The 86,241-nt window shown below is 68.0% G+C and carries 87 protein-coding genes, 3 tRNA genes and 2 pseudogenes (1 of these 92 cut by a window edge); 54 read left to right on the top strand and 38 right to left on the bottom strand.

What is annotated here, in order from left to right; genetic code table 11:
- Positions 1–1,013, top strand: partial view of a Glu-tRNA(Gln) amidotransferase subunit GatE gene (gene gatE, locus BLT27_RS07925; protein WP_089732629.1) — the 3' portion only. It extends 856 nt beyond the left edge of the window; 1,013 of the gene's 1,869 nt are visible here — the last part of the coding sequence; the start codon falls outside the window, past its left edge; it ends in the stop codon at positions 1,011–1,013.
- A gap of 25 nt (positions 1,014–1,038) precedes the next feature.
- Here the strand turns inward: gatE and BLT27_RS07930 are convergent, their stop codons facing one another.
- The 3 genes from BLT27_RS07930 to BLT27_RS07940 form a co-directional block, all read right to left on the bottom strand.
- On the bottom strand, positions 1,039–1,911 hold the full coding sequence (locus BLT27_RS07930; protein ID WP_089732631.1) for a phosphatase PAP2 family protein: 873 nt from the start codon (positions 1,909–1,911) through the stop codon (positions 1,039–1,041).
- A gap of 173 nt (positions 1,912–2,084) precedes the next feature.
- Positions 2,085–2,843 (bottom strand): RNA methyltransferase, encoded by a 759-nt coding sequence (locus BLT27_RS07935; RefSeq protein ID WP_089732633.1) that lies wholly within the window; start codon positions 2,841–2,843, stop codon positions 2,085–2,087.
- Positions 2,840–3,379: a DUF8114 family protein gene (locus tag BLT27_RS07940; protein ID WP_089732635.1), complete on the bottom strand. Its 540-nt coding sequence runs from the start codon at positions 3,377–3,379 to the stop codon at positions 2,840–2,842. Before BLT27_RS07940 ends, BLT27_RS07935 begins: the two co-directional genes overlap by 4 nt.
- Before the next feature lie 578 nt (positions 3,380–3,957).
- On the opposite strand from BLT27_RS07940, the gene BLT27_RS07945 reads away from it, so the two are divergent.
- Positions 3,958–4,425: a hypothetical protein gene (locus tag BLT27_RS07945; protein ID WP_089732637.1), complete on the top strand. Its 468-nt coding sequence runs from the start codon at positions 3,958–3,960 to the stop codon at positions 4,423–4,425.
- Positions 4,426–4,431: 6 nt separating this feature from the next.
- On the opposite strand, the gene BLT27_RS07950 is transcribed toward BLT27_RS07945, so the two are convergent.
- Positions 4,432–6,078, bottom strand: a complete 1,647-nt coding sequence (locus BLT27_RS07950; protein ID WP_089732639.1) for a hydroxysqualene dehydroxylase — start codon at positions 6,076–6,078, stop codon at positions 4,432–4,434.
- A gap of 115 nt (positions 6,079–6,193) precedes the next feature.
- On the opposite strand from BLT27_RS07950, the gene BLT27_RS07955 reads away from it, so the two are divergent.
- The 4 genes from BLT27_RS07955 (at position 6,194) to BLT27_RS07970 (ending at position 9,135) form a co-directional block, all read left to right on the top strand.
- Positions 6,194–6,490 carry a NifU family protein gene (locus tag BLT27_RS07955; protein WP_089732641.1) on the top strand — a complete coding sequence of 99 codons (297 nt, stop codon included), beginning with the start codon at positions 6,194–6,196 and terminating at the stop codon, positions 6,488–6,490.
- A gap of 80 nt (positions 6,491–6,570) precedes the next feature.
- Positions 6,571–6,933: a DUF192 domain-containing protein gene (locus tag BLT27_RS07960; RefSeq protein WP_217639112.1), complete on the top strand. Its 363-nt coding sequence runs from the start codon at positions 6,571–6,573 to the stop codon at positions 6,931–6,933.
- 92 nt (positions 6,934–7,025) lie between these two features.
- On the top strand, positions 7,026–8,612 hold the full coding sequence (locus BLT27_RS07965) for an alpha-isopropylmalate synthase regulatory domain-containing protein (RefSeq protein WP_089732643.1): 1,587 nt from the start codon (positions 7,026–7,028) through the stop codon (positions 8,610–8,612).
- Between the two features lie 55 nt (positions 8,613–8,667).
- Positions 8,668–9,135, top strand: a complete 468-nt coding sequence (locus tag BLT27_RS07970) for a DUF7522 family protein (RefSeq protein WP_089732645.1) — start codon at positions 8,668–8,670, stop codon at positions 9,133–9,135.
- Here the strand turns inward: BLT27_RS07970 and BLT27_RS07975 are convergent.
- Positions 9,129–10,106 (bottom strand): transcription initiation factor IIB, encoded by a 978-nt coding sequence (locus BLT27_RS07975; protein WP_089732647.1) that lies wholly within the window; start codon positions 10,104–10,106, stop codon positions 9,129–9,131. The genes BLT27_RS07970 and BLT27_RS07975 overlap by 7 nt on opposite strands.
- Positions 10,107–10,307: 201 nt before the next feature.
- Between BLT27_RS07975 and coxB the strand changes: the two genes are divergently transcribed.
- From coxB to BLT27_RS07990, 3 genes are read left to right on the top strand one after another with little or no spacing between them, the layout of a single operon-like run.
- Complete coding sequence (gene coxB / locus BLT27_RS07980) at positions 10,308–11,171, top strand: cytochrome c oxidase subunit II (RefSeq protein WP_089732648.1); 864 nt, start codon at positions 10,308–10,310, stop codon at positions 11,169–11,171.
- Entirely contained in the window at positions 11,168–13,777 is a 2,610-nt protein-coding gene (locus BLT27_RS07985; protein ID WP_089732650.1) for a cbb3-type cytochrome c oxidase subunit I, read from the top strand. Before coxB ends, BLT27_RS07985 begins: the two co-directional genes overlap by 4 nt.
- A gap of 5 nt (positions 13,778–13,782) precedes the next feature.
- The gene (locus tag BLT27_RS07990) at positions 13,783–14,052 is read left to right on the top strand and encodes a cytochrome C oxidase subunit IV family protein (protein ID WP_089732653.1); all 270 of its coding nucleotides are present in this window, start codon (positions 13,783–13,785) and stop codon (positions 14,050–14,052) included.
- Between the two features lie 132 nt (positions 14,053–14,184).
- Here BLT27_RS07990 and BLT27_RS07995 read toward each other — a convergent pair whose 3' ends face one another.
- Genes BLT27_RS07995 through BLT27_RS08010 form a run of 4 tightly spaced genes read right to left on the bottom strand, consistent with a single transcriptional unit; the run spans position 14,185 to position 17,000 of the window.
- Entirely contained in the window at positions 14,185–14,547 is a 363-nt protein-coding gene (locus BLT27_RS07995) for a hypothetical protein (RefSeq protein WP_245707669.1), read from the bottom strand.
- Positions 14,544–15,917, bottom strand: coding sequence for a hypothetical protein (locus BLT27_RS08000; RefSeq protein ID WP_245707671.1), 1,374 nt, complete (start codon positions 15,915–15,917; stop codon positions 14,544–14,546). Before BLT27_RS08000 ends, BLT27_RS07995 begins: the two co-directional genes overlap by 4 nt.
- A complete protein-coding gene (locus BLT27_RS08005) occupies positions 15,904–16,584 on the bottom strand; it encodes a DUF7546 family protein (RefSeq protein ID WP_089732654.1) in 681 nt (226 codons plus the stop codon). The genes BLT27_RS08000 and BLT27_RS08005 overlap by 14 nt, the downstream gene beginning before the upstream one ends.
- A 2-nt stretch (positions 16,585–16,586) precedes the next feature.
- Complete coding sequence (locus tag BLT27_RS08010) at positions 16,587–17,000, bottom strand: hypothetical protein (protein ID WP_139172278.1); 414 nt, start codon at positions 16,998–17,000, stop codon at positions 16,587–16,589.
- A 284-nt stretch (positions 17,001–17,284) separates the two neighbouring features.
- Between BLT27_RS08010 and BLT27_RS08015 the strand changes: the two genes are divergently transcribed.
- From BLT27_RS08015 to BLT27_RS08030, 4 genes are read left to right on the top strand one after another with little or no spacing between them, the layout of a single operon-like run.
- Positions 17,285–18,505, top strand: coding sequence for an ABC transporter substrate-binding protein (locus BLT27_RS08015; protein ID WP_245707673.1), 1,221 nt, complete (start codon positions 17,285–17,287; stop codon positions 18,503–18,505).
- A gap of 24 nt (positions 18,506–18,529) precedes the next feature.
- Entirely contained in the window at positions 18,530–19,549 is a 1,020-nt protein-coding gene (locus BLT27_RS08020) for a carbohydrate ABC transporter permease (RefSeq protein WP_089732660.1), read from the top strand.
- Complete coding sequence (locus BLT27_RS08025; RefSeq protein ID WP_089732662.1) at positions 19,546–20,433, top strand: carbohydrate ABC transporter permease; 888 nt, start codon at positions 19,546–19,548, stop codon at positions 20,431–20,433. Before BLT27_RS08020 ends, BLT27_RS08025 begins: the two co-directional genes overlap by 4 nt.
- 39 nt (positions 20,434–20,472) lie before the next feature.
- The gene (locus BLT27_RS08030) at positions 20,473–21,621 is read left to right on the top strand and encodes an ABC transporter ATP-binding protein (protein ID WP_089732664.1); all 1,149 of its coding nucleotides are present in this window, start codon (positions 20,473–20,475) and stop codon (positions 21,619–21,621) included.
- A 4-nt stretch (positions 21,622–21,625) separates the two neighbouring features.
- Here BLT27_RS08030 and BLT27_RS08035 read toward each other — a convergent pair whose 3' ends face one another.
- From BLT27_RS08035 to BLT27_RS08055, 6 genes are all read right to left on the bottom strand, one after another.
- The gene (locus BLT27_RS08035; RefSeq protein WP_089732665.1) at positions 21,626–23,239 is read right to left on the bottom strand and encodes a PH domain-containing protein; all 1,614 of its coding nucleotides are present in this window, start codon (positions 23,237–23,239) and stop codon (positions 21,626–21,628) included.
- A complete protein-coding gene (locus tag BLT27_RS08040; RefSeq protein WP_089732667.1) occupies positions 23,236–23,718 on the bottom strand; it encodes a PH domain-containing protein in 483 nt (160 codons plus the stop codon). The genes BLT27_RS08035 and BLT27_RS08040 overlap by 4 nt, the downstream gene beginning before the upstream one ends.
- A 59-nt stretch (positions 23,719–23,777) precedes the next feature.
- Entirely contained in the window at positions 23,778–24,023 is a 246-nt protein-coding gene (locus BLT27_RS08045; RefSeq protein WP_089732669.1) for a BolA family protein, read from the bottom strand.
- Between the two features lie 123 nt (positions 24,024–24,146).
- Positions 24,147–24,314: a hypothetical protein gene (locus BLT27_RS19695; protein ID WP_175526417.1), complete on the bottom strand. Its 168-nt coding sequence runs from the start codon at positions 24,312–24,314 to the stop codon at positions 24,147–24,149.
- Positions 24,315–24,431: 117 nt separating this feature from the next.
- Positions 24,432–25,412 carry a flap endonuclease-1 gene (gene fen / locus BLT27_RS08050; protein ID WP_089732671.1) on the bottom strand — a complete coding sequence of 327 codons (981 nt, stop codon included), beginning with the start codon at positions 25,410–25,412 and terminating at the stop codon, positions 24,432–24,434.
- Between the two features lie 25 nt (positions 25,413–25,437).
- The gene (locus BLT27_RS08055) at positions 25,438–26,034 is read right to left on the bottom strand and encodes a GNAT family N-acetyltransferase (RefSeq protein ID WP_245707675.1); all 597 of its coding nucleotides are present in this window, start codon (positions 26,032–26,034) and stop codon (positions 25,438–25,440) included.
- A gap of 154 nt (positions 26,035–26,188) precedes the next feature.
- Here BLT27_RS08055 and BLT27_RS08060 point away from each other — a divergent pair, with 154 nt between their 5' ends.
- The 3 genes from BLT27_RS08060 to BLT27_RS08070 all read left to right on the top strand — a co-directional run bounded on the left by BLT27_RS08060 (position 26,189) and on the right by BLT27_RS08070 (position 30,313).
- Complete coding sequence (locus BLT27_RS08060) at positions 26,189–28,291, top strand: bifunctional metallophosphatase/5'-nucleotidase (protein ID WP_245707677.1); 2,103 nt, start codon at positions 26,189–26,191, stop codon at positions 28,289–28,291.
- A 75-nt stretch (positions 28,292–28,366) separates the two neighbouring features.
- On the top strand, positions 28,367–29,392 hold the full coding sequence (locus BLT27_RS08065) for a nucleoside recognition protein (RefSeq protein WP_368086029.1): 1,026 nt from the start codon (positions 28,367–28,369) through the stop codon (positions 29,390–29,392).
- A gap of 60 nt (positions 29,393–29,452) precedes the next feature.
- Positions 29,453–30,313: a hypothetical protein gene (locus BLT27_RS08070; protein WP_089732674.1), complete on the top strand. Its 861-nt coding sequence runs from the start codon at positions 29,453–29,455 to the stop codon at positions 30,311–30,313.
- A gap of 138 nt (positions 30,314–30,451) precedes the next feature.
- Here BLT27_RS08070 and BLT27_RS08075 read toward each other — a convergent pair.
- From BLT27_RS08075 to BLT27_RS08095, 5 genes are all read right to left on the bottom strand, one after another.
- A tRNA-Gly gene (locus BLT27_RS08075) sits at positions 30,452–30,522 on the bottom strand.
- Between the two features lie 272 nt (positions 30,523–30,794).
- Entirely contained in the window at positions 30,795–31,508 is a 714-nt protein-coding gene (locus BLT27_RS08080; RefSeq protein ID WP_089732677.1) for a class I SAM-dependent methyltransferase, read from the bottom strand.
- 42 nt (positions 31,509–31,550) lie between these two features.
- On the bottom strand, positions 31,551–33,704 hold the full coding sequence (locus BLT27_RS08085) for a type II secretion system F family protein (protein WP_089732681.1): 2,154 nt from the start codon (positions 33,702–33,704) through the stop codon (positions 31,551–31,553).
- Position 33,705: 1 nt separating this feature from the next.
- Entirely contained in the window at positions 33,706–35,403 is a 1,698-nt protein-coding gene (locus BLT27_RS08090; protein ID WP_089732683.1) for a type II/IV secretion system ATPase subunit, read from the bottom strand.
- A gap of 130 nt (positions 35,404–35,533) precedes the next feature.
- Positions 35,534–36,067, bottom strand: a complete 534-nt coding sequence (locus BLT27_RS08095) for a DUF7549 family protein (RefSeq protein WP_089732685.1) — start codon at positions 36,065–36,067, stop codon at positions 35,534–35,536.
- Positions 36,068–36,237: 170 nt separating this feature from the next.
- Here BLT27_RS08095 and BLT27_RS08100 point away from each other — a divergent pair, with 170 nt between their 5' ends.
- Entirely contained in the window at positions 36,238–36,708 is a 471-nt protein-coding gene (locus BLT27_RS08100; RefSeq protein WP_089732687.1) for a DUF5793 family protein, read from the top strand.
- Here the strand turns inward: BLT27_RS08100 and BLT27_RS08105 are convergent.
- Positions 36,705–37,331 (bottom strand): RAD55 family ATPase, encoded by a 627-nt coding sequence (locus BLT27_RS08105; RefSeq protein ID WP_089732689.1) that lies wholly within the window; start codon positions 37,329–37,331, stop codon positions 36,705–36,707. The two genes, BLT27_RS08100 and BLT27_RS08105, sit on opposite strands and share 4 nt — an antisense overlap.
- A gap of 140 nt (positions 37,332–37,471) precedes the next feature.
- Between BLT27_RS08105 and BLT27_RS08110 the strand changes: the two genes are divergently transcribed.
- From BLT27_RS08110 to BLT27_RS08140, 7 genes are all read left to right on the top strand, one after another.
- Positions 37,472–38,848, top strand: a complete 1,377-nt coding sequence (locus tag BLT27_RS08110) for a phosphopentomutase/phosphoglucosamine mutase (RefSeq protein ID WP_089732692.1) — start codon at positions 37,472–37,474, stop codon at positions 38,846–38,848.
- Positions 38,849–38,994: 146 nt separating this feature from the next.
- The gene (locus tag BLT27_RS08115; protein ID WP_089732694.1) at positions 38,995–40,143 is read left to right on the top strand and encodes a BMP family lipoprotein; all 1,149 of its coding nucleotides are present in this window, start codon (positions 38,995–38,997) and stop codon (positions 40,141–40,143) included.
- A 37-nt stretch (positions 40,144–40,180) separates the two neighbouring features.
- Entirely contained in the window at positions 40,181–41,737 is a 1,557-nt protein-coding gene (locus BLT27_RS08120) for an ABC transporter ATP-binding protein (RefSeq protein WP_089732696.1), read from the top strand.
- A complete protein-coding gene (locus tag BLT27_RS08125) occupies positions 41,734–43,032 on the top strand; it encodes an ABC transporter permease (RefSeq protein WP_089732698.1) in 1,299 nt (432 codons plus the stop codon). The genes BLT27_RS08120 and BLT27_RS08125 overlap by 4 nt, the downstream gene beginning before the upstream one ends.
- A complete protein-coding gene (locus BLT27_RS08130; RefSeq protein ID WP_089732700.1) occupies positions 43,025–44,149 on the top strand; it encodes an ABC transporter permease in 1,125 nt (374 codons plus the stop codon). The genes BLT27_RS08125 and BLT27_RS08130 overlap by 8 nt, the downstream gene beginning before the upstream one ends.
- A 91-nt stretch (positions 44,150–44,240) precedes the next feature.
- Complete coding sequence (gene cdd / locus BLT27_RS08135; protein ID WP_089732701.1) at positions 44,241–44,639, top strand: cytidine deaminase; 399 nt, start codon at positions 44,241–44,243, stop codon at positions 44,637–44,639.
- A gap of 35 nt (positions 44,640–44,674) precedes the next feature.
- Positions 44,675–45,496, top strand: coding sequence for a nucleoside phosphorylase (locus tag BLT27_RS08140; protein ID WP_089732703.1), 822 nt, complete (start codon positions 44,675–44,677; stop codon positions 45,494–45,496).
- A 170-nt stretch (positions 45,497–45,666) separates the two neighbouring features.
- Here BLT27_RS08140 and BLT27_RS08145 read toward each other — a convergent pair whose 3' ends face one another.
- Both BLT27_RS08145 and BLT27_RS08150 read right to left on the bottom strand, forming a co-directional pair.
- Positions 45,667–46,827, bottom strand: coding sequence for an NAD(P)/FAD-dependent oxidoreductase (locus BLT27_RS08145; RefSeq protein WP_089732705.1), 1,161 nt, complete (start codon positions 46,825–46,827; stop codon positions 45,667–45,669).
- 81 nt (positions 46,828–46,908) lie between these two features.
- Complete coding sequence (locus BLT27_RS08150) at positions 46,909–47,442, bottom strand: Rrf2 family transcriptional regulator (protein ID WP_089732707.1); 534 nt, start codon at positions 47,440–47,442, stop codon at positions 46,909–46,911.
- Between the two features lie 127 nt (positions 47,443–47,569).
- Here BLT27_RS08150 and BLT27_RS08155 point away from each other — a divergent pair, with 127 nt between their 5' ends.
- On the top strand, positions 47,570–48,502 hold the full coding sequence (locus BLT27_RS08155) for an NAD-dependent epimerase/dehydratase family protein (protein WP_089732709.1): 933 nt from the start codon (positions 47,570–47,572) through the stop codon (positions 48,500–48,502).
- On the opposite strand, the gene BLT27_RS08160 is transcribed toward BLT27_RS08155, so the two are convergent.
- Positions 48,503–48,880 carry a hypothetical protein gene (locus BLT27_RS08160; protein WP_089732711.1) on the bottom strand — a complete coding sequence of 126 codons (378 nt, stop codon included), beginning with the start codon at positions 48,878–48,880 and terminating at the stop codon, positions 48,503–48,505.
- A 110-nt stretch (positions 48,881–48,990) separates the two neighbouring features.
- Here BLT27_RS08160 and rocF point away from each other — a divergent pair, with 110 nt between their 5' ends.
- Positions 48,991–49,917, top strand: coding sequence for an arginase (gene rocF / locus BLT27_RS08165; protein WP_089732712.1), 927 nt, complete (start codon positions 48,991–48,993; stop codon positions 49,915–49,917).
- Position 49,918: 1 nt separating this feature from the next.
- Here rocF and BLT27_RS08170 read toward each other — a convergent pair whose 3' ends face one another.
- From BLT27_RS08170 to BLT27_RS08185, 4 genes are all read right to left on the bottom strand, one after another.
- Complete coding sequence (locus BLT27_RS08170; protein WP_089732714.1) at positions 49,919–50,281, bottom strand: hypothetical protein; 363 nt, start codon at positions 50,279–50,281, stop codon at positions 49,919–49,921.
- 87 nt (positions 50,282–50,368) lie between these two features.
- Positions 50,369–52,852: a DNA gyrase subunit A gene (gyrA, locus tag BLT27_RS08175; RefSeq protein ID WP_089732716.1), complete on the bottom strand. Its 2,484-nt coding sequence runs from the start codon at positions 52,850–52,852 to the stop codon at positions 50,369–50,371.
- Complete coding sequence (gene gyrB, locus BLT27_RS08180; protein ID WP_089732718.1) at positions 52,849–54,762, bottom strand: DNA topoisomerase (ATP-hydrolyzing) subunit B; 1,914 nt, start codon at positions 54,760–54,762, stop codon at positions 52,849–52,851. Before gyrB ends, gyrA begins: the two co-directional genes overlap by 4 nt.
- A gap of 189 nt (positions 54,763–54,951) precedes the next feature.
- Complete coding sequence (locus tag BLT27_RS08185; protein WP_089732720.1) at positions 54,952–55,275, bottom strand: hypothetical protein; 324 nt, start codon at positions 55,273–55,275, stop codon at positions 54,952–54,954.
- A gap of 113 nt (positions 55,276–55,388) precedes the next feature.
- Here BLT27_RS08185 and BLT27_RS08190 point away from each other — a divergent pair, with 113 nt between their 5' ends.
- From BLT27_RS08190 to BLT27_RS08200, 3 genes are all read left to right on the top strand, one after another.
- The gene (locus BLT27_RS08190) at positions 55,389–57,857 is read left to right on the top strand and encodes a DNA topoisomerase VI subunit B (RefSeq protein WP_089732722.1); all 2,469 of its coding nucleotides are present in this window, start codon (positions 55,389–55,391) and stop codon (positions 57,855–57,857) included.
- A gap of 1 nt (position 57,858) precedes the next feature.
- A complete protein-coding gene (locus BLT27_RS08195; protein ID WP_089732724.1) occupies positions 57,859–58,950 on the top strand; it encodes a DNA topoisomerase IV subunit A in 1,092 nt (363 codons plus the stop codon).
- An 83-nt stretch (positions 58,951–59,033) separates the two neighbouring features.
- Positions 59,034–59,729, top strand: coding sequence for a hypothetical protein (locus BLT27_RS08200; protein ID WP_139172279.1), 696 nt, complete (start codon positions 59,034–59,036; stop codon positions 59,727–59,729).
- On the opposite strand, the gene BLT27_RS08205 is transcribed toward BLT27_RS08200, so the two are convergent.
- From BLT27_RS08205 to ligA, 3 genes are all read right to left on the bottom strand, one after another.
- The gene (locus tag BLT27_RS08205) at positions 59,726–60,478 is read right to left on the bottom strand and encodes an MBL fold metallo-hydrolase (RefSeq protein WP_089732728.1); all 753 of its coding nucleotides are present in this window, start codon (positions 60,476–60,478) and stop codon (positions 59,726–59,728) included. The genes BLT27_RS08200 and BLT27_RS08205 overlap by 4 nt on opposite strands.
- A gap of 60 nt (positions 60,479–60,538) precedes the next feature.
- A complete protein-coding gene (locus BLT27_RS08210; protein WP_089732730.1) occupies positions 60,539–61,057 on the bottom strand; it encodes a hypothetical protein in 519 nt (172 codons plus the stop codon).
- Positions 61,058–61,151: 94 nt separating this feature from the next.
- Positions 61,152–62,804 (bottom strand): ATP-dependent DNA ligase LigA, encoded by a 1,653-nt coding sequence (gene ligA / locus BLT27_RS08215; RefSeq protein ID WP_089732732.1) that lies wholly within the window; start codon positions 62,802–62,804, stop codon positions 61,152–61,154.
- 232 nt (positions 62,805–63,036) lie between these two features.
- Between ligA and BLT27_RS08220 the strand changes: the two genes are divergently transcribed.
- The 3 genes from BLT27_RS08220 to BLT27_RS08230 are packed head-to-tail and all read left to right on the top strand — an operon-like array spanning position 63,037 to position 66,361.
- A complete protein-coding gene (locus BLT27_RS08220) occupies positions 63,037–64,599 on the top strand; it encodes a glutamate-cysteine ligase family protein (protein WP_089732733.1) in 1,563 nt (520 codons plus the stop codon).
- 29 nt (positions 64,600–64,628) lie between these two features.
- Positions 64,629–65,621, top strand: a complete 993-nt coding sequence (gene cofD, locus BLT27_RS08225; protein WP_089732735.1) for a 2-phospho-L-lactate transferase — start codon at positions 64,629–64,631, stop codon at positions 65,619–65,621.
- Entirely contained in the window at positions 65,621–66,361 is a 741-nt protein-coding gene (locus BLT27_RS08230) for a tRNA-dihydrouridine synthase (RefSeq protein WP_089732737.1), read from the top strand. The genes cofD and BLT27_RS08230 overlap by 1 nt, the downstream gene beginning before the upstream one ends.
- A gap of 178 nt (positions 66,362–66,539) precedes the next feature.
- On the opposite strand, the pseudogene BLT27_RS20500 reads toward BLT27_RS08230, so the two are convergent.
- Positions 66,540–66,761, bottom strand: a pseudogene (locus tag BLT27_RS20500) (hypothetical protein); the annotation flags it as partial.
- An 89-nt stretch (positions 66,762–66,850) separates the two neighbouring features.
- Here BLT27_RS20500 and BLT27_RS08240 point away from each other — a divergent pair.
- The 5 genes from BLT27_RS08240 to BLT27_RS08260 all read left to right on the top strand — a co-directional run bounded on the left by BLT27_RS08240 (position 66,851) and on the right by BLT27_RS08260 (position 70,147).
- Entirely contained in the window at positions 66,851–67,687 is an 837-nt protein-coding gene (locus BLT27_RS08240; RefSeq protein WP_089732739.1) for a triphosphoribosyl-dephospho-CoA synthase, read from the top strand.
- On the top strand, positions 67,684–68,289 hold the full coding sequence (locus tag BLT27_RS08245; RefSeq protein ID WP_089732741.1) for a DUF447 domain-containing protein: 606 nt from the start codon (positions 67,684–67,686) through the stop codon (positions 68,287–68,289). Before BLT27_RS08240 ends, BLT27_RS08245 begins: the two co-directional genes overlap by 4 nt.
- 24 nt (positions 68,290–68,313) lie before the next feature.
- On the top strand, positions 68,314–68,508 hold the full coding sequence (locus BLT27_RS08250) for a 30S ribosomal protein S17e (protein ID WP_089732742.1): 195 nt from the start codon (positions 68,314–68,316) through the stop codon (positions 68,506–68,508).
- A 142-nt stretch (positions 68,509–68,650) separates the two neighbouring features.
- Entirely contained in the window at positions 68,651–69,691 is a 1,041-nt protein-coding gene (gene asd / locus BLT27_RS08255; protein ID WP_089732744.1) for an aspartate-semialdehyde dehydrogenase, read from the top strand.
- A 42-nt stretch (positions 69,692–69,733) separates the two neighbouring features.
- Entirely contained in the window at positions 69,734–70,147 is a 414-nt protein-coding gene (locus tag BLT27_RS08260; RefSeq protein WP_089732746.1) for a hypothetical protein, read from the top strand.
- 219 nt (positions 70,148–70,366) lie between these two features.
- On the opposite strand, the gene BLT27_RS08265 is transcribed toward BLT27_RS08260, so the two are convergent.
- Positions 70,367–71,335, bottom strand: coding sequence for a D-2-hydroxyacid dehydrogenase (locus BLT27_RS08265; RefSeq protein ID WP_089732748.1), 969 nt, complete (start codon positions 71,333–71,335; stop codon positions 70,367–70,369).
- Between the two features lie 95 nt (positions 71,336–71,430).
- Here BLT27_RS08265 and BLT27_RS08270 point away from each other — a divergent pair, with 95 nt between their 5' ends.
- The 8 genes from BLT27_RS08270 to BLT27_RS08305 all read left to right on the top strand — a co-directional run bounded on the left by BLT27_RS08270 (position 71,431) and on the right by BLT27_RS08305 (position 78,188).
- The gene (locus BLT27_RS08270; protein WP_089732750.1) at positions 71,431–71,916 is read left to right on the top strand and encodes a YbaK/EbsC family protein; all 486 of its coding nucleotides are present in this window, start codon (positions 71,431–71,433) and stop codon (positions 71,914–71,916) included.
- A gap of 71 nt (positions 71,917–71,987) precedes the next feature.
- Positions 71,988–74,084, top strand: a complete 2,097-nt coding sequence (locus BLT27_RS08275; protein ID WP_089732751.1) for an acetate--CoA ligase family protein — start codon at positions 71,988–71,990, stop codon at positions 74,082–74,084.
- Positions 74,081–75,136 (top strand): phosphotransacetylase family protein, encoded by a 1,056-nt coding sequence (locus BLT27_RS08280; protein WP_089732753.1) that lies wholly within the window; start codon positions 74,081–74,083, stop codon positions 75,134–75,136. Before BLT27_RS08275 ends, BLT27_RS08280 begins: the two co-directional genes overlap by 4 nt.
- 66 nt (positions 75,137–75,202) lie before the next feature.
- On the top strand, positions 75,203–75,520 hold the full coding sequence (locus BLT27_RS08285) for a hypothetical protein (protein ID WP_089732755.1): 318 nt from the start codon (positions 75,203–75,205) through the stop codon (positions 75,518–75,520).
- Positions 75,520–75,906: a hypothetical protein gene (locus BLT27_RS08290; RefSeq protein ID WP_089732757.1), complete on the top strand. Its 387-nt coding sequence runs from the start codon at positions 75,520–75,522 to the stop codon at positions 75,904–75,906. The genes BLT27_RS08285 and BLT27_RS08290 overlap by 1 nt, the downstream gene beginning before the upstream one ends.
- On the top strand, positions 75,890–76,432 hold the full coding sequence (locus BLT27_RS08295; protein ID WP_089732758.1) for a DUF7504 family protein: 543 nt from the start codon (positions 75,890–75,892) through the stop codon (positions 76,430–76,432). Before BLT27_RS08290 ends, BLT27_RS08295 begins: the two co-directional genes overlap by 17 nt.
- Positions 76,433–76,711: 279 nt before the next feature.
- On the top strand, positions 76,712–77,818 hold the full coding sequence (locus tag BLT27_RS08300; RefSeq protein ID WP_089732760.1) for a pyridoxal phosphate-dependent aminotransferase: 1,107 nt from the start codon (positions 76,712–76,714) through the stop codon (positions 77,816–77,818).
- Positions 77,819–77,897: 79 nt separating this feature from the next.
- Positions 77,898–78,188: a PRC-barrel domain-containing protein gene (locus BLT27_RS08305; RefSeq protein WP_089732762.1), complete on the top strand. Its 291-nt coding sequence runs from the start codon at positions 77,898–77,900 to the stop codon at positions 78,186–78,188.
- Here BLT27_RS08305 and BLT27_RS08310 read toward each other — a convergent pair.
- Both BLT27_RS08310 and sugE read right to left on the bottom strand, forming a co-directional pair.
- Positions 78,185–79,636: a DHH family phosphoesterase gene (locus tag BLT27_RS08310; protein WP_089732764.1), complete on the bottom strand. Its 1,452-nt coding sequence runs from the start codon at positions 79,634–79,636 to the stop codon at positions 78,185–78,187. The genes BLT27_RS08305 and BLT27_RS08310 overlap by 4 nt on opposite strands.
- A 48-nt stretch (positions 79,637–79,684) precedes the next feature.
- Positions 79,685–80,002 carry a quaternary ammonium compound efflux SMR transporter SugE gene (sugE, locus tag BLT27_RS08315; protein WP_089732766.1) on the bottom strand — a complete coding sequence of 106 codons (318 nt, stop codon included), beginning with the start codon at positions 80,000–80,002 and terminating at the stop codon, positions 79,685–79,687.
- A gap of 107 nt (positions 80,003–80,109) precedes the next feature.
- Here sugE and BLT27_RS08320 point away from each other — a divergent pair.
- Positions 80,110–80,183 (top strand) — tRNA-Lys (locus BLT27_RS08320).
- Positions 80,184–80,575: 392 nt separating this feature from the next.
- Positions 80,576–80,911 (top strand): YrdB family protein, encoded by a 336-nt coding sequence (locus BLT27_RS08325; protein ID WP_089732769.1) that lies wholly within the window; start codon positions 80,576–80,578, stop codon positions 80,909–80,911.
- Positions 80,912–80,929: 18 nt separating this feature from the next.
- On the opposite strand, the gene BLT27_RS08330 is transcribed toward BLT27_RS08325, so the two are convergent.
- Positions 80,930–81,478: a hypothetical protein gene (locus tag BLT27_RS08330; protein WP_089732771.1), complete on the bottom strand. Its 549-nt coding sequence runs from the start codon at positions 81,476–81,478 to the stop codon at positions 80,930–80,932.
- 51 nt (positions 81,479–81,529) lie between these two features.
- Positions 81,530–83,023, bottom strand: coding sequence for an IMP dehydrogenase (gene guaB, locus BLT27_RS08335; RefSeq protein WP_089732773.1), 1,494 nt, complete (start codon positions 83,021–83,023; stop codon positions 81,530–81,532).
- 247 nt (positions 83,024–83,270) lie between these two features.
- Between guaB and BLT27_RS19700 the strand changes: the two genes are divergently transcribed.
- From BLT27_RS19700 to BLT27_RS08360, 7 genes are all read left to right on the top strand, one after another.
- On the top strand, positions 83,271–83,483 hold the full coding sequence (locus BLT27_RS19700) for a hypothetical protein (RefSeq protein WP_089732774.1): 213 nt from the start codon (positions 83,271–83,273) through the stop codon (positions 83,481–83,483).
- A complete protein-coding gene (locus BLT27_RS08345) occupies positions 83,480–84,265 on the top strand; it encodes a DUF5794 domain-containing protein (protein ID WP_089732776.1) in 786 nt (261 codons plus the stop codon). Before BLT27_RS19700 ends, BLT27_RS08345 begins: the two co-directional genes overlap by 4 nt.
- 38 nt (positions 84,266–84,303) lie before the next feature.
- Positions 84,304–84,531 (top strand): DUF5795 family protein, encoded by a 228-nt coding sequence (locus BLT27_RS08350; RefSeq protein WP_089732779.1) that lies wholly within the window; start codon positions 84,304–84,306, stop codon positions 84,529–84,531.
- A gap of 49 nt (positions 84,532–84,580) precedes the next feature.
- A tRNA-Trp gene (locus BLT27_RS19705) sits at positions 84,581–84,759 on the top strand.
- Positions 84,759–84,929, top strand: coding sequence for a hypothetical protein (locus tag BLT27_RS19710; RefSeq protein ID WP_175526418.1), 171 nt, complete (start codon positions 84,759–84,761; stop codon positions 84,927–84,929). Before BLT27_RS19705 ends, BLT27_RS19710 begins: the two co-directional genes overlap by 1 nt.
- 112 nt (positions 84,930–85,041) lie before the next feature.
- Positions 85,042–85,431: a hypothetical protein gene (locus tag BLT27_RS08355; RefSeq protein ID WP_089732781.1), complete on the top strand. Its 390-nt coding sequence runs from the start codon at positions 85,042–85,044 to the stop codon at positions 85,429–85,431.
- A 154-nt stretch (positions 85,432–85,585) separates the two neighbouring features.
- Positions 85,586–85,825, top strand: a complete 240-nt coding sequence (locus BLT27_RS08360; protein WP_089732784.1) for an AbrB/MazE/SpoVT family DNA-binding domain-containing protein — start codon at positions 85,586–85,588, stop codon at positions 85,823–85,825.
- 93 nt (positions 85,826–85,918) lie between these two features.
- On the opposite strand, the pseudogene BLT27_RS08365 reads toward BLT27_RS08360, so the two are convergent.
- A pseudogene (locus BLT27_RS08365) lies at positions 85,919–86,241 on the bottom strand (IS5/IS1182 family transposase); the annotation flags it as partial.

An 86,241-nucleotide genomic window follows, 5' to 3' on the forward strand; every position in this document is an offset into this window, starting at 1 on the left:
TCTTCGAGGACACCGACTCCGGTGTCGTCCGGGGCGCGCTCGAAGACGGCGGTGCGGTGTACGCGGTGCCGCTGTACGGCTTCGACGGGCTGGTCGGCCGGGAGATACAGCCCGACCGTCGGCTCGGCACCGAGCTCTCGGACCACGCGAAGCGTCACGGCGCGGGCGGTATCTTCCACACGGACGAGCTGCCGGCGTACGGCGTCACCGAGGCGGAGGTCGAGGCCATGTGCGAGGCCGTCGGTGCCGGTGAGGAGGACGCGGTCGCGATGGTCGCCGCCGAGGCGGGCGTCGCCGAGCCGGCCGTCGAGGCCGCTGCAGCCCGCGCGGAGACGGCGATGGACGGTGTCCCGGAGGAAACTCGTGGCGCGAACGAGGACGGGACGACGCGCTACCTGCGGCCGCTGCCCGGCGCGGCGCGGATGTACCCCGAGACGGACGTGCCGCCGGTCGAGCTCGACCCGAGCGAGGTCGCGGTCCCCGAACTCCTCACCGAGAAGGTCGAGCGGTACCAGGACGAGTACGACCTCGACGCCGGACTGGCCGAGCAGGTCGCCTACGGCACGCACATGCCGCTGTTCGAGTCCGTGGTCGCCGATGGGGTCGACGCGACGCTCGCCGCAGGGACGCTGGAGTCGACGCTGACCGAGCTCCGCCGCGACGACGTCCCCGTCGCCGACCTCACGGACGAGCACCTCCGCGACGCGCTACGCCTCGTCGACGACGGCGAGGTACCGAACGAGGGGCTGCCCGAGCTACTGACCGCGCTGGCGGTGAACCCCGAGCTGACCGCTGAGGAGGCGGTCGAGCAGGAGGACCTCGGCGGCGTCGACGAGAGCGAGGTGCGAGAGGCCGTCGTCGAGGTCGTCGAGCGCAACGCCGACCAGGTCGCGGAACAGGGGATGGGCGCGTTCTCGGCGCTCATGGGCGAGTGCATGGGTGCGCTGCGCGGCAAGGCCGACGGCGACGTCGTCAGCGACACGCTCCGCGAGGAGATCCAGAAGCGCGCCTGAACGAGGGGCGCGAGAAGCGGTTCTTTCAGTCGGCCCGCTGTCCCCGCGTCTCGGTGTCCTCGTCGCCGATGGGGAGCAGCCGGGCGACCCGGGCCTCGTACACCGCCGGGTCGGGCATCCGCTGGGAGATGTAGTACGCGATACCGACGAGCACCAGCGCGAACGCCGCGTCGGTCAGCCAGTGGACGCCGAGGTAGAACGTCGAGAACATGATGAGCACCGTCAGGATGCCGGCCAGCCACGCGTACGGCCGGTCGGTCTCGCGGGCGTACAGCGCCGCCATCGCGGAGATGCCGGTGTGCAGGCTCGGGAACGCCTTCACCAGCGTGTCCGTCGAGGTGATTCCCTCGCTCACGATGGGGTGGAGGTTGTACAGCAGGGCGCGCATGACGGGCTCGCCGCTCGCGGTCTGCCCGAGGTACTCCGAGGTCACCGCGACCGGGAACGCGAGGAAGTACGGGAGCGCGAGCAGGACGAGCAGCGCGTAGCCCGCACAGTACCGCCGGGCCTGCTCGCGGTCGTGTACCTTCAGCTTGAAGTAGGTGAACAGGGTCACGAACGGGAAGCCGATGAGGTAGACGAACGCCAGGAAGTACGTCATCGGCTCCCACGTGAACGCCTGGAAGTAGAGCACGGTCGTTCCTTCCAGGTCGTAGATGACGGACGTGTACGCCGCGCCGGAGTGGAACGTCGCCGCCATGGTGTTCACGCCCTGGGTGACGACCCAGGCGACACCGAGGTACTTCCAGTCGGTCCTGACCAGTTCCCGGGCGAACTCTCGTGGCGAGGTCTCGGGGACGAACAGGGCGAAGCCGACGGCGAACGTGATGAGGGTCGGGACAGTCACGACGAGGGTGAACAGGGTCCCGAACGAGATGGAGGGCAGGAGCTGTTGCATGGTCCTACACGACGTGGGCTGTCGGCGGCTGTCGTTCGTCGAGTGAGACGTCGGGCGGTGCGCCGGGGCGGAACCGTCGCTGGGGGCTCTGGAGGGGCATGAGACCTATCGATTACTACATAATCCCTCGCGTCGATTAAAGACTTTCCGGTACAGTTGACATGCGCCCCGGGCTACTGCTCGCCGTCGCGGCCGCGGGCCGTTCGTCCCCGCTCGAGCTCCTCGCTCGCCCGACGGAAGATGCCCATCAGCGTCCGCGTCTCCCGCTCCGTCAGGTGTGCTCGACCGAACACCCGGCGGGCCATCCTGACAGTTTTGTGCCGCTTCTCGTCGTTGTGGTCGATGCCGTCGAGCAGGTCCTCGAACTTCTCGTACAGGTGCTCGATGAGCTCCTCGTCGGCGCGCTCGTGCTGCCGGTCCGGCAGCTGGTTCTCCTCGACGGTGAGCTCGCGCAGTTCGTACATCGTCACCGTCGCGGCCTGGCCGAGGTTCAGCACCGGGTACTCGTCGCTCGCCGGGATGGAGCAGACCGCGTCCAGCCGGGAGAGCTCGCGGTTGTGCAGGCCGTTGGCCTCCCGACCGAACACGATGCAGCTGTCGCCGTCGAGCTCGGCGAGGTCGTCGGCGAGCTCGGCCGGCGTCGAGTACGGGAACCGGACGTGCTTCCGGCAGTCCTCGTTCGTCGTCGCCGTCAGCCCGACGGTGTAGTAGTTCTCGACGAGGTCGTCGAAGCTGACCTCGCGAGCGTTCGCGAGCACGTCGCGGCGCGCGCGGCCAGCGAACCCCCACGCCTCCCCGTGCTTCTCCTTGACGCCTTCGGGTGGGTCTACCAGCAGCAACTCCGACAGCCCGAAGTTCTTCATCGAGCGGGCGATGGTGCCGACGTTTCCGGGGGTCTTCGCGTCGACGACCGCCACGGCGGGGACGCTCATGTGTCGCCGCCGGTCGGGTAGTCCCGGTCGAACTCCATGTTCCGCAGGTCGATGCGTTTCTCCTCGTCCTGCTCCTGCTCGTCGGCGAACTCCTCGGGGTCTGGCAGGTCCGGCGTCGGCAGGTCGCGCGGGTCGGTGTCGACGTGCTCCAGTCCCGCGTACCCCTCCGGCGCGCGCCCGCCGTCCAGGAACCACTCGTGGAACGCCTCCTCGAACTCGTCGGTCTCGGCGTACTCGGCGCCGCCCTCCTCGCGGAACCAGTAGAGGAAGTCCGGCTCGTGCTCGTCACAGAGGACGGCCTCGTTCAGCGGTTCGCCGTACACCGCCGCGGCCTCGTTGCACTCCTCGATGTTCTCGTCCCCGTGGATGAGCCAGCAGGCGTCGCAGGGCCCGCTGAAGATGGCGGTGAGCCGGACGAGACGCCGGCGCGTGTCGTCGCTCATCTCGTCGAAGGGACGCACCTCGCCAGTCTCGGTGAACACCTCGTCCTCGTCGAAGCGCCACCCGCGGAGGCCGATGCTGATCTTCTCGCTCATACCCGTCGGTATCGGGTCTGTGGGTAAAAGCGACGCGTATCGGGACTAGTAGCTGTGGCTCGTGATTGGGTCGGGTCAGTCTCGGACACGGACGGTCAGGAAGCGACTTCGAGGCCAACAGGACCGATTGACGATACCAACCGGAAAGCCCCACCGTCGGACCTGCGGTCCGACGAGCCCCCGTTCGCTCGCAAGCTCGCTCACGGGGACACCCGAGCGCGACCGCCCCGCACCTCAGACCTCCCCAGCCGATTGCGCTTCTCAGTCGCTAGCGTCCCCGGAAATCTCCGATTTCCGGTGGGCTCACGAGACGCAAGCGTCTCGTGACCGCTCCCTCCGGTGCCTGAGTGCTACGCGCTCAGACTCGCGAGAGCGAAGCTCTCGCGTCGCTCATCCCTCGCGCGAGTACGGCGAGCGGCCTTCGGTACGCTCGCCAGCCGCGCGCCATCCGGTTAGGCGGACAACGACGACGCCACAGTCTGGGAACCCTACGCTGGCCGAAGTTCTAGATACTCGTCAGCTATTGTCAGGTCGAGTCCTCCCGAAGATACTTGCCTGTGTCCTCCGGTACATCGGTCATGCGACGCAGGGCCGCCCTGCTGTGTCTCTGTCTGGTCCTCGCAGGCTGTTCGTCGTCGACACCAGCTCCGGAGACGACGACGGCGACGGACTCTCCGTGTTCGACGACGGTCGAGTACGAGCACCGACCGGTTCCCGACCTGCCCTCGAACGTCACCCGTGAGACGGCCATCGCGTTCGCAGAGCGCCACGCCGAGGCCCTGGCGTGGAACGATAGCGTCCGTTCGGCCGAGTTCGGTCTCAGTGTTACCAGCGACACATCCGTCGTGAACCGGACCCCTGACGGGTTCGTCATCCACGTCACCGGTGGGGTGACGTTCCGGGGCTGCACCGACGGGAGCGTGTGGGTCGCGGACGGCGGACTGGCTGCGAACTACTTCGTGAACGAGACGACGGCTATCCGCCTCGATCAGCCACAGAACACCACCGACGACCCGCGAGAGCACGGCGGCGAGGTCGTCGCGTAACTCGGTTCAGGGCCGCACCACGTCACGGTACGCCGACCAGAGCGACGACGCGCCCTCCCCGGGGTGGGTCAGCCCGAGGCGCTGGCCGAGGTCGTCCTGCCGGCGCAGCGGCGCGAAGACGGCGGGCCACTCGAACGGCCAGACCTCGCAGCGCTTCGACGGGTGGCCGAGGTCGTCGAGCAGCGCGTTGACGGCGCGGCGGGCGGCCTCGTTCGCGCACTCCATGCTGGCGAGGTCGGTCTCTGTGCGGACGTAGTCGGCGGCGAGGTAGAGGTTCGGGCACTCGGTTGCGGCCTCGGGGCGGTGCTCCAGGCTCCCGACGGTGTTGATGAGCAGCTCGGCGTCGTTGGTGACCGTGCCGGTCTCCTCGTCGAAGCCGACCGCGGGGTCGAGCTGGCTGGCGACGAGGGTCGACTCGTTCAGCAGGTCGGTGCCGAGGTGGGCCCGGAGCTGCTCCCAGACCTCCGTGACGATCTCCTCGCGGGTGCATTCGCGGGCTGGTTTGCCGTAGACGATGCCGGGTTCGTCCCACTCGGAGACGATGACAGAGAGCACGCCCTCGGTCTCCGCGAGGGCGTTCCAGTCGTAACGCTCCCAGAACTGGCGCTGGCTCACCGCGGTCAGCGCCCACGGCGAGTCGTAGAACACCCCGTGGCCGCGCACGGGGGCGACGTCCTCGCGGAGGTAGAACTGCACGCCGTTCATCCAGCCGTGGTCGAGGTTCCGGACGCCGGACAGCGAGGGGGCAGCCCGCTCCAGTTCGGGCGTGAGCAGGTCGTCGACTGCGGGGGCCGGAACCGCGAGGACGTAGTGGTCCGCCTCGACGCGCTCCGCGTCGCCGTCGGGGCCGTCGTGGCGGACCGTCGCGCCGGTGACGCGCTCGCCGTCGGCGTCGACGGCGGTGACGGCCGCGTTCGGGACGAGGTCGACGCCGCGGCGGCGCAGGTGGTCGACCCAGGGGTCGATCCAGGCCTCGTTCGTCGGTCCGTCGAGCAGCCGGTCGGCGGGCAGCTCCGGGTCGAACAGCCCGCGGAGCATCTGGAGGTAGATGCGACCGATGGTCCGCGTCGAGGACACCTGCGGACGCATCGCCACGAGCGACTGCGTGATGCCGTAGCCGAGGTACGTCTGGTACGCCTGGGACATCTCCTCGGCGCGGATGAACTCCCACCAGGAGCGATGCTCGTACTCCTCGCGCCAGCGTCGCTCCGAGCTGGACAGCAGCGTGAGGAGCCGGTTCGCGAAGAACGCCGCCTCGTCGCGGGGGACGTCGGAGCCGAAGACGGTCTGGATGCGTTCGCGCCACTCCCGGACCGACCGCGGCGCTTCGACGCGCATGAGCCGGTCGTCCCCGTCCGTCACCGCCTGCAGCAGCTCGTCGGTGGTCGTCAGCCGGTCGACGACGGTGCCGCCGTCGACCGGGATGCGGGACATGGTGTCGGTGACGTGCCGGTAGAACCCCGGGAAGAACCGGAACCCGTGCTCCGCCGGGAGATGGGCGTCGCCGTCGGCCGGACCGGGGAAGCTCCGGGCCTTCCCGCCGAAGCGGTCGTTCCGCTCGTACACCGTCACGTCGAAGCCCCGTTCCGCGAGTTCGTGCGCTGCGCTCAGGCCGCCGATACCGCCGCCGAGGATGGCTACCGTTCGTGTCATTATCTGTCGTGGAGGCCGGGTGTTCACCCCCGCTAGGGAACACAGCACAAAAACCGTTCGCACGGCCACGCCGCCTATGCCAACGTCTATACTGCTCGCGTTCCTCCCGGTAATCATGACCGACGAGTCGGACCTTCGCGACCGCATCGGGGCGTTCCTCGACCGTAACTTCCCGCAGATAGAGATGCACGGGGGGAGCTGGGACATCGCGAGGCTCGACCCGGAGACCGGCGAGGTGCACCTGCTGCTCTCGGGGGCCTGCGACGGCTGTGGCATCTCCAGCCTGACGACCGAGGCGCTCCGGGCCCGGCTCCCGGCCGAGATTCCCGAACTGACCGAGGTCACCGTCGAGACCGGCATGGGCGAGGAGTCCCGGCCGACGGCGGAGGACCTCTCCGACGTGCCGTTCTGACCCGGCCGTGCCGGGAGGGCGCGGGTTTGACGCCGGCCCGACCCGCAGACATAAATCGAGGGCGGTCGAAGCCCCTGCCTGTGCGACTGGTCCACTACGAGGCGAAGGGCGACGACGAGCTGGCCTCGCAGACGCTCGCCTCGACCGTCGAGTTCGCCGACACCGTCCTCTCGCGGGCCAGGGGGCTGATGTTCCGTCGTTCGGTTCCCGACGACTACGCGCTGGTGTTCCGGTTCGAGAAGCCGGGGACACGCGACCTCCACATGGCGTTCGTCCCCTTCGCCATCGACGCGCTCTGGCTGGTCGACGACGAGGTCGTCCAGAAGAAGCGGCTCCGGCCCTGGGTCGGCCTGGGCCGGGCGACGGCCGACACCATCGTCGAACTGCCGGCGGGCGCGGCCGACGACGTGGAGCCGGGCGACGTCGTCCACGTCGAGGAGTAACCGTCGGCAGTTTTTGCGGGTCCGACAGTTCGGTCTGTCCGACGGACTCATTGATACCCGTGTGCGTCCTCCCACCGAGTGGCATATGACCGGTGACCGATTTATTCGGGGGCTCCCCCGAACACACACTCTCGAACGCTGACGTCAGCTTTCTAGACACGACACTTCGCGACGGAGAACAGGCACCCGGCGTCTCGTTGACGCCCGAGGAGAAAGTGGAGATAGCGGAGGCGCTGGAGCGCGCCGGCGTCTCCGTCGTCGAGGCGGGCTCGGCCTGCACGGGCGAGGGCGAGCGCGCGGCCATCAGCCGCGTCACCGACCTCGGGCTGGACGCGACGGTGACGAGCTTCGCCCGCGGGCTGCAGGCCGACATCGACGGCGCGCTCGCCTGTGATGTCGACGGCGTCAACCTCGTCGTCCCGTCGAGCGACCGCCACGTCGAGCGGAAGGTCGGTTCGACCCGCGACGAAGTGCTCGACTCGACCGTCGAGCTCGTCGAGTACGCGAAAGACCACGGCCTCTGGGTCGAGGTCATCGGCGAGGACGGCTCGCGTGCCGACCTCGACTACCTCGCGGCCCTCGCGGAGGTCTCGCTCGATGCGGGGGCAGACCGGTTCTGCTTCGCCGACACGGTCGGCCACGCCGGCCCGGAGCAGACCGCCGACGCCGTCGAGCGCCTGGCCGCGCTCGGCCCCGTCAGCGCGCACACGCACGACGACCTCGGTCTCGGCGTGACGAACGCGCTGGCGGCCGTCGAGGCGGGGGCGGACCTCGTCCACGCGACAGTCAACGGCGTCGGCGAGCGCGCCGGCAACGTCGCGCTGGAGGAGGTCGTCATGGCCCTCTCGCACGTCTACGGCGTCGACACGCTCGACACGGAGACGCTGTACGACCTCGGGAGCGTCGCCGCCCGGACGACCGGGATGCGGCCAGCGCCGAACAAGGCCGTCACGGGCGCGAACGCGTTCGCCCACGAGTCGGGCATCCACACAGACGGCACGCTGAAGGACGACCGGATGTACGAGCCGTACCCGCCGGAAGCAGTCGGCCGGGAGCGCCGGCTGGTCCTCGGCAAGCACGCCGGGCGGGCGGGCGTCCGCGCTGCGCTCGCCGAGCACGGGCTCGACGTCACCGAGGACGAACTCGGCACTGTGGTCGAGCGCGTGAAGGACCTCGCGGAGCGCGGCCGGCGCGTGACAGACGCCGACCTCCTCGCGGTCACGGAGGACGTGACGGGCCGCGAGCGCGAGCGCCGGGTCGAACTCGTCGAGGTCACGGCGACCGCGGGCAGCGCGACTCCGACGGCCAGCGTCAGGCTGGACGTGGACCAGTCGGTGCTGGGTCCCGACCAGTACGGGGACGACGAGGTCGAGGACGGCACGGTCGAACGCGTCGCCAGCGGCACCGGCTCCGGGCCGGTCGACGCCGCGGTCTCGGCGGTCCGCAAGGCAGTCGGCGGCGCGACGGACGTCCATCTCACGGCGTACCACGTGGACGCCATCACCGGCGGTACGGACGCTCTCGTCACCGTCGAAGTGACGATGGCCCGCGACGACGACGAGGTGACCGTGGCACACAGCGACGCCGACATCACCCGTGCGAGCGTCGAGGCGATGGTCGACGCACTCGACCGACTGTTGACGGACGAACAGCCGCGTCTCGCGCCGACGACGGACTGACGAGCGGAAACTGCACGGTTTTTTAACTACCAGTATCCTTGTTTCGGCCGTTGGGATGACCTACGACAGCCCGACGCAGTCGCCGGCGAGGGCCCAGTTCGTCGACGAGACGCCCGCGAGCAAGCGTATCGTCGAGAACACGGACGGCATCGTCGAGCGACTGCGTGACGAGCTCGGTCGCGACCTCACGATGGTCGCGGCGTACAACGCGGACGTGCTGGAGATCCACTACTTCCACGAGACGTTCCGCGAGCAGTACGAGCCGTCGGACCTCGACGCGCTCGCCGCGGACCTCTGTCTCGACGGACGCATGGGCGATGCGTTCCAGGAGGAGCTCCTCCAGCTCGGGCAGTTCAACTTCGTCATCAAGGGGTTCGACGACGGGCTGTTGCTCCGTGCGCCACTCTCGGACGGCACGGGGGTCGCGGTCTCGACGAACCTCAACGCCGGTGAGAAGCTGGCGACCGTGGTCCCGCGGACGATACGGAGCTGCGACGTCCGTGTCGTGACGCGGGATCAGTAGCTCGCACCGCCCTCGTCTGCAGCATCGAGAAGCTCCTTGTAGCGGTTGCGGATGGTGACCTCGCTCACGTCGGCCACGTCGCTGACCACGCTCTGCGTGACACGTTCGTTCGTGAGCAGCGAGGCCGCGTAGACGGCGGCGGCGGCGAGGCCGACGGGGGACTTGCCGGAGTGGATACCCGCCTCCTTCGCGTCGCGGAGGAGCTCGCGGGCACGCAGCTCGCCCTCGTCGCTGAGGTCGAGGTCGCTCGCGAACCGGGGGACGTAGCTCTCGGGGTCCGCCGGCTCGACCTCGAGACCGAGTTCGCGGACGATGTACCGGTAGGTGCGTTTGAACTCCATGTCGTCGACGCGGCTGACGCGGGCGACCTCGTCGAGGCTGCGCGGTACCCCGCCCTGACGCGCGGCGGCGTACAGCGCGGCGGTGGCGACGCCCTCGATGGAGCGGCCGGGGAGCAGGTCCTCGGCGAGCGCGCGGCGGTAGATGACCGACGCCGTCTCGCGGATGTCGTCCGGGAGGCCGAGGGCGCTTGCCATCCGGTCGATCTCGCCGAGGGCCTGCTTGAGGTTGCGCTCCTTGCTGTCGCGGGTGCGGAAGCGCTCGTTCCAGGTGCGCAGGCGCTCCATCTTGCGCCGCTGTTTCGAGCTCAGCGAGCGGCCGTAGGCGTCCGTGTTCTGCCAGCCGATGTTCGTCGACAACCCCTTGTCGTGCATCATCTTCGTCGTCGGTGCGCCGACGCGGGACTTCTCGTCTTTCTCTGCCGCGTCGAACGCGCGCCACTCGGGCCCGCGGTCGACGCTCTCCGTCTCGACGACGAGACCGCAGTCGGCACAGACCGTCTCGCCGCGTCCGTCGGTGACGAGGCGGCTATCACACTCCGGACAGCGCTCTCGCTCGCGGGCCTGTTCGGAGACGTCGCGTTCGCGAACGTCAGTCTCGCGACTGGTTGGTCGGGTACGGGTTTCTGTCATCGTGGGTGGAGGGCAAGCGGCTCGACACCGCGTCGAGTCCTTGCTAACCGGACGTAATTAGCAGCAACATATAAATTTTCCGCCGACAGTTAAGTATCGGCGTCGCTCAATCCGGTGGAAGGCCCATGTTGTCGTGCACCAATGTCCTTGGTAACATTCCCCAATAAATAAATACTCACGCATCGCAATCTTGCACGACCAATGCAAGGTGGACTACTGCTACAGGTGGCCGGCCAGCTGGAGCCCGACGGGACCCGGGCCGAGCTGTTCGGACGCATCTTCGAGGTGTTCCTGATCCTCGGCACTGTGGTCGGTGTCGTCGCCGTCGGGTACATGCTGTACAACGCGTACAAGTACCGTGACGACGGCACCACCCAAGTCGAGGAGACGGGTGACGTCGGGCGGCCCACACTCGGGGAACTCCCGGAGGGCGGTGGTCACGGACGCAAACTGCTTCTCTCGTTCACGCTCAGCGCCATCATCGTCATCTCGCTCATCCTCTGGACGTACTGGGCGCTGCTGTACGTCGAGGCGGGGGCCGCCCAGCCCGCGGAGCCGGAGATGGAGGACGGTACGACGGTGGAGGTCACGGGCTACCAGTTCGGGTGGGAGTTCGAGTACCCCAACGGCAACACGACCGACGGGACGATGTACGTGCCCGAGGGTGAGCGCGTCCAGATCGTGGTGACATCATCGGACGTGATGCACAACTTCGGCATCCCCGCGTTCAAGACCAAGACCGACGCCATCCCGGGGCAGACCACGAGCACGTGGTTCGGGCCGGTGGAGGACGGCGAGTACACCATCAAGTGCTACGAGCTCTGCGGTGCCGGCCACTCCTACATGACCGGGACCGTCGAGGTCATCGACCCGGCGGAGTACGAGCGGATGTTCGTGGAGCCGATGAACAGCACGAACTCGAGCGACGGCGGCACCGAACGCGTCGCCCCCGCGACGGCGGCCGGTGGCGGTTCCGCACCGACGGTCACGCTGCCGACTGACGGCGGCGCGACGACGACGCCGGCCGCCCGCACAGCAACCACGGAGGGAGTCCTCAGGCCATGACCGACGACGAACACGAGACGACGGCCGACGGCACCGGTGAGGAACCACCCGTGAGCGACGGCGGCACGGCCAGCGACGGCGGTGCCATCGTCGACGACGACGGCTTGCCCGCCGGCGGCGTCCCTGACACCCCCCACGAGGACGACCACGGGCTGCCGCCGACCCACTCCATCCGGCGCTGGTTCGTCACGACCAACCACAAGGACATCGGGCTGCTGTACACCGTCACGGCTCTGTTCTTCCTCATCTTCGGCGGCCTGCTCGCGCTCCTGATGCGCCTCGAACTGTGGGCCCCCGGCGCGAACGTGATGTCGGCGGCCTCGTACAACCAGGCTGTCTCCGCGCACGGCCTCGTCATGGTGTTCTGGTTCCTGTCGCCGCTGGCGTTCGGGTTCGCGAACTACGTCGTCCCGCTGCAGATCGGCGCGAAGGACCTCGCGTTCCCGCGGCTGAACGCGCTCTCGTACTGGTTCTACCTCTTCTCGGGCATCCTCATGGGCATCTCCTTCTTCCAGGGGAGCACGTTCAACGGCGGCTGGACGATGTACGCGCCGCTGAACACGCCCGTCTACACGCCGGAGATAGGCGGGACGACGACGGTGCTGGCGTTGATACTGTTCGTCGCCTCGGCGACGGTGGGGTCGGTGAACTTCCTGACGACGATGCATCGGATGCGTGCGGAGGGGATGACCCTCCGCCGGATGCCCATCTTCACCTGGAGCATCCTGCTGACGGTGTGGATGATGCTCTTTGCGTTCGCCGCGCTGCTGGCCGCGCTGATGCTGCTCAGCTCAGACCGACTCATCGGCACGGGCTACTTCGCCGAGAGCAGCCCCGGCGGCGCGATGCTGTGGGCGCACCTGTTCTGGTTCTTCGGCCATCCCGAGGTGTACATCGTCTTCTTCCCTGCCCTCGGCGCGATGGCGGAGATCTTCCAGACGTTCTGCGGGCGCCGCATCGTCGGGCGGAAGTGGTTCATCGGGGCGATGCTGCTCGTGGCCATCCAGAGCTTCGTCGTCTGGATGCACCACATGTTCCTGACGAGCATCAACCTCGAGATCAAGACGCTGTTCATGGCGACGACCATCGGCATCTCGCTGCCGTTCGATTTGATGGTGTTCTCGCTCATCTACACCATGTTGAAGGGGAAGATTCGGTTCAAGACGCCGTTCCTCTTCGGCTTCGGCGCGCTGGTGCTGTTCATCCTCGGCGGCATCACCGGCGTGTTCCTCGGTGCGGTCGTGCTCGACTACACGCTCCGGGGCACGTACTGGGTCGTCGCGCACTTCCACTACGTGATGGTCGGCGGCGTGACGGGGCTCGTCGGCGGCCTCTACTACTGGTTCCCGAAGATGACCGGCCGGATGTACGACGAGACGCTCGGGAAGGTCCACTTCGCGATGTACTTCGTCGGGTTCAACCTGCTGTACTTCCCGATGTTCCTCGCCTGGGAGACGCCGCGTCGGGTGTTCGAGTACGCACCCGCCCTCACCGGCTGGCACCAGCTCTCGACGGTCGGGGCGTTCCTGCTCGGCTCGTCGTTCCTGGTGATGTTCTACAACCTGTTCAAGAGCGCGTTCGTCGGCGAGGAGGTCGACGGCCAGCCGTGGGACTTCGCCTCGACGGCCGAGTGGACGGTGCCGTCGCCCCCGCCGCTCGAGAACTTCCCCGGCGTGCCGACGTACGCGAGCGGCCGGCTGGAGTTCGACGACGGCGGGAGCGCCCAGACCGACGGCGGTGCCGTCCACGGCAAGGCCGCGGCGCTCCCGGGGAGCGAGGTGACCGGGACCGAGCACGAGGGCGGCGAGAGCCACGCGAGCATCTGGCCGTTCGTCCTCGGCGTCGGTGCCTTCCTCGTGCTGCTCGGACTCTCCGGGCTCCAGCGCGGGTACTTCCCCGAGGGAACGATGGGCGGGATGTACATCGGGACCGCGGTCGTCGGCGGGGTGGTCGCGTTCGGCAGTCTCGTCGCGATGACCCGCGAGAGGTTCCACGGGCCCGAGGGCCCGTTCGGGGAGAGCTGGCCGTTCACCACCGTCGAGAACACGAAGCTGGGGCTGTGGATCTTCCTCGCCTCCGACGTCATCCTGTTCGGAGCGTTCATCGGTGCGTACGTGTTCTCCCGCGTCGCGTACGGCTGGACCGACTGGCACCACCTCATCCCCGAGGCGCACGTGGTGCTGCCGGGGCTCATCAACACCTACCTGCTGTTGACCAGCTCGTTCGCGGTCGTCATCGCGATGGAGTTCGCGGAGCGCGAGAACCGTCTCGGCGTCGTCGGCTCGCTGGTGGCGACGGTCGGGCTCGGCATCGGCTTCCTCGTCAACAAGGGCATCGAGTGGCAGCACCTGTTCCACATCCACACCGAGGCGTTCCCGGCCGGCTGGGACCCGGGGACGAACATCGCGTCGACGACGTTCTACGTCACCACGGGCCTGCACGCCCTGCACGTCATCGTCGGCCTCGTCATCGCCGGCTACATGATACTCAGGGCGTGGAACGGGGCGTACATGGGCGACGACGAGCCCATCGAGTACTTCGGCCTGTACTGGCACTTCGTCGACATCGTCTGGCTGTTCCTGTTCCCGCTGTTCTACATCGTGTGATACCCATGTCCCGAGCAAAACTCTACACCGTGATATACGTCGTCCTGTTCGTGCTGGCGACCGTCCAGGTCGTCGTCGAGCAGGCCGGCTACCTGGAGGAGTCGTACTGGATGGCGTTCTGGGCCATCATGGTCCTGTCGGCGGTCAAGGCCGTCGTCGTCGCGGGCTGGTACCAGCACCTGCGCTGGGAGCCGCGCTCGGTGACGACGCTGATGCTGCTCGGCCTGCTCGGCGCGGTCGCGCTCACCGTCGCCGCGTCGTACTCCATCCTCTGATCGCCGGGCCCGTTCTCGGGCTCTCGAAGCCGGCAGCGACGGCTGTCCGACCGCGACTCCGAGGAGGGGCCCTCGCCGTCGGGACCGCCGCGGTGGCGAAGGTGAGAGCCCACAGCCGTCGGCGAGTGCAGGTCACAGGCTCAACACCACCATGTAGACGAGGACGAGCACGGCGTACATGCCGGCGAGCGCCGCGATGACCTTCAGGTGGTAGACGAACAGCTCGTCCGTCTCCGCCTCGAGGGCGTCCTCGTACCGCTCCCGTTCCCGCCCGGTCAGCGCCTCGGCGTGTACCTCACCCAGGTGGAGGTCGTGGTGCATCGTCGTCGGGAACGGCCGGGCGCAGCGCTCGCAGGTCGCCGCCGGCTCCTCGCCGTCGGGGAGCTCGAACCCGGGCTGGCTGTGGCCCACCGGGTTCGTCGCCGACGACGAGGGGTCCGACGGCTCGTCGGTCGCGTTCGCCTCGTCCGTCGAGCGGTCCTGTGTCGTGGTCATACTGGCGGGGAGACGTACGGCTGGCCGAGCAGCCACATGCTGGTCATCGTGTAGAACACCATCACGAGCGCGAACGGGTACTGGCTGCGGATGGGCTGGAGCCGCCCGGTGAACGTCTCGAAGGCGATCGAGTGGGCGACCCAGATGGCGAGCAGGTGCCCGAGGACGACGAACGCCAGCCCAACCGAGCTGAACCAGGCGGGGAGCTCGGCGACCGGCACGTTCTGCGGCGGCGAGAACGGGTCGAGCGCGAGCACCTCGACGGCCGGGACGAAGGTGACGAAGTAGCCGAGGAAGTGCGCGAGGTGGTAGCCGGCCGCGATGGGCACCAGCGAGCCGACGAACCGGCGTTCGACGGTACCCGCGCTGACGTAGCTCCCGGCGGTCCGCCGGCCGACCAGCGCAGCGAGGCGGTAGACGCCGAGGAACAGCGCGTACCCCAGGACGACCGCCACGACGTACACCGCGAGCGCGGGCACGCCGAGGTCGGCGAGCCAGCGGACCGTCCCGGCGAAAGCCGGCGTCGACACCAGGCCGTCGAAGGAGGTCGCCCAGACGAGCGCGACGACGAACAGTACGTCCGCCCAGGTCGCGCCGTCGGCGTCGTGGACGAGCCGCGAGCCGGGCAGCTCGACCGTGAACCCGTCCTCGGTCCGGCGGACCGGGGCGAGCCGGCCGTAGACGCCGAACACGCGCGAGATGGGGTCGACGGACTCGTACCACGCGGTGCCGAAGACGGCTGCTCCGGCGAGGGTGACGACGCTGTAGGCCAGTACGACCGCCGCGAGCAGGACGGGCTCGGCGGCGACCGGCGTGACGACCTCCAGCCAGACCATCACGAGCAGCCCGGCCGTCGGCGGCCACCCCTTGGCCCACGCCGGCAGGTCGCGGTCGCTCACGCGAGGGAGGACGCCGCTGATGGCCCGCCACGGGTTGAGCGCCGGCCAGCTGTTCCCCAGCAGGTACACCGACGCCGTGTAGCCGGCCCACCAGACGGCCCAGACGCCGACGATGGCGAGGTTCCGGCGGGGGTCCGCAGGGGCGACGAACGCGACGACGAGCAACAGCCCGAGTGTGGCGACGCTCCCGAGACGGAGCCCGGCGACGGCCAGCTCCGAGAGCGACGCGGCCGGCGGGAGCCCGAGTCGCCGGTCGTTGAGCCACGCGATGAACTCGTGGTCGGTCGCGAAGCTCGTGAACAGGAACGACGCGCCGACGAGCCCGCCACCGGAGAGGGCGACCAGCCAGAACGGCACCGACGTCGAGGTGAGCGAGCCCGCCAGGGACCCCGAGTGCGCGAGCACCGGATCCGCGGGCAGGGTCGCACCGACGGCGGCGAGGAGCGTGCGGCCGGCCTCACGCAGACGCACGCAGGCTCACCCCTGGACGCCAGTAGAGTAGCGCGACCGCGACGACGAAGACGAGCGTCGAGGCGTCGAGCGAGAAGGCGTACACGGTGCCGAGCGCGGCTGTCGTGCTGCCGGTCAGACTCGCACCGACGGAGGAGACCACCGGGAGGGCACAGCTCACACAGGAAAACAGCCCCACCAGGCCGCCGACCGACGAGCTGGCGGCCTCGGCGACGGTCGCGTACACGAGGTAGGAGAGCGCGAGGTAGCCGAACACCCGGAACGGGACGAGCGTCACGTGTCCGAAAGGTGCGACGTAGGCCACGATGGGGCCCCAGCCGGGCGAGGCGAGTCGAACCGAGAGGCCGGTCGCCGCCGTACCCACGTCGTGGAGGCCGACGATGCCGACGAGCCAGGCCAGCAGTGCGAGGTAGCCGACGGCGACGGCGGCGGCGGCCGCCTTCGTCCGACGCGAGCCCGGGACCGGCGCGGTGTGGACCACCGCGTACGCGGCCACGTTGACCCAGACGAACGGGTAGACGACGTAGCGCAGGTCGAGCACGCGTTCGCCGGTCGCGACGAAGTACGCGGCGAGGGCGAGGAGCTCGACGGCGACCAGCAGCAGGAGCCAGAGCGTCCGCTCGCTCGGAAGGGTGTCCGACTCGACCGTCGCCGTGTTCGGGGCCATCGTCAGGCGAGCAGGAGGCTGGCGGTGATGGCGAACAGGAACAGGGTGCCGAGGGCCCACGCGCTGAGCATCGCCGCCACCGCGTTCGTGTGTCCGTGCGCGCGAGTCGAGGTGAACGTCCCGTAGCCGACGTAGCCGGCGAGCAGCAGTGCACCGACGCCGACCAGAACGCCGCTGACGAGCGCCTGCTGACCGGGCGGGCCGGAGACGAACACGACGACGCTCGCGGCGACCCCACCGACCACGAGCAGGAAGGAGAGGACCCAGACGAGCGGGCTTCCCTTGAGGGAGTGCAGGAGCGACCCTCCATCCCCGCCCTCGGGTGTGTATCCCTTCCAGGCACGACCCCCCAGGAAGGCGACGACGGCGGCGAGGAACACCGCCATCACCGCAGTAACCCCGACCAGATATGACATGGTATATGTTCACACTAAACAGGCACCCCATTTAAGATTGCCGTCCCGGTTCACCCGTGAGTGACACCGGGCGTCCGGTCGTGACCGCTGGAGCGGCCCGTCTCGTGTGACCAACCCACTTACTCGGAAACGAATTAATTTGGGGAACTATTAAGTAGGACCTTGCGTAAAGAATGGGTACGTCTCACATAGAGACACGTGGTGGCATGACAGGACACGATTCGGACTCCGGCGTTTCGCGGCGTAGCGTACTCAAGACAACCAGTGCTGTAGGTGCGGCTGGCATGGCCGGTCTCTCCGGCTGCCTCAGCGGCCTGAGTAGCGGCGACAGCGGGCCGCAGCCGCTCGAGCTCCTCCACGCGTGGAGCAACGGCGACGGCGCGGCAGCGATCGAGGCCCTGTTCGAGGGCTTCCAGGAACAGCACCCCGACGTCGAACTCGCGAGCGAGGGCATCTCCGGCGCAGCCACGCAGAACCTCGGGAGTGTCGTCAACGAGCGCATCCGTAACGACGATCCGCCGAGCACCTGGCAGAACTGGCCGGGTGCGGCACTCACCCCGTACGTGGACTCGGACGCACTCGACGACATCACGGACTCCGTCTGGAGCGAGAACGACATGGAGTCGGCCTACCGGGAAGGGCCGAAAGAGCAGGCCAAGGGCACGACCGACCACTTCGTGTCGGTCCCCATCAACATCCACCGCATCAACAACCTGTTCTACAACAAGAGCGTCGTCGAGGAGGCCGGTGTCGACCCGACCAGCCTCTCCTCGCCCGCCGACGTGGTCGCCGCCTGCGAGACCATCGCCACCGAGACCGACGCCGTGCCGTTTGCCCAGCAGACCAAGGGCGCGTGGTCGACGGTCCAGCTCTGGGCTACTGTCCTTCTCGCCGACGCCGGCCACGAGGGGTATCGTAACTTCTACGAGGGCAACCCCGACCGCGAAGCAGTCGCCTCCGCCCTCGACCTCGTCGCCCAGCTCAGCGAGTACTACCCCAGTGAGGCCTCGACCATCGACTTCACGGACGCGAACAACATGGTCATCAACGGCGATGCCGCGTTCATCCACCAGGGCGACTGGGCGGCGGGCGCGTACCCCGACGACTTCGCCTACGGCGAGGACTGGAGCTACGTGCCGTTCCCCGGCAGCGACCACAGCTACCAGCTGAACATGGACTCGTTCCCGTACCCGGCGAACAACCCGACGCCCGAGGCGACGAAGACGTTCCTCCGCTACTGCGGGACGAAGGACGCACAGGTCCGGTTCAACAAGGCGAAGGGCTCCATCCCGCCGCGGGGCGACGTGGACCCCTCCGAGTTCCCGCAGTTCCAGCAGGACCAGATCGAGGACTTCGGCAACGTCGACCACCAGCCGCCGTCGATCCACCACGGCCTCGCACTCGACCCCGAGCAGCGCACGAACGTCGTGGAGGCCATCAGCGCCTTCATCGGGAGCTACAACGTGGACTCCGCTGCCGACGAGGTCGTCTCAGCGGTCCAGTAAGTCCACCGCGCCAACAACGTTTCCATGGACTCAGTACGCTCGTGGTTGCGGCGAAGGATCGACAGCGTCCGGTCGGAGCAGCGGCTCCGCACCGACGGCGGAACCGCATCGGACGCTGTACAGAGCGAGACGGGGACGGGACTCCGCCGGTACCTCGACAGTGACGCGGTCGAGTCCGCGCCGTTCTGGCTCCCCGCGTTCCTGCTCGTCGGGCTCTTCGTCTACGGGGCCATCGTCTGGAACGTCGTCATCTCGTTGACCGACTACGAGGGACTCGGCGACCCCGAGTACGGCAGCTTCGACCTGGAGAACTACCGGCTGATGCTCCAGGAGACCGGCTCGTACTCCTTCACGAACGCGTTCGTGAACACGATCGTCCTGCTGGTGGCGTTCACGCTGGTCTGTCTCGTGTTCGGGCTGGTCGTCGCTATCCTCGTCGACCGGGACATCCGCTTCGAGAACACGTTCCGGACGATCTACCTCCTGCCGATGAGCCTCTCGTTCGTCGTGACGGCGAAGATGTGGCTCTGGATGTACAGCTCGAACGGCGGGTTCGTGAACCGCGCGCTCGGTGTCGTGGGCATCGGGCCGGTCAACTTCATCAGGAACCCGGACCCGAACGTCCAGCTCGCGGCGATAGTGTTCGCGCTCGTCTGGCAGTTCAGCGGCTACGCGATGGTCGTCTACCTCGCCGGGCTGCGAGCGATCCCCGACGAGCACTTCGAGGCGGCCCGCGTCGACGGCGCGAGCCTCGTGAAGATGTACTGGCGGGTCGTCATCCCGCAGTTGCGGACCGCGACGGTGAGCGCGTCGGTCGTCCTGATGGTGTTCGGACTGAAGGCGTTCGACTTCCTCCGTGCGCTGTACGGGAACGACACGCCGGCGGTCGGGACGGACATCCTCCCCACCTACATGGTCCGTGTCGCGTTCGGTGACGCCAGCCGCATCGCCTACGGGTCGGCCGTCGCGGTCGTCCTGTTCGCGCTGGCGTTCTCCATCGTCCTGCCGTACCTCTACTCCGAGTACAGGCGGGGTGCATTATGACTGACACGAAGCTCGCGGACGACGGTCTGTCGCTGAATCGTATCGGCCTCTACGCCGTGCTGCTGGGGCTCGTTGTGTTCTACCTCCTCCCGCTGGAGGCAGGTATCGTCACCTCGTTCAAGTCGATCCGAGCGTACGGCCAGACGGCACCGTTCCTGCCAGCGGTCGATGGATTCACCCTCGCACAGTGGTCGTCGGCGGTCGACCAGCTGTCCGGTAGCCTGTTCAACAGCGTCCTCATGGCGGTCCCCGCGACCGTCTTCTCGGCGCTGTTCGGGAGCATGGCGGCGTATGGACTGACGAACATCGACTGGCGCGGACAGGTCGGCATCTACGTGCTGTTCGTCGCCGGCATCTTCGTGCCGTACCAGGCCGTCCTCGTCCCGCTCAAGCGGTTCTGGTCGCAGTGGGTCCCCCTCCACATCTGGCTGGAGCCGGTCTGGTATCTGACCGGGCTCGGGACCGACTACGCCGGGCTGCTGGCGCTGACCATCACGCACATCGCGTACGGCATCCCCATCTGTACGCTGCTGTTCCGGTCGTACTACAAGTCGGTCTCCGACGAGATGGTCGAGGCCGCACGGCTCGACGGCGCGAGCATTCGACGTATCTACCGGCGGATCATCCTCCCGCTGTCCATTCCGATGTTCGCGGTGACGCTCATCTACCAGTTCACCCAGATCTGGAACGACCTGCTGTTCGCGCTCATCATCGTCGGACCGGGTGACGCGTCGGTGATCACCCAGAGCCTGATCGGCATCGGCCAGTCGGAATCGGTGACCAACTTCCCGCTACAGATGGCGGCGGCGTTCGTCACCGCTCTGCCGACGTTGCTGGTGTACATCTTCTTCGGCGAACAGTTCGCGAAGGGAGTGACCGCATGACTATGAACGCTTACACACGCGGAGAACGGAGGTACACGCATGGCTGAACTCGAACTCGACGGCCTCACCAAGGTGTTCGTCGAGGACGACGGGAACGAGATCGTGGCCGTCGACGACATCGACGTGACGGTCGCCGACGGCGAGTTCCTCGTCCTCGTCGGCCCCTCGGGCTGTGGGAAGTCCACGACGCTGCGGATGATCGCCGGTCTGGAGTCGATCACGGCCGGCGAGCTGCGACTCGGCGGCCGGCGCATCAACGAGCGCAAGCCCGCCGAACGGAACACCGCGATGGTGTTCCAGTCCTACGCGCTCTACCCGCACATGACCGTCAAGCAGAACATGAGCTTCGGGCTGGAGGAGTCGACCGACATGCCCGCCGCCGAGATCGCCGAGACGGTCATCGAGGCTGCCGAGATGATGGGCATCGGCGACCTGCTCGACCGGAAGCCCGGCGAGCTCTCGGGCGGCCAGCAGCAGCGCGTCGCGCTCGGCCGCGCCATCGTCCGTGACCCCGAGGTGTTCCTGATGGACGAGCCGCTGTCGAACCTCGACGCGAAGCTGCGCTCGAAGATGCGTACCGAGCTGCAGCGCCTCCAGGACGACCTCGGCGTGACGACGATCTACGTCACCCACGACCAGACCGAGGCGATGACGATGGGCGACCGCATCGCGGTGCTCGACGACGGCATGCTCCAGCAGGTCGGCACCCCGCTGGAGTGCTATCACGAGCCCGCGAACCGCTTCGTCGCCGACTTCATCGGCGAGCCGTCGATGAACTTCTTCGAGGTCGAGGTCCAGGGCGACCGCCTGCTGGCCGACGACTTCGCCTACCCGCTCTCGAACGAGACGCTCTCGACTGTCGGCGACCGGACCGAGCTGACCCTCGGCATCCGGCCGGAGGACATCGAGCTCCGGACCGAAGCGACCGGTCCGCACGACTTCGAGACCGTCGTCGACGTCGTCGAGCCGACGGGTGACGAGAACAACCTCTACCTGACGTTCGACCCCGACGCGAGCGAACCGGACACGTTCATCGCCACGACCGGTGGCATGAACCGTATCGAGGCCGGCCAGCCCCTCGTCGCCCACGTCCCGGAGGACGCGATCCACCTGTTCGACCCCGACACCGGGCGGGCGGTCAAGAACCGCTCGCTGGACGACGCCGAGACGCTCGGTCGCGCGGTCTGAGCGGTCAGCTCCCCCTTCGTTCTCGCCCCTGGAGCTCCAGGTGGAGCCTGTCACGAAGTGTCCGCTGCAGCGTGGCCGCCGTCCCGGCGTCGATGTCGAACGCGGTCGGCGTCGCCCGAACGAGCGTGCTCGAGCTGGCGGTGTCCACGACGAGCGAGGCGAGCGCGAGCCGTCGCTGGAACACCGACGCCTGTCGGATGACGGTCTGGAGCCGGTAGTACGGGACGACCTGCGTGCGCCGCCGCCAGAAGCCGGTGCGGACGACGACGGTGTGGTCACCGACGTGGTAGCCGCGGTTCGCCCACTTCAGATGCGCTGCCGGCGGCACGAGCAGGAACAGGACCGCCGGCAGGTACCAGAGCGTGAACCCGGCGACGACGGTCGAGGCGCCGTACAGGACCGCGAGGAGGCCGGCGACGACCAGCCCGTATCGGACGCCGTAGCGCCGACGGGCACGTTTCGGCGGCCGTTCGAAGTCCGGGTCCGAGAACTCCCCGAGGTCGCGCGCGAGTTCGACGACGCGGGACCGCTCCGCGACCGGGATTGCCGACTGGCTCCCCTGTTCGGCCCGCTGACCGGCGTAGCCCGCCGTCTCGACGTCGAGGGCGGCGTAGCCGAGCAGTCGCATGGGGAGCGACTCCCGGAGCGTGACGGTCTGTATCTTGTCGCTCGGGATGGAGCCGGAGTACCGCTGGAGCAGGCCGCGTTCGTAGACGAGGTCGGTGCCGCTGCGTGCCAGCTGGAAGCCGTAGTAGCCGACGGCGGAGAGCACGCCGCTGACGAGGTACGAGCTGACGAGCACGAGCGGCAGCGAGACGACCGCGAGCACGAGCAGCTCGTCGGCGGTCGCCCCGGGGAGGTCCATCGTCTCGGGGCCGCCGAACGGGTCCGCGGCGGCGAGGAGGAACTCGCCGGCCAGCTCCGGCAGGACGGGGAGGCCGATGATGACGAGCACGATGGCCCCCGGCCGGAACCGGGTGATGGAGAGCACGGCCAGTTCGACGGGCGTGATGGTGAACAGCGGCTCCAGGACCCCCGAATCGCCAGTCGTGGCCGCTCCGTCAGCCGTCGACGACCCGGTTGGCGCGTCCTCGGCGGGTGCCTCCTCGTCGGTCTCGGCCGCCGCGGGCTCGGCCTCGGTGGCGCGCCGCGAGCTGTCCCGTCGTTCGCGGATCTCGCGCTGGAGCCGGTTGGCCTCGCCGAGCGAGACGACCGAGAGCTCGGCCTCGGTCCCGCCACCGCCGGCGGTCTCGATGCGGACGACGGCCACGCCGAGCAGGCGGTGCCAGAGGTTCTGGGAGATGTCGACGTTCTGGATGCGTCGCAGGGGGATCTCGCGCTCGGTCCGACCGACGACCCCGGCGGCGAAGTCGAACGTGTCCTCGGTCAGCTCGTACTCGAACCGGAGGTAGGTCGCGACCCCGTAGCCGGCCCCGAGCAGTCCGAACAGCGGCGCGACCACGAACAGGAGGTCGATGACGCTCCCGCCGAAGTCCATCCCGAGGGCCGCCTCGAGACCGGTCGACCCGACGAGCAGGAAGAAGAAGGGTATCGAGAGGCCGTTGACGCCGTACTGCAGCGCCCGCACGACCCCCGTGACTGCGTGGAGCCGCTTCATACGGCGTCCTCCGGCTCGCTCTCGACCGCGAGCTCCCGGAGCTCGTTCCGCAGGCGCTTCGCTCGCTCGGGCGTGAGGCCGGGCACGGTCACGTCCGCGCCGCGCGACCCGGCCGTGTAGACGACGACCGAGGAGAGGCCGAGCGAGCGGTCGACCGGCGAACGCTGCGTGTCGACGTGCTGGACCCGGACGTACGGTACCGCGGTCTCGACCCGGGTGAGGACGCCGCGTTCGAGGTAGAGCGCGTCGTCCTGCAGCTCGAAGCGCCAGTCGCGGTACAGCAGGACGGCGTGTGCGGTGCCGAACAGCAGTCCCAGGACCGCGACGAGGAGCCCGGGGAGGAACGTCCAGACGCCTGCGTCGGCGAGTCGCTCCTCGAAGAACACTGCTGCGGCCGTGACGACGACGGCCAGCAGGACGGCACCGACGAGGCCCCGGAGGACCCACCTGATTCGAACTCTCGCGTGAAGGGCTTCCATAGCGTGGGGGTCGGACCGGGCACACTAATAGCGGCGGGGTCGGCTGCTGGCTCTGTGAATCAGCCCGCCGCTTCCTCGGGTGCGTAGGTCTTGAGCTCCAGTGCGTGGATGTCCGTCGTCATGTGCTCCCCGAGGGCGTCGTACACCAGCTCGTGCTGCTGGACCAGCGGCAGGCCCTCGAACGCGGGCGAGACGACCGTCGCCCGCAGGTGGTCGTCGTCGTGCTCGCCGCGGGCACGCTCGACGGTTGCTTCGCAGTCCTCGATGCCAGCCTCGATGAGTGTCGCGACCTCGTCCGGTTCCATGTCTGTCTCTGGGGCGTTGGAGGGCAAAAGACCACCGTCCCGAACCGGCCGGGCGACCGCCCGGTCCAGCCAGCCGTACACGCACCCGTTCCATCCGGCCGCGACGGACCCGACGGCCGGGGGTTAGTCCGGATACACGGCGGCGAGGTTGGCGAACGGAACGTACGCGATCCGTTCCATGGTGCCGCCGTCGAGCTTGCGCTTGAGGTGGACGCCGCTCGACCCCTCGTGGACCTCGTTGACGTCGTCGATCTCGGTACCGTCCTCCAGCCGCGCAATCATGCTCACCATGGACGAACGTAGCGGCTGCGGAGGGATACGTTCACGGTCGAGCTGGAACCAGTTCACGGTCGGTACACGAGCCTGCAGGACGTCACACTCCCGCGTCGACCGGGACGCCAGCCTCGGTCACGTCCAGCGGTCGAGGCCGGTCTGGGTGAGCGCGTCCTCGATGCGCTCGAAGCCGCGCTCGACCTCGCTCTCGTCGACCTCCCACTCGTCGACGACGTAGGCGCGGGCGGCCTCGATGTCGGGATCGAGGTCGACGTCGAACGAGTACTCGTCGGTCACGTTCGGGTTCCGGAACAGCTCGCGAACCAGGTCGGCGTTCTCAACGTAGACGTCCTCCTGTTCGAACACGGCCCAGAGGTCGCCGTGCGCTTTCACCTTCTTCAGGGCGGTCTTCGGGCCGTAGCCGTGGACGCCCTCGTTGAAGTCGGTGCCACAGAGGATGGCCACGTCGACGAGCTGTTCGAGCGAGAGGTCGAGCGCCGCGAGCGTCTCGTCGAGGGTCATGCGCTCGGGGTCGCCCTTGCTCGTCAGCTGCCGGAGCGTCGTGGGGGCACCGAACAGCAGGGCGTCGTAGTCCTCGGTCCCGACGTACTCGGCGTCACCGCGCTTGGCGATGTGGGCGCACTGCGCCTCGCCCTCCGCTGGCGCCTCGACGAACGGGATGTCGAGCAGTTCGAGCAGCTCGCGACTCGTCTCCTGGATGACCGGTGTGAGCCGCTGCGTGGCGGATTCGAGCCGGGCGACCTCGACGGCGTCGCCCGCCTCGCGGGCGTCCTCCAACTGCGACTCGTACTTCTCGCGCTGTTCGCGCCGGTCGGCTATCTCGTCGGCCTTCAGCTCGGACGGACCGCCGTCGAACACCATCACGGGGTTCAGGTCGTGTTCGAGGAACTTCGGCAGTCCCTGGACGATACCCACCAGGTTCGCCACCTCGTCGCCGTCGCTGGTGGTGTAGATGTCGTCGTTCGTCCACCGGACGGTCGTCGTGAGGTAGCGGTAGAGCCAGTTGTGGGCGTCGACCGCCACGACGCCGGGGTCCAGCTCGTCGAACGGTACCGTCTCGAGGTGTGCGAGGTCCCGGAGGTCTGCGTTACCCATCGGTCACCCTACGGCCTGGGTGGCTTCAATCCTGGCGGTCCCGGTCGGGCGTGTCGCCGCCATCGCCCGTCGCTGGCGGCCCGCGCTCCCGCTTGCGCGCGACGAACTCGCGTTCACCCGCGGAGAGGTCGTCGCGTCGGCCGAGGACGTCGAGCCCGGCGCGGTAGCGGTCGGCGGACCGGTCGCCGGGTCGTTCGAGGACGAGTTCGGCGAGGCCGGTCTCGTCGCCCGTGAAGCCGAAGCCCGCCCGGTACAGCGCCTCGTAGGAGTACGGGTTGTTCACGGCGATGCGGACGCGCTCGTAGCCGCGCTCGCGGGCCCGGTCGTACGCGAACCGCACGAGCCGGGGGCCGAGTCCCTCACCGCGCTGGTCCTCGCGGACGGTCACGTACCGGAGCCAGAGCGCTTCGGGGTCGGTGCGGTCCTCGTTGAACGCGACCGCGGCGAGGACGTGGTCGTCGTACTCGCCGCCGGCATCGGGGTCGACCCCCGCGTCGCGAACCACGGCCTTCCCGGTCGAGGACATCACGAACTTCCCGGCGTAGCTGAACCGTCGGTAGTCGAGCCGGAGCGTCGGCCCGTCCTCGGGCCAGCCGAGCACTGCGAGTTCGACGTCGCTCACGACGGGAGCGACGGCCGGTCGGTACAACGGTCTTTCGACGGCGGTCGGCTGGGTGACTCTCACGAGCGGACTGTCGTGCAACTGTGACAACAGTACCCGACGGTGATAGTCTTTGGCAGGTTTTATGGGCCGATGCCCGCCTTGACTTCGGTGTATGCGCCGATTCATTGCGATCGTCCTCGCGCTCGCGGTCGTCGCCGCCGGGCTGCCGGTGGCGTCGGGCGCGGCCGCACCGACAGGGGCCGACACCGCCGAAGCGGTGTCCGGTACGACAGCTACCGCGACGGGGTCGACGGTGGCCCCGACCGACAACGAGTCAAACAACTCGACGACGGTCACGCTCCTGACGTACAACGACATCCAGACGGCGATGGCACAGAACACGACCGTCCCGCGGATGGTCCACCTCGTCAACGAGCGCCGCGCTGCCCACGACAACCCCACCGTCGTGGTCGGCGGCGGCGACCAGGTCAGCCCGCACTCGCTCGCGCCGGTGAGCCAGTGGCGGCTGCCCGTCGAGGTGCTCAACGTGCTCCAGCCCGACGTGGAGGTCGTCGGCAACCACGACCTCGACTACGGCTTCGGGCCGGTCGCGAACTACTCCGACGCCTCGACGTTCCCGTGGGTCATGGCGAACATCGTGCAGGCCGACTCCGGCGAACCCATCCCGGGCACCGAGCCGTACACCGTCGTCGAGCGCGACGGCGTCCGCGTCGGCGTCATCGGCCTCGCGGACGAGAAGATACTGGGCAAGACCGCCGTGGACTTCGACGAACAGGGCTACGAGCTGCGCGACTACGCCGAGACCGGCCAGGAGTACGCCACCCAGCTCCGCGAGGAGGAGAACGTCGACGTGGTCGTCGTCGCCGGCCACTTCGGCGTCCCGGTCGCACGGGACCTCGCGAACCGGACGTCGGGTATCGACGCCGTCGTCGTCGGCGACGACGAGATCGAGTACCCGCCGCAGGCGACCAACGGCACCGTCATCGTCGAGGCCGAGGCACGCGCCGAGCACGTCGGCGAGGTGAACCTCACCGTCGCCGAGGGCGAGGTCACGAGCTGGAACGGCCGGCTCCTCTCGGTCACCGAGAACACGACGAAGAACGCGACCGCCGACCGCATCATCACCGAGACGCGCGGCGAGGCGCTCTTGCAGGTCGTCGGCGAGACGCGGACCGAACTCGACGCCCGATTCGCGTCGAACTACCACGACGAGACCGCGCTCGGGAACCTCGTCACCGACGCCTTCCGCTGGAAGGAGGGCTCCGACATCGCCATCACCAACGCCGGTGGCATCCGCTCGAACTCGGTGTACGGCCCCGGTGAGGTCACCGTCGGCGACGTGTACAACATGCTACCCTTCGGCAACACGCTCGTCACGGTCGAGCTGACCGGCGACGAGGTGACACAGCTGCTGGAGAGCCAGGTCGTGACGGTGGAGAGCGAGACCGGCCAGCAGTACGGTGCCGAACCGCAGCTCCAGGTGTCCGGCATCACCTACGAGTACGTCCCCCACGAGGACGTACCCGCGGACCAGCGCATCCAGGACGTCTGGGTCAACGGCGAGCCGCTCGCCGAGGACGAGACGTACACCGTCACCGTGAACTCCTACATGGCCGGCTGGGAGGGCTCGGTGCTGGAGAACGCGACCCGTGTCAGCGAGACGCAGGACCTCTACGGCACGGTCACGCTGGAGTACATCCAGGCGCACAGCCCCGTCTCGCCGACCGACGCGGACCGCATCCGGCGCGTGAACCACCTCGCGGGACAGGACCCTGTCACGCTCGACGGCGCGGGGACGGTGACCGCCGAGTTCGCCCTGCCCGAGAACGCGACCGAACTCCGGTCGTTCTACGCGACCGCGAACGCCTCGACGATGGTCGCGGCACAGACTGTCGAGGTCGGCGAGGAGACGGTCACGGTCACCTTCTCGGACCACGAGCTCCGCCAGCTCGCGGACGGGGACGCCGAACTCCAGGTGTACGGCAGCTACAACAGCAGCAGCGTCGACCCCGTCTACTTCGACGGTCTCCGGATGGCGGGCGACCTCGATGTGACACTCGAATCGCCGGAGACGGCGACGGCGACTGCGACGCCGACCGCCGCACCCACCACGGCGGCAGGCACGACGGCCGCCGGGACGACCGAGGAGGCACCCGCGACGACGGCGGAGAGCGACGACGGCGGCTCGCCCGGCTTCGGCCCGGGGGTCGCGCTCGTCGCGCTCGTCGCGCTCGTCGCCGTCCGCCGGCGGTAGCGGCGACTCGAACCGGAGCCGACGACGGGGACCGGTTCCGACGCACATTTTTCGGTCCCACGCCAACACCCAGCCGTGACGCTCCCCGTCGCACTCGTGACGCTCCAGGCCGGCATCGAAAGCGTCCCGCTCGACCTGCTGGTCTCGGTGCTGCGCCGGGTGCTCTCCATACTCGTCTTCATCGGTATCGGTCTCACTCTCGCGAACCTCGCGGTCGAGTTCGGGCTGGTCGAGTACGTCGCCGTCTTCTCCCGCCCGCTCACAGCGCCCGCGAACCTGCCCGACGAGGTCGGCACCGCCATCCTCTCGACGGCCGCCTCGCCGACTGCCGGCTACGGCATGCTCGCCGAGTTCCGCGAGGAGGGCATCCTCGGCGACCGGGCGACGCTGGTGGCGGTCACCATCAACACGTTCTTCGGCTTCGTCCAGCACATCTTCACGTTCTACGTCCCGGTGCTCATCCCCATCCTCGGCCTGCGCGTGGGGCTGCTGTACGTCGGCTCCCGCGCCGCGATCTCGCTGGGCATCACGCTGACGGGCATCGTCGCCGGGGCAGTCCTCCTCTCGCCGGCGGACGACGCGGCAGACGACACGCCCGAGGGAGTCGCCAGCGACGGCGGCCCCGGCGTCGATGACGACGAGGAGCCCCGCACCCGCCGGGAGACCGTCGTGGACGCGCTGCTGAGCACTCGCGACAAGCTCCGGGACATCGCTCCGCGGCTCGTCCTCGTCTACACGGTCGTCACCGTACTCACCGCGAGCGTGGACATCTCGCAGTTCACCGTCGTCGCCGAGCCCGTGACGGGCCTCCTCGGGCTGCCCGGCGAGGCCGCCGCCGTCGTCGCGGTCTTCGCCATCGACACCACCAGCGGCGCGGCGTTCATCGCCCCCATGCTCGGCGACCCGTTCACGCCCGAGGCCGCCGTCGCCACGATGCTCGTCGGCGGCATCGTCTCGTTCGCCTTCTCGACGTTCAAGCGCTCCATCCCGTTCCAGTTCGGCATCTGGGGGCCCGAGTTCGGGACGAAGGTGGTGGTCGTGAACACCGTGCTGAAGGTGGTGTTCATCGCTGCGGCGCTGGCCGTGTTGCTCGTTCCCTGAACCACCCTGGGCGACCCGGAGATGGCAATTATTTTATTCCGAAGCTGATACGTTACGCGCGTGCCCTCCCTCGATACCAAGCTCGGTCTCGCGGTCGGCTCCTACGTCGGCCTCCTCGTCGCGTTCGGCGTCGGTCTGGTTGTGGACGCCGGTGTCTTCGACCCGACCGTCCAGGCAACCGGTCTCCTCTCCTGTCTGCTCGTTGGGGGCGTGTTCGCGTCCCGCCCGTCCCTCGCCTCGCCAGTCGTCGAGCGGCACGTCCTCTCCGCCGTGCTTGGACTCCACGTCGGCGGCATCCTCGCGCTGCTCGCGCTCGCCGGGAACGACGAGGCGACCGGGGCCCACCCGTTGGTGTTCCCGTTCATCGTCAGCGCCCTCGTCGGTCTCGTCGCGTTCGTCCTCGTCCGCGACCGCCACGTCGAGACCGTCTTCGGTGGCAAGGTCGCCCGCGTCAGCTGGTACGGGGGTCCGCACCCGCGAACGGTCAGGCGGATGCGCATCGTCGCCGTCCTCGCCGGCGTGACGGTGATCGGCGCTCCGCTCGCCGGCGTCGCCGTCATCCCGCACCGGGCTACCTGGATCGAGTCGACACGCGCCTGGACGCTCCTCGCCGAAGTCGGGCCGACCATCGTCGGTGGCGTCCTCGGGGCGTCCATCGGAACCTTCCTCATGCCGGACCGTGAGAGGCGGTTCACCGTCTACGACGGCGGCATCGTGGTCCAGAACGGCCGCTCCGGTCTCCGGTCGCGGCTCTCCTGGTGGTACGTCCGCGGCTACGAGCTGACCGACCGCGAGCTCGTCGTCCACACCTGGTTCCCGCTCCAGGCATACCGGTTCGACCGGGACCACTTCGAACAGCCCGACCGAGTGGCCGACATCCTCGCCGAGTACGCGCCCGAGAGGGAGGCCACGTGGCTCTGAATCGCTGTCGCTCCTCGTTCACTGGTCCGAGAGAATGCGCCGGCCGGGATTTGAACCACGGTCGCTCCACTTCGTTCCGCTCCCTGATTCAAACCCCGGTGAGACCCAGACACGCCTCTCACTGCGTTCGAGTCGGTATGCGCCGGCCGGGATTTGAACCCGGGCCATGAGCTTGGAAGGCTCAGGTCCTACCACTAGACCACCGGCGCTCGCTGACTGCGTTCGCTCGCCCCGAGCGCCACGTCGCTACGCTCCGTGGCACACCGGCGCTCGCAACACTTCTTCGTTGTCGCGCCGCATAATAAGACTCCTTCGGAAGCCGACGCCGCACCGGACCGCGAACCGGGCCGGTAGGGAGTGTTCGAAAGCGGTGATGAAAGCCATCACCGAAGACGCCCGAGCGAGCCGTGCGCGAGGGCCCACAGGGGCACGCGAATCCCACACCAACGGGTGTGCGCAAAGAGTACTTCTTCGCGGCGACTTAAGGTCTTTTCTGTTCGGTGACGGTTGCATAGCAGTTGCCCGAGGAGACCCGTGACGACACGACCGCGAGGTCGCTGGCGCCGAGGTCCTCGTCGAACTCCGCCGGGCTGTAGACGTGGTAGAACCGCGGGACGGTCTCGCCGCCGGGCAGGGTCCAGTCGACCGTCGTATCGAACCCCGTGTCGCGGCGTCGCGGGTCGCTCCGCTCCCCGGCCGGGCTGTCCGAGGAGCCGCCGCTCCGCTCCGGCTCTTCGCCGTCGAATCTGTCGTGGGCGGTGCTCCAGGCGGAGACGAGGCCGGTCCCGTCGGGCGAGAGCACGCGGGCGAGCTCGTCGAGACTGCGGCGGCGGGCCTCCCGGGTCGGCAGATGGTGTACGGTGGCGACGTACACCGCGAGGTCGACGCTGCCCGTCGCCAGCGGGAGCCGTGCGGCGTCGGCCTGCACGAGTTCGACGCCGAAGTCACGCTCGCGGGCGCGCTCCTGGGCGGTAGCGAGCAGCCCACCCGAGATATCGAGACCGACCACGCTGTCACAGCGGGCCGCGAGGAGCTCGGCGTGCCGCCCGTTGCCACAGCCGAGGTCGAGGCCCACGACGCCCTCCCGGTTCTCGAGGAAGGACTCGACCTCCGGCCAGGCGTACTCGCGGGTCTGGGCGAAGTGGTCGGCGATTCGGTCGTACGTCGACCGCGTGCCGCGCGGCGACCGGTCCATGGGCGGACCGTCGGCCCACAGTCGGTTAGCGGTTCCGTTCGCTCACGGGCCAGGGATGAGCAGGAGGAAGCAGGCGTAGGCCAGCGCGACGAGGATGGCGGCGTGCTTCGCTCCGGTGCGGACGTCACCCGAGGAGAGCTGACCGGCGATGAACCCGGAGAGCAGCCCCTGGAGGACGGTCGTGTGGAAGAACACCAGCGTGTACTCCGCCTTGTCGATACCGCCGGTGGCACCGATGCCCCCGACCGCGGGAACGCCCGAGGCCCCGGACTGCCCCGCGCCCGTGCCGTTGATGACGGTACCGGTACCGCTGTCCGGCAGGTTCGGGATGAGGACCGTCGAGAGCACGACGATGATGAACAGGAAGACGAAGAAGGCGATGTAGACGACCGCCATGTAGGTCAGCATCTCCTGTCTACGTGCGCGCTTCAGCCGCCGGTCCGACTTCGCCTGGCCCGCCGCGATGCGCAGGACGCTCGCGAGGTCGCCGCTGGCGTTCATCGCCTGCGTCGTCAGCGTGACGACCCGTGAGATGATGGACGTCCGCAGCCGGGACTCGAACCGCTTGAGGGCGGTCTCGACGTCCGCCCCCCAGCGGATGTCCGCCCAGACGCGCTCCAGCTCGACGTCCAGCGCACCGAGTTCGCTCCGGCGGACCCGTTCGATTGACTCGACGACGGTCATCCCGGCCTCGTTGACGCTGGCGAGACGGTCGAGCAGGTCCGGCACCGCCGACTCGATTGCCTCCGCGCGCCGTCGGTGGACCTCGAAGGCGATCGCGAACGTCCCGACCACGAACAGGAGCGTCTGGATGAGCACGTCGTCGAACGACCGGATGTCGAGTCCGGTCGCAGTGAGGCTCTGCGGGAGTCGGAACGCGACGATGAGCAGTGCGACCGGGAGCGTCACCCAGAGCACCGTCACTGGCCGTTCGATGACGGTTCGGGCCGGGTTGCCGAGCTTGCCACGGAGCCACCGGAACCGCCGGTAGGCCTCCAGCCGGTTCCGGTTCGCGGCGGTTCGGTCCGCACTCGACTCGGCCTGTTCGTAGCCGCCGTCGGTCTGTGCGTTCGAGGCGGCAGCGCCGTCGCTGAGGCGGACCCCCGCGAGCCCGTCCACCGGCGCATCGACGTCCTCGTAGCCGCGCTGGGTGGACAGCGTGTCGGTCACCGAGAGCAGGTAGACGAGGAACGCCAGGTTCGACGCCGGGAGGATGACGTAGACGAACACACGGAGGGGTTCGAGCGTGTTGCCGACCGCGATACCCATGACGACCAGGATGGTGATGAGGAACAGGGGGCCGGCGACCAGGACCGTCACGTACGCCTCCGCGAGCGTCGCGAGCAGGTCCAGCAGTTTCTCCTGCTGGGACTCGGCTTCCTCCTGGAAGTCGCGGTACTGCTGCTCCAGGAACGTAGAGAGGGACCGGCCGGACTGGAGCACGCTCGCGAGGTTCTCAGAGAACTCCTTGAACTGCGAGCTCGGCGAGCGCCGGGCCATCGTCTGGATGGCCGTGATCATGTCCTGTCCGAACATGTCCATGTTCCTGACCGCGACGCGGACCTCGTTGGCGGACTCGCCGTAGATACCGTCGTTCTCGGCGAGGATGCGCAGCACCTTCGGGAACTCCATGCCCGAGCGCGACAGCGCGTAGATGAACGCGATGGTCCTCGGGAGCGACGCCTCGATGCGGCGTTCGCGCTCGTCGGCGACGTACTGCGGATACCACCAGCGCAGCCAGTAGGTCGCCCCGGCGAAGGCGACCCCGAGGGTCAGACTCGTCACGACCATCAGGCCGAACAGTTCGATCACGGTCAGGGAGGGCAGGCCGACGAAGTCGGTGAGGAAGTGCAGCTCCGGGGGGAACGTCTGGCGGATGGTCTCGGCGTCGATGGCGAGCAGGACCAGACCGAACCAGATGACGTACATCCCCATGATGGTGCCGGCGACGGCGAAGACCGCGCTGTACAGCATCGTCTTCGCCGAGTAGGTCCGGTACGTGGTCGGCATGTGCGCCGCCCGGAGCTGTTTCTTCCGGATAGCCTTGTTCCGGCCCTTCCGGTTCGCGTACGTCCCGAAGATGAGCAGGGCGAACCGGGAGACGACGCGGTCCGCGTGCACGCTCACCGGCGCGAGGAGCACCGGCAGGACGATGAAGATCGCCAGCACCAGCGGAATCCAGCTCGTCCAGGCCATATCAGTCCGTCCCGGCCTCGGCGATCCCGGGCTCCTGGTCCATCGCCTCGATGCGCTCCAGTGCGGCCTCGGGGTCGGCGTAGTACTCGTTGATGAGCGCGGTGAACCGCCGGTAGTCGTCGATCCCCTGGTCGCGGAGGTACTCGAGGAAGCGGCGTCGGTTCCGGAGCTCCTGCAGGAGCTCCTGCTGGCTCCAGGCCCGCTCGTCGCGGATCTCGTCGAGCACCTGCGAGCCGGAGGAGCCGAACGTGTCGTCCTCGGCGTTCCAGGTGAACGCCGTCGAGTAGTCGAGCTCGCCGGTCCGCTGGTCGATGCCCTCGATCTCCGCGATGGTCTTGTTCCGGCGGACGCGCTCGCTGTCGAAGCGGGTGAGCGTCTGGACACAGAGGATGTCGAGGCTCTGGACCATCGACCGGGGGACGTTGATCGGCTCGTTCTCCAGCCGGTTGATGACGGTCCGCACGGAGTCCGCGTGCATCGTCGAGTACGTCGTGTGACCCGTGTTCATCGCCTGGAACAGCGTGATGGCCTCCTCCCCGCGGACCTCCCCGACGATGATGTACTCGGGGCGGTGGCGTAGCGCGGACCGCAGCAGGTCGTACATCGTCACGTCGGTCCCCTCGTGGAGCCGTTCGCGCGTGACCGAGGAGAGCCAGTTGTCGTGGTACAGCGTCAGCTCGCGGGTGTCCTCGATGGTCAGCACCTTCGAGCGCGGCGGGATGAACATCGAGATAGCGTTCATGCTCGTCGTCTTCCCGGACGCCGTCCCGCCGGCGAAGATGAGCGACTTGTTGCTCTCGATGGCCAGCCAGAGGTACGCCATCTGGTCGACGTTGAACGTGCCGTACTCCAGCAGGTCGATGGGTGTGAACGGCTCCTCGGCGTACTTCCGGATGGTGAACGCGGAGCCACGCGGGGTCACCTCCTCGCCCAACGCCAGCTCGGCACGCGAACCGTCCGGCAGCGTCGTCTCGACCATCGGGTCGCCGATGGAGATGTGTCGGCCCGAGTGCTGGGCCAGTCGGACGACGAAGTTGTCCAGCTCCTCCTGCGGGAAGGTGACGTTGGTCTCGATGTCGGTGTACTCGTCGTGGTAGACGAACAGCGGGAGGTCGTAGCCGTCACACGAGATGTCCTCGACGTGCGGGTCGTGCATCACGGGGTCGAGCTTGCCGTACCCACGGAACGCCCGCCAGAGGTAGTAGAACAGCTTGTGGTAGGTGGCCATGTCGACGTCGGCCCCGTACCGTTCGAGGTGGTCCAGCAGCGCGTCGTCGAGCACGTCGTCCGGGTCGCCGTCGTCGATGTCCCGCTGGTAGACCAGCGGGTCGCGGACGTCCTCGAACAGCGTCTCGAGCAGCGCGAGTTCGTACTCGTCGAGTTCGGGCTCGACGACGTGATACCGGAACTCGTTGGCGTCCTTGTCGTGGTTGATGCTGACGTACGCGTACGGGGCGTTGACCCAGTAGCGGTCGATCTCCTCCCAGCCGTCGAGCCCGTCGAAGGTGACGAGCTCCCCATGTTCGTCCGGGTAGTAGGGCTCGCGGGAGATGGTCGTCCCCCGGAGCATCTGGAGGGTGTGCTTGATTCGCTCGATCAGTGAGTCGCTCCGCCCCGAGGCGACCGCCCCGGGCGTGACGGTGCCGTCGCTCTCGTCGCTCGAGATAACGTTCGGTGCCTGCTGGCCTGGATCTGTCATCGTGTGTACGGTCGCCTCCCCTGGGACGGGCCCGTCCGACGGACCGAACGGTGGTTCTTGAAATCGATTGGGGGCACCGAGACTTAAATGAGGTGGCCAACCACGGAACGAGCGCAGATTCGCGATGGGCTCAGGCGCGGTCCGCGAACAGGTCGAGGAGGCCGAACGCGTAGAAGAAGAGGACTCCGAGCAGTCCGATGGGGACGTACAGCCCCCAGCCCAGGATGTCCGCGGGCTGGTTGGCGTGGAGCTGGACCGCTGCTGCGGTGAACGCGATACCGAGTGCGAGCATCGACGCGCCGATGGCGTAGACGCCACCTCCGGGCAGCTTCTCGACCACGTCCGATTCGAAGTACATCAGGATGCTCAGGACGACCGCGGCGACCAGGAGAACGGCTGCGACCGTCCACACGAGGTAGGCCGTCGCCTGTGCGGGGAACTGCCCGGCGTTGAGTGTGTAGTACTCCCAGGGCGTCCTGACGGTGGTCCCGTCGACGAGCCCCGTCCCGAACACGTACTGGATGCCGAAGAAGGGGAATCGGAGGACGACGAGTTCCGCGCCCTCCGCGCTGGAGGCACGGACGACCGACCAGGGCAACAGGACCGATAGCCACGTCGTGAGCACCGCGAACTCCTCGACGTACTCGGAGCTGATCCATACCATATCCTCGAACCGACGCCGCCGAACGTAAAAGCTGTCGGTGCTGTTCCACGCCGCGTCGTTTCGACGTGTCAATATCTCTACATGTCCGAAACCGCGACAGTGAGGCGGGGCTGCTTGCCTGCCCCGGTCGTTACGTTCATACTGCGTGAGACCGAAGATAGTGCTGTTGAATGAGGCGTGACTACTTCACTTTGCAGGTCAGCAACGTCGACTGGGTCGATGAGGACGGGCCCCCCGAACGGCCGACGGTAACCATCTCGTTCGAGGGACCAGTCGCCACACTGCGAGAGCGCCTCACGGGGCCGGCGGGCGAACCGCTGGACGCCGGCGAGACGGACGTCGCGTTCCGGCTCCAGACCGCGGTCGACGAGGAGGACGCGCAGGGGGTCGTCAGCGTCACGAACCGGATCACCGGTGACTTCGTCCTCGAACTCAACGAGTCCGCCGAGAACGTCCTGAAGTTCATCCGCGCCGCGCGGCGCTACGGCGAACACGCGGGCGACGAGGGCGAGTACGGGGTCCACATCCTGCTCGACGACGAGGAGTTCGTCAGCTACGACAAGAGCACGTTCCTGGTCTACAACGTCGACGGGAACCTCCTCCGCAACCAGAGTCTCATCCCGAGCGGCGTCGAACTCTAGAACCGGGTCCACCCGGTCGCCGACTCCTCGATTCCGACGACTCGACACTCGCGCGAGTCGACGCCGTGTCTGGTCTCGACGACGCCGTCGAACAGCTGTCTCAGCGTGTTCATCGTCTGCTGGTCGTGTCCATCGTCGAGCGTCACGACTCCGAGGCCCGCGACGCCACTGAGACGCCCGGTGAGGATATGCGTGAACCGGAACACGGTCTTCACGTCGGCCTCCAGCAGCATGGTCGAGAGCGAGTGCAACCCGAGCCGGGTGTCCGTCCCCCGCCCGTCCGCCCGGGCGAGGAACTCGGACGCAGCCATGCCGATGCTGCTGAAGTCCGATGGCGACGCGACGTACTCGGTGTCGGGGTTCCGGGGAGTCGACCCGCCACGACGCTCGGAGACGCAGTCCACGACCGACAGGCTGGGGTCCGCAGTCGCGGTCCTGCCTGAGATGTCGTCACGGACGGCCGGCGCGCTCTGGCTGGTCGAGACCACGACGCCGCGTTGCCCGCGTTCGATGCCCGTCGCGAGCAGGTCACAGAGCAGTTCGTACTTGCCGACGCCCTGCGGGCCGGTTACGAGGAGGTTCGTCCCGGGTCTGAGTTCGTCGACCGGTAGGTGGTCGCTCACGTCGTGCACGGAGCAACCACACCTCGAAACCGGCTTCCAGACATGGCGACAGCGTACGTGACCGGCTCGCTTAAAGCCCGGGCCCGCCGTCCGACGGGCGTATGCCACAAATTAAGTGGGCCTCGGGGCAACCCCCCGGTATGACACTGTTCGGGACGGCGGGAATCCGAGGACCGGTCGCTGAGCGCGTCACACCGGAGCTGGCGATGGCGGTCGGACGGGCGGCCGGCCGCGACGGTGACCGGTTCGTCGTCGGCCGCGACGGGCGCGACACTGGGCCCGCGCTGTCGGCCGCGATGGAGGCCGGACTGGAGAGCGCCGGCGCGACCGTGGTCCGGGTCGGCCAGCTCCCGACGCCGGCGCTCGCGTTCGCCTCGCGGGGCCGTCGCGGCGTGATGCTGACCGCCAGTCACAACCCACCGGAGGACAACGGCATCAAGCTGTTCGACGACGGTGTCGAGTACGCGCGCGACGCCGAGGAGCGAATCGAGGAACGCGTCGACGGCGAGAACGACACCGTCCCGTGGGACGAGTGGGGAGACGGCCACACCGGGGCGATCCTCGACGACTACCGGGACGCCGTGGCGGCCTACGCCCGAGGTCTGGGTGCTGGTGACTCTGAGAGGGAGCCGCTGGCGGGCCTCCGGATCGCGGTGGACTGCGGCAACGGCATGGGGAGCCTCGCGACGCCACAGGTGCTCCGGGCGCTCGGAGCCGAGGTCGTCGCGGTCAACGCCAACGTCGACGGCCGGTTCCCGGGTCGACCGTCGAAGCCGACGCCGGAGACGCTCACGGAGTTCCTGTCGCTGCTCGAGGCCGGCACGTTCGACCTCGGTATCGCACACGACGGCGACGCGGACCGCATCGTCGTCGCGACCGGCGACGGCGAGGTCGTCCACGAGGACACCGTGCTGGCGATGCTCGCCGGCCACTACACCGAGCTGAGCGACGCCGAGGACCCCGTCGTGGTGACGACCCCCAACGCGTCTGCGCGCATCGACGAACGCGTGGAAGCCGGCGGCGGTCGCGTCGAGCGGGTCCGGCTGGGTGCGCTGCACGAGGGCATCGCCCGCGAGCGGTCGGCAGGTGACGAGCACACCGAAGTTGTGTTCGCCGCCGAGCCGTGGAAGCACATCCACACCGCATTCGGCGGCTGGATCGACGGGGTCACGAGTGCCGCTGTCGTTTCGACGTTGGTCGCCGAGGCGGGCGGGCTGGCCGCACTCCGCGAACCCATCACCGAACGCCCGTACCGGAAGGTGAGCGTCGACTGTCCGGACGAGGCGAAGACGGGTGCGATGGAACGGCTCGGGACGAACCTCCCGGAGGCGTTCCCGGAGGGCGACGTGGACACCGACTACGGCGTCCGCATCGACCTCACCGACGGCTCCTGGGTGCTGGTCCGGCCGAGCGGGACCGAGCCCTACGTCCGGGTGTACGCCGAGAGCGACGACGTGGACGCCCTCGTCGACGAGGCCACCTCGGTCGTGGAGACGGCGGTCGCCGCCGAGCGCTGACCGACGGTCCGAGACAGACGGCCCGTTTTCATTCTCCCCAGAGTCGTATTTAATTTATATAGCCGGCGTATTCCCTCCCGAGACGCCCGCTACTGGCCGTCTCGCATTCCAAAGAGTTTTTTCGTGTGGTTGCAAAGGTGGTCTCCATGAGCCCGAACAGTGGTAGGCGGCGGTTCCTGAAGGGTACCGGTGCGGCCGGCACCATCGCGCTCGCAGGGTGTATCAGCAGCACAGACAACGATGGAGACGGCACGGACACCCCGACCGAGGGGAGCGACTCGACGGAGACCGAGTCGGGCGACGGCACCGAGACCCAGACCGAGGACGGGAGCGACGCCGGCGCCGACGTGAACGTCGGGATGGTGTACGCGACCGGCGGCCTCGGCGACAAGTCGTTCAACGACATGGCCCAGCAGGGTGCGCTCCAGGCCGAAGAGCAGCTCGGCATCTCGTTCGAGGAGGCACAGCCGGAGCAGAACTCCGACTTCATCCCAGCACAGCGACAGTTCGCGGAGTCGGGGGACTACGATCTCATCTCCTGCATCGGGTTCGCACAGACGGACGCGCTCACGGAGAACGCGGACCGCTACTCCGACCAGCACTTCCAGATCGTCGACTCCGTCGTCGACACCGATAACGTCGCGAGCTACGTCTTCAAGGAGGAGGAGGGCTCGTTCCAGGTCGGCCACCTGGCCGGGCTGCTGACGAGCCAGTCGTTCGAGGCCGGACAGGGCTCGACGGACTCCGACTCGACGAACGTCGGCTTCGTCGGGGGTGTCAACGCACCGCTCATCCAGAAGTTCCAGGCGGGCTTCGAGGCTGGCGTCTCGTACGCGAACGAGGACGTCGACGTCCAGAGCTCCTACGTCGGCTCGTTCAACGACGCCGCGACCGCACGTGAAGCCGCACTCTCTATGTACGACTCCGGCGCGGACATCATCTACCACGCCTCCGGTGCGTCCGGCCTCGGCGTGTTCCAGGCGGCACAGGAGCGTGGCAAGTTCGCCATCGGCGTCGACGCCGACCAGTCCCGCAGCGAACCCGACTTCGCCGACTCGATCGTCGCGAGCATGGTCAAGCGCGTCGACACCGCGGTGTTCACCGCAATCGAGAACGAGGTCAACGGGGAGTTCAACGGTGGCAGCGTCACGACGCTCGGCCTGGAGTCCGACGGTGTGGCCTGCGTCTACGGCGACGCGCTCGGCGACGCCATCCCGCAGGACGTCAAGGACCAGATCGACGCCTCCCGACAGGCCATCATCGACGGCGAAATCACCGTCCCGACCGAGCCCTGAGCCCGGTCCCAGATGAACCACGTTCCATCGGATAGCAATGAGTAACACAGCAGTCAGACTGGCAGGTATCACGAAGCGGTTCCCCGGTGTCGTCGCGAACGACCAGGTCGATCTGACCGTGGAGAAGGGGTCGGTGCACGCACTGCTGGGAGAGAACGGGGCGGGGAAAACAACGCTGATGAACGTGCTCTACGGGCTGCTCCAGCCCGAAGAGGGCGACGTGTACGTCGATGGCGAGCGCCGCGACTTCCGGTCGCCGCGCGACGCCATCGACGCGGGCATCGGCATGATCCACCAGCACTTCATGCTAGTCGACCCCATGGAGATATGGGCGAACATCGTCCTCGGCCAGGAGCCCCGGAAGTACTTCGGACTCACCGTCGACGAACAGCAGGCCATTCAGGAGGTCCGGGACCTGAGCGAACGGTACGGCTTCGACGTCGACCCGACCGAGACCGTCGAGGACGTCAGCGTCGGCGTCCAGCAGCGCGTCGAGATCCTGAAGGCGCTCTACCGCGGTGCCGACGTGCTCATCCTCGACGAGCCGACGGCGGTGCTCACACCGCAGGAGGTCGAGGACCTCTACGGGGTGCTCGACGAGCTGACCGCACAGGGTAAGACGGTCATCTTCATCACGCACAAGCTCGGTGAGGCGATGCACTCCGCGGACGACATCACCGTCCTCCGTGACGGCGAGAGCATCGCCACCGTGCCCGCCGACGAGACCAACCAGGACGAGCTCGCGGAGATGATGGTCGGCCGGGAGGTGCTGCTCGAGGTCGACGTGCCCGAGCACGAACCCGGCGAGACCACCCTCGCCGTGGACGACGTCACCGTCACCGACAGCGACGACATCGACCGCGTGAAAGACGTCTCGTTCGAGGTCCGGGGTGGCGAGGTGTTCGGCATCGCCGGTGTCGACGGCAACGGACAGTCCGAGCTGGTCGAGGCTATCACCGGTCTCGAGTCACCCACGTCCGGCCGAATCGTGATCGAAGGCGAGGACGTCACCGGCCACTCCCGCCGCCAGCGCATCGAGGACGGGATGGCGTACATCCCGGAGGACCGCCACGAGCGCGGGCTCGTGATGGACTTCGACCTCGTCGAGAACGGACTGCTCGGGAGCCAGCACTCCGAGCCGTATTCGAAGAGCGGTCGCATCGAGTGGGACACCGTCAGGGGACACGCCGAGGACATCATCGAGACGTACGACGTGCGGCCCCCGAACGCCGACGCAGACGCACACTCGCTGTCCGGTGGGAACCAGCAGAAGTTCATCGTCGGTCGCGAGTTCGAACGGGACCCATCGGTCGTCGTCGCCACGCACCCGACCCGTGGCGTCGACATCGGTTCGACGGAGTTCATCCACGAGGAGCTGCTCGACCTGCGACAGCGCGACCGCGCCGTGTTGCTCATCTCCTCGAAGCTCGACGAGGTGCGACAGCTCTCGGACCGACTCGGCGTGATGTACGAGGGCGAACTCGTCGACATCGTCGACCCCGAGGAGACCTCCGAGGAGGAGATCGGCCTACTGATGGCCGGTGAACGCCCCGACGGCATCGAGACGGTGCGGAAGACAGGAGGCAAGCCATGAGCCGGGCCCGCGACGTGCTCGAACGGCTCGTCGGTGCCTCCGGGGCCGAACGGGCCGTCATCAGTGTGGCTGCGCTCGCACTCTCGATCGTCGTCGGTGGTCTCATCGTGTTCGTCTCCGGACTCGGTGCGGCCTGCGAGGCCGGTGCCAACTACCACATCGCCATCCCGCTGCCGGGGAGCTTCGAGATTCTGCTGTTCGACGGCCGGCTCTCGATGTTCGGCTTCCAGTCCTGCTACGACCCGATCAACGTCTACGAGAAGCTCTTCATCGGGGCCATCGGTGGCCTCCCGTGGGAGAGCGGCTGGCAGCCGACGAACTTCTCGATGGAGGTGTTCCTCCAGCGGGCGACGCTGCTGCTGTTCACCGGGCTCTCCGTCGCAGTCGCGTTCCGTGCGGGGCTGTTCAACATCGGCACGCAGGGGCAGATGGTCTGGGGCGCGCTCACGTCCGCGGTCGCCGTCCTCTTCGTCGCGGACTTCGTGCCCGCCGGCGTCGCCGGCACGGTCATCCTGCTGCCCCTCGCGCTGTTCGCCGGCGCGGTCGCCGGCGGCATCTGGGGGGCAATCCCCGGCGCGTTGAAGGCCTACGCCGACGCGAACGAGGTCATCACGACGATCATGCTGAACTTCGTGGCGTACTACGCGACCACGCTGTTGGTCCGGGAGTTCTTCCAGGACCCACAGTCGACGGGCGGGACCCAGACCCGGATGGTGCCGGTCAACTCGCTCCTCCCGAGCATCCCGTTGGGGTTCCAGGAGTCGAGATTCTCCATCCTCGCGCTGGTGCTCGCGCTGGTGCTCGCAGCCGTGGTCTACTACGTGCTCTGGGGCACATCGTTCGGCTTCGACGTCCGGACGAGCGGGCTCCAGCCGGAGGCGGCGACGTACGCAGGCGTCGACGCGGAGCGCACCATCGTCAGGAGCATGACCATCTCCGGGGCGCTCGGCGGTATCGCCGGCGCGCTGTGGGTGCTCCTGGCCAACGGCAGGTTCCTGACCGGCCAGGAGGTTCCGAGCCTGGGCTTCGACGGCATCACGGTGTCCGTCCTCGCCGGAAACAACCCCATCGGCGTCGTCTTCGGCTCGGTGCTGTTCGGGGTGCTCAAGAGCGGTGGGAACACGCTGAACTTCCAGACGGACGTCCCGCCGGAGCTCGTCAACGTGCTCTCGGGGCTCATCATCCTGTTCGTCGCCATGCCGGAGTTCTTCCGTCTCATCGGCAAGTACCTCGGCGTCGGCGACGAGCCGGCTCCCGCCGCCGCCACGACCGACGGAGGTGAGGAGGATGGATAGGACCGGGCTCAGACGCAGGGCGACCGGCGTGACGGTGGCACTGCTGGCCATCGTCTCCATCTGGGGTATCCTCCAGCCGGAGTCGGCGGCCGGCGAACTGTTCTGGACAGCGACCGAGACCGGCACCATCGAGTCCTCGCTTCGACTCGCAGTCCCCATCGCGCTGACCGCTATCGGTGGCCTCTACGCCGAGAAGAGCGGCATCATCAACATCGGTCTCGAGGGACTGCTCATCATCTCGGCGTTCGTCAGCGTCCTCGTCACGGACCTGCTCGGCCCGGGTCAGTCGACGGGGATTCCGCCGGTCGTCACGTTCGACCTCGGGGGAAGCACCTACACCATCGACCCAGGGCTCCAGCTCCTGATCCCGAACATCTGGGTCGGACTCGCCGGCGGGGTCGTCGCGAGCATGCTGCTCGCGTTCCTCTTCGGTGTCATCTGTATCCGTTACCAGGCGGATCAGATAATCGCCGGGCTGGCCGTCTGGCTCATCGCCCTCGGGCTCGCCCCGTTCGCGGCGAAGGTCGTCTACGGGCAGCCCTCGACCGCCCAGGTCGGGACGTTCGACAACTGGACGATACCGGTTCTCTCGGAGATCCCTGTCGCCGGGGAGATACTGTTCGACGCGAGCCCGATGGTCATCATCATGCTCGTTTCGGTCCCCGTCGCCTGGTACGGGCTCAATCGGACCAGCTTCGGATACTGGGTCCGCGCCAGCGGGGAGAACCCGAAGGCGCTGGACACCGTCGGCGTGAACGTCGACCGCGTGCGCTACGCGGCAGTGCTCATCTCCGGGTTCTTTTCGGGGATCGGCGGGACGGCGCTCTCGCTCGGCGCGGTCGGGAGCTTCAGCGGAGCCGGCCAGACGATGGTCGACGGCCGCGGGTTCATCGCCATCGCGGCGTACCTGTTCGGCAACTACAACCCGTTCGGGGCGTTCGCCGCGTCGTACCTGTTCTCCGGGCTGCAGGCGCTCCAGATCCGGCTCCAGGGAATCGCCCCGACGGAGGTGTTCCTGATGCTGCCGTACCTCGTGGTCGTCATCGTCCTCGTACTGGTCGGCCGCACCCGACTGCCCGAGGCCGCCGGCGAGCACTACGAGTCCGGCGAGGACTGACTGGCGTTTCGAGCGGTCCACAACACCGCCTTCTCCCGAACGCCCCCGAAAAGCCGGGGGCTACTTCACCCTGGCCCGGGTACCGTGGGCCATGGACGACGCTGACCTCGTCGAGCGGGCGCGAACGGCACAGGAGAACGCGTACGCGCCGTACTCGGAGTACACCGTCGGCGCCGCGTTGTTGACCGCCGACGGCACCGTCTACGCCGGCTGCAACATCGAGAACGCGAACTACTCGAACAGCCTGCACGCGGAGGAGGTCGCCGTCGGCAAGGCGGTCTCCGACGGCCAGCAGGAGTTCGAGCGCGTCGCGGTCTCCTCCGGCGAACAGGACGGTGTTACCCCCTGCGGGATGTGCCGGCAGACGCTCTCGGAGTTCGCGGACGACGACATGGTCGTGGTCTGTGACGAGGGGGACACGAACCGGTCGTATTCACTCGGCAGCCTCCTCCCCGACGCCATCTCCGCGAAGACCCTGGGACGGGAGTGAACAGACCTTTCTTGTCGGACGGTGAAGGCGGGGCCATGACTGACGCGAGCGAAGACCCGAACCAGGAGATGCAGTACCACGTGGAGCTGACGCCTGGCGACGTGGCCGACACCGTCCTGCTGCCGGGCAACCCGGAGCGAGTCGACAAGATAACTGGCTTCTGGGACGACGCCGAGGAGGTCGCCTATCACCGCGAGTACCGCACCGCGACGGGCACCTACGACGGCGAGCCCATCTCGGTCACCTCGACGGGTATCGGCTCGCCGTCGGCCGCCATCGCGGTCGAGGAGCTGGCTCGGGTCGGCGCGGACACGTTCATCCGCGTCGGTTCCTGTGGGGCCATCCAGCCCGAGATGGAGGTGGGTGACCTCGTCATCACCACCGGCGGGATGCGACAGGAGGGAACCAGCAAGGCGTACGTCCGGGACGAGTACCCCGCGACGGCCGACTTCGAGGTCGTCAGCGCGCTCGTCGCCGCCGCCGAGCGCCTCGACTACGACTACCACACCGGCGTCACGATGTCGGCCGACTCGTTCTACTCCGGGCAGGGTCGCCCCGGCTTCGAGGGCTTCATGGCCGAGGGCGCGGAGGACCTCGTCGACCACCTGCAGGAGGCCAACGTGAAGAACATCGAGATGGAGGCCGCGGCCATCATGACCATCGCCAACATCTACGGGCTCCGGGCGGGGGCGGTCTGCTCGGTGTACGCCAACCGCGTCACCGGCGAGTTCCGCACCGAGGGCGAGCGTCGCGCCTCGGAGACCGCGTCGCTGGCGACGAAGCTGCTGGCGAAGATGGACGAGGTGAAAGCCGAGGCCGGCGTCGACCGCTGGCACGCCGGGCTCTCCATCGACTGAGTCGACGCGGCGACCGCGAACCGCGGTAGCGAACAGGTGACAGCACCGCGAGCGTGGGGTGTGTCACACACCCGCCTCGTCCCCCACGCCGTCGTCGTTCAGGACACGACGGCTCTGGGTGCGGTTTCGGATATAAAGGATCGGAGCGAGCGAGGAGCGTTCGGTCCGCGTTACAGCGCGTCCCAGGCGTTCCAGGCGCGCTTGTACGAGGTCAGGTCGGCGATCCAGCGCGCTGCGATGCCCTTCTTGAGCATCTTCGCGGGGAGGCCGCCGAAGGTAGTGATGGGAGAGATGTAGACGTCGTGGGCGACGGCGCTCTCGCCGACGGAGACGACTGTCCCCTTGTCCTCGTGCGTCCACGTCTCGAGCCGCTGGCCGTTGATAGCGCGGACGACGTTGTCGGCGACGACTTCGGCGGCCTGCCAGGCGGCCTGGGCCGTCGGCGGGGCGGGATGCTCGCCGGGCTGGTCGACGACGGCGGAGTCACCGAGGGCGAACACGCGCTCGTCGGAGGTCTGGAAGTCCATCTCGGCGTTGAGACGGTTGTGCTCGTTCTCCACGTCGACGCCGTCCATGGCGTCGCGACCGGTGACGCCGCCGGTCCAGAGGAACACGTCGAAGTCGATGGGGTCGCGCTCGTCGAAGTGGATGGTGTCCTCCTCGGCCTCCGTGATGGGGTCGTCGGTGAGGATCTCGATGTCGTTCTCCTGCAGGCGCTTGCGGAGCGCACCCTGGATCTCCGGGTCGCCCGGCGGGAAGATTTCCTCCAGCGCCTCGACGAGGTAGATGTCCATCGGCGCGCGGTGCTTGTCGCGGAACTCCGCGATCTCGCCCGCGGACTGGATGCCCGAGAGGCCGGCACCGCCGACGACCACCTGCGCCCGGTCGTCACGGGTGGCGTCCTGTGCGGCGTCCTTGACGGCCTCGTGGATCTCGAGCGCGTCGTCGAGGCTCTTGAGCGTATGGGAGTGCTCCTCGAGTCCGGGGATGCCGTAGTAGGCGGTCTGACTGCCCAGCGCGACGACGGCGTAGTCGTAGTCGACCGTCGTCTCGCCGTCGTCGACCTCGACGACGCGTTCGTCGGTGTCGAGGCCGGTGACCTCGCCCCGCACGAACTCGGTGCCGGGGTCGGCGATCTCGCCGACGGGAATCGTGATCTTGTGCTGAACCGACGGGTCCCGGATGACGCGGTGGGACTCGTGGAGAACGAGGTGGTAGTCGACGTCGGCCACCCACGTCAGTTCGATGCCCTGGCCCAACTGCTTCTGTAAGTCCTTGACCGTGCCAGCGCCCGCGTACCCCGCGCCGAGCACGACGACCTTCGTAGCCATACGGGAGCTTCAGAAACCGACCGATACAAAGGTGTTGAAACCCCGACGGGCGTGCGAGAGATTGTCAGGATAGAAGTCGCATCAGTGTTCGGGCTCTTCCGACGGCGCCGTCATCTCGCCGATACGGAGGATGATGATGTTGTTCGTGTCGTCCTTGCCGTCGACGGTGCCCTCGATGCGGAGCTTCGAGAGCGGCGTCGGGCCCACGATGACCTCGTCGCCCTCGTGGATGTCCCGGACCGAACCCTGCACGTGGATCTCGGCACGGCAGAGCTCCGGATGGTGGACCGACGAGAGGTCGATCTCCTCGACGATGGCCCCCTCGACGCTCTCGCCCTCGTGGCGGAACGGGACCGTCGCCGGCTCGTCCATCTGCTGGATCTCCAGTGCCTCGTAGGCGGCCGCTGTCGGCTTGTATCCACCTTTCGGCCCCGGTACACCTTCGACCAGCTGCAGCGCCTTCAGGCTCTGCATCTGGTTCCGGATGGTGCCCGCGTTCCGGTCGACCCGCTGTGCGATGTCCTCCCCCTTTACTGCGCTTTCGTCCTCCCGGTGTAGGTTGATCAGCGCCTGCAAGATGTTTTTCTGGCTCGGCGTTAGTTCGATAGACGACATAGCGTCCGATTGGTCGCTCGCGTCCTTAAATCCGTGGGATGCCCCTGCACACCCCGAGAAGACGGGCTGGGGCCTCACGGAGCCGTGAAGCGACAATGCTACAACCCGAGCCATCGAACGCGGCTGTATGAACGGCAACCGGGTCCTCGTGACGGGGGGCGCTGGCTTCATCGGGTCGAACCTCGCGAACCACCTCGCCGCCGACAACGAGGTGGTCGTCGTCGACGACTGCTACCTCGGCACGCCCGACAACCTCGACGACAGTGTCGAGTTCCACGAGCAGAGCGTGCTCGACGATGACCTCCCGACCGACGGCGTCGACGCGGTGTTCCACCTCGCCGCCCTCTCTTCGCTGAAGATGCACGAGGACTCACGCGAGAACCTCTGTACCGGACTGCGGGTGAACGTCGAGGGCTTCACCAACACCGTCGAGCAGGCCCGGGAGGACGGCTGTGACACCGTGGTCTACGCCTCGACCTCCTCCATCTACGGCGACCGGACCGAGCCGTCACCGGAGTCGATGGCGGTCGAGGCGAACACGGGCTACGAGGCGTCGAAGCTCGCCCGGGAGCGCTACGCCGAGTACTTCCACAACTACCACGACATGTCGATGGCGGGGCTTCGCTTCTTCTCGGTGTACCAGGGCTACCGGGGCGCAGAGGAACACAAGGGCGAGTTCGCGAACATCATCGCGCAGTTCGCCGACGACGTCGCGAACGGCGAGTCGCCGGTCATCTACGGCGACGGCACGCACTCGCGGGACTTCACGCACGTCCGGGACATCGTTCGGGGCATCGAGCTCGCTGCCGACCACGAGCTCCAGGGCATCTACAACCTCGGGACTGGCGAGCAGTACACCGCGAACGAGGTCGTCGAACGGCTCTGTTCGATTCTGGAAAGCGACGTCGAACCGGAACACGTCGAGAGCCCCATCGACGAGGACGTGTTCGTCCAGGACACGATGGCGGACGCGACGAAGATGCAGGAGGCGACGGGCTGGACGCCCGATATATCGTTCGATGAGGGGCTGGAGCGGGTCTGTGCGCCGTATCTGGAGTAGTCAGTCGAAGTCGCGGTCTTCCGTGATGCGCTCCCAGTTGCGGGCCTCCTCGTACTCGGCCTGCTCGGTGGCGTAGGTCATCAGCCTGACCACGACGAGCGGCAGGCTGTACATCCCGATGAAGCCGGCCGAGGCGACGAAGACGATGGCGACGACGTCGTGACGGGCGACGAAGATGGTCCAGAAGAAGAAGCTCCCGAGGACGGCCAGCGTCCCGAGCCGGATGGCCACCTGTTCCGCTCTGAGCTGGCGAAGGTCGTACAGCGAGTTGTTGTCGAAAACCCGACCCAGCAGTATCACTGCGAGTACCCAGACGACGAAGCGGAGAAGGAGGCTGCTCCGGCCGTCCTCGTCCGAGTGATACTCTTCCGTGCTCATGTAGTTCGGATTCTCCGTTGGGACCTTATAGCTCACCGTAGGTTAAATGTTCACCGTTGTCACGCAACCGGACCGGACTGTTCTTACCCGGCCCGTGAGAAGGCCGGTCTATGGAACGAGAAGTCCGTATCATCGGCGCACCGACAGACTACGGGGCGAACCGACGCGGCGTCGACATGGGACCGTCGGCCATCCGATACGCCGGGTTGGCGGACGAGCTTCGGGCGGCTGGCGCGGACGTGACCGACACCGGTGACCTGCTGGTACCGACGGCCGAGACCCGGGACCCGAGCGTCGACGAGCCCAAGGAGGAGGGTCGGAACGCGAAGTTCGTCCGCGAGGTCGAGGACGTCTCGCTCCGGCTGGCGGACCAGGTCGCCGAGGCCATCGACGACGGTGGCGTCCCGCTCGTCCTGGGTGGCGACCACTCGATCGCCATCGGCTGCCTCTCGGGGTCCGGCCGCGACGCGGACATCGGTGCCATCTGGTTCGACGCGCACGGCGACTACAACACGCCGGAGACCTCGCCGAGCGGCAACATCCACGGGATGCCGCTGGCGGCGGCACTCGCCCACCGCGACCTGGCCGACGTGGAGTGGGCCAACGCGCCCGGCCTGCAGGAGGAGAACGTCGTCTGGGTGGGCCTTCGCTCCCTCGACGAGGCGGAGCGGAAGGGCATCCGCGAGAGCGAGGCGACCGCGTTCACCATGTCGGACATCGACGAACACGGCATGAGCGAGATCATCGACCAGGCGCTCGAGATCGCAACGGACGGCGTCGACGGTATCCACGTCAGTCTCGACCTCGACTGGCTCGATCCGAACGAGGCACCGGGGGTCGGCACGCCGGTCCACGGCGGTGCGACCTACCGCGAGGCACACTACGCGCTCGAACGGGTGGCCGAGTACGACGAGGAGCACGACGTGCTCCGGTCGATGGACGCCGTCGAGGTCAACCCGGTGCTCGACGAGCACAACCAGACGGCGAAGCTGGCGACGGAGCTCGCAGCGAGCGCGCTCGGAAAACGCATCCTGTAGTTCAGGGACCGCGTGGACCCGTTGGTGCCCAGGAACGCGAGCTCGGCCCTTTCTCCTTGACGAGGTATCCGACGACGAGTAGCGAGACGAGCGCCCCGCCCATCCCGATACTCCGGCCGTCCATGAACAGCATCGCGTTCACGACGAACGCGAGGAACGAACCGAGGATACCCCCCGTCAGCCCCCAGTCCCTGCCGGCGAGGAGACCGAAGCCGACGACCACCATCGCGACACCGACAACGAGAGCGAACTGTCCAAGCCCCTGGTCCGTGGCCCCCAGCCCGACCGAGCCGAACGCGAGCGCGCTCAGCACGAAGTACGCGCCGATGAGACGAACACCAACTGACGTATGGTTGACAGCCATATCATTCGGTTCAGGTTCGATTGGAAAAAGGTGCTGGTGTGGTCGGCGACGGACGGTGTCTCCCCCGTCTTGCGGACCGTCGTCCGGTCAGTTCTCCTCGGTGTCGGCTGCGTCGTCCGCTTCAGGCGTCGGGATGACGTCGACCGTCGCGACGGCGTCGTCCTCGACGACGTCCATCACGGTGACTCCCATGGTGTTGCGGCCCTGCAGCGAGATGTCGGACACGCGGGTCCGCATGATCTGCCCCTGCTCGGACATGACGACGAGGTGGTCGTCCTCGTCGACGGCCTTGACCGACGTGACGTGGCCGTTCCGCTCGTTGGTCTTGATGTCGATGAGGCCCTTGCCGTACCGGGACTGCCGCCGGTAGTTCGACAGCAGGGTACGCTTGCCGTAGCCGCGTTTGGTCACGGTCAGCAGCGCACCGTCGTCGTCCTCGTCGGTGGCGACGAGTCCGGCGACGTGGTCGTCCTCGGCGAGCTTGATGCCCCGGACGCCGCGGGCGTTCCGACCCATCGTCCGCACCTCGTCCTCGTCGAACCGGATGGTCATCCCCTGCTCGGTGGCGATGACGAGGTCCTTCGTGCCGTCGGTGACGTCGACGTCGACGAGCTCGTCGTCCTCGTCGAGCTTGGCGGCGATGATACCGGTCGAGAGGATGTTCTGGAAGTCCTCGGTCTTCGTGCGCTTCACGTAGCCGTTCCGGGTGACCATCGTGATGGCCTCGTCCGGCTCGAAGTCGTCGGTGTTGACGACGGCGGTGATCTCCTCGCCGTCGTCGAGTTTCAGGATGTTCACCGCGGACTTCCCGCGGGCCGTGCGGGACATCTCCGGAATCTGGTAGGCCTTCAGCTGGTACACCTGCCCGTGGTTGGTGAAGCAGAGCAGGTAGTCGTGGGTGCTCGCGCGGAACACCTTCGAGACGCGGTCGTCCTCCTTGATGTCGCCGCCGATGATGCCCTTCCCACCGCGGTTCTGGGCGTCGAAGGCGTCGGCTGGCATCCGCTTGACGTAGTCGTCCTCGGTGACGACGACGAGCACGTCCTCCTCCGGGATGAGGTCCTCGTGGGTGACCTCGCCGGTGTCCTCGACGAAGGACGTGCGGCGGTCGTCGTCGTACTCCTCCTTGACGTCGCGGAGCTCGTCCTTGATGACGCCGAGGAGCTTCTCCTCGTTCTCGAGGACGGACTGGAGGTAGTCGATGGTCTCCTGGACGCTCTCGTACTCCTGCTCGATCTCCGTGCGCTCCATGCTCGTCAGCGAGCCGAGCTGCATCCGGACGATGTGCTCGGTCTGGGCCTCGGAGAGCTCGTACTCCTCCCGCAGCCCCGCCTTCGCTGCGTCGCGGTCGTCGGAGTTGCGGATGAGCTCGACCACGTCGTCGACGTTGTCGAGCGCGATGAGCCGTCCCTCGAGGATGTGCGCGCGGTCCTCGGCCTCGTCGAGTTCGAACTGGGAACGCCGGCGAACGACCTCCCTCCGGTGGTCGATGTAGTGCTCCAGCGTCTCCTTCAGCGAGAGCACCTTCGGCTGGCCGTCCACCAGTGCGAGGTTGATGACGCCGAACGTCTTCTCGAGGTGGTGCTCGATGAGCTGGTTCTTCACCACGTCGACGTTCGCGCCGCGCTTGAGGTCGATGGCGATGCGGACGCCGTTGCGGTCGGACTCGTCGCGCAGGTCAGAGATGTCCTCGAGCTTGCCCTCGTTGACGTTCTCGGCGATGCGCTCGACGAGTCTGGCCTTGTTCTCCTGGTAGGGAAGCTCGGTGATGACGATGCGCTTGCGGTCTTTCTTCCACTCCTCGACCTCGAACTCGGCACGGACGCGGAGCCGACCACGGCCGGTCGCGTACGCCTTCCGGACGGCGTTGCGGCCGACGATGTTCGCCCCCGTCGGGAAGTCCGGGCCCTTGACGTGCTCCATCAGGTCGTTGACGTCGCAGTCGGGGTTGTCGATGAGTTCGATGGTCGCGTCGATGACCTCCCCGAGGTTGTGCGGCGGGATGTTCGTCGACATGCCGACCGCGATGCCGGTGCTGCCGTTGACCAGCAGGTTCGGGTACGCCGCCGGCAGCACGTCGGGCTCGGTCAGTCGGTCGTCGTAGTTGCCCGAGAAGTCGACGGTGTCCTTCTCGATGTCCTCGAGGAGCGTCTCGGCGATGGGCGACATCCGAGCCTCGGTGTACCGCATGGCCGCGGCCGGGTCGCCGTCCATCGAGCCGAAGTTCCCCTGGCCGTCGACGAGCGGGTAGCGCATCGAGAACTCCTGTGCCATGCCGACGAGCGTGTCGTAGATGGCCTGGTCGCCGTGGGGGTGGTAGTCACCCATCGTCTCGCCGACGATGGAGGAGCTCTTTCGGTGGCTGGTCCGGCTGGTGACGCCCATCTCGTGCATCGCGTAGAGGATGCGCCGATGGACTGGCTTGAGGCCGTCACGGACGTCGGGCAGCGCGCGCCCGACGATGACGGACATCGCGTAGTCGATGTAGCTCTGCTCCATCTCGTCCTCGATGCGGACGTGCTCGACGCGGTCCGCCGGGACGTCGGGGGCGTCAGGTGCTTCCGAGCTCATATGTCCACCCAGTTCGCCTCAGGCGCGTGGTCCTTGATGAACTGCTTGCGCGGCCCGACGGCGTCGCCCATCAGCACGGAGAACATCTTGTCCGCCGCGGCGGCGTCCTCGATGTCGATGCGTTTGAGGACGCGGTTGTCGGGGTCCATCGTGGTCGACCAGAGCTGCTTCGGGTTCATCTCGCCGAGGCCCTTGAACCGCTGGACCTGCGTCGGGTTCCCGTTGCACTTCTCCGCGACGACCTCCTCGCGCTCGGCCTCGGTCATCACGTCGTACGTGTTGCCGTCGTACCGGATGCGGTACAGCGGCGGCTTCGTCGCGTAGACGTAGCCGGCCTCGATGAGCGGGCGCATGTGCCGGTAGAGGAAGGTCAACAGGAGCGTCCGGATGTGCGCGCCGTCGACGTCGGCGTCGGTCGCCATGATGATCTTCTCGTAGCGCGCCTCCTCGATGTCGAACTCGTCGCCGATGCCCGTGCCGATGGCGGTGATGAGGTTGCGGATCTGCTCGTTCTCGAGGATGCGGTCGAGGCGGTGCTTCTCGACGTTCAGCACCTTCCCGCGGATGGGGAGGACGGCCTGGAACTCGGGGTTCCGGGCCTGCTTCGCGCTGCCGCCCGCGGAGTCGCCCTCGACGATGAACAGCTCTGCCTCCGAGGGCTCCTTCGTCTGGCAGTCCGAGAGCTTCCCCGGGAGCGCGGTGTTCTCCAGTGCGCTCTTCCGCCGGGTCAGCTCCTCGGCCTTCTTCGCGGCCTTGCGGGCCTTCGCGGCCTCGACGGCCTTGCCGATGATGGCCTCGGCCGTGTTCGGGTGCTCCTCGAAGTAGGTGTCGAGGTGTTCGTGCATCGCACTCTCGACGATACCCCGGACCTCGGAGTTCCCGAGCTTCGTCTTCGTCTGGCCCTCGAACTGCGGGTCGGGATGCTTGATAGAGATGACCGCGGTCAGCCCCTCGCGGATGTCGTCGCCCGTGAGGGTGTCGTCGAGGTCCTTCAGCATCCCGTTGGTCGTCGCGTAGTCGTTGACGACCCGCGTGAGTGCGGTCTTGAACCCGGTGAGGTGGCTGCCGCCCTCGCGCGTGTTGATGTTGTTCGCGAAGGCGTGGATGGAGCCCTGGAGCTCGTCCGTGGCCTGCATCGCGACCTCGACCTGGATGTTCTGCTCCTCGTCCTCGAAGTAGATGACATCCTCGTGGAGCGCCGTCTTGGTCTCGTTGAGGTAGCGGACGAACGCCTTGATGCCGCCCTCGTAGTGGAACGTCTCCGACTCGCCGTCGCGCTCGTCGACGATGCCGATGTTGACGCCGGAGTTGAGGAACGCGAGCTCCCGCAGGCGGTTCGCGAGCGTCTTGTAGGAGAAGTCCTGCGTCTCGAACACCTCGGTATCGGGCCAGAACCGGATGGTCGTCCCGGTCTCCTCGTCGGCGTCCATGTCGCGGACCCGGTCGAGTTCTCCCTTCGGGACGCCGCGTTTGAACGCCTGTTTCCAGACGGCGCCATCGCGGGTCACCTCGACCTCGAGGCGCTTCGACAGCGCGTTGACGACGCTGACGCCGACGCCGTGGAGGCCGCCGGACACCTGGTAGGACTTGTTGTCGAACTTCCCGCCGGCGTGGAGGATGGTCATGATGACCTCCAGTGCGGGCATGTCGTGCTCTTCGTGCGTATCCACGGGGATACCGCGCCCGTCGTCGGAGACGCTCACGGACTCGTCCTCGTGGATGGTCACGGTGATGTCGTCGCAGTAGCCGGCGAGGGCCTCGTCGATCGAGTTGTCGACCACCTCGTAGACGAGGTGATGGAGGCCTCGAGAGTCTGTAGAACCGATGTACATCGCCGGCCGTTTTCGGACGGCCTCCAGGCCCTCGAGGACCTGGATTTGACCGGCGCTGTACTCATTTTCGTTGGACATGAAAACCTGATTCCGGGTAGATGACGTGGGGTAATAAAAGTCACGTGTGCGCGCTCGCGCGTAACCAACATTCGTTGCACTCCCCTGTCAGGATTCTCGTCGGACGGACGCCTCAGCCGGGCCGAACGAAGCTCAGAGGTGGGTGACGCCGAACACCGCACACGGCAGTGGGGGACTGCCGCAGGACGGTCAGCGATTCCCTCGAACGTCCGCCGTGTGGGTGACTACCCATCGATAGGAGCCGAGGGCGGCGAGCATCACCCCGGCCCCGGCGAACAACAGCGGTCCCGGCACGGGCCGGTCCGACGCCAGCAGGTAGCCGGTGAGCACGACGAGCAGGAGGGCGTTGGCCTCGCAGACGGCTACCCCGGCCGAGAGCCACGGTCTGGCGTCCCCGAAGCCACGGCGCTGGACGAGCAGCATCGCCGTCCGCGTCGCCAGGACCAGCGCGACGAGGGCCATCCCGGTCAGGAGCACGCCGTAGCCGGGGTCACCCGCCGTGGAGACGACCATCTCTTGTTCCGTTGATACGAAGGGTCGTGATTTGATTCTGCCGGCCGTTCGTTCCACTTTCACTCCGCCAGCGTACCCCTTTTAACCTCGGCCGCGGAAAGAGGGAGTACAGAATGACGTCCTTCCAGCAGACACTCGGCGAGGAGGCGGGCATCGCCGAGGAGTTGGCCGAGAGCCAGCGGGCCATCTCCATCGCCGAGTTCTTCGAGAAGAACAAGCAGATGCTCGGGTTCGACTCCGAGGCCCGGGCGCTCGTCACGGCCGTCAAGGAGGCCGTCGACAACGCGCTGGACGCCACGGAGGAGGCCCGGATTCGACCGAACATCTCGGTCGAGATAACGGAGTCCGGCGACTACTACCGGCTCGCCGTCGAGGACAACGGCCCCGGCATCACGAGAGAGCAGATCCCGAAGATCTTCGGCAAGCTGCTGTACGGTAGCCGGTTCCACGCTCGCGAGCAGTCCCGCGGGCAGCAGGGCATCGGTATCTCCGCTGCGGTGCTCTACTCCCAGCTGACCAGCGGGAAACCCGCCAAGATCACCTCCCGGACGAAGGGATCGGAGACGGTGATGGAGTTCGAGCTCGTCATCGACACCGACGACAACGAGCCCGAGATCCGCGAGGAGCGCGAGCTCACACCGGGAGAGTCCGACCTCGGCGATACGCACGGCACACGCATCGAACTGGAGATGGCTGCGAACATGCGCGCCCGGCAGCAGCTCCAGGACTACATCAAGCACACCGCGGTCGTCAACCCGCACGCGACCATCTCCTTCTCGGAGCCGAACCAGGAGTTCGTCGCCAAAGCCGACTACGACGCCGACCTCCCCGAGGAGACCGAGGAGATCCGCCCGCACCCACACGGGGTCGAGCTCGGGAACGTCCTCAAGATGCTGAAGGCGACCGACTCGCACTCGGTGTCGGGCTTCCTCCAGACCGAGTTCACCCGCGTCGGCCGCAAGACCGCGGACAACATCGTCGACGCGTTCCGCGACCGCCACTACGGCCGCGAGATGGCGTGGTCGCTGCCCGACGACGACGGCGTGACCGCGGCAGTCACAGAGGCGGTGAACAACAAGCCCGCCGAGGCCGTCGGCGCGTTCGCGGACCAGGTCGTCGGCGAACTCGACGACCGCGCTGTCGACGGTCGCGTCGCACACCATCAGGTCGCCGCGGCGGTCGAGGCGGCCGCGGAGGGCGTCGAGGCCGAGGCCCAGTTCGGCTCCACCGTCCGCGAGAACGTCGTCGAGGGTGTCTGGGCCGCCATCACGGGCTACGGTGCCACCAGCGAGGACGAGGAGACGGACGACGGCGCGCGCATCCGCGACGACGTGCGTGCCCACGCCGACGCCGCAACCTCGGTCCAGAAGGACGACGCGGTCGTGGTCGCGTTCGCCGACCGGCTGGCCGCGAAGTTCGTCCCCGAGGCCGAGGACCCGGACCTCCGCCGGAACCGGCTCCACAGGGACACCGTCCGCGACTACGTCGACCGCGCCGCGGACATGACCGAGGAGCGCGAGGACGCCACCTTCGGCGATACGGCCCGGGAGAACGTCGTCGAGGAGCTGTGGGGGACGATGGTGACGGTCCCGGACGACCCGCCGAAGGTCAGCGACCTCGCCGCCGACAGGCAGGGCGTCGGCGACCTCGTCGCTGCGATGCGGATGACCGACATCATCGCGCCGCCGACCTCCTGTCTCTCGCCCATCTCGGCCGAACTCGTCGAGGCGGGCCTCCGCAAGGAGTTCGACGCGGAGTTCTACTCGGCGGCGACACGCGACGCCGAGGTGACGGCCGGCGACCCGTTCGTCGTGGAGGCCGGCATCGCCTACGGCGGCGACATCGAGGCCGAGGGACAGGCCCGGTTACTCCGCTACGCGAACCGCGTCCCGCTCGTCTACAAACGGGGCGGCTGTGCCATCACGCAGGTCATCCAGGACATCGGCTGGCGGAACTACAACCTCGACCAGCCGGGCGGCCGCGGCGTCCCGAACGGCCCCGTCGTCATCATGGTCCACGTCGCCTCGACGAACGTCCCCTTCACGAGCGAGTCGAAGGACGCCGTCGCCTCGGTCCCGGAGATCGAGGACGAGATCGAGCTCGCCGTGCGGGAGGCCGCACGCGACCTCAAGTCGTACCTGAAGAAGCAGCGCTCGATGCGGAAACGCAAACAGAAGCAGAACGTCCTCGCGGACATCCTGCCGCGCATGGCGACGAAGGTCGCAGAGGTGACGGGCCGACCGGAGCCGAACTACGACGACGCGCTGGCCCGCATCATGAACAACGTCCTCGTCGAGCGCGAGACGAAGGAGAACGGCGACAGCCAGACCGTGACCGTCCGCATCGAGAACAACGCCTCGACGAAGGAGTTGCCGGAGCTGACGGACATCGTCACCGCCGAACCCTCGAACCTGACCGACGGCGCGAGCGTCGTGGAGATGGACGGCGAGTGGTTCGTCAAGTGGCAGCCGGAGGTGAGCTCGGGCGACGAGGCCGTCCTCGAGTACACCGTCGCCACCGACGCATCGTTCGACCTCTCCGTCAGCGGGGTCGAGGGACCGAAACTCACCGTGACCAACTGATATGAGCACCGACACAGACGCAGACGCACGACAGCAACTCATCGACCTCGCCGCGGAGTTCTACGACCAGTTCGAGCGCGGGGACGTCCCGTCGATGACGCTCCCGACCCGGACGAAGTCCAACATCGAGTACGACGAGGCGAGCGACGTGTGGGTGTACGGCGACCGCACGTCCACCCGCTCGGCGAACTCCGTCCGGGGCGCACGCAAGCTCCTGAAGGCGATCTACACCATCGAGTTCCTCGCCAGACAGCTCGACGAGGATCGCTCGTCGACCCTGCGTGAGCTGTACTACCTCTCCGAGTCCTGGGACGCCGAGGAGGCGCAGTTCAACGGGCAGGACGAGTCGAACAAGCTCGTCGAGGACCTGGAGATCGTCAGCGAGGTCAAGCGCGAGGACTTCCACATGCGACCGGAGGAGTCCGGCGCGACCCTCATCGGTCCGCTCGAACTCATCGAGCAGACCCGGCGCGGCGAGCGCCAGATTCACTGCCAGCAGGACGTCGGCGAGGGCGGCTACCAGATCCCCAACAACCCGGACACCATCCAGTTCACCGATCACGACATCGACTTCGTCCTCTGCGTGGAGACCGGCGGGATGCGCGACCGGCTCGTCGAGAACGGCTTCGACACCGAATACAACTGCCTCATCGTCCACCTGAAGGGCCAGCCTGCCCGGGCGACCCGTCGCGTCACGAAACGTCTGCACGACGAACTCGACCTCCCGGTGCTGGTGTTCACCGACGGCGACCCGTGGTCGTACCGCATCTTCGGCTCGGTCGCGTACGGCTCCATCAAGTCCGCACACCTCTCGAAGTACCTCGCGACGCCGGAAGCGAGGTACGTCGGCATCCGCCCGCAGGACATCGTGGAGTACGACCTGCCGACGGACCCGCTCGCCGACTCCGACGTGAACGCGCTCGAATCGGAGCTGGAGGACCCTCGCTTCCAGGACGAGTTCTGGACCGAACAGATCGAGCTCCAGCTCGACATCGACAAGAAGGCCGAGCAGCAGGCACTGGCGGCCAACGGCCTCGACTTCGTCACCGACACGTACCTGCCCGAGCGGCTCACCGACATGGGCGTCCTCTGACCTGGCTCGGCGGGCGCTGTCGGGTGGTGGCCGCGCTTCCCGCCGTTGGGAACGGGTATGCCGACCCCCGTCGTGCGAGCGTCATGGCACGAGGGACACTCGTTTTGGTCGTACTGACAGTGCTGCTCGCCGGTTGCGTCGGCGGTGTGAAAGTCGATGACGGCGCCACGACGGTCGCGACCACCAGCAGTAGCGGCACCGGGAGCGGTGGCGGCGGCAGTGGTGGTGGGGGTAGCGGCGGCAGCAGCGCCGACCTCGAACCCGGGAGCTGGAACGTCCTCGAGTTCGGCCAGCCCGCGACGTACACCTACGATATCTTCGTCGAGGGTGACGGCGAGGGTTCGCTCGTCTTGGACGTCCAGGAGGTCGACGGCGACTCCATCACCGTCCGGGCGGTGTACGAACTCGGCCAGGAGCGGCACGAGTCGACCGTGACCGGCACGAAGGAGACGGTCCAGTCACAGCTCTACGCGAACCCCGCGGGTATCCTGCTGCTGACGACGATGCTCACGCCCTCGGCCTGGTACGGCGGTCAGGAGCTCGAAGTGGGGTCCGGCTGGTCGTACCAGACCCAAGCGGGCTCCGCGAGCTTCGAGGTGACCGGTGTCGAGACGTACGCCGGTGTCGACTGCTTCGACTCGGAGATGGTCGTCGACGGCACGACGCTGCACGAGGGCTGCTTCTCGCCCGGCCTCGGACTGGCTCCCTACACAGCGTACTACGACGAGGACGGGAGTCTCTCGATGGAGATGGCGCTCGTCAGCTACGAGCCGAACTAGTTCTCGTCCAGCACGACCGGGACGCCACGGCCAGCCACGTCGGCCCCGAACGCGCCGGAGTCGGTCGTGAGGATGTCGATGGTGTTGTAGTGGACAGGCAGGACCAGGTCGGGGTCCATGCGCTCGGCCAGGGCCGCCGCCTCGCGGCGGTCGCTGACGACCGTGCCGCCGATGTTGGCGAGGAACAGCGACACGTCGAGTTCGGCGAACCCGTCGAGAGCGTCGGAGTCACCGGGCCAGAAGACGGTCACGTCGGCCACCGAGAGCAGGAAGCCACAGCCGAAGCCCGGCGGGTGGGTGACGGAGCCGTCGGGGCCGGCGCGCGGCCCGTCGGGGTCGTTGTACGCCGGGACGCTCCAGCACTCGACTCCGGCAGCGGACAGGTGGTCCTCGCCGGTGACGCGGACGACCTCGTAGGGGAGCTCGTCGACCGGCGTCACGTCGCGGTCGATGTTCGCGGCGTCGACGCCCTCGTAGACGACGACCGTCGCCTCCTGCTTCGCCACGCGCTGGATTGCGTCGGTGTCGTAGTGGTGGTCGTGCGTGACACAGACGAGGTCGCCGTCCTTCGGGTAGTCGTCCTGCGGTGCCGGGTGGGGCGGGGCCTCCTCGCCCGGCGGTGTCCACTCGCCCGAGAGGACGCCGTACCGGCCGGGGTCGAGGTAGACGACGGTCCCGTCCGGTGCTTCGATGCGCGTGGTCGCGTAGCCGAGCCAGTCGACGAGCAGGCCGTCGTGGCGGATCGTCATGGCTGCCCGTTGGTACGGCCGGGAGAAAACGACGGCGGATACGGGTCGGGGCGGCGCGGCTCAGTCGACCGTCGTCCACGAGTGCCGTGTGTCCTTGTCGACGACCTCGTACACCTCGTCGTCGAGCCCGTCGAGCGTCGTGTCGAAGGCGCGACGGCAGACCTCCGCGGCGAGACAGGCGTCCGCGGACGGCACCGGCTCGTCGTAGCGGACCGCGATGCCGGTCGTGCCGTCCAGTTCGACCACCAGCCGGTGTTCGTCCGCGAGCGTCCGCACGACCTCGCGAACGCCGTCGGTGACATCTCGTGTGTAGTGTGTTCCCTTCACGTAGTCGTAGCGTCCGGTCGGCCCGTCGTAGATCTGGACGCGGTAGTGGTCGGAGAGCATCGGCCGACCGAGATGTGCGTCGAACAGCTTCGCGAGGCGCGTGCGGTGTTCGTCCACCGTGGCGACACCGCCCGTCTTCTCCTCCAGAAAATCCCAGACGGTGGCGGGTTGGACGTCGAGGTCGTCGGCACGTTCGCGAACCCACTCGGGTTTGTCGTCGCCGATGTCGTCCGGCGGTGCGCCGATTCCCATACAGCCACGAAGGGATACCGACGGACAAAAGCGTGTTTGCCGAATCGTCGGTCGGCCCGACCGACAGCTGACGGAACCAGGGAGATGCGAGGCGTCACTGCGACTCGGCGAGCCGTTCGAGCCGGGTCAGCGAGTCCGCGTCCGCGGGTGCCTTGTCGTCGCGGACGGAGACGAACCGCGGGAACCGGAGCGCGTAGCCCGACTCGTACGTCGGCGAGGTCTGTATCTCCTCGTAGCCGACCTCGAAGACGACGGCCGGCTCGAACGTCACGTCGCGACCGGATTGGGTGGCGACGTGCTGTTCGAGTCGTTCGGTGAGCTCGGCCAGTTCCTCGTCGGTGATACCGGTGGCGACCTTCCCGACCGGCAGGTGGTCGTCGCCGTCACGCACCGCGATGTGGAACGTCCCGAAGAGGTTCGCGCGCCGCCCCTCACCCCACTCCGCCCCGACGACGACGCAGTCGAGCGTCTCCACGTCGGGTTTGCGCTTGAGCCAGTTCTGCCCGCGCTTGCCGGGCGAGTACGTCGACTCGGGGTCCTTGAGCATGATACCCTCGTGGCCCGCGGCCAGGGCGTCGGCCTCGTGGGCCGCGACCACGTCCGGGTCGTCGGTCAGGAGCAGGTCCCCGACACCGGCGTCGATGGTCTCGCGGAGGCGGTCGTACCGCTCGCGGAGGGGCACGTCGAGCAGGTCGTCGCCCCCGGCGTGCAGGCAGTCGAAGGCCCGCAGCTCGACGGTCACCCGTTCTCTGGCCTGTGCCACGTCGTGCTTCCGGCGGAACCGGCGGAGCACCTGCTGGAACGGCAACGGCTCGCCGTCGTCGGCCACGGCGACGACCTCGCCGTCGAGTATCGCCGGCGCGTCGCAGTGCTCGCGGACGAACTCGCCGACCTCCGGGAGTGCGTCGGTCACGTCTTCCATGTTCCGCGAGTACACCGAGACCTCCTCCCCGTCCCAGTGGACCTGCACGCGTGCGCCGTCGAACTTGGTCTCGACAGCGGCGGTTCCCCACTCCGCCAGCGCGTCGCTCGCGGTGCCGGCCTGGGCGAGCATCGGCTGGACGGGACGGCCGACTTCGAGGTCCATCGCGGCCACGCCGCCCTCACCCTCCTCCCGGGCCGTCTCCGCGACAAGCCCGTAGTCGTTCGACACCTGGAGCGCCCGCTCGACGGCGTCGACCGGCACGTCGAAGGCGTCCGCGATGGCGTCCCTGACGGTCCCCTCACCGACGCCGATGCGCATCTCCGCGAGGACGAGGCGCGCGAGGTACCGGGCCTCCCGCCGCTCGCTCTCGTTGAACAGCCCGAACAGCCGGTCCACCTTCGCGCTCTCGCTCCCCGCGCCCTCGGTCGACGCGAGGGCGACCAGGTCCTCGTAGACCGACGCCACGGTCCGGTCGTCCCCGCCGCCCCCGGCACCGAACGCGCCGAGTCCGGTCTGGCCGCCGAACTCGTACTCCTCGGCGACGGCACCGACCTCACCGACCTCGGCGACGCGTGCCTCCACGTCGTCGGCGTCGACGTTCGGGCCGGCCGCGCGGGCGATAGCGGTGTAGCACGTGCTCGGCCCCACGTCGAGCGTGCGCTCGTCCCACGCCGGGAACACGCGGCCCTGCACGAACCGTGCGACGACGGCGAGGTCGTCCTCGGCCGCCGCGAACAGATCGCTGACGAGGGCGACCGTCTCGAGGTCCGCCGGCTCCGCCTCCATTGCCGCCGCACGCTCGGCGAACGACGCGAACTTCATCGACCGAGCGTACCGGTGACTGGGGGATAAACCGGTCGGATTCCGACGGCAACCGCGGCCCGACCTTTTTCAATGAGGGCGGGGGCAACGTCGGCGTGCCAGACCGAACGGCCCGAGGGGGAGGGCGGGTGCGCGACACGGTCCCTCGGGAGCGGCCAGTGTCGCCTGCTCGCCACAGACGCCAACCTGCTGACCCACGGGTTTTTAGAGCGCACCCGTCCGACTGTCCCCCATGCCAGACGACGACCTCGCCGAACGAGTCGAGTCGGCGTTGGCCGTCGACCGCGAGGCGTTCCAGTCCGAGGTCGACGACGACGTCGCGGTGCTGAAGGAGGAGTTGAAGGCGGGGACGTTCGACAACCCCCAGGCCATCCTCGGGCTGGAGTACGAGTTCTACGCGGTCTCGGAGCCCGACGCCGAGGGACACGGGATTGCCGCCGACTACCCCCTGCGCCGCGTCCCGCGTCGACTGCTCGAGTTCATCGGCTTCGAGAAGGAGCTCGGCCTCCACAACGCCGAGATGACGACGAGTCCCCAGCCGTTCAACCGTCACGGCCTGCTCGCCCAGGAGCACGAGGTGCTGGCGAGACTCCAGACCGCCCTCGACTGCACCCGACCGGAGGGGATGCGCCTCGTCAGCGACGCGCTGTGGACCATCCCGCCGGAGGGCGAGTCGGCGAGCCAGTACCTCACCGACAGCGTCGAGGACCGCGGCATCCGCATCGCGACGAACATGAGCGACTCGGCGCGCTATCACGCGATGGCGAACACCGACCGGGCGACGACCGCGGGGATGCGCCTCGACGCACCGAACGTCGACCTCGAGGCCGACACGGTGCTGCCGGAGAGCCTCATCACCTCCATCCAGCCGCACTACCAGGTGTCCCACGCCGCCGACCTCCCGACGTTCTTCCGCTACGCGCTCCGCGTCGCCGGGCCGCTCCTCGCGCTCGGGGTCAACTCGCCGTTCTTCCCGCCGGAGCTGTACGACGAGTCGGTCGACGCCGAGACCATCCTCGACGACGCGTGGATGGAGCACCGCATCGGCGTCTTCGAGACGGTGCTCAACGCCGCCGCCGACACCGCCGGCAAGGTCCGGTTCCCGCGGGACATCGAGACTGTCGAGCAGGCGGTCGACCGTATCGCCGAGGACGACACGTTCGTCCCCCTGGAGGTCGAGGAGACCAACCGGTTCGACGACAAGTTCGCCCACTTCCGGACCAAACACGGCACGTACTGGCGGTGGGTCCGCCCGGTGTTCGGCGGCCCGACGCGCTCGGCCGCCAACGCGCGCATCGAGTTCCGCCCCATCGCCGCCCAGCCGACGGTCCGCGACAGCCTCGCGTTCCAGGCGGCGTTCGCCGGGCTGATGGAGGCCCTGCCGAAGCTCGAACATCCCGTCGCGGACCTCGACTGGGAGCTCGCCCACGACAACTTCTACCGGGCGATGCGGGACGGTCTCGACGCCGACTTCACCTGGATCACCAACGACGGCAAGCAGGTGACCGACACGGTCGCAATCTACGAGGACATCCTCGACCACGCGGAGCAGGGGCTGCAGAACCGGGGACTCAGCGACGACGACACGGCGACGTTCCTCTACCCGCTCCGTGTGCGTGTGCGCCAGCACACGACGCCGGCGCGCTGGAAGCACGACCGCGTCCGCGAGCTGGTCGACGACGGCACCGCGTTCGACGAGGCTGTGTACGACGCCCAACGGGAGTACATCGAGGCCCAGGAGGAGACGCTCCTCGCCGGGAGCTTCGCGGACTGGCTCCGGGAAGGCCGGAACTGATTATAGTCCCGACCCAGAACGGTTCGTCCATGGTGACGTTCCTCTCCGGTGGCACCGGAACACCGAAACTGCTCGACGGTGCCGCTGCTGCGTTCTCCCCCGACGACACGACGGTCATCGCGAACACCGGAGACGACATCGAACTCGGCGGCCTGTTCATCTGTCCCGACGTCGACACGCTCGTCTTTCAGGGCGGTGGGCTCCTCGACCGCGACCGCTGGTGGGGTATCGAGGGTGACACCACACGGACCCACGATGCGCTCACCGATATCGCCAACGCCGTCGGCCTGCAGGGTGGGCCCCAGTACCTTCCGGACGACCGTCAGACTGAGGGGCGAGATATCGCACGCTGGCGGCGCTTCTCGGGGGTCGCGGAGTTCATGGAGATCGGCGATAGAGACCGTGCGGTCCACGTGACACGCACCAGCCTGCTCGACCAGGGCGAGACACTCGCCGAGGTCACGGAGCGACTCGCCTCCGGCTTCGGGCTGACCATCGACCTGCTGCCGATGACGAACGACCCGGTCGCCAGCCTCATCCACACGCCGGACGGGATGATGCACTTCCAGGAGTTCTGGGTGGCCCACGGCGGGGAGCCGACGGTCGAGAACGTCGAGTTCCGCGGCTCCTCGAAGGCAGAGCCGGCCCCGGGTGTGCTCGACGCGCTCGACGACACGGTCGTCATCGGGCCGTCGAACCCGGTGACGAGCATCGGACCGATGCTGTCGATTCCGGGCTTCGGCGCCGCACTCAACGACACGACCGTCGTCGCGGTCTCGCCGTTCCTCGGCGACGAGGCGTTCTCCGGGCCGGCCGGGAAGCTGATGCAGGCGGTCAACGCCGAGCCGAGCACCGAGGGGCTGGCGACGGCGTACCCCTTCGCCGACGCGTTCGTCGTCGACGAGAGCGACGGGGCCGATTTCGACGAGCCGGTCGAACGAACCGACATCCGGATCGACGACCGCACGGACGCCGGGCGGGTCTGCAAAGCGGTGGCTCGCGCCATCGAGGCCGTCGAGTGATGTTCGAGCCACGGGTGGCGCTCGCGAGTCTCAGCGGTGAGGCCGACGCCGACTGGGCCCGGGCGGGCAGCGAGTACGCGGGACTGGCCTTCCTGGGCGGTATCGCGCTGGACACGGCGAGCCGCGAGGCCGCCCGCGAGCTGGTCGCCCGCGACCGGAACGAGTTCCTCCCCGACGACCCGCTCGCATTCATCGATGCAGAGCTGGCGTCGCTCGCCGACGCCGCCATCGAGCCGGCGTTCAACGTCCGGAGCGCGACCGTCGAGCCGGTCCGCGAGGCGGCCCGTGTCTGTGCCGACCACGACGCGGTCGTCGAGGTGAACGCCCACTGCCGTCAGGACGAGCTGTGCGCCGTCGGCTGTGGCGAGTCGCTGCTCCGGGAGACGGACCGCCTGGCCGAGTACGTGACGGCGGCCGCCGAGAGCGGTGCGACCGTCTCGGTGAAGCTCCGAGCAGAGGTCGCGGGCGTCGACCTCGTCGCGACCGCCAGCCGGCTGGAGACCGCCGGTGCGGACGTGCTCCACGTGGACGCGATGGACTCGGAGGCGGTAGTCGCAGACGTCGTGGACGCGACGGACTGCTTCGTCGTCGCGAACAACGGGGTCCGCGACCGGGACAGCGTTCGGCAGTACCTCGAGTACGGTGCCGACGCGGTGAGTGTCGGCCGCCCGAGCGACGACCCGCGTGTGCTCGAGCGGGTGCGCGACGCGACCGTCGAGTGGTTCGCGTCGCCCGCCTGAGGCGACCGGTCAGGCCGGTTCGACGCCACCGACCCCGACCCGTGCGCCCCCTCGTCGATGGTGACCGTCCAGCCGTGGGCCGCCGCGAGCTGGCGGACGGCCGGCAGGCCGAACCCGGGACGAACGGGATGTGCTCGTTGCGTTCGCGCGCGAGCGACAGGAAGTCGAGACCGTCGACCGCCGGCAGCCGGGAGTCGCCGACGATGCAGTCGAACTCGTGGATGCGGTCGATGGCGCTGGTCGGGCCCGCGAAGGCGGCGACCGTGAACTCCTCGCGTAGCTTTTCGAGGTACGTCTTCGTCAGCTCACGGAAGTGGGCGTCGTCGTCCACGTGTAAGACGCGTATCTGCTCGGCGCCACCAGAACCGAGCGTTCTCCCGTCGAACCCGCCGTCAGTCATGCGCGAGCCTCGTCGGGGGGTTACAAGAAGGATTCCTGCCCGTCTCCGGTGGCGCGACTTTCATACCGACCTGGGTCGAACTGGTTCCCATGCGGACAGCACAGCACGCCCAACTCGCCCTCCTGCTCGAGGTCGCTGGCACGCCGAAACCGGGGAACGTCGACCGGCGTCGCGACTTCGACGACCTGCGGTTCGAGCACTTCCTCACGGGGGCGGTGGGCGCGTGCGACGGACTCGAGGCGGCCGCGGCCGGTGAGCCGGTCGGTGAATCGTTCGACACCGCCGTCGCGGGGATGAGCCAGCAACGCGGCGGCAACGCACAGTTCGGCGCGTTGCTCCTGCTCGTGCCGCTGGTGCGAGCGGCGACGACGTGGGGCCTCACGCCCGAGGAGGCATCCGCCACCGTCGAGGCGACGACCGTCGACGACGCGGCCGGCTTCTACCGGGCGTTCGAGCACGTCGACGTGTTCGTGGAGGAGCCACCGCCGGAGGCCGAGGACCTCGACGTCCGCCGGGGTGCCGACGCGATTCCGGCGCTTCGGGACCGGGAGCTGACCCTCTACGACGTGATGGAGCTGAGCGCCCCAGAGGACGGAGTCGCGGCCGAGTGGACGAACGACTTCCGGCGGACGTTCGCGGCCGCGGAGACGGTCCGGGACGGCGACGGACCGGTCCCGGACCGTGTCGCCGAGGCGTTCATCGAACTGCTCGCCCGGGAGCCGGACACGATGGTCGCGAAACAACACGGTCCCGCGGTCGCCGAGTCCGTCCGCGAGCGGGCAGCGATGCTCCGCCACGCGGCTCGGGACGAGCGCGAGGCGTTCGCGGACGAGCTGGTCGAACGCGGCGTGAACCCGGGGACGATGGCGGACATCACGGCGGCGGCGACGTTCGTCGCGCTGGAACGTGACGGGGTGGTGCCGTGAGCGCCGGGGAGCCGACCGACGCCGACTGGCCGCTCGCCCTCCGGGGGGTCACCGAGTCGGTCGTCGCGACGGAGGGCCCGAACGGCCGCTGGAACCTGGCCGCGCTCGGGCTCCACGCCGGCGACCCGGTGACCGCTCGGACGTGGGGGCGGACCCGGACCAGGCTGAACTTCGACCGACGCGGCGGTGGTGTCGTGCAGTTCACCCGCGACCCGGTCGACTTCACCCGCGCGGCGCTCGACGTGTACGAGCGCCAGGAGCCGGTGCTCGACAGCGCACGAGCCTGGGCCCGCGTCGAGGCTGAACGCGTCACGACCGGCGACGACGGGAGCACCGAGTGGGCCGACTGGCGGCTCCACCCGGTCGAGTCGGCGGTCGAATCGCGGTCCGTCGAGCCGGTGAACCGCGCGTTCGGTGCCGTCGTCGAGGCGACAGTCGCCGCGTCCAGGCTCGACGTGCCGTCGTACGACGAGACGACGCTCCGACAGCGACTCTCGTACTTCGAGGCCGTGGTCGAGCGCTGTGGAGGCAAGCGCGAGCGCGAGGCGATGGCGCTCATCGGCTCGCTGACGGACTGGAAGACGGAGAACGAATCATTTTAGGGGGCGAACGAGGAACGAAGGGGTATGGCAATCAAGCCCGACTACGTGAAGAAGACGGGGAACATCCTCCTCGAGCGATACCCCAACGCGTTCACAGACGACTTCGACATGAACAAAAAGAGCGTCACGAAGCTCACCAACATCGAGTCTAAGGGCGTCCGGAACCGCATCGCGGGCTACGTCGCCCGGAAGAGGGGTAACGCGGCCGCCGAACAGTAACTGCGACTCTCTCTGCGGACGTAGGTGCGGTCCCAGCCCGCGGGCAGGGCGACCCGCGGGCGACACGAGCCGTCTCCACGACGGCAGCAATCACTGACAACACCCGAAGGGTTTTCTCCCGCCGGGGCCGAGGGCATCAGCAATGACCGTACAGGTAGGCATCCTCGGCGCGACGGGTGCCGTCGGCCAGCGCCTCGTACAGCTCCTCGCACCACACGACGACTTCGAGCTCGCCGCGCTCACGGCGAGTACGGCCAGTGCCGGTGAACTGTACCGCGACGCCGCCAAGTGGCGCGTCGACGCCCCCATCCCGGACCACGTGGCCGAGATGACCGTCACCGAGACCGACCCCGACGCCGTCCCCGACGACGTGGCCCTGCTGTTCTCCTCGCTCCCCTCTTCGGTCGGTGCCGACGTCGAGCCCGCGTTCTGCGAGGCGGGCTACGTCCTCTCCTCGAACTCCTCGAACGCCCGGATGGCCGACGACGTGCCGCTGGTCGTCCCGGAGGTCAACGCCGGCCACCTCGACCTGCTGGAGGTCCAGCGCGATGAACGCGGCTGGGACGGCGCGCTGGTGAAGAACCCGAACTGCTCGACCATCACCTTCGTGCCGACGCTCGCCGCGCTCGCCGACGCCGGCCACGACCTCGAGCGCGTCCACGTCGCGACGCTCCAGGCCGTCTCCGGCGCGGGCTACGACGGCGTCAGCTCGATGGAGATCATCGACAACGCGGTCCCCCACATCGGCGGCGAGGAGGAGAAGCTGGAGACCGAGTCCCGCAAGCTCCTCGGCGAGTTCGACGGCGTCACCGTCGACGAGCACGACGTCGGCGTCTCGGCGTCCTGCAACCGCATCCCGACCATCGACGGCCACCTGGAGAACGTCTGGGTCGAGGCCGCGGAGGAGCTCACGCCCGCCGACGCGACGGACGCGATGGCGGCGTACCCGAGCCTCGACCTGCCGTCCTCCCCCGAGCCGCTCATCCACGTGTTCGACGAGCCGGACCGGCCCCAGCCCCGGCTCGACCGCACCGTGGGCGGCGGCATGGCCGTCGCGGCCGGCGGCTTCCAGGAGTCGACGTTCGGCCTCCAGTACAACTGCCTCGCGCACAACACCATCCGCGGTGCGGCCGGCGCGAGCGTGCTGAACGGGGAACTGCTGCTCTCGGAAGGCTACCTGTAGCGGTCGGAAAGACATACATGGCAGCGGTGTACAGCTCGTGATATGTCCGATTCGGACGAGGAACGGTTCTTCCCCCGTGAGACCGTCGTCCACGTCAACATCGTCGTCGGTGCTTGGGCGCTGCTGACGCTGGTTTCCGCCATGGTCAGCGGCCCCGCCGTCTCCACCGCTGTCTCGGTCGGATTCGCCGCCATCGCGTTCGGTGGCTCCCACCTCTACCTCTGGTTCCGTGGCGAGGACGGCGAGGTGCCGGTCGGTTCACGCGCCCGCTGGGTGCTGACCCTGTACGCCATCGTCGCGCTCTTCTTCATCTTCAACTACTTCGGTGATTCGATACACGGCATCGTCGGTTTGGACCCCGGGGACCTCGGGTTCGCAACCGGGTTGTTGCTCCTCGTCGGCTACTTCGTCGTGGAGGGCCGCGCCGCCTATCGCGATAGCTATCCGGAGGAGTGAACACGGATGTCTCTCCAACCTGAACCCTACAGCGGCACCTGGTTCGCGAGCCCGTCCGGACCATCTCTTTCGTCGTCGGGTTCCCTCGCTGCGCTCGCTCGGGAACCGCTCCTCGAAAAACATGGATGAAAAAGGCCGGCGACTCGCGGTGCTCGTCGCCGGGGAACCGTGCTCACTCCGTTCGCGCGGACGATTCCGCACCGCCGCGCTATCTGGGTCCTACAGCGGCACCTGGTTCGCGAGCCCGTCGTACTCCCCGGACTCGGTGACGTGGCGGACGTTCGAGGCGACGATGTCTGCGAGGCGCCCGTAGTACTCGGGGGTGTGGCCGGCGTTGTGCGGCGTTATCTGGACGTTCCCGAGGTCCCAGAGTTCGTGGTCCGCCGGCAGCGGCTCCGGGTCGGTCACGTCGAGCGACGCGCCGCGGATCCAGCCGCGCTGGAGCGCGGTGACGAGCGCGTCGGTGTCGAGGACGGGGCCACGGGCGACGTTGACGACGACGGCCTCGGGCGGCAGGGTGACCAGCTCTGAGGTGCCGATGAGCCCCTGCGTCGTCTCGGTCAGGGGGCAGGCGAGCACGAGGTACTCCGTCTCGGCGAGGGCATCGTGGAGGTCGTCGTCCTCGAAGCCCACGACGCGGTCGGTCGGGCCGCCCTTCTCCGGCGAGTAGCGCACACCGATGGTCTCCACGTCGAAGCCTGCGAGTCGGTTGACCGTCGATTCGCCGATTGCGCCGAGGCCCACCACGGTGACGGTCGAGCCCTGGAGCTCGTGGGTCTCGAACGACCGCCACTCGTTGCGCCGCTGTCGGCGGAAGCCCTCGTGGAAGCGCCGGGAGAACGCGAGGATGGCGCCGAGGACGTGCTCGCCGATGTTCGGGCCGTGGACGCCCGAGGCGTTGGTGACGGTCACGTCGAGCTGGGCCAGGCGCTCGCGCGGGAGGTGGCCCGTGCCGGCGTAGCCGCAGGCGAACAGCCGCAGCGCCTCGGCCTCGTCCAGCAGGTCGTCGGTGAGCCACATTCCCGTGACGATCTCGGCGTCGCGGATCCCCTCGCGCTCCTGTTCGGGGGTGCGTGCGAGCGTGACCTCGTGGTGGGGGAGCCGCTCCCGCAACGCCGCAGCGTACTGCTCGATGGGCATCCCGTGGGCGGCCTTCCGGAGGACGAGGACGTCGGGCCTGTCGGTCATGCTCGCACCCACTCGGGGCGGCTACAAAACTCTCCGCCCTAGCAGGGTTGCCCGATTGCGTGGCTTTATGCGGGGCTGTACCACACCGGTACGGTATGCACTCGACTGCAGCCCGGTTCGCGGACCGTGCACGCGAGGAGTACGGGTTCGACCCCGAGGTGACGGAGTTCCCGGAGGGGACGAAGACCGCCGCCGACGCGGCGGCAGCCATCGGCTGTGAGGTCGCACAGATCGGGAGCAGCATCGTCCTCGTCGTCGACGCCGACACGGACGACGAGCAGGTGGTCGTCTCGGTCACCTCGGGTGCGAACCGCGTGGACACCGACAAGCTGGCCGACCTCGTGGGCGGTGAGACTGCCCGGATGGCCGAGCCAGCGGAGGTGAAGGCGGCGACTGGCTGGAGCATCGGCGGCGTCCCGCCGTTCTGCCACGAGGGCGACCTGCCGGTGTTCGTCGACGAGACGCTGCAGGAGTTCGAGACGGTGTGGGTGGCCGCCGGGACGCCCGACGCGGTGTTCCCGCTTTCACCCGGCGAGCTCGCCGAGCTGTCCGGTGGGACCGTCGCCCACGTGGCCGAGTAGCATCACGAACCACGGTCTGTTCCGACGACGGATACGTACATTTATCGGCGAGCCGACTGTCGGTTCGAACGATGGGAACGCTGTCAGGACTGTTCGCGCCGGAGCGTGTCGCCGTGGTCGGAGCGACCGACCGCGAGGGCTCGGTCGGGCGTGCGATACTGGAGAACCTCGGCGCGTTCGACGGTGACGTCGTCGCCGTGAACCCGAACCGCGAGGACGTGCTCGGCTACCGCTGCTACGCCGACGTGGCGAGCGTCGGCGAGCCCGTGGACCTCGCGGTCGTGGTCGTGCCACCGTCGATCGCCGTCCCGGTGGTGCGTGAGGCCGCCGAGGCCGGGGTCGAGAACGTCGTCGTCGTCACCGCCGGGTTCAGCGAGACCGGCGCGGACGGCGCGTCGCGCGAGGGAGAGCTGAAGGCCGTCGCCGCGGAGTACGACCTCAACCTCGTCGGCCCGAACTGCCTCGGCGTGATGAACACGACCGTCGACATGAACGCGACGTTCGGCCCGGAGATGGCGCTGCCCGGCTCGGTGTCGTTCATGAGCCAGTCGGGGGCGTTCATCACGGCCGTCCTGGACTGGGCGGCGGACCAGGGTATCGGCTTCAAGGACGTCGTCTCGCTGGGGAACAAGGCGGTCCTCGACGAGACTGACTTCGTCCGCGAGTGGGGCGACGACCCCGACACGGACGTGGTGCTCGGCTACCTGGAGAGCGTCCAGGACGGCCAGGAGTTCCTCGAGGCGGCCCGCGAGACGACCCGGGAGACCCCCGTGGCCGTCGTCAAGTCGGGCCGTACCGACGCCGGCGCGAAGGCGGCGTCGAGCCACACCGGCGCGATCGCCGGGAGCGAGGCCGCCTACGAGGCGGGGCTGGAGCAGGCGGGCGTGCTCCGGGCCGACTCGGTGCAGGAGCTGTTCGACTCGGCGCGCGCGCTCTCGGGGCTGCCGCTGCCAGATTCGGACGACGTGGCCGTGGTCACGAACGCCGGCGGGCCGGGAGTGATGGCGACGGACGCCATCGGCGACTCGACGCTGTCGCTCGCGAGCTTCGGCGACGACACGCTCGACACCTTCCGCGAGGTGCTGCCGGAGGAGGCGAACATCTACAACCCGGTCGACGTCATCGGTGACGCCTCCGTCGAACGGTTCACGACGGCGGTCGACGCCGCGCTCTCCGACCCGAACGTCTCCTCGGCTGTCGTCGTCAGCGCACCGACCGCCGTGCTCGACTTCGAGGAACTCGCCGAGGCGCTCGTCGACGTGCAGGCCGAACACGGGAAACCGGTCGTCGCGAGCCTGATGGGCGGCTCTCGGACCGAGCCGGCGGTCGAGAAACTGCGGACGGCGGGCATCCCGAACTACTTCGACCCTGCACGAGCCGTCGACAGCCTCGACGCGCTCGCACGCCAGCGCCGCATCACCGAGCGCGAGTACGTCGAGCCGACCACGTTCGACGTGGACCGCGAGGCCGCACGTGATATCCTCATGGACGCAAAGGAGCGGGACGACAACCGCCTCGGCGTGGAGGCGATGGGACTGCTCGACGCCTACGGCATCGAGACGCCGGCCGGTGAGGTCGTCGACGAACCGGCGGACGCCGTGACCGTCGCAGAGAACATCGACGGGCCGGTCGTGATGAAGATCGTCAGCCCGGACATCCTCCACAAGTCGGACATCGGCGGCGTGAAGGTCGGCGTGGCGAACGAGAACGTCTACGACGCCTACGAGGACCTGGTCGCCCGGGCGACGAACTACCAGCCCGACGCGACCATCCTCGGCGTACAGGTCCAGGAGATGGTCGACCTCGACGACGGCACCGAGACGATCGTCGGCGTCAACCGCGACCCGCAGTTCGGCCCGCTCGTGCTGTTCGGTCTCGGCGGCATCTTCGTCGAGGTGCTGGAGGACACGACGCTCCGGGTCGCGCCCGTCTCCGAACCGGAGGCCCGCGAGATGATAGACGAGGTGAAGGCGGCACCGCTGCTCCGCGGGGCGCGGGGTCGGACCCCCGCCGACGTGGAGGGCGTCATCGAGACCATCCAGCGACTCTCACAGCTCGTCACCGACTTCCCCGCGATACTGGAACTGGACATCAACCCACTCGTCGCCGGTCCGGACGGGGTCCGGGCGGTCGACGTCAGACTCACGGTCGACACCGATCAACTATGAACCCGTTACTCGTCACCGCGAACGAAGAGAGCACCGGCAAGACGGCGGTCACGCTCGCACTCGCCCAGGCGGCGCGCGAGCGAGGCACCGACGTCGGCTACATGAAACCCAAGGGCACCCGGCTCCAGTCGAACGTCGGCAAGACGCTCGACGAGGACCCGATGCTCGCCCGCGAACTGCTCGACCTCGACGCCGAGATGCACGAGCTCGAACCCGTCGTCTACTCGCCGACGTTCGTCCAGGAGGCCATCCGGGGCCGCGAGACAGCCACCGAGGTCCGAGAGCGCATCCAGGAGGCGTACGACGGGCTCGCCGCGGACCACGACCGGCTGTTCGTCGAGGGGGGCGGCCTGACCGCCGGCAAGGTGCTCGACATCGCCGACGGCGACCTGGCCGAGCTGCTCGACGCGTCGGTCCTGCTCGTCTGCCCGTACGACTCGGTGACGGACGTGGACGACGTGCTCGCGGCGGTCGACGACCTGGATGGCTCGCTCTCGGGCGTGCTGTTCAACCGGGTCTCCGAGTCGGCGTACGACCAGCTACAGGAGGACGTGGTGCCGTTCCTCGAGGGGCGTGGCATCACGGTCCACGGCGTGCTCCCGCGAGAGCGCGAACTCGCCGGCGTCACCGTCGGCGAGCTGGCGGACGACCTCGGTGCCGACCTGCTGACCGACGTGCCGACCGACGCGTTCGTCGAACGGTTCAGCGTCGCCGCGATGGGGCCCGACGCCGCGCTCCGCGGCCTGCGGCGGACGAAGGACACCGCCGTCATCACCGGCGGCGACCGCTCCGAGATTCACACCGCCGCGCTCGAGGCGCCGGGCGTGAAGTGTCTCATCCTGACGGGTGGCCACCGGCCGTCGGGCGCGGTGCTCGGGAAGGCCGCCGAGAAGGGCGTCCCCGTCATGGTGGTCAACTCGAACACCCTCACGACCATCGAGCGGGCAGAGGACGTGGTCCGCGTCGGGCGGACGCGCGACGCGGGGACCGTCGAGCGGATGGGCGAACTGCTGGCGGGGCACGCAGACCTCGACGGCATCCTCGGCGACTGAGGTCACAACGTTTTTCAGAACGCCACGCTCACGGGAACCAGTGACACGGATGGTGGGTGATTGCTGATGTTGTCGGCCGAGACGTACTGGTTCGTCGTCCAGCTACTCTCGCTGGCAAACGTGCTGGTGCTGACGGTGGCGTTCTGTCTCTCCCTGGTGGCGGTCCGTGGTTTCGCCGGGGCCCCGATCAACGGGATGCTCAAGCCCCTCCCGGTCGCGTTCGGTGGGTTCGTCCTCGTCAACATCCCCTGGGTGGTGTTCGGGGTTGCGAGGCTCCCGGGGTACACGGTCGCCTACGCGGCCACCTTCTCCGTCGCCACGCTTGCCGCCGTCGTGGCCGCCATCAGGGCGATGGTGCTGCTGACCGAACGGAGGGACCTCTGATGGTGGTCGACGTGCTACTGGGGAACCCCCGGGCGGTGGTGAGCAGCATCCAGATCGCAGCGTTACTGACGGCGACCGCCCTGCTGCTCTACCCTGTGGTGGCCTACGCCGAGAACGTCGCCTACATCGAGGGGCTGGTCGGGCTCGCGCTCGCACTGCTGCTGTTGACCCTGTCGAACTTCGTCGGACTGCTCATCGACGCCGGCCTCGTGCCGTCGCTGGACCGTTCGGTGTTCGTCCGGACCAGCATCAACCTGGGCGCGAGCCTCTGTGGCACGGCCGGCATCTACTACTTCGCCAGACAGTTCATCGACACCGCCGGCGACGAGTTCCCGACGGCCGAGACCGAGCACACAGGAGGGTTCGAGGATGCCGATGACGACTGAGCGCGACCCGTTCGACCGGCTCACGCCGGGGACGCAGGCGCTGGTGCTCACCCCCTCGCTGCGGTCGCCGCTCTCGACGCTCCCACCGGCAGCGTTCGAGAACCTGCTCGTCGTCTCGACGACGCGTCCGCCAGTCAAGGTCGAACAGTTCGTGCGGGACCGCGGCGGCGACCCGAACAAGGTCGGCGTCGTCCCGGTCTCGGGGTCGCCGGTGGACTACGACGGGGCGCTGTGGACCACCTCGGTCGTACACCCGAACGACCTGACAGGCATCCACGACCGCTTCGAGCGCGCGCTGGTCCACGTCAAACCCGGCACGGGCTGGGTGGTGTTCGACAACGTCAACGTGCTGTTGATGTACGCCGAGCGCTCGGCGGTCGGCCAGCTCGTGGACTCGGTGGCGGCGAGGACGCGCGAACGGGCGGCTCGCGGGGTGTTCGCACTGGTGCGCGACGCCGTAACCGACTCGACCTACGAGCGATTCGGCGGTGGGATGGACCTAGAAGTCGACTACCGCGGGCACTGAGCGAGAAACCGGCGGTTACTTCGCTCACACGTCGGTTACTGGGACAAATGAACAGGGAAAGAACCCTGTACGACGGTCGGCCCGGGCACGGCCGACCGTCGAGGGCCGGATTGTCAGAGGCACCCCGGCGTTCACCCGTAGCGTCCCCTCCCGTTTACACTCATCCCCTGGATGTAGTAGCGGGTAATGAACTATGATATAAATGTCTTCGCCTGATTTATATACTCTGGTGCGTCACCGAACCGAACACTCAACACGCGAGCCGATGAGCCAGGGAACGTGTTCCAGACTATCGCGTACCTCGACTGGATCGACGGACGCCCGGCGGCCGCAGAGCACGACCTCGGGTCCAGCGACCTCCGTGGATCCAGCGGCGACAGGCGGGCCCCCATCCCGGGCCGCCTGGCGGGGCTCGCGGACCCGCCCGCCTCGGTGTGCCTCGCCGAGCAGGTCGCGACGGCGTACGACGTCGACCCGGAGAACGTCCTCGTCACGGCGGGCGCCAGCATGGCGAACGTCCTCGCGATGGCGACGGCCCTCGGCGGTCACGAGCCCGATGCTACCGAGACGGACGGGTCACAGGTCCTGGTCGAGAAGCCGGGGTACGAGCCACTGACGGCGACGCCACGCGCCTTCGGCGGTCACGTCCATCGCTTCCTCCGGACGGCCGAGGACGACTTCCGACTCGACCCCGACCGGGTCGACAGCGCGCTCGCCGACGAGGCCGGTCTCACCGTCGTCACCAACCGACACAACCCGTCCGGCAGCCTGTCCGGGCGGGAGACACTCGCCGCGACCGCCGACCGGGTCCGGGACGCCGGTGGCCGGCTCCTCGTCGACGAGGTGTACGCGCCGTTCACGACCGACCCGTCCCCGAACGGGTTGGGCGGGCCGACCGCGGCGGGCATGGACGACGTGGTTGTGACCGGCTCCCTCACGAAGTTCTTCGGCTTCGGCGGGCTGCGCGTCGGCTGGCTCGTCGCCGACGCGGGCTTCGTCGAGCGCGCCGAACGGGTCACACACCACATGCCGGCGCTCGCCAAGCCGAGCGTCTCGCTGGCCCGGCGCGCGTTCCACCACGAGGACCGACTGCTCGCCACCCAGCGCGAACTCGCCACGACGAACCACGACCTGCTCGCAACGTTCGTCGACGGACGCGACGATCTCGAGGGGACGGTCCACGACGGCGCGACCTACGCACTGCTGGAGCCGACGGCCGCCGACGGGGACACCGTCGCCGAGGCGGCGTGGGACGACGGCGTCCTCGTCGTCCCGGGTCGGTTCTTCGACGAACCCGACTCGGTGCGGGTCAGCCTCGGGCGGAGTCCGGCCCACTGCGAGGACGCACTCTCGGCGTTCGGGTCGGTGCTGGACGGCCTCGCGTGAGGGGGGCGTGAGCCTCGCGTAGTGCGGTGTCACGTGCGTCTGACCAAGTTATAAGACCCGTCTCCACGACAGGACGGATATGAACGGCACTCCACAGGAGATTACGGCCCTCGTCGGCCGGGAGGTCTACTCGAACAACGGCGTGTTCGTCGGCGAGATCGAGGACGTCCGACTCGACGTCGAGAACGAGGTCGTCACGGGACTCGCGCTGGCGAACCTCAACCAGGAGCTGTTCAGCAACCGCATCGGCGACCATCGCGGCGTGCTCGTCCCCTACCGCTGGGTCCGCGCCGTCGGTGACGTGGTGCTCATCAACGACATCATCGAGCGCCTGAAGACGCCGGACGAGGAAGAGGAAGTCGTCGCCTAAGAGCCGTTCCCGGACTCGCCGCTCTCGACGCCCATCGCCTGGAACAGCTTCCGCTTGACCGCTTCCTCCGTGAGCGAGAGGAGCGTATCGCGGTTCTCGTCGTTCGTCTCGATGCCCGTGAAGATGCCCAGTGAGATCTCCGCGCTCGCCTGTGTGGAGTGGCCGGCCGCCTCGCCGATGCCGCCGTAGGCGTCCGAGAGCACCTTCCCGATGTTCATGCGGATGTCCTTCGAGCGCGCCGCGAGGAAGATAGTGTCGTCAGCGATGCCGAACACCGCCGTGGTCGTGATGCCCTCCAGGTTCAGGAGGTGCTGGGCGGCCTGCGCGAGCGCCTCGCGGTCGCGGATGAACCCCGCGTTCGAGACGAGATGGCTGCCCTGCACCTCGCGGTTCTGGATGGCCTCGGCGAGCACGTCCAGCGTCTCCGGGCTCATCGACGGCGACTCGACCTGTTCGAGCAGGTCGTGGTTCGCGAACGGGTAGAGGTAGGCCGCCGCGGTGAGGTCCGCCGGCGTCGTGTCGCGCTTGAAGTCCAGCGTCTCCTCGCGGATGCCGTACAGCAGCGCGGTCGCGACGGCCTCGTCGACCTTCATGTCGAACTCCTGGATGTACTTCGTCATGATGGTCGACGTGGAGGAGACGTTCGGGCGCACGTCGACGAACGACGCGTCCCACTCCGCGTCGGACTCGTAGTGGTCGATGACGATGTCCACTTCGAGGTCGAACGTCTCGCCGCCCTTCGCGTGGTCGACGACGGCCATCGTGTCGTACTGCTCGCGGTCCTCGATGTCGGCCCAGTTCAGCAGTTCGATGCCCAGGAGGTTGACGAACGCCCGGTTCTCCTGATGGCCGATGTCGCCGAGGTAGCAGATGTCCGCCTCGACGCCGAGGTGCGAGGCGATGGCCTGCAACGCGGCCGCGCTCGCGATGGAGTCGGGGTCGGGGCTCTCGTTGGTGAAGATGGCGACACGACCGTCAGCGGCGGAGAGGACGTCCGAGAGCTGTGTCGCGCGGTACTCGAGCTCGCCCGACTCCAGCGAGCGCATCGCCGCGTCCGCGATGACCGAGGACGGGTTGATCACCACGTCCGCACCGAGCTCGGTGAGCTCGTCGCCGGAGACGGGGTCGGAGGCGCGCACGACGACGAACTGGTCGCCGTCGCGCTCGCGGATGTTCGCGACGGCCTCCTTGTTGGCCTCGATGTCCGAGGACATGATGAGGACCACGTCGCAGTCGCGCACGTCGTCCGCAGTCGTGGGGTCGCGGATGTCCGCCGCCTGTGCGTTGAGGTCCTGGTCGCGCAGTGCCTCGACGCGCCCCTCGTCCCTGTCGACGATGAGCACGTCCTTGCCCTGGTCGACCAGTTCCTCGGCGACCGCGTGACCGACGCTCCCGCAGCCGAGAATCGCATATCTCGACATCGCAGCGATGCTGACCCCGGTACTCATGTACGCAACATCTTTCGCCGGGCACACTTAACGCTCCCGACCCTCGACTCAGGCTCCAGTCGAGTGCAGTCCCACGATTCCGGCGACGATGAGGCCCACGAACCCGGCCCGTGCGAGCGTCGCCGGTTCGTCGAACAGCACCACTCCGAGGATGGCCGTCCCGACCGCACCGATACCGGTCCAGACCGCGTAGGCGGTCCCGACCGGCAGGCTCTCCACCGCGCGTGCGAGCAACAGCATGCTGATGACGAGGGCGAGGAGCGTCAGCGCGGACGGCACCGGCTTCGAGAACCCCTCCGAGTACTCCAGCCCGACCGCCCACGCGATCTCGAACAGCCCGGCGACGACGAGGATTCCCCAGGACATGCCTCCCGTCTGTGGGTGCAGGACGTTACGGGTTGCGGTTCGCGGGCGGGCGCTGCCGTTGAATGAAAACCCTTTTTAACACTACCACGTAACGAAGGATTGCACTCGGGCCGGTAGCTCAGTTAGGCAGAGCGTCTGACTCTTAATCAGACGGTCATGGGTTCAATTCCCATCCGGCCCGCTCCTGCGAGGGACGGACGTGACGAGCGGAGCGGCAACTGGGAATTGAAGCAGGGAGGACACGCGCAGCGGAGCGAGCATGCCCGACTGAGGTTCAATTCCCATCCGGCCCGCTTCTCCTGCGAACGAAGTGTGTGATGAGGGCCGACTACCGGTGGGGGTCGTCGCGCCCGAGGAGCGCGTCGGCACGGTGATGCTGCGCACCGAGAGTGCGAGGACGTGTACGACCCCGACGCCCCGCTGGTGCCGACGTGCTCGCAGTCGGCCGGCGCGGCCACGACGCTCGCTCTCCCGGTCCAGTCACTGCTCGAGAGCGCGGCCTCGACGAGCTGTGCGTGACCGAAACGGGGACACCGTCGATGGCTTGAAAGCCGATGCGCCCTGTCCATTCGTATGGTCCTCCAGCCGGCGAACCGTGGCCTCCGGTTCCTGCTCGAGGTGGCCGCACTCGTCGCCATCGCGTACTGGGGGTTCGAAACCGGCGACTCGCTCCCGGTCGGAATCGCACTCGCACTCGCGGCCCCGGCAGTCGTGGCAGTCGTCTGGGGGGTCTTCGGCTCGCCGAAGGCTGCACTCCCCCTCCCCAACCGGTGGCGACTGCTGCTGGAGGGACTCGTCTTCGGCGCGGCGGCGGCGGGCCTCTACGCGGTCGGGCACCCGGTTCTTGCGGGGGTGTTCGCCACGCTCGTCGTCGGGAACCACGCGCTCATGGAGCTCTGGGACCAGTGAGCGGGCGCGTCGCTCCACTCAGCCCGAGTCGTCGCGGCCGTCCCGTGCTCGACCCGTTGGTTGGCCGTACAGCCGACGGGCGAGCGAGCCGAGCGCCTCGATGGTGACCTTGACGTAGAGACCGACCAGAAACGAGAGGCCGGCCACCTGGCGCGTCGACGGCGAGTTCAGGAAGAACCGCATCAGCAGGTAGATGCCGGCCGCCAGCAGCGGGGCTGCGAGCAGTCGGAGCCCCGCTCGACCGAGCTCCTCCGTCGTCTTCTCGAACTCGACGACCATGCTGGTGAACACGTACGCGAGCCCGCCCAGTCCACCGTAGAGATAGACGTAGGGCGGCACGGCGGCCGCCGCGGACGGGTCGTGCTCGGTGAACGCAGGTGCGACCACCCCCGTCGAGACGGCGAGGCCGACACCGGTCAGGACGGCCAGCAGGGCTGCAGTCACGATGCCGACCGACGTCTTGTACCAGCGCTTCCCGATCCACCGGCTGGCGCGCGTTCCCTCGCCCGGTACGTCACTCTCCCTCTCTGCCCCCGTGCCACTGCTGTTCGACTCTTCGGTGGCCATCGGCTATGCGCTTCGGTTTCGAGCGGTAAAAAGCACGAGGTCAGAGAGGGGTCAGTTCCCGTTCGGCGAGTAGTTCGGCGCCTCGTCGGTGATGAGCACGTCGTGGGCGTGGCTCTCGGTCTGCCCCGCCGAGGAGACGCGGACGAACTCGGCGCGCTCCTTGAACTCGGGGATGGTGGCGGCGCCGACGTAGCCCATGCCGGACTGCATCCCACCGACGAGCTGGTGGAGCTCGGACTTCAGGCTGCCCTTGTACGGGGTCGCGGCCTCGACGCCCTCGGGGACGTACTCCTCGTCCTCGTCGTCCTCCTTGAGGTACCGCTGGCTGTCGCCGGACTGCATCGCACCGACGCTGCCCATGCCGCGGTACTGCTTGTACTTCTTGCCCTGCATCGTGACGACCCGGCCCGGGGCCTCGTCGGTCCCGGCGAAGTACGAGCCGAGCATCACGGCGTCCGCACCCGCTGCGATGGCCTTGATCGCGTCGCCGGAGTAGCGGATACCGCCGTCGGCGATGACGGGAACGTCGTGCTCGGCGGCGACGTCCGCGACCTGTGCGACCGCGGAGATCTGGGGCATCCCGGCGCCGGAGACGACGCGCGTCGTACAGATGGAGCCGGGACCGATGCCGACCTTCAGCCCGTCGGCGAAGTCGACGAGGGCCTCGGCGGCCTCGCGAGTTCCGATGTTGCCGACGACGACGTCGGCCTCGACCTCGGCCTTGATCTCTCGGGCGCTGTCCACGACGTTGCGGTTGTGGGCGTGCGCGCAGTCGATGAACAGCACGTCCGCGCCGGCCTCGTCCGCGGCGGTCGCGCGGTCGACCTCGAACGGCCCGACCGCCGCGCCGGCGATGAGGCGGCCGTCCTCGTCGCGTGCCGCGTTGTCGTACTCGCGCCGCTGGAGGATACCCTGCATCGTCACGAGCCCGATGAGCTGGTCGTCGTCGCCGACGATGGGGACCCGCTCGATCTTGTGCTCGTACATCAACTCGAGCGCCTCGCGAGCAGTGGTGCCTTTCTCGGCCGTGATGACCTCCTCGGTCATTGCCTCGCGGACGCTGTCCTGTTCACCGACCTCCAGATACGGGCGGATGTCCGTCCCGGAGATGATGCCCAGCACGACGCCCTCGTCGCTGACGACGGGTGCGCCGTTGACCCCCTCGCGGTCCATCATCTCGTCGACCTCGCGGACCGTCTGCTCCGGCTTCGCGGTCACCACGTCACGGATGATGAGTTCGTCCGCGCGCTTGACGCGCTCGACGTGTGCAGCCATCTCGTCAACATCGAGGTTGCGGTGGATGACGCCGAGACCGCCGTGTCGGGCCATCGCGATCCCCATCCCCGCCTCGGTGACGGTGTCCATCGCCGCCGACAGCACGGGCACCGGAACTTCGACGTGCTTCGAGACGCGCGATGTGAGGTCTGTGTCGTCCGGTTCGACGCGGCTCTCCTTCGGTCGGAGCAGCACGTCGTCGAACGTCAATGCCTCGGGGACATCGAGTTTGGCCGAGAACTGACCGCTGCGTGGAGCGTCTTTCGCCATATAAGCGGTCCGCACGATTCGCACAAAAACGTTCCGAGACCGTCGCCCCGTGACGTGCGGTCGCACACCTGCTCGCCTCAGCATGGTCCGTCTACCCCACCCGGCGGTCTCGGGAATGAACACCATACAAGGCTTGCCAACCTTGGGCGAGATATCGTAGTTTTCGACAGCAGATTGCCGAAGATAGTTCGGCCATGGATGCTGTTGACACAGAATTCTTATTACCGTCACGTCCCGAGTGCGGTGTATGACCGCCGTCACGACGGACGGAGCACGCATCGGTGTCGAGCACAGCGACCACGCCGGGTGCTCGTTTCCGTGCTTCCTCGTGACAGCGACCTCGATGCGTGCCGTGACGAACCGCGCGGGGCACGAGCGCGCGCAGCGCCGGGTCGGGACTGCCGGTGTCGCTCGGCGTCCCGCCGCGACAGCGTCCACCACGAGGGCCCCCGCGGAATGAGCGCGGCTACCCACCCCGTCGCCGGCAGACTCGAGTCCCTCGTCGGCGGCGACGCGAAGCTGCTCGCGACCGTGATGGGCCTCCCGCTCGTCGACGGCATCTTCCCGGCGCTGGTCCTCGCGGGCGCACTCGACGGCCCGCTGGACATCGTGCAGGTCGGCCTGCTCGTCTTCGGGGGCAGCGCGACCGTCGCCGTGGTCCTCGCGGAGATGGAGGGCTCGCACCGGGAGATCGTCACGACGGTCGCGGCCGTCGGTGTCGGCCTCGTCGCACTCGCGACCGTCGAAGCCACGCTCGCACCGACCATCGAGAGCGTCCTCGACATCCACACGTTCGAACGCGCCGCCGCCCTGGTCGTCCTCGCCGTCGCCGCCAAGACCGCCTCCGCGCGCGTCGGCGAGTACCTCCCACGCCCCGCCGTCGTCGTCGGGCTCGGCCTCCTCGTCAGCCTCGACCTCTCGAACCCACAGCTCGAGGTCGTCCTCGACCCGCAACTGGTCGCTGCCGCCGCCGCCGCCGCTGCCGTCGGCGCCGGATTCGCCCTCGGCATCGCCGTCGCCGGCCCACACCTCCGCCGCCGTATGGACGTCGACCGCTTCCGCTTCGGCAGCGCCGTCGCTCTCGGCCTCCTCGCCCTCTCCATCCTCGGCCTCGAGGTCGGCACCGCGCCGCTCGCCGTCGTCGGTGTCGCCGCGCTGTTCGCGCTCGAACCTGGCTGCGCCGACGACCGGCCGGACCAGTCAGCCGGCGACTCGACGCCGCACGCCGACGCCGCCGACTGACCGGAGCGCTTACCTGCGTTCGGGCGTCCTGTTCGTTCATGCCCGACAACCGCGTCGTCCAGGGCCGGATGGTCACCTCGAAGAAACTCGCCGAACTCGTCGAAGGCGACTCCGTCATGGAAGCCGAACCAATCGCCGACGCCGACCGACAGTGCCCCGACTGCGGTGGTGATGTCCTCGAAGTCGTCTACATGCCGAGTGTCACCGAACTCGTCACCGGCCACAAGTGCCAGGACTGCGACTGGGCCGAGGACGACCGCGACTAGGGCCGGAATCGAAACCCCTTTAATGAGAACCGCCAAACGAAGCACCTGCGGGGACGTGGCCAAGCCAGGCATGGCGACTGACTCCAGAGGCCACGCGCCCGGGACGAGACTCCAGACTGATATACCGAGCGACCGACTGATCATCGGCTCGCGACGACGACCCTCTGGAGTTCCGAGGCGCACACCGGAGATATCAGTCGATCGGGGGTTCAAATCCCTCCGTCCCCATGGCATCCTTAAAGAACGCATCGACTTCCAGATACTTCTACCTGCTCCGCGTCGACCGCGAGCACCACCGCACCGACGACGAACCTGACCGGTGCGACTACTGCGGGGACACCATCACCGAACAACACCAGCGGTGCCCCGCACTCGACTACGGAGGGTGCCTGCCATGAACCGGCACTGCCCCGACTGCGGCGCGAAACTCCACCGCACCACCAGCCGCGGCGGCATCCCACGACTCGCCTGCCCGAACGGCCCGAACTGCGGCCGCGGAGGTGACGGTCTGTGACGCCCGAGCAACCCCAGCCCGACCAGCTCGAACAAGCCCGCCAAACCGTCGAAAACCGACTCCACCTCACACCCCTGACGTTCCCCGAAAAGTGGACGCTGAGCACACAGTGGCACCGCGCACAAGCCTCGCCAGCCGAATGCGGACCCGTCAACCCCGTCGAGTTCGACCTACTCATAGGGTACCCCGACACCGACGAACTCGGCGACCGCCACCGCGTCACCTTCACCATCTACCAAGGGGAGCTACTCGCACACTGCGACTGCCACGCCTGGACCTACCACGACTGGTGCACCCACGTCGCCCACCTCTGGTGGCGCTGGAGCCGCAACCAGCTCGGCGTCACCGACCTCGACACCGGCGACGTACACCACAGCCCGCCCTAGTGGCTCCGCGTCGACGACGAACCCCTCGGTCGGGTTCGAATCAGACCCATGCCCCGCGTTCGGCGGTCTCGACAGGTAAAGCGGCCAGCGGGTTCACATCCGTGTTCACACACGGGTTTACACTTTTACGCGCAGGAGACCTTGCACATCGTGTATGTCCGGAGCGATGAAGGCACAACGTAGGGCCGCGCAAGCGGTGGTCGACGATGAAGCAGTCACCCCATTCGGGGCCGGCAACGTACAGATGCACAACGAATCAGCTTACGGCGTCATACCCTCAGAGATCCGCGACGCCCATGGGCTCGAACAGGGCTCTCCCCTCGCGGTCGGGTATCACGCTGAATCGGGCACGATTCTGCTGACGCCAGTCGAAGACGAAGCTGACGCACCTTGACTCGGCTCCGTGGCCCTCGACTGAAGGCCCCGTAACAGCTACAGGCCTAAATTCGAGATTAATCTGCCGTGTTGAATAGATGCTGAGTCATGGTTAGAGAGGTTCACAGAGCGGTTCTATGTTGGAGATGGCGAACATGAGGACGATTTCACGGAACTGTCGATACCAGCCGAGCGCTCGCACGGCATCGCCGAGCGAGCGCTTCGTTGTCGAATACGATGTTTCGGCCATCCAGCGCTGAGAGTAGCCTTTTGCCCGGATGAGCGCGTTATGTCCTAGCGTTAACGGTCTTGATCCACGCTGTAAGATGAGTGGCTCGACACCGAGTGCGTAGAACTCGTATTTCGTGATCCAGTTGTGGAAGGCTTTGTCGGCAGCCACTGATAGCAGGTCGTCCGCGTTCCGGCGGACGACCT

The sequence above is a fragment of the Haloarchaeobius iranensis genome, from assembly GCF_900103505.1.
GTDB lineage: Archaea > Halobacteriota > Halobacteria > Halobacteriales > Natrialbaceae > Haloarchaeobius > Haloarchaeobius iranensis.

What these genes read in the sequence shown, in the direction of transcription:
- BLT27_RS07930 (WP_089732631.1), bottom strand. Translation starts at nt 1,911, where the DNA reads ATGCAACAGCTCCTGCCCTCCATCTCGTTCGGGACCCTGTTCACCCTC.
- BLT27_RS07935 (WP_089732633.1), bottom strand. Translation starts at nt 2,843, where the DNA reads ATGAGCGTCCCCGCCGTGGCGGTCGTCGACGCGAAGACCCCCGGAAAC.
- BLT27_RS07940 (WP_089732635.1), bottom strand. Translation starts at nt 3,379, where the DNA reads ATGAGCGAGAAGATCAGCATCGGCCTCCGCGGGTGGCGCTTCGACGAG.
- BLT27_RS07945 (WP_089732637.1), top strand. Translation starts at nt 3,958, where the DNA reads ATGCGACGCAGGGCCGCCCTGCTGTGTCTCTGTCTGGTCCTCGCAGGC.
- BLT27_RS07950 (WP_089732639.1), bottom strand. Translation starts at nt 6,078, where the DNA reads ATGACACGAACGGTAGCCATCCTCGGCGGCGGTATCGGCGGCCTGAGC.
- BLT27_RS07955 (WP_089732641.1), top strand. Translation starts at nt 6,194, where the DNA reads ATGACCGACGAGTCGGACCTTCGCGACCGCATCGGGGCGTTCCTCGAC.
- BLT27_RS07970 (WP_089732645.1), top strand. Translation starts at nt 8,668, where the DNA reads ATGACCTACGACAGCCCGACGCAGTCGCCGGCGAGGGCCCAGTTCGTC.
- BLT27_RS07975 (WP_089732647.1), bottom strand. Translation starts at nt 10,106, where the DNA reads ATGACAGAAACCCGTACCCGACCAACCAGTCGCGAGACTGACGTTCGC.
- coxB (WP_089732648.1), top strand. Translation starts at nt 10,308, where the DNA reads ATGCAAGGTGGACTACTGCTACAGGTGGCCGGCCAGCTGGAGCCCGAC.
- BLT27_RS07985 (WP_089732650.1), top strand. Translation starts at nt 11,168, where the DNA reads ATGACCGACGACGAACACGAGACGACGGCCGACGGCACCGGTGAGGAA.
- BLT27_RS07990 (WP_089732653.1), top strand. Translation starts at nt 13,783, where the DNA reads ATGTCCCGAGCAAAACTCTACACCGTGATATACGTCGTCCTGTTCGTG.
- BLT27_RS07995 (WP_245707669.1), bottom strand. Translation starts at nt 14,547, where the DNA reads ATGACCACGACACAGGACCGCTCGACGGACGAGGCGAACGCGACCGAC.
- BLT27_RS08005 (WP_089732654.1), bottom strand. Translation starts at nt 16,584, where the DNA reads ATGGCCCCGAACACGGCGACGGTCGAGTCGGACACCCTTCCGAGCGAG.
- BLT27_RS08010 (WP_139172278.1), bottom strand. Translation starts at nt 17,000, where the DNA reads ATGTCATATCTGGTCGGGGTTACTGCGGTGATGGCGGTGTTCCTCGCC.
- BLT27_RS08015 (WP_245707673.1), top strand. Translation starts at nt 17,285, where the DNA reads ATGGCCGGTCTCTCCGGCTGCCTCAGCGGCCTGAGTAGCGGCGACAGC.
- BLT27_RS08020 (WP_089732660.1), top strand. Translation starts at nt 18,530, where the DNA reads ATGGACTCAGTACGCTCGTGGTTGCGGCGAAGGATCGACAGCGTCCGG.
- BLT27_RS08025 (WP_089732662.1), top strand. Translation starts at nt 19,546, where the DNA reads ATGACTGACACGAAGCTCGCGGACGACGGTCTGTCGCTGAATCGTATC.
- BLT27_RS08030 (WP_089732664.1), top strand. Translation starts at nt 20,473, where the DNA reads ATGGCTGAACTCGAACTCGACGGCCTCACCAAGGTGTTCGTCGAGGAC.
- BLT27_RS08035 (WP_089732665.1), bottom strand. Translation starts at nt 23,239, where the DNA reads ATGAAGCGGCTCCACGCAGTCACGGGGGTCGTGCGGGCGCTGCAGTAC.
- BLT27_RS08040 (WP_089732667.1), bottom strand. Translation starts at nt 23,718, where the DNA reads ATGGAAGCCCTTCACGCGAGAGTTCGAATCAGGTGGGTCCTCCGGGGC.
- BLT27_RS08045 (WP_089732669.1), bottom strand. Translation starts at nt 24,023, where the DNA reads ATGGAACCGGACGAGGTCGCGACACTCATCGAGGCTGGCATCGAGGAC.
- BLT27_RS19695 (WP_175526417.1), bottom strand. Translation starts at nt 24,314, where the DNA reads ATGGTGAGCATGATTGCGCGGCTGGAGGACGGTACCGAGATCGACGAC.
- fen (WP_089732671.1), bottom strand. Translation starts at nt 25,412, where the DNA reads ATGGGTAACGCAGACCTCCGGGACCTCGCACACCTCGAGACGGTACCG.
- BLT27_RS08060 (WP_245707677.1), top strand. Translation starts at nt 26,189, where the DNA reads ATGCGCCGATTCATTGCGATCGTCCTCGCGCTCGCGGTCGTCGCCGCC.
- BLT27_RS08080 (WP_089732677.1), bottom strand. Translation starts at nt 31,508, where the DNA reads ATGGACCGGTCGCCGCGCGGCACGCGGTCGACGTACGACCGAATCGCC.
- BLT27_RS08085 (WP_089732681.1), bottom strand. Translation starts at nt 33,704, where the DNA reads ATGGCCTGGACGAGCTGGATTCCGCTGGTGCTGGCGATCTTCATCGTC.
- BLT27_RS08090 (WP_089732683.1), bottom strand. Translation starts at nt 35,403, where the DNA reads ATGACAGATCCAGGCCAGCAGGCACCGAACGTTATCTCGAGCGACGAG.
- BLT27_RS08095 (WP_089732685.1), bottom strand. Translation starts at nt 36,067, where the DNA reads ATGGTATGGATCAGCTCCGAGTACGTCGAGGAGTTCGCGGTGCTCACG.
- BLT27_RS08100 (WP_089732687.1), top strand. Translation starts at nt 36,238, where the DNA reads ATGAGGCGTGACTACTTCACTTTGCAGGTCAGCAACGTCGACTGGGTC.
- BLT27_RS08110 (WP_089732692.1), top strand. Translation starts at nt 37,472, where the DNA reads ATGACACTGTTCGGGACGGCGGGAATCCGAGGACCGGTCGCTGAGCGC.
- BLT27_RS08115 (WP_089732694.1), top strand. Translation starts at nt 38,995, where the DNA reads ATGAGCCCGAACAGTGGTAGGCGGCGGTTCCTGAAGGGTACCGGTGCG.
- BLT27_RS08120 (WP_089732696.1), top strand. Translation starts at nt 40,181, where the DNA reads ATGAGTAACACAGCAGTCAGACTGGCAGGTATCACGAAGCGGTTCCCC.
- BLT27_RS08125 (WP_089732698.1), top strand. Translation starts at nt 41,734, where the DNA reads ATGAGCCGGGCCCGCGACGTGCTCGAACGGCTCGTCGGTGCCTCCGGG.
- BLT27_RS08130 (WP_089732700.1), top strand. Translation starts at nt 43,025, where the DNA reads ATGGATAGGACCGGGCTCAGACGCAGGGCGACCGGCGTGACGGTGGCA.
- cdd (WP_089732701.1), top strand. Translation starts at nt 44,241, where the DNA reads ATGGACGACGCTGACCTCGTCGAGCGGGCGCGAACGGCACAGGAGAAC.
- BLT27_RS08140 (WP_089732703.1), top strand. Translation starts at nt 44,675, where the DNA reads ATGACTGACGCGAGCGAAGACCCGAACCAGGAGATGCAGTACCACGTG.
- BLT27_RS08145 (WP_089732705.1), bottom strand. Translation starts at nt 46,827, where the DNA reads ATGGCTACGAAGGTCGTCGTGCTCGGCGCGGGGTACGCGGGCGCTGGC.
- BLT27_RS08150 (WP_089732707.1), bottom strand. Translation starts at nt 47,442, where the DNA reads ATGTCGTCTATCGAACTAACGCCGAGCCAGAAAAACATCTTGCAGGCG.
- BLT27_RS08155 (WP_089732709.1), top strand. Translation starts at nt 47,570, where the DNA reads ATGAACGGCAACCGGGTCCTCGTGACGGGGGGCGCTGGCTTCATCGGG.
- BLT27_RS08160 (WP_089732711.1), bottom strand. Translation starts at nt 48,880, where the DNA reads ATGAGCACGGAAGAGTATCACTCGGACGAGGACGGCCGGAGCAGCCTC.
- rocF (WP_089732712.1), top strand. Translation starts at nt 48,991, where the DNA reads ATGGAACGAGAAGTCCGTATCATCGGCGCACCGACAGACTACGGGGCG.
- BLT27_RS08170 (WP_089732714.1), bottom strand. Translation starts at nt 50,281, where the DNA reads ATGGCTGTCAACCATACGTCAGTTGGTGTTCGTCTCATCGGCGCGTAC.
- gyrA (WP_089732716.1), bottom strand. Translation starts at nt 52,852, where the DNA reads ATGAGCTCGGAAGCACCTGACGCCCCCGACGTCCCGGCGGACCGCGTC.
- gyrB (WP_089732718.1), bottom strand. Translation starts at nt 54,762, where the DNA reads ATGTCCAACGAAAATGAGTACAGCGCCGGTCAAATCCAGGTCCTCGAG.
- BLT27_RS08185 (WP_089732720.1), bottom strand. Translation starts at nt 55,275, where the DNA reads ATGGTCGTCTCCACGGCGGGTGACCCCGGCTACGGCGTGCTCCTGACC.
- BLT27_RS08190 (WP_089732722.1), top strand. Translation starts at nt 55,389, where the DNA reads ATGACGTCCTTCCAGCAGACACTCGGCGAGGAGGCGGGCATCGCCGAG.
- BLT27_RS08195 (WP_089732724.1), top strand. Translation starts at nt 57,859, where the DNA reads ATGAGCACCGACACAGACGCAGACGCACGACAGCAACTCATCGACCTC.
- BLT27_RS08200 (WP_139172279.1), top strand. Translation starts at nt 59,034, where the DNA reads ATGGCACGAGGGACACTCGTTTTGGTCGTACTGACAGTGCTGCTCGCC.
- BLT27_RS08205 (WP_089732728.1), bottom strand. Translation starts at nt 60,478, where the DNA reads ATGACGATCCGCCACGACGGCCTGCTCGTCGACTGGCTCGGCTACGCG.
- BLT27_RS08210 (WP_089732730.1), bottom strand. Translation starts at nt 61,057, where the DNA reads ATGGGAATCGGCGCACCGCCGGACGACATCGGCGACGACAAACCCGAG.
- ligA (WP_089732732.1), bottom strand. Translation starts at nt 62,804, where the DNA reads ATGAAGTTCGCGTCGTTCGCCGAGCGTGCGGCGGCAATGGAGGCGGAG.
- BLT27_RS08220 (WP_089732733.1), top strand. Translation starts at nt 63,037, where the DNA reads ATGCCAGACGACGACCTCGCCGAACGAGTCGAGTCGGCGTTGGCCGTC.
- cofD (WP_089732735.1), top strand. Translation starts at nt 64,629, where the DNA reads ATGGTGACGTTCCTCTCCGGTGGCACCGGAACACCGAAACTGCTCGAC.
- BLT27_RS08230 (WP_089732737.1), top strand. Translation starts at nt 65,621, where the DNA reads ATGTTCGAGCCACGGGTGGCGCTCGCGAGTCTCAGCGGTGAGGCCGAC.
- BLT27_RS08240 (WP_089732739.1), top strand. Translation starts at nt 66,851, where the DNA reads ATGCGGACAGCACAGCACGCCCAACTCGCCCTCCTGCTCGAGGTCGCT.
- BLT27_RS08250 (WP_089732742.1), top strand. Translation starts at nt 68,314, where the DNA reads ATGGCAATCAAGCCCGACTACGTGAAGAAGACGGGGAACATCCTCCTC.
- asd (WP_089732744.1), top strand. Translation starts at nt 68,651, where the DNA reads ATGACCGTACAGGTAGGCATCCTCGGCGCGACGGGTGCCGTCGGCCAG.
- BLT27_RS08260 (WP_089732746.1), top strand. Translation starts at nt 69,734, where the DNA reads ATGTCCGATTCGGACGAGGAACGGTTCTTCCCCCGTGAGACCGTCGTC.
- BLT27_RS08265 (WP_089732748.1), bottom strand. Translation starts at nt 71,335, where the DNA reads ATGACCGACAGGCCCGACGTCCTCGTCCTCCGGAAGGCCGCCCACGGG.
- BLT27_RS08270 (WP_089732750.1), top strand. Translation starts at nt 71,431, where the DNA reads ATGCACTCGACTGCAGCCCGGTTCGCGGACCGTGCACGCGAGGAGTAC.
- BLT27_RS08275 (WP_089732751.1), top strand. Translation starts at nt 71,988, where the DNA reads ATGGGAACGCTGTCAGGACTGTTCGCGCCGGAGCGTGTCGCCGTGGTC.
- BLT27_RS08280 (WP_089732753.1), top strand. Translation starts at nt 74,081, where the DNA reads ATGAACCCGTTACTCGTCACCGCGAACGAAGAGAGCACCGGCAAGACG.
- BLT27_RS08285 (WP_089732755.1), top strand. Translation starts at nt 75,203, where the DNA reads ATGTTGTCGGCCGAGACGTACTGGTTCGTCGTCCAGCTACTCTCGCTG.
- BLT27_RS08290 (WP_089732757.1), top strand. Translation starts at nt 75,520, where the DNA reads ATGGTGGTCGACGTGCTACTGGGGAACCCCCGGGCGGTGGTGAGCAGC.
- BLT27_RS08295 (WP_089732758.1), top strand. Translation starts at nt 75,890, where the DNA reads ATGCCGATGACGACTGAGCGCGACCCGTTCGACCGGCTCACGCCGGGG.
- BLT27_RS08305 (WP_089732762.1), top strand. Translation starts at nt 77,898, where the DNA reads ATGAACGGCACTCCACAGGAGATTACGGCCCTCGTCGGCCGGGAGGTC.
- BLT27_RS08310 (WP_089732764.1), bottom strand. Translation starts at nt 79,636, where the DNA reads ATGAGTACCGGGGTCAGCATCGCTGCGATGTCGAGATATGCGATTCTC.
- sugE (WP_089732766.1), bottom strand. Translation starts at nt 80,002, where the DNA reads ATGTCCTGGGGAATCCTCGTCGTCGCCGGGCTGTTCGAGATCGCGTGG.
- BLT27_RS08325 (WP_089732769.1), top strand. Translation starts at nt 80,576, where the DNA reads ATGGTCCTCCAGCCGGCGAACCGTGGCCTCCGGTTCCTGCTCGAGGTG.
- BLT27_RS08330 (WP_089732771.1), bottom strand. Translation starts at nt 81,478, where the DNA reads ATGGCCACCGAAGAGTCGAACAGCAGTGGCACGGGGGCAGAGAGGGAG.
- guaB (WP_089732773.1), bottom strand. Translation starts at nt 83,023, where the DNA reads ATGGCGAAAGACGCTCCACGCAGCGGTCAGTTCTCGGCCAAACTCGAT.
- BLT27_RS19700 (WP_089732774.1), top strand. Translation starts at nt 83,271, where the DNA reads ATGACCGCCGTCACGACGGACGGAGCACGCATCGGTGTCGAGCACAGC.
- BLT27_RS08345 (WP_089732776.1), top strand. Translation starts at nt 83,480, where the DNA reads ATGAGCGCGGCTACCCACCCCGTCGCCGGCAGACTCGAGTCCCTCGTC.
- BLT27_RS08350 (WP_089732779.1), top strand. Translation starts at nt 84,304, where the DNA reads ATGCCCGACAACCGCGTCGTCCAGGGCCGGATGGTCACCTCGAAGAAA.
- BLT27_RS19710 (WP_175526418.1), top strand. Translation starts at nt 84,759, where the DNA reads ATGGCATCCTTAAAGAACGCATCGACTTCCAGATACTTCTACCTGCTC.
- BLT27_RS08360 (WP_089732784.1), top strand. Translation starts at nt 85,586, where the DNA reads ATGTCCGGAGCGATGAAGGCACAACGTAGGGCCGCGCAAGCGGTGGTC.